The organism is Catenuloplanes japonicus (genome assembly GCF_000717135.1).
GTDB lineage: Bacteria > Actinomycetota > Actinomycetes > Mycobacteriales > Micromonosporaceae > Catenuloplanes > Catenuloplanes japonicus.
This window is the reverse complement of the sequence record NZ_JNXY01000027.1, coordinates 57,672-170,888: the sequence shown is the minus strand read 5'-3', so window position 1 is coordinate 170,888 and position 113,217 is coordinate 57,672. Positions and strand designations below refer to the sequence as shown.

Annotated in this window: 111 protein-coding genes, 2 tRNA genes and 1 pseudogene (1 of these 114 cut by a window edge); 76 read left to right on the top strand and 38 right to left on the bottom strand. The window is 71.7% G+C overall.

The genetic code is table 11. The features are described 5' to 3' along the window. From ilvN to serA, 4 genes are all read left to right on the top strand, one after another. Positions 1–389 carry the 3' portion of an acetolactate synthase small subunit gene (gene ilvN / locus OP04_RS33655; RefSeq protein ID WP_033343937.1) on the top strand. The gene continues 127 nt to the left of window position 1, outside the view, so 389 of the gene's 516 nt are visible here — the last part of the coding sequence; its start codon lies off the left edge, out of view; the stop codon is at positions 387–389. A 36-nt stretch (positions 390–425) separates the two neighbouring features. Continuing rightward, the gene (gene ilvC, locus OP04_RS33650) at positions 426–1,439 is read left to right on the top strand and encodes a ketol-acid reductoisomerase (protein ID WP_033343936.1); all 1,014 of its coding nucleotides are present in this window, start codon (positions 426–428) and stop codon (positions 1,437–1,439) included. A 58-nt stretch (positions 1,440–1,497) separates the two neighbouring features. Continuing rightward, entirely contained in the window at positions 1,498–2,760 is a 1,263-nt protein-coding gene (locus OP04_RS33645) for a mannosyl-3-phosphoglycerate synthase (RefSeq protein ID WP_063746730.1), read from the top strand. 76 nt (positions 2,761–2,836) lie between these two features. After that, the gene (serA, locus tag OP04_RS33640) at positions 2,837–4,426 is read left to right on the top strand and encodes a phosphoglycerate dehydrogenase (protein WP_033343935.1); all 1,590 of its coding nucleotides are present in this window, start codon (positions 2,837–2,839) and stop codon (positions 4,424–4,426) included. Between the two features lie 6 nt (positions 4,427–4,432). On the opposite strand, the gene OP04_RS33635 is transcribed toward serA, so the two are convergent. Beyond that, on the bottom strand, positions 4,433–4,798 hold the full coding sequence (locus OP04_RS33635) for a hypothetical protein (RefSeq protein WP_033343934.1): 366 nt from the start codon (positions 4,796–4,798) through the stop codon (positions 4,433–4,435). Positions 4,799–5,263: 465 nt separating this feature from the next. Then, positions 5,264–6,040: an FAD:protein FMN transferase gene (locus OP04_RS33630; RefSeq protein ID WP_051799478.1), complete on the bottom strand. Its 777-nt coding sequence runs from the start codon at positions 6,038–6,040 to the stop codon at positions 5,264–5,266. A gap of 187 nt (positions 6,041–6,227) precedes the next feature. Between OP04_RS33630 and OP04_RS33625 the strand changes: the two genes are divergently transcribed. The 4 genes from OP04_RS33625 to OP04_RS33610 all read left to right on the top strand — a co-directional run bounded on the left by OP04_RS33625 (position 6,228) and on the right by OP04_RS33610 (position 10,723). Further along, positions 6,228–7,256 (top strand): 3-isopropylmalate dehydrogenase, encoded by a 1,029-nt coding sequence (locus OP04_RS33625; protein WP_033343933.1) that lies wholly within the window; start codon positions 6,228–6,230, stop codon positions 7,254–7,256. A gap of 141 nt (positions 7,257–7,397) precedes the next feature. After that, positions 7,398–8,495, top strand: a complete 1,098-nt coding sequence (locus tag OP04_RS33620; RefSeq protein WP_033343932.1) for a branched-chain amino acid aminotransferase — start codon at positions 7,398–7,400, stop codon at positions 8,493–8,495. A 208-nt stretch (positions 8,496–8,703) separates the two neighbouring features. Next, positions 8,704–9,663 carry an endonuclease/exonuclease/phosphatase family protein gene (locus tag OP04_RS33615; RefSeq protein WP_033343986.1) on the top strand — a complete coding sequence of 320 codons (960 nt, stop codon included), beginning with the start codon at positions 8,704–8,706 and terminating at the stop codon, positions 9,661–9,663. An 88-nt stretch (positions 9,664–9,751) separates the two neighbouring features. Then, positions 9,752–10,723 carry an endonuclease/exonuclease/phosphatase family protein gene (locus OP04_RS33610; protein ID WP_033343985.1) on the top strand — a complete coding sequence of 324 codons (972 nt, stop codon included), beginning with the start codon at positions 9,752–9,754 and terminating at the stop codon, positions 10,721–10,723. Between the two features lie 44 nt (positions 10,724–10,767). Here the strand turns inward: OP04_RS33610 and cimA are convergent, their stop codons facing one another. Continuing rightward, a complete protein-coding gene (gene cimA / locus OP04_RS33605) occupies positions 10,768–12,348 on the bottom strand; it encodes a citramalate synthase (RefSeq protein ID WP_033343931.1) in 1,581 nt (526 codons plus the stop codon). Positions 12,349–12,545: 197 nt separating this feature from the next. Between cimA and OP04_RS33600 the strand changes: the two genes are divergently transcribed. From OP04_RS33600 to OP04_RS33590, 3 genes are all read left to right on the top strand, one after another. Further along, positions 12,546–13,079 carry a carboxymuconolactone decarboxylase family protein gene (locus OP04_RS33600; RefSeq protein WP_033343930.1) on the top strand — a complete coding sequence of 178 codons (534 nt, stop codon included), beginning with the start codon at positions 12,546–12,548 and terminating at the stop codon, positions 13,077–13,079. A 67-nt stretch (positions 13,080–13,146) separates the two neighbouring features. Then, positions 13,147–13,671: a PRC-barrel domain-containing protein gene (locus OP04_RS33595; protein ID WP_408606812.1), complete on the top strand. Its 525-nt coding sequence runs from the start codon at positions 13,147–13,149 to the stop codon at positions 13,669–13,671. A gap of 76 nt (positions 13,672–13,747) precedes the next feature. Beyond that, a complete protein-coding gene (locus OP04_RS33590) occupies positions 13,748–14,482 on the top strand; it encodes a tyrosine-protein phosphatase (RefSeq protein WP_033343929.1) in 735 nt (244 codons plus the stop codon). Positions 14,483–14,486: 4 nt separating this feature from the next. Here the strand turns inward: OP04_RS33590 and OP04_RS33585 are convergent, their stop codons facing one another. Further along, positions 14,487–15,095 (bottom strand): TetR/AcrR family transcriptional regulator, encoded by a 609-nt coding sequence (locus OP04_RS33585; protein ID WP_033343928.1) that lies wholly within the window; start codon positions 15,093–15,095, stop codon positions 14,487–14,489. Between the two features lie 97 nt (positions 15,096–15,192). Between OP04_RS33585 and OP04_RS33580 the strand changes: the two genes are divergently transcribed. Beyond that, entirely contained in the window at positions 15,193–15,942 is a 750-nt protein-coding gene (locus OP04_RS33580) for an SDR family NAD(P)-dependent oxidoreductase (RefSeq protein WP_033343927.1), read from the top strand. A 167-nt stretch (positions 15,943–16,109) separates the two neighbouring features. Here the strand turns inward: OP04_RS33580 and OP04_RS33575 are convergent, their stop codons facing one another. The 8 genes from OP04_RS33575 to OP04_RS33545 all read right to left on the bottom strand — a co-directional run bounded on the left by OP04_RS33575 (position 16,110) and on the right by OP04_RS33545 (position 22,919). Beyond that, a complete protein-coding gene (locus OP04_RS33575; RefSeq protein WP_051799477.1) occupies positions 16,110–16,490 on the bottom strand; it encodes a response regulator transcription factor in 381 nt (126 codons plus the stop codon). A gap of 154 nt (positions 16,491–16,644) precedes the next feature. Continuing rightward, a complete protein-coding gene (locus OP04_RS33570) occupies positions 16,645–17,985 on the bottom strand; it encodes a M16 family metallopeptidase (RefSeq protein WP_033343926.1) in 1,341 nt (446 codons plus the stop codon). Next, complete coding sequence (locus OP04_RS33565) at positions 17,982–19,319, bottom strand: M16 family metallopeptidase (protein WP_033343925.1); 1,338 nt, start codon at positions 19,317–19,319, stop codon at positions 17,982–17,984. Before OP04_RS33565 ends, OP04_RS33570 begins: the two co-directional genes overlap by 4 nt. Before the next feature lie 95 nt (positions 19,320–19,414). Beyond that, positions 19,415–20,350 carry a pectate lyase family protein gene (locus OP04_RS33560; RefSeq protein WP_033343924.1) on the bottom strand — a complete coding sequence of 312 codons (936 nt, stop codon included), beginning with the start codon at positions 20,348–20,350 and terminating at the stop codon, positions 19,415–19,417. An 85-nt stretch (positions 20,351–20,435) separates the two neighbouring features. After that, a complete protein-coding gene (locus tag OP04_RS53820) occupies positions 20,436–20,663 on the bottom strand; it encodes a hypothetical protein (RefSeq protein WP_157240713.1) in 228 nt (75 codons plus the stop codon). Positions 20,664–20,874: 211 nt separating this feature from the next. Then, positions 20,875–21,498, bottom strand: a complete 624-nt coding sequence (locus tag OP04_RS33555; RefSeq protein WP_033343923.1) for a DUF4360 domain-containing protein — start codon at positions 21,496–21,498, stop codon at positions 20,875–20,877. 79 nt (positions 21,499–21,577) lie between these two features. Next, on the bottom strand, positions 21,578–22,231 hold the full coding sequence (locus OP04_RS33550; RefSeq protein ID WP_085066966.1) for a DUF4360 domain-containing protein: 654 nt from the start codon (positions 22,229–22,231) through the stop codon (positions 21,578–21,580). A 70-nt stretch (positions 22,232–22,301) separates the two neighbouring features. After that, a complete protein-coding gene (locus tag OP04_RS33545) occupies positions 22,302–22,919 on the bottom strand; it encodes a DUF4360 domain-containing protein (RefSeq protein ID WP_051799475.1) in 618 nt (205 codons plus the stop codon). 248 nt (positions 22,920–23,167) lie between these two features. Between OP04_RS33545 and OP04_RS33540 the strand changes: the two genes are divergently transcribed. Together OP04_RS33540 and OP04_RS33535 are read left to right on the top strand one after the other, a co-directional pair. Continuing rightward, positions 23,168–23,956, top strand: a complete 789-nt coding sequence (locus tag OP04_RS33540) for an SDR family oxidoreductase (protein WP_033343922.1) — start codon at positions 23,168–23,170, stop codon at positions 23,954–23,956. Between the two features lie 53 nt (positions 23,957–24,009). Continuing rightward, a complete protein-coding gene (locus OP04_RS33535; RefSeq protein ID WP_033343921.1) occupies positions 24,010–24,447 on the top strand; it encodes a hypothetical protein in 438 nt (145 codons plus the stop codon). A 142-nt stretch (positions 24,448–24,589) separates the two neighbouring features. Here the strand turns inward: OP04_RS33535 and OP04_RS33530 are convergent, their stop codons facing one another. Then, on the bottom strand, positions 24,590–25,423 hold the full coding sequence (locus tag OP04_RS33530) for a hypothetical protein (protein WP_033343920.1): 834 nt from the start codon (positions 25,421–25,423) through the stop codon (positions 24,590–24,592). Positions 25,424–25,449: 26 nt separating this feature from the next. On the opposite strand from OP04_RS33530, the gene OP04_RS33525 reads away from it, so the two are divergent. The 4 genes from OP04_RS33525 to OP04_RS33510 all read left to right on the top strand — a co-directional run bounded on the left by OP04_RS33525 (position 25,450) and on the right by OP04_RS33510 (position 27,146). Further along, positions 25,450–25,902 carry a GNAT family N-acetyltransferase gene (locus OP04_RS33525; RefSeq protein WP_033343919.1) on the top strand — a complete coding sequence of 151 codons (453 nt, stop codon included), beginning with the start codon at positions 25,450–25,452 and terminating at the stop codon, positions 25,900–25,902. 10 nt (positions 25,903–25,912) lie between these two features. Then, entirely contained in the window at positions 25,913–26,716 is an 804-nt protein-coding gene (locus OP04_RS33520; protein ID WP_033343918.1) for a fumarylacetoacetate hydrolase family protein, read from the top strand. Between the two features lie 121 nt (positions 26,717–26,837). Beyond that, positions 26,838–26,909: transfer RNA gene (locus OP04_RS33515), tRNA-Gln, on the top strand. 164 nt (positions 26,910–27,073) lie between these two features. After that, positions 27,074–27,146 (top strand) — tRNA-Glu (locus tag OP04_RS33510). 1,019 nt (positions 27,147–28,165) lie between these two features. Here the strand turns inward: OP04_RS33510 and OP04_RS33505 are convergent. Beyond that, positions 28,166–28,852, bottom strand: coding sequence for an IclR family transcriptional regulator (locus OP04_RS33505; RefSeq protein ID WP_033343917.1), 687 nt, complete (start codon positions 28,850–28,852; stop codon positions 28,166–28,168). 49 nt (positions 28,853–28,901) lie between these two features. On the opposite strand from OP04_RS33505, the gene leuC reads away from it, so the two are divergent. The 3 genes from leuC (at position 28,902) to OP04_RS33490 (ending at position 31,886) form a co-directional block, all read left to right on the top strand. Then, entirely contained in the window at positions 28,902–30,356 is a 1,455-nt protein-coding gene (leuC, locus tag OP04_RS33500) for a 3-isopropylmalate dehydratase large subunit (RefSeq protein WP_033343916.1), read from the top strand. A gap of 19 nt (positions 30,357–30,375) precedes the next feature. Then, positions 30,376–30,963 carry a 3-isopropylmalate dehydratase small subunit gene (gene leuD, locus OP04_RS33495; protein ID WP_033343915.1) on the top strand — a complete coding sequence of 196 codons (588 nt, stop codon included), beginning with the start codon at positions 30,376–30,378 and terminating at the stop codon, positions 30,961–30,963. A 242-nt stretch (positions 30,964–31,205) separates the two neighbouring features. Beyond that, positions 31,206–31,886: an HU family DNA-binding protein gene (locus OP04_RS33490; protein ID WP_033343914.1), complete on the top strand. Its 681-nt coding sequence runs from the start codon at positions 31,206–31,208 to the stop codon at positions 31,884–31,886. Positions 31,887–31,973: 87 nt separating this feature from the next. On the opposite strand, the gene OP04_RS33485 is transcribed toward OP04_RS33490, so the two are convergent. The 8 genes from OP04_RS33485 to cofC form a co-directional block, all read right to left on the bottom strand. Further along, positions 31,974–33,953 (bottom strand): MMPL family transporter, encoded by a 1,980-nt coding sequence (locus OP04_RS33485; RefSeq protein WP_033343913.1) that lies wholly within the window; start codon positions 33,951–33,953, stop codon positions 31,974–31,976. Positions 33,954–34,038: 85 nt separating this feature from the next. Continuing rightward, positions 34,039–34,725, bottom strand: coding sequence for a response regulator (locus OP04_RS33480; RefSeq protein ID WP_051799474.1), 687 nt, complete (start codon positions 34,723–34,725; stop codon positions 34,039–34,041). Positions 34,726–35,160: 435 nt separating this feature from the next. Further along, positions 35,161–36,519 carry a sensor histidine kinase gene (locus OP04_RS33475; protein WP_051799473.1) on the bottom strand — a complete coding sequence of 453 codons (1,359 nt, stop codon included), beginning with the start codon at positions 36,517–36,519 and terminating at the stop codon, positions 35,161–35,163. 483 nt (positions 36,520–37,002) lie between these two features. Further along, positions 37,003–37,935 carry an NUDIX hydrolase gene (locus OP04_RS33470; RefSeq protein ID WP_085066965.1) on the bottom strand — a complete coding sequence of 311 codons (933 nt, stop codon included), beginning with the start codon at positions 37,933–37,935 and terminating at the stop codon, positions 37,003–37,005. Continuing rightward, positions 37,923–39,455, bottom strand: coding sequence for a CYTH and CHAD domain-containing protein (locus tag OP04_RS33465; RefSeq protein ID WP_033343977.1), 1,533 nt, complete (start codon positions 39,453–39,455; stop codon positions 37,923–37,925). Before OP04_RS33465 ends, OP04_RS33470 begins: the two co-directional genes overlap by 13 nt. A gap of 47 nt (positions 39,456–39,502) precedes the next feature. After that, positions 39,503–41,704, bottom strand: a complete 2,202-nt coding sequence (locus OP04_RS33460; RefSeq protein WP_085066975.1) for an RNA degradosome polyphosphate kinase — start codon at positions 41,702–41,704, stop codon at positions 39,503–39,505. Positions 41,705–41,945: 241 nt separating this feature from the next. Then, on the bottom strand, positions 41,946–42,143 hold the full coding sequence (locus OP04_RS33455) for a hypothetical protein (protein ID WP_033343912.1): 198 nt from the start codon (positions 42,141–42,143) through the stop codon (positions 41,946–41,948). 56 nt (positions 42,144–42,199) lie between these two features. Further along, positions 42,200–42,841, bottom strand: coding sequence for a 2-phospho-L-lactate guanylyltransferase (gene cofC, locus OP04_RS33450; protein ID WP_033343911.1), 642 nt, complete (start codon positions 42,839–42,841; stop codon positions 42,200–42,202). A gap of 236 nt (positions 42,842–43,077) precedes the next feature. Here cofC and OP04_RS33445 point away from each other — a divergent pair, with 236 nt between their 5' ends. From OP04_RS33445 to OP04_RS33385, 13 genes are all read left to right on the top strand, one after another. Next, entirely contained in the window at positions 43,078–43,848 is a 771-nt protein-coding gene (locus OP04_RS33445; RefSeq protein WP_051799471.1) for a lysophospholipid acyltransferase family protein, read from the top strand. Further along, the gene (locus OP04_RS33440; RefSeq protein ID WP_033343910.1) at positions 43,848–44,846 is read left to right on the top strand and encodes an NAD(P)H-dependent glycerol-3-phosphate dehydrogenase; all 999 of its coding nucleotides are present in this window, start codon (positions 43,848–43,850) and stop codon (positions 44,844–44,846) included. The genes OP04_RS33445 and OP04_RS33440 overlap by 1 nt, the downstream gene beginning before the upstream one ends. Continuing rightward, entirely contained in the window at positions 44,843–45,949 is a 1,107-nt protein-coding gene (locus OP04_RS33435; protein ID WP_033343909.1) for a cystathionine gamma-lyase, read from the top strand. The genes OP04_RS33440 and OP04_RS33435 overlap by 4 nt, the downstream gene beginning before the upstream one ends. Before the next feature lie 43 nt (positions 45,950–45,992). After that, on the top strand, positions 45,993–48,218 hold the full coding sequence (locus OP04_RS33430; protein WP_051799470.1) for an ATP-binding protein: 2,226 nt from the start codon (positions 45,993–45,995) through the stop codon (positions 48,216–48,218). 114 nt (positions 48,219–48,332) lie between these two features. Continuing rightward, complete coding sequence (locus OP04_RS33425; protein WP_033343908.1) at positions 48,333–48,782, top strand: ATP-binding protein; 450 nt, start codon at positions 48,333–48,335, stop codon at positions 48,780–48,782. A gap of 83 nt (positions 48,783–48,865) precedes the next feature. Continuing rightward, positions 48,866–49,180 (top strand): STAS domain-containing protein, encoded by a 315-nt coding sequence (locus OP04_RS33420; protein WP_408606811.1) that lies wholly within the window; start codon positions 48,866–48,868, stop codon positions 49,178–49,180. Further along, positions 49,177–50,076: an NADP-dependent oxidoreductase gene (locus OP04_RS33415; RefSeq protein WP_033343907.1), complete on the top strand. Its 900-nt coding sequence runs from the start codon at positions 49,177–49,179 to the stop codon at positions 50,074–50,076. The genes OP04_RS33420 and OP04_RS33415 overlap by 4 nt, the downstream gene beginning before the upstream one ends. Positions 50,077–50,232: 156 nt before the next feature. Further along, positions 50,233–50,610, top strand: coding sequence for a GntR family transcriptional regulator (locus OP04_RS33410; RefSeq protein ID WP_033343906.1), 378 nt, complete (start codon positions 50,233–50,235; stop codon positions 50,608–50,610). Beyond that, complete coding sequence (locus OP04_RS33405) at positions 50,607–51,491, top strand: ATP-binding cassette domain-containing protein (protein WP_033343905.1); 885 nt, start codon at positions 50,607–50,609, stop codon at positions 51,489–51,491. Before OP04_RS33410 ends, OP04_RS33405 begins: the two co-directional genes overlap by 4 nt. After that, complete coding sequence (locus OP04_RS33400; protein WP_033343904.1) at positions 51,488–52,195, top strand: hypothetical protein; 708 nt, start codon at positions 51,488–51,490, stop codon at positions 52,193–52,195. The genes OP04_RS33405 and OP04_RS33400 overlap by 4 nt, the downstream gene beginning before the upstream one ends. 11 nt (positions 52,196–52,206) lie before the next feature. After that, the gene (locus OP04_RS33395) at positions 52,207–52,926 is read left to right on the top strand and encodes a hypothetical protein (RefSeq protein WP_033343903.1); all 720 of its coding nucleotides are present in this window, start codon (positions 52,207–52,209) and stop codon (positions 52,924–52,926) included. Between the two features lie 19 nt (positions 52,927–52,945). Continuing rightward, positions 52,946–53,854: an ABC transporter ATP-binding protein gene (locus tag OP04_RS33390; RefSeq protein ID WP_033343902.1), complete on the top strand. Its 909-nt coding sequence runs from the start codon at positions 52,946–52,948 to the stop codon at positions 53,852–53,854. 9 nt (positions 53,855–53,863) lie between these two features. After that, positions 53,864–54,607 (top strand): ABC transporter permease, encoded by a 744-nt coding sequence (locus OP04_RS33385; protein WP_033343901.1) that lies wholly within the window; start codon positions 53,864–53,866, stop codon positions 54,605–54,607. Positions 54,608–55,257: 650 nt separating this feature from the next. Here the strand turns inward: OP04_RS33385 and OP04_RS33380 are convergent. Continuing rightward, positions 55,258–55,827: a DUF3515 family protein gene (locus OP04_RS33380; protein WP_033343900.1), complete on the bottom strand. Its 570-nt coding sequence runs from the start codon at positions 55,825–55,827 to the stop codon at positions 55,258–55,260. Position 55,828: 1 nt separating this feature from the next. Further along, entirely contained in the window at positions 55,829–56,062 is a 234-nt protein-coding gene (locus OP04_RS33375; protein WP_033343899.1) for an Lrp/AsnC ligand binding domain-containing protein, read from the bottom strand. 87 nt (positions 56,063–56,149) lie between these two features. Here OP04_RS33375 and OP04_RS33370 point away from each other — a divergent pair, with 87 nt between their 5' ends. The 4 genes from OP04_RS33370 (at position 56,150) to OP04_RS33355 (ending at position 59,171) form a co-directional block, all read left to right on the top strand. Next, positions 56,150–57,103 carry a thiamine-phosphate kinase gene (locus tag OP04_RS33370; RefSeq protein ID WP_033343972.1) on the top strand — a complete coding sequence of 318 codons (954 nt, stop codon included), beginning with the start codon at positions 56,150–56,152 and terminating at the stop codon, positions 57,101–57,103. Further along, entirely contained in the window at positions 57,064–57,804 is a 741-nt protein-coding gene (locus OP04_RS33365; RefSeq protein WP_157240711.1) for a hypothetical protein, read from the top strand. Before OP04_RS33370 ends, OP04_RS33365 begins: the two co-directional genes overlap by 40 nt. A 127-nt stretch (positions 57,805–57,931) precedes the next feature. Next, positions 57,932–58,339 (top strand): GNAT family N-acetyltransferase, encoded by a 408-nt coding sequence (locus OP04_RS33360; protein ID WP_157240719.1) that lies wholly within the window; start codon positions 57,932–57,934, stop codon positions 58,337–58,339. Positions 58,340–58,376: 37 nt separating this feature from the next. Continuing rightward, positions 58,377–59,171 carry a chitosanase gene (locus tag OP04_RS33355; protein WP_269746723.1) on the top strand — a complete coding sequence of 265 codons (795 nt, stop codon included), beginning with the start codon at positions 58,377–58,379 and terminating at the stop codon, positions 59,169–59,171. A gap of 4 nt (positions 59,172–59,175) precedes the next feature. On the opposite strand, the gene OP04_RS33350 is transcribed toward OP04_RS33355, so the two are convergent. Both OP04_RS33350 and rpmB read right to left on the bottom strand, forming a co-directional pair. After that, complete coding sequence (locus tag OP04_RS33350; RefSeq protein ID WP_085066963.1) at positions 59,176–61,374, bottom strand: PAS domain S-box protein; 2,199 nt, start codon at positions 61,372–61,374, stop codon at positions 59,176–59,178. A gap of 114 nt (positions 61,375–61,488) precedes the next feature. Then, on the bottom strand, positions 61,489–61,680 hold the full coding sequence (gene rpmB, locus OP04_RS33345; protein ID WP_033343896.1) for a 50S ribosomal protein L28: 192 nt from the start codon (positions 61,678–61,680) through the stop codon (positions 61,489–61,491). A gap of 209 nt (positions 61,681–61,889) precedes the next feature. Here rpmB and OP04_RS33340 point away from each other — a divergent pair, with 209 nt between their 5' ends. The 13 genes from OP04_RS33340 (at position 61,890) to OP04_RS33280 (ending at position 75,307) form a co-directional block, all read left to right on the top strand. Beyond that, entirely contained in the window at positions 61,890–63,494 is a 1,605-nt protein-coding gene (locus tag OP04_RS33340; RefSeq protein ID WP_033343895.1) for a DAK2 domain-containing protein, read from the top strand. Between the two features lie 4 nt (positions 63,495–63,498). Beyond that, a complete protein-coding gene (gene recG, locus OP04_RS33335; RefSeq protein ID WP_033343894.1) occupies positions 63,499–65,682 on the top strand; it encodes an ATP-dependent DNA helicase RecG in 2,184 nt (727 codons plus the stop codon). Between the two features lie 6 nt (positions 65,683–65,688). After that, complete coding sequence (locus tag OP04_RS33330; RefSeq protein ID WP_033343893.1) at positions 65,689–66,027, top strand: DUF952 domain-containing protein; 339 nt, start codon at positions 65,689–65,691, stop codon at positions 66,025–66,027. Next, on the top strand, positions 66,024–66,587 hold the full coding sequence (gene rsmD, locus OP04_RS33325; protein WP_033343892.1) for a 16S rRNA (guanine(966)-N(2))-methyltransferase RsmD: 564 nt from the start codon (positions 66,024–66,026) through the stop codon (positions 66,585–66,587). The genes OP04_RS33330 and rsmD overlap by 4 nt, the downstream gene beginning before the upstream one ends. After that, the gene (gene coaD / locus OP04_RS33320) at positions 66,584–67,072 is read left to right on the top strand and encodes a pantetheine-phosphate adenylyltransferase (RefSeq protein WP_033343891.1); all 489 of its coding nucleotides are present in this window, start codon (positions 66,584–66,586) and stop codon (positions 67,070–67,072) included. The genes rsmD and coaD overlap by 4 nt, the downstream gene beginning before the upstream one ends. 164 nt (positions 67,073–67,236) lie before the next feature. Further along, on the top strand, positions 67,237–67,737 hold the full coding sequence (locus tag OP04_RS33315) for a hypothetical protein (protein WP_033343969.1): 501 nt from the start codon (positions 67,237–67,239) through the stop codon (positions 67,735–67,737). A gap of 84 nt (positions 67,738–67,821) precedes the next feature. Beyond that, the gene (locus OP04_RS33310) at positions 67,822–68,385 is read left to right on the top strand and encodes a YceD family protein (protein ID WP_033343890.1); all 564 of its coding nucleotides are present in this window, start codon (positions 67,822–67,824) and stop codon (positions 68,383–68,385) included. 5 nt (positions 68,386–68,390) lie between these two features. Then, positions 68,391–68,564, top strand: a complete 174-nt coding sequence (gene rpmF / locus OP04_RS33305; RefSeq protein ID WP_033343889.1) for a 50S ribosomal protein L32 — start codon at positions 68,391–68,393, stop codon at positions 68,562–68,564. 57 nt (positions 68,565–68,621) lie between these two features. Then, a complete protein-coding gene (locus OP04_RS33300) occupies positions 68,622–69,578 on the top strand; it encodes a fatty acid synthesis plsX protein (protein ID WP_051799488.1) in 957 nt (318 codons plus the stop codon). Continuing rightward, the gene (gene rnc, locus OP04_RS33295) at positions 69,575–70,345 is read left to right on the top strand and encodes a ribonuclease III (protein ID WP_033343887.1); all 771 of its coding nucleotides are present in this window, start codon (positions 69,575–69,577) and stop codon (positions 70,343–70,345) included. The genes OP04_RS33300 and rnc overlap by 4 nt, the downstream gene beginning before the upstream one ends. After that, positions 70,342–71,502, top strand: a complete 1,161-nt coding sequence (locus OP04_RS33290) for a mannosyltransferase family protein (RefSeq protein ID WP_157240709.1) — start codon at positions 70,342–70,344, stop codon at positions 71,500–71,502. Before rnc ends, OP04_RS33290 begins: the two co-directional genes overlap by 4 nt. Before the next feature lie 9 nt (positions 71,503–71,511). Continuing rightward, positions 71,512–72,354 (top strand): bifunctional DNA-formamidopyrimidine glycosylase/DNA-(apurinic or apyrimidinic site) lyase, encoded by an 843-nt coding sequence (mutM, locus tag OP04_RS33285; protein ID WP_033343886.1) that lies wholly within the window; start codon positions 71,512–71,514, stop codon positions 72,352–72,354. Positions 72,355–73,105: 751 nt separating this feature from the next. Then, positions 73,106–75,307 (top strand): MMPL family transporter, encoded by a 2,202-nt coding sequence (locus OP04_RS33280; protein ID WP_033343885.1) that lies wholly within the window; start codon positions 73,106–73,108, stop codon positions 75,305–75,307. Here the strand turns inward: OP04_RS33280 and OP04_RS50355 are convergent. The 4 genes from OP04_RS50355 to OP04_RS33260 all read right to left on the bottom strand — a co-directional run bounded on the left by OP04_RS50355 (position 75,252) and on the right by OP04_RS33260 (position 79,680). Beyond that, positions 75,252–76,016, bottom strand: coding sequence for a hypothetical protein (locus OP04_RS50355; RefSeq protein WP_051799469.1), 765 nt, complete (start codon positions 76,014–76,016; stop codon positions 75,252–75,254). The genes OP04_RS33280 and OP04_RS50355 overlap by 56 nt on opposite strands. Further along, positions 76,013–77,275, bottom strand: a complete 1,263-nt coding sequence (locus OP04_RS33270) for a hypothetical protein (protein ID WP_033343884.1) — start codon at positions 77,273–77,275, stop codon at positions 76,013–76,015. The genes OP04_RS50355 and OP04_RS33270 overlap by 4 nt, the downstream gene beginning before the upstream one ends. Next, on the bottom strand, positions 77,272–78,789 hold the full coding sequence (locus OP04_RS33265) for a glycosyltransferase (RefSeq protein ID WP_085066962.1): 1,518 nt from the start codon (positions 78,787–78,789) through the stop codon (positions 77,272–77,274). The genes OP04_RS33270 and OP04_RS33265 overlap by 4 nt, the downstream gene beginning before the upstream one ends. 126 nt (positions 78,790–78,915) lie before the next feature. Further along, on the bottom strand, positions 78,916–79,680 hold the full coding sequence (locus OP04_RS33260) for a CAP domain-containing protein (RefSeq protein WP_051799467.1): 765 nt from the start codon (positions 79,678–79,680) through the stop codon (positions 78,916–78,918). A 488-nt stretch (positions 79,681–80,168) separates the two neighbouring features. On the opposite strand from OP04_RS33260, the gene OP04_RS33255 reads away from it, so the two are divergent. From OP04_RS33255 to OP04_RS33245, 3 genes are all read left to right on the top strand, one after another. Continuing rightward, on the top strand, positions 80,169–80,363 hold the full coding sequence (locus OP04_RS33255; protein ID WP_033343883.1) for a hypothetical protein: 195 nt from the start codon (positions 80,169–80,171) through the stop codon (positions 80,361–80,363). A 333-nt stretch (positions 80,364–80,696) separates the two neighbouring features. After that, positions 80,697–84,281 (top strand): chromosome segregation protein SMC, encoded by a 3,585-nt coding sequence (gene smc, locus OP04_RS33250; RefSeq protein WP_033343882.1) that lies wholly within the window; start codon positions 80,697–80,699, stop codon positions 84,279–84,281. Beyond that, on the top strand, positions 84,274–84,894 hold the full coding sequence (locus OP04_RS33245) for an HAD family hydrolase (protein WP_033343881.1): 621 nt from the start codon (positions 84,274–84,276) through the stop codon (positions 84,892–84,894). Before smc ends, OP04_RS33245 begins: the two co-directional genes overlap by 8 nt. 6 nt (positions 84,895–84,900) lie before the next feature. On the opposite strand, the gene OP04_RS33240 is transcribed toward OP04_RS33245, so the two are convergent. The 4 genes from OP04_RS33240 to OP04_RS33225 form a co-directional block, all read right to left on the bottom strand. Continuing rightward, complete coding sequence (locus OP04_RS33240) at positions 84,901–85,431, bottom strand: DinB family protein (RefSeq protein ID WP_033343880.1); 531 nt, start codon at positions 85,429–85,431, stop codon at positions 84,901–84,903. 942 nt (positions 85,432–86,373) lie between these two features. Next, on the bottom strand, positions 86,374–87,210 hold the full coding sequence (locus OP04_RS33235; RefSeq protein WP_033343879.1) for an undecaprenyl-diphosphate phosphatase: 837 nt from the start codon (positions 87,208–87,210) through the stop codon (positions 86,374–86,376). Positions 87,211–87,281: 71 nt separating this feature from the next. Further along, a complete protein-coding gene (locus tag OP04_RS33230) occupies positions 87,282–88,568 on the bottom strand; it encodes a sensor histidine kinase (RefSeq protein ID WP_033343878.1) in 1,287 nt (428 codons plus the stop codon). Next, positions 88,565–89,254, bottom strand: coding sequence for a response regulator transcription factor (locus OP04_RS33225; protein ID WP_033343877.1), 690 nt, complete (start codon positions 89,252–89,254; stop codon positions 88,565–88,567). The genes OP04_RS33230 and OP04_RS33225 overlap by 4 nt, the downstream gene beginning before the upstream one ends. 141 nt (positions 89,255–89,395) lie before the next feature. Here OP04_RS33225 and OP04_RS33220 point away from each other — a divergent pair, with 141 nt between their 5' ends. Continuing rightward, positions 89,396–89,896 carry a DNA mismatch repair protein MutL gene (locus OP04_RS33220; protein WP_157240707.1) on the top strand — a complete coding sequence of 167 codons (501 nt, stop codon included), beginning with the start codon at positions 89,396–89,398 and terminating at the stop codon, positions 89,894–89,896. Here OP04_RS33220 and OP04_RS33215 read toward each other — a convergent pair. Next, positions 89,883–91,562, bottom strand: coding sequence for an alkaline phosphatase D family protein (locus OP04_RS33215; RefSeq protein ID WP_033343876.1), 1,680 nt, complete (start codon positions 91,560–91,562; stop codon positions 89,883–89,885). The two genes, OP04_RS33220 and OP04_RS33215, sit on opposite strands and share 14 nt — an antisense overlap. 227 nt (positions 91,563–91,789) lie before the next feature. Here OP04_RS33215 and ftsY point away from each other — a divergent pair, with 227 nt between their 5' ends. The 9 genes and pseudogenes from ftsY (at position 91,790) to OP04_RS33170 (ending at position 102,249) form a co-directional block, all read left to right on the top strand. After that, positions 91,790–92,959 (top strand): signal recognition particle-docking protein FtsY, encoded by a 1,170-nt coding sequence (gene ftsY / locus OP04_RS33210; protein ID WP_033343875.1) that lies wholly within the window; start codon positions 91,790–91,792, stop codon positions 92,957–92,959. 217 nt (positions 92,960–93,176) lie between these two features. Beyond that, entirely contained in the window at positions 93,177–93,986 is an 810-nt protein-coding gene (locus OP04_RS33205) for a phosphotransferase (RefSeq protein WP_232323834.1), read from the top strand. Positions 93,987–94,211: 225 nt separating this feature from the next. Further along, on the top strand, positions 94,212–95,555 hold the full coding sequence (locus tag OP04_RS33200) for an ammonium transporter (RefSeq protein WP_033343874.1): 1,344 nt from the start codon (positions 94,212–94,214) through the stop codon (positions 95,553–95,555). A 24-nt stretch (positions 95,556–95,579) separates the two neighbouring features. Continuing rightward, positions 95,580–95,918, top strand: a complete 339-nt coding sequence (locus tag OP04_RS33195) for a P-II family nitrogen regulator (RefSeq protein ID WP_033343873.1) — start codon at positions 95,580–95,582, stop codon at positions 95,916–95,918. A gap of 17 nt (positions 95,919–95,935) precedes the next feature. Beyond that, positions 95,936–98,131, top strand: a pseudogene (locus tag OP04_RS33190) ([protein-PII] uridylyltransferase); the annotation flags it as partial. A 67-nt stretch (positions 98,132–98,198) separates the two neighbouring features. Beyond that, a complete protein-coding gene (gene ffh, locus OP04_RS33185) occupies positions 98,199–99,773 on the top strand; it encodes a signal recognition particle protein (RefSeq protein ID WP_033343872.1) in 1,575 nt (524 codons plus the stop codon). A 107-nt stretch (positions 99,774–99,880) separates the two neighbouring features. After that, the gene (locus OP04_RS33180) at positions 99,881–100,459 is read left to right on the top strand and encodes a Uma2 family endonuclease (RefSeq protein WP_033343871.1); all 579 of its coding nucleotides are present in this window, start codon (positions 99,881–99,883) and stop codon (positions 100,457–100,459) included. Between the two features lie 109 nt (positions 100,460–100,568). Next, complete coding sequence (locus OP04_RS33175) at positions 100,569–101,165, top strand: Uma2 family endonuclease (RefSeq protein WP_033343870.1); 597 nt, start codon at positions 100,569–100,571, stop codon at positions 101,163–101,165. Between the two features lie 4 nt (positions 101,166–101,169). Next, positions 101,170–102,249: an amidohydrolase family protein gene (locus tag OP04_RS33170; RefSeq protein WP_033343869.1), complete on the top strand. Its 1,080-nt coding sequence runs from the start codon at positions 101,170–101,172 to the stop codon at positions 102,247–102,249. Positions 102,250–102,258: 9 nt separating this feature from the next. On the opposite strand, the gene OP04_RS33165 is transcribed toward OP04_RS33170, so the two are convergent. Then, the gene (locus OP04_RS33165; protein WP_033343868.1) at positions 102,259–102,849 is read right to left on the bottom strand and encodes an SRPBCC family protein; all 591 of its coding nucleotides are present in this window, start codon (positions 102,847–102,849) and stop codon (positions 102,259–102,261) included. Positions 102,850–102,969: 120 nt separating this feature from the next. After that, on the bottom strand, positions 102,970–103,116 hold the full coding sequence (locus tag OP04_RS53815) for a hypothetical protein (RefSeq protein WP_157240705.1): 147 nt from the start codon (positions 103,114–103,116) through the stop codon (positions 102,970–102,972). Positions 103,117–103,578: 462 nt separating this feature from the next. On the opposite strand from OP04_RS53815, the gene proS reads away from it, so the two are divergent. From proS to OP04_RS33105, 12 genes are all read left to right on the top strand, one after another. After that, positions 103,579–104,985: a proline--tRNA ligase gene (proS, locus tag OP04_RS33160; RefSeq protein WP_033343867.1), complete on the top strand. Its 1,407-nt coding sequence runs from the start codon at positions 103,579–103,581 to the stop codon at positions 104,983–104,985. 94 nt (positions 104,986–105,079) lie between these two features. Next, on the top strand, positions 105,080–105,700 hold the full coding sequence (locus OP04_RS33155) for a DUF402 domain-containing protein (RefSeq protein WP_408606809.1): 621 nt from the start codon (positions 105,080–105,082) through the stop codon (positions 105,698–105,700). Positions 105,701–105,919: 219 nt separating this feature from the next. Then, on the top strand, positions 105,920–106,381 hold the full coding sequence (gene rpsP / locus OP04_RS33150) for a 30S ribosomal protein S16 (protein ID WP_033343865.1): 462 nt from the start codon (positions 105,920–105,922) through the stop codon (positions 106,379–106,381). Next, entirely contained in the window at positions 106,356–106,616 is a 261-nt protein-coding gene (locus OP04_RS33145; protein ID WP_033343864.1) for an RNA-binding protein, read from the top strand. Before rpsP ends, OP04_RS33145 begins: the two co-directional genes overlap by 26 nt. 4 nt (positions 106,617–106,620) lie before the next feature. Next, positions 106,621–107,190: a ribosome maturation factor RimM gene (gene rimM, locus OP04_RS33140; protein ID WP_033343863.1), complete on the top strand. Its 570-nt coding sequence runs from the start codon at positions 106,621–106,623 to the stop codon at positions 107,188–107,190. Beyond that, positions 107,191–107,982, top strand: coding sequence for a tRNA (guanosine(37)-N1)-methyltransferase TrmD (gene trmD, locus OP04_RS33135; RefSeq protein WP_033343862.1), 792 nt, complete (start codon positions 107,191–107,193; stop codon positions 107,980–107,982). It abuts the gene before it with no gap. Positions 107,983–108,093: 111 nt separating this feature from the next. Further along, complete coding sequence (rplS, locus tag OP04_RS33130; RefSeq protein ID WP_033343861.1) at positions 108,094–108,450, top strand: 50S ribosomal protein L19; 357 nt, start codon at positions 108,094–108,096, stop codon at positions 108,448–108,450. Between the two features lie 332 nt (positions 108,451–108,782). Further along, complete coding sequence (lepB, locus tag OP04_RS33125) at positions 108,783–109,601, top strand: signal peptidase I (RefSeq protein WP_085066959.1); 819 nt, start codon at positions 108,783–108,785, stop codon at positions 109,599–109,601. Further along, the gene (gene lepB / locus OP04_RS33120) at positions 109,598–110,239 is read left to right on the top strand and encodes a signal peptidase I (protein WP_033343860.1); all 642 of its coding nucleotides are present in this window, start codon (positions 109,598–109,600) and stop codon (positions 110,237–110,239) included. The genes lepB (OP04_RS33125) and lepB (OP04_RS33120) overlap by 4 nt, the downstream gene beginning before the upstream one ends. Before the next feature lie 20 nt (positions 110,240–110,259). Further along, positions 110,260–110,718 (top strand): NUDIX hydrolase, encoded by a 459-nt coding sequence (locus tag OP04_RS33115; protein ID WP_033343859.1) that lies wholly within the window; start codon positions 110,260–110,262, stop codon positions 110,716–110,718. Next, entirely contained in the window at positions 110,711–111,559 is an 849-nt protein-coding gene (locus OP04_RS33110; protein WP_033343858.1) for a ribonuclease HII, read from the top strand. The genes OP04_RS33115 and OP04_RS33110 overlap by 8 nt, the downstream gene beginning before the upstream one ends. Continuing rightward, complete coding sequence (locus OP04_RS33105) at positions 111,556–111,879, top strand: DUF2469 domain-containing protein (RefSeq protein ID WP_033343857.1); 324 nt, start codon at positions 111,556–111,558, stop codon at positions 111,877–111,879. The genes OP04_RS33110 and OP04_RS33105 overlap by 4 nt, the downstream gene beginning before the upstream one ends. A 68-nt stretch (positions 111,880–111,947) precedes the next feature. Here OP04_RS33105 and OP04_RS33100 read toward each other — a convergent pair whose 3' ends face one another. Next, positions 111,948–112,601 (bottom strand): murein hydrolase activator EnvC family protein, encoded by a 654-nt coding sequence (locus tag OP04_RS33100; RefSeq protein ID WP_051799464.1) that lies wholly within the window; start codon positions 112,599–112,601, stop codon positions 111,948–111,950. Positions 112,602–113,217 lie beyond the last annotated feature (616 nt).

Genomic DNA, 113,217 nt, shown 5'->3' with positions numbered 1-113,217 from the left:
AGGTCTCCCGGATCACCATCGTGGTCGACGCGGACTCCTCGCCGCTGGAGCAGGTCACCAAGCAGCTCAACAAGCTGGTGAACGTCCTGAAGATCGTCGAGCTGGACGCCGCGTCCGCGGTGCAGCGCGAGCTGCTGCTGGTCAAGGTGCGGGCCGACCGCACCGTCCGGTCGCAGATCCTGGAGACGGCGAACCTGTTCCGGGCCCGCGTGGTGGACGTCGCACCGGACACCCTCACGATCGAGGCGACCGGCACGGCCGACAAGCTGGACGCGTTGCTGCGCGACCTCGAGCCGTTCGGCATCAAGGAGATGGTCCAGTCCGGGATGGTGGCGATCGGCCGCGGGTCGCGCTCCATCACGACCGGTCCGGCACTCCGCGCCGCATAATTCACCAACCGGCTTCGGCCGTACGAAAGGGAAGTCATGCCTGTCACGGTCTACTACGACGACGACGCCGACCTGTCGATCATCCAGGGCAAGAAGGTCGCCGTCCTCGGTTACGGCAGCCAGGGCCACGCCCACTCGCTGTCGCTCCGGGACTCCGGTGTCGAGGTCGTCATCGGCCTGCCGGAGGGCTCGAAGAGCCGCCCCAAGGTCGAGGAGCAGGGCCTGAAGGTGCTGACCCCGGCCGAGGCGTCCGCCTGGGCCGACGTGATCATGGTGCTCGCCCCCGACACCGTGCAGCGCACGCTCTACACCGAGTCGATCGCGCCGCACCTGACCGCGGGCAAGGCGCTGTTCTTCGGCCACGGTCTGAACATCCGCTTCGAGCTGATCAAGCCGCCGGCCGACGTGGACGTGGCGATGGTCGCGCCGAAGGGTCCGGGCCACCTGGTCCGTCGTCAGTACGTGGACGGCAAGGGCGTCCCGGCGCTGGTCGCGGTCGAGCAGGACGCGTCCGGCGGCGCGCTCGCGCTGGCGCTCTCCTACGCGAAGGCGATCGGCGGCACCCGCGCCGGCGTCATCGAGACCACGTTCAAGGAGGAGACCGAGACCGACCTGTTCGGCGAGCAGGCGGTCCTCTGCGGCGGCGCGGCCGCGCTGGTGCAGACCGGTTTCGAGGTGCTCACCGAGGCGGGCTACGCGCCGGAGATCGCCTACTTCGAGTGCCTGCACGAGCTGAAGCTGATCGTCGACCTCATGTACGAGGGCGGCATCGCGCGGATGCGCTACAGCGTCTCGGACACCGCGGAGTTCGGCGACTACACCCGCGGCCCGCGCGTGATCAACGCGTCGGTCAAGGCGGAGATGCAGAAGATCCTCTCCGAGATCCAGTCCGGCCAGTTCACCCGCGAGCTGATCGAGGACGACGAGGCCGGCCGCCCCGCGTTCACCAAGTACCGCGAGCAGGGCGCCGCCCACCCGATCGAGGTGACCGGCAAGAAGCTGCGCGACATGATGAGCTGGGTCGACCGTCCGATCACCGAGACCGCCTGAGTCTCCGCTTCACCAGGGCGCGCCGGAACCACGGGTTCCGGCGCGCTTTCGTCTGGGTATGGACCCCGCCATGCGCCTGGAGCAGCACCTTCGAGTCGAGCGCTTCGGCGCGGTCCGCATCCACGAGCTGCAACGGGTGGTGGAGCTGGACTCGGGCCGGTCCGCGTCCGGCGCCGGTACCGTGCCCGCGGACGAGATCGGCGACGTGCTGCGCCAGATGGTGATCGTGGTGCCGTGCATGGACGAGCCGCGCCGGGTGATCGAGGGCGTGCTGGCCGGCATCCCGCACGACTGCCTGATCGTGCTGGTGTCGAACAGCGAGCGCGCGCCGCTGGACCGCTTCGAGATCGAGACGCAGTGCGTCGAGGAGTTCTGCCGGCTCGCGGAGCGCACCGCGGTCGTCGTCCACCAGGGCGATCCGGGCCTGGGCGCCGCGTTCGAGGCAGCGGGGATGCCGTCGCTGATCGACGACGCCGGGCTGGTGCGCGGCGGGCGCGGCGAGGCGATGCTGGTCGGCACCGCGATCGCGGCGATGAGCGGGCGCGCCTACGTGGGCTGCGTGGACGCGGACAACCACGTGCCCGGCGCGGTCCACGAGTACGTCACCGCGTACGCGGCCGGGCTGCGGCTGGCCGGCGGCCCGTACGCCATGGTCCGGATCCCGCGGCACCCGAGGCCGGTCGTGCGCGAGGGCCGGCTGTTCCTCGACGGCGCGGGCGGCGACGCGGAGATCGCCAACTACTTCCTGAACCGGGTGCTCGCCGACCGCTCCGGGCTCACCACCGAGATGATCGCGACCGGCGACGCGGGCGAGCGCGCGCTCAGCCTGCCGCTGGCACTGCGGCTGCGGACGGCCGGCGGGCGCGCGAGCGGGGCGTACGAGCTGGTGGACCTGTTCACGCAGTTCGGCGACCCGGACGTGGAGCCGGTGGCGGTGCTGCAGATCGAGATGCGCGACTCGCAGTCGCACGACGAGGTGGGCGGGGGCGGCGGCCCGGCACGGTGGATGGACGCGCTCGCCCCGCTCTACCACGCGCCGATCACGCCTCCGGCCGTACGCGAGGAGCTGGCCCGGTTCGTGATCGACCGTGGCGTGGCGCAGCCGCCGCCCCGGGAGTGGATCTATCCGCCACTCGCCGATCTCGCGTTCGACCTGCTGGCGGACGTGCTGCGCCGCGAGGCCGGCACGTTCCGGGAGATCGACGGGCGGGCGGTGCCGACCGGGCCGATCCTGCCGAACCCGCTCGGCACGGCCGTCGGGCGCGCCCCGGTGCCGGAGATCGACGACACGCCTGTCCCGATTGACGAGGTTCTCGACTAACGATTTATCGCCCGCGGGTACGGCGAGACCCGGCGTAATTTCATGAGATCGGTGTTGATCGATCTTGTGAGGTCTCATGACTCCCGTCGTGCTCGTCGCTGAGGAGCTCGCCCCGGCCGCGCTGGCCCTGCTCGACCAGGACTTCGACGTCCGGCACGTGGACGGCGCCGACCGTGCCGCGCTGCTGGGCGCGTTGCCCGGCGCGGACGCGGTGCTGATCCGCAGCGCCACCCGGATCGACGCGGAGGCGATCGGCGCCGCGCCCCGGCTGCGCGTGGTCGCGCGCGCCGGCGTCGGCCTGGACAACGTGGACATCCCGGCCGCGACCGCGCACGGCGTGCTGGTGGTGAACGCGCCCACCTCCAACATCGTCTCCGCTGCCGAGCAGGCCGTGGCCCTGCTGCTGGCCGTGGCCCGGCACACCGCGAGCGCGAGCGCGGCGCTGAAGGCGGGGGAGTGGCGGCGGGCCCGCTACACCGGCGTGGAGGTGGCGGGCAAGACCGTCGGCGTGGTCGGGCTCGGGCGGATCGGCGTGCTGTTCGCGCAGCGGATGGCCGCGTTCGACACCCGCCTGATCGCCTACGACCCGTACGTGCAGCCCGCCCGCGCGGCCCAGCTCGGCGTGCGCCTGGTGACGCTGGACGAGCTGCTGGCCGCCAGCGACTTCATCTCCGTCCACCTGCCGCGCACGCCGGAGACCGTGGGCCTGATCGGCGTCCGCGAGCTGTCGCTGGTCAAACCGGGTGTGCGGATCATCAACGCGGCGCGCGGCGGCCTGATCGACGAGCAGGCGCTGGCGGACGCGCTGGCCGAGGGCAGGGTGGCCGGCGCCGGCGTGGACGTCTACGCGAAGGAACCGTGCACCGCGTCGCCGCTGTTCGGCCACGACACCGTGGTCGCCACGCCGCACCTGGGCGCGTCCACGGTGGAGGCCCAGGACAAGGCCGGCCTGGCCGTGGCGCGCAGCGTGAAACTGGCGCTGCACGGCGAGTTCGTGCCGGACGCGGTGAACGTGCAGGCAGGCGGCGCGGTCGACCACGAGGTACGGCCGCTGCTGCCGCTGGCGGAACGGCTGGGGCGGGTCTTCACCGCGGTCGCCGGCGCGGTCGCCGCCAGCGTGACCGTGGAGGTGCGCGGCGCGATCGCGGCGCGGGACGTCTCGGTGCTGCGGCTGGCCGCGATGAAGGGGATGTTCACGTCCGTCGTGGCGGAGCGGGTCACCTACGTCAACGCGCCGGCCCTGGCGGCCGCGCGGGGCATGGAGATGTCGCTGGCGACCGGCGACGCGGACCGGCCGGACGAGGTGTGCCTGCACGGCGTGCTGCCGGACGGGCGGGCGCTGAGCGTCTCGGGAACCGGCGGTGGCCCGGGATCCGGAGGACGACTCACCGAGGTGGACGGTTTCGCGCTGGAGTTGGTCGCTGACGGCGTGCTGCTGTTCTTCACGTACGTGGACCGTCCCGGCGTGGTGGGCACGGTGGGTTCGATCCTGGGGCGCGCCGGGGTGAACATCGCCGGGATGCAGGTCGGGCGGCGGGCTGCCGGTGGCGAGGCGCTGATGACGCTCACGGTGGACTCAGCCGTGAGCGTGGAGCTGCTCACCGCGGCCGCGGAGGCCATCGGCGCTGCCGCCGCTAGCGCGGCGGACCTGCGCGACGACGCGTAAGGAAGATCAGTGTGGTGGGTAGGTGGTGGCCTGCGGCGGATAGACCGATCCGCCCTGTACGTCCAGAAGCATGAGATTGTGCGCCCCCGCCAATTGTTCGACGAAAAGCAGCACCTCGTCGGGACACGTCTCCACCAGCTTGATCTCCACGTGGTCGCGCGCCACGTGCAGCGGCTTCGTCGCGTACGGCGAAGCGTTGCCGGTGGCGAAACGATCGGGATATCGGGCTGTCAGGTCGGCGTAGAAGGCATTGATGCGCCGGTCGGGCACACCGGCGGTATGGATACCCGCCATGCACCTCTTATGTCCGGCCGTCACGTCGGCAGGCTCACCGGTCCGGTCAAGCGCCCAGACCACCAGGTCGAAACTCACCGGGGAAGAATGCCATCCGTTGGCGCATCGGTCATCTCGGCCCCGACCGACACGCGGGCCACGATGCTTCCGCGGGCCGCCGGGCCTTGTCATGACGGCCGATATCCCGATAGCGTGTTTGATTGGTCACACAGGGCGACCGCCTGGCCGGGACGATCGCCCATGGGGACCCGTCATCGGGTGACGGTGTCCCCGGTGTGGCCGACCGGGTGCGTTCTCCGCGACCTCCTGCACGGACCACACCCACGCCGGTCGGCCCTCGCTGTTCGTTGCCGAGTCCCGCGGGGGCCGCTCTGCTTCCGGTCGTCGCTCCGCTCCTCCGGGCTCGCCGCCACGGCCGAGGAAAGGCGGTCGCAGGCAGACACAAAGAGCGTGTCCGCCTTGCCTCGACCGCCTGCGTCTCACGACGTGGCCGGGTCACGCCGAAACGTCCGAGGGCGTCGGTGGCTGAGCCGAGCTGTGGATCTACAGGCGGCCGGTGCGGTCCAGCGCGCGGTAACCGTCGGCGGTGGGGAACCAGGTGAGCGCGGTCGGGCCGGCGGCGTAGAGCGCGATGGCGTAACCGTTGGCGGCCGAGAGCTCCGGGCCGACGACCGTGGTGATCGCGAAGCCCTCGGCCTGGCGGCCGGTGTGCGGGTCGACGATGTGGTCCCGGCGGCCGGCCGCGCCCGTGGTGGCGACCGCGCCGGAGGTCAGCTCCAGCGTCTCGATCACGCGCCGGGCATCGTACGGATCCCGGACCGCGATCTTCCACGGCCGGCCGGCGGGGGAGTGGCCGCGCACGGTCACGTCCGCACCCGCGTGGATCGCGTAGTTCTCCACGCCGGCCGCGCGCAGCCGGGCCGCGGCCCGCTCGACCGACCAGCCCTTGACCAGGCCGCTCGGGTCGAAACCGCCGGGCACGGACCACGCGTCGAACCAGCCGTCCGTCGCCGCGCGCATCAGGATGCAGCGGTCGACCAGGTCGGCGAGCGGCGCATACAGCTCCGCGGAGATCTCGCCGCGGCGGAACCGGGAGACCAGGCTCCGCTCGCGCAGCGGGCCGAACGTGGTGTCCAGCGCGCGCAGCTCCGCCACCGCGTCCGCCAGGGCCTCGCCGGCGCCGCGGCGGTCCATCGCCGGCGGGGCGGTGAAGCAGAAGGTGAACTGGTTTGCCCCGACCTGCACCTGGTGGCGGACGACGATGCCCTCGGGCCTGGTGCGGCCGAGAAGGCTGTTCCTCGTGGCGACTGTGGTGGTCATCGTGCTTCCCCCGTCGGTGACGACTCTGTCCAAGGATCACCGTAGGCTCCGAGCCTGAACCGCAGGTGGCCGCGACCTATAAGTTTCCTGTGCGTTACCGGACCGATATGTGGGACGGTCGTACCGATTGACGGGACGTGGGCGTACCGTCGGCAGGGTCTTGAATGTCGTTTTGAGGAGTGCGGGCGTGACACGGATCGCGGTGGTGGGCGGCGACGGCATCGGCCCGGAGGTGACCGCTCAGGCGATCAAGGTCATCCAGGCGGTCCTGCCCGGCGTCGACACGGTCGACTACGACCTCGGCGCCACGCGATACCACCGCACCGGCGAGGTCCTGCCGGACTCGGTCCGTGACGAGCTGGCCGGGTTCGACGCGATCCTGCTCGGCGCCGTCGGCGACCCGACCGTGCCGCCGGGCGTGCTAGAGCGCGGCCTGCTGCTCAAGATGCGCTTCGACTTCGATCAGTACGTGAACCTGCGCCCGTCGAAGCTCTGGCCCGGCACCACCGGCCCGCTCGGCGCGGTCAAGCCCGGCGAGATCGACTTCGTGGTCGTCCGCGAGGGCACCGAGGGCCTCTACGCGGGCGCCGGCGGCGTGCTGCACCGCAACACGGCGGCCGAGGTCGCCACGGAGGAGAGCCTCAACACGCGGCACGGCGTCGAGCGCGTCATCCGCGACGCGTTCGCCCGCGCGCAGCGCCGCGAGCGCCGTAAGGTCACGCTGGTGCACAAGACCAACGTGCTCACCCACGCCGGTGGTCTCTGGGCCCGCACGTTCGACGCGGTCAAGGCCGAGTTCCCGGACGTGACCACGGAATACCAGCACGTCGACGCCGCTGCCATGTTCATGGTCACCAACCCGTCGCGCTACGACGTGGTCGTGACCGACAACCTCTTCGGTGACATCCTCACCGACATCGCGGCGGCCGTCACCGGCGGCATCGGGCTCGCGGCCAGCGGCTGCATCAACCCGGAGCGCCGGTTCCCGTCCATGTTCGAGCCGGTGCACGGCTCCGCGCCGGACATCGCGGGCAAGGGCGTGGCCGACCCGGCCGCGGCCGTGCTCTCCGCGTCACTGCTCCTGGACCACCTGGGGCACCCCGACGCGGCCGCCCGAGTAACCGAGGCGGTCGCCGGCGAGCTGGCCGCCCGTACCCCGGGGGCACCGCTGCGCACCGCCGACGTCGGTGACCGGCTGGCTGCTGCTGCCTCCTGACAGCTTCGTACCATCCGGTCGTAACGCCCTTCTTCCGCAGGGTCGTCCGGCCGGCTGCCGATCACGGCCCTGCGTGCCCTTGAACGACCGTTCGGGGTAAGTTTCAGCAAACCGTGACGTGCATATGGAGGTACCAGCGCTATGAGCGGTGGTGACAAGCTCGACTTCGAGATCCGTCCGAATCCCGCCCCGGTAGCCGCCGCTGACCGCGCCGCGCAGTTGGTGAACCCGGGATTCGGGCGCATCTTCACCGACCACATGGTCACCGTGCGCTACGCCGAGGGCAAGGGCTGGTACGACGCCCGCGTCGAGCCCCGCGCGCCGATCCCGATGGACCCGGCGTCCGCGGTGCTGCACTACGCGCAGGAGATCTTCGAGGGGCTGAAGGCGTACACCACGGCCGACGGCGGCGTCTCGATCTTCCGCCCGGAGGCGAACGCACAGCGTTTCAACCTGTCCGCCGACCGGATGTCCATGCCCGCGCTGCCCGAGCAGGCGTTCCTCGACTCGCTGCGCGAGCTGGTCACGATCGACCGGGACTGGATCCCGACCGACGCGGACGGCAGCCTCTACCTGCGGCCGTTCATGTACGCCAGCGAGGTCTTCCTCGGTGTCCGCCCCGCCCGCGAGTACCTGTACCTGGTCATCGCGTCCCCGGTCGGCGCGTACTTCTCCGGCGGCGTCAAGCCGGTCACCGTCTGGGTCTCGCCCGACTACACGCGCGCGGCCCCCGGCGGCACCGGCGCGGCCAAGTGCGGCGGCAACTACGCCGCGTCCCTGGCCGCCCAGGCCGAGGCGATCGAGGCCGGCTGCGACCAGGTCGTCTTCCTGGACGCGGTCGAGCAGAAGTACGTCGACGAGCTCGGCGGCATGAACATCTTCTTCGTCTTCGACGACGGCACCCTGGTCACGCCGCCGCTCACCGGCACCATCCTCCCCGGCATCACGCGCGAGTCGGTCATCACGCTCGCCCGCGAGGCCGGCCACGAGGTCGTCGAACGCCCGATCAGCTTCGACGAGTGGCGTGCCGGTGCGGAGTCCGGCCGCATCCGCGAGGCCTTCGCCTGTGGCACCGCCGCCGTCATCACCCCGATCGGCACGGCCCGCTTCCCGTCCGGCGAGTTCACCATCGGCGGCGCCGTCTCCGGCGAGGTCACCATGTCCCTGCGCCAGCAGCTGGTCGACATCCAGCGCGGCTCCGCCCCCGACACCCACGGCTGGATCCACAAGATCCTCTGAGTGCCGCGGCCGGTCACGATGGGCGCTTCCGCTTACGGAAGCGCCCATTTTTTTGTTTACGCCTCCCTTGTCCGTACCGGATGCAGTAACACTCGGTGCAGTATCGGTGGATGCCGCGTTGATCAACACGGCTAGAGTCCGCGGCATGGAATCGCAGATCGAGCCGGTGACGGCGCCGCAGGTGCGTGGACGGGCGCGGTGGGCCGGGGTGGTCTGCTGGGCGGCGGTGGTCCTGCTGGTGGCGTGGGCGGGAGTGCGGGTGGGCGGGCTCGACTACGGCCCGCTCGTGCAACTGCTCGCGTTCACGCCGTACGTCGCGGCGGGGGCGTTCGGCGTGGCCGTGGTCGCGTTGCTGCTGCGGAGGCGGGCCGCGGGGATCGTCGCGCTGCTGGCCGGTGCGGTGCTGGTCTCGCTGGTGGCGCCGCGGGCGATTCCGGACTCCGACCGCGGGGAAGGCGGCGGGCCGCGGATCCGGGTGCTCACCGTGAACGTGCTCGGTGGCGCGGCCGACCCGGCCGAGATCATCGCGCTGGTCGACGCGCAGGACGTGGACGTGCTCGCGCTGCAGGAGCACACGCCGCTGCTGGACGCCGCGCTGACCGCGGGCGGGATCGGCGGGCGGCTGCCGTACCAGCAGACGAATCCGGAGGAGGGCACCAGCGGCTCCGGCATCTACTCGCGGCACCCGCTGCGCGACGGCGGCACGCACCGGTACCCGTCGCCGTCGTCGGTGGCGCCGTACCTGGGGCACTCCGCGTCGTACGCCACCGTCGCGGTGCCCGGGGCGCAGCCGCTGCTGGCCGAGTCCGTACACCCGATGGCGCCGTGGAGTCCGCTGGTCAGTGACGACTGGCGCACGGATCTGACCGCGCTCACCCCGGCCACGCCGGACGGGCCGGTACGCATGCTGCTCGGCGACTTCAACGCCACGCTGGACCACTCGCCGCTGCTCGGGCTGCTGGCGACCGGCTACCGGGACGCGGCCGCGGTGGACGGCAGCGGGCTGACCGGCACCTGGGGGCCGTACGCCGGCGCGATCGTCCCGCCGGTCACGCTCGACCACGTGCTGGTGGATCACCGGGTACGGGTGGAGAGCGTCGAGGTCTTCGGCGTCGGCGGTTCGGACCACCGGGCGGTGCTGGCCGTGCTCACCCTGCCGGCCCTCTGACGGTTCCGGCCGTCCGTAACGTTGCGTCGGATGACGCACAGCGGCGTTTCGTGGCGGGCGGCGCCGATTCGCCGCTAGCGTGCCGGACATGAGTGTGGATCTTTCTGTGGTGTCGAGGAGGACCGCGCTCTGCTGGATCGCCGCGGTGCCGGGTGCGGTGTGGGCGGTGGTGCGCGGGCTCGGGCTGGACCACGGTCCGGTCATTCAGCTGATCGCGTTCACGCCCTACGTCACCGCGGGCGCGCTGGTCGTCGCCGTGGTGACGCTGGTGCTGCGCCGGTGGCGGCCCGCGGTGCTCGCGGTGCTGGCCGCGACCGCGCTGACCGCGATGGTGCTGCCCCGCGCGCTGCCGGACGCGGACCGAGGGGCGGGCGGCGGGCCGGAGCTGCGGGTGATGACGTCGAACGTGCTGGGCGGCGGCGCGGATCCGGACGCGCTGGTCGCGCTGATCCGCGCGTACGAGGTGGACGTGCTGGCGATCCAGGAGTTCACCCAGGACGTGGCGGACGAGCTGGAGGCGCGCGGGGCCGGCGCGCTGCTGCCGTACCGGCAGCTGCACCCGATCAACTCGGCCGCCGGGTCCGCGCTCTACTCGCGGTACCCGCTCACGGACGTGGGTGTCCGGGTGCACACGTCCGGGTTCGCGCAGGCCTACGGGACGGTGAGCGTGCCGGGGGCGGTGCCGGTGCTGGCCGAGTCCGTGCATCCGATGGCGCCGTGGGGTGCGCCGGTGCTCGACGACTGGCGGGAGGATCTGGGCAACGAGCCGCGGGCCATGCCGGACGGGCCGGTGCGGTTGCTGCTCGGCGACTTCAACTCCACGCTGGACCACTCGCCGCTGCGCGCGCTGGTCGCGTCCGGCTACCGGGACGCGGCGGATGCCACGGGCATGGGGCTGGCCGGGACGTGGGGGCCGTACGACGGTGACCCGATCCCGCCGGTCCAGCTCGACCACGTGCTGGCGGACGCGCGCATCCGGATCGAGTCGCTGCGGGTCCTGCGCCTGCCCGGCTCCGACCACCGCCCGGTCCTGGTCACCATGACGCTGCCGCCGGGCTGACGTACCGTGGCGGGGGTGTCTTTGAAAGACCCCCCCGCCGCACGTCATGCCGGGTGGTTCACGCCGTAGGTCAGCGCGTCGACCAGCGCATGCCACGATGCCTCGACCACGTTCTCGTGCACGCCGACCGTGGTCCAGCCGCCGTCCTGGGCCGCCTTCGTGCCGACCAGCACGCGGGTGACCGCGGCCGTGCCGTGCGAGCCCTCCAGGATGCGGACCTTGTAGTCGGCCAGTTCGAACGTGGCCAGTGCCGGGTAGTGCGCGGAGAGCGCCTGCCGCAGCGCCTCGTCCAGCGCGTTGACCGGGCCGTTGCCCTCGGCGGTGGCGATCACGCGCTCGTCGCGGACGCGGACCTTCACGGTCGCCTCGGAGACCACCGCACCGTCCTCCCGGTGCTCCACGATCACCCGGTACGACTCCAGCGCGAACGGCCGGACCGGCTCCGCGCCCGGCAGTTCGGAGCGGACCAGCAGCTCGAACGAGGCGTCCGCGGCCTCGAAGCTCCAGCCCTCCGCCTCCAGCTCCTTGACCCGCTTGGTGACCCGGGACAGCGCCTCCGGCTGCCCGGCCAGGTCGACACCGAGCTCGCGTGACTTGAGCTCGATGCTGGCCCGGCCGGCCATCTCGGTGACCAGGATGCGCATGTCGTTGCCGACCACGGACGGGTCGACATGGTTGTAGAGCACCGGGTCCACTTTGATCGCGCTCGCGTGCAGCCCCGCCTTGTGAGCGAATGCCGCGGCCCCGACGTAGGCCTGGTGGGTGTCGGGGGCGATGTTGGCGATCTCGGCGATGCCGTGCGAGACGCGCATCGCCTTCTCCAGGCAGCCGTCCGGTAGGACGGGCAGCCCGAGCTTGAGTTGCAGGTTGCCGACCACGGCGAACAGGTCTGCGTTGCCGGGACGCTCGCCGTACCCGTTGGCGGTGCACTGGAAGTGCTTCACGCCGGCCTCGACCGCGGCGATCGTGTTCGCGACCGCGCAGGAGGTGTCGTTCTGGCAGTGGATGCCGAGCCGGTCCGGCTCGATGCCGAGCTTCCCGGTCAGTTCGGAGATCGCGGCCGTGATCCGGGACGGGACCATGCCGCCGTTCGTGTCGCACATGACCACGCGCTCGGCGCCGGCCTCCAGCGCGGCCGCGACCACGGACGCGGTGTAGCCGGGGTCGAAGCGGAAGCCGTCGAAGAAGTGCTCGCAGTCGAGGAAGACGCGGCGGCCGTGGGCGACGAAGTGGGCGACGCTGTCCCGGACCATCGCCAGGTTCTCGTCCCCGGTGGTGCGCAGCGCACGCTCCACGTGCCGGATGTCGGACTTGGCGACCAGGCAGACGACCGGCGCCTCGGAGTCGAGCAGCGCCTGGACCTGCGGGTCCTCGGCCACGTCCACGCCGGCCTTGCGGGTGGCGCCGAACGCGACCAGTTTCGCGTGCTTCAGGTTCAGCTCGGTGCGGGCCCTGCGGAAGAACTCGGTGTCCTTCGGCATCGCGCCGGGCCAGCCGCCCTCGATGAAGCCGACGCCGAACTCGTCGAGCAGCCGCGCGACGGCGAGCTTGTCGACGACCGAGAAACTGATCCCCTCGCGCTGCGCGCCGTCGCGGAGCGTCGTGTCGAACACCTGGTAGGTCATGGCTAGTACCTTCTTTGTCTGGCGTGAGCGGACCAACAAAAAGACCCCCCGCGGTCGCGGGAGGTCTGCGCACTCGGCGAGGGGATGCCGGTGCGCTAGGTGCCAATAATCAGGACGTAGGAAGTCACGTTGGAAAGCTTGCCACCGTTGTCCATGATTCGGTGGCAGAAACCCACGATCCGGGACGGACCTTCAGGGTGAACCTCTCTGAACTGCAAGAATCGCTCCCCGCGTACGCCGGCGATCTCCGGGAGAACCTCACGCGCGTGCTGCGGGAGACGCCGCTGACCGACGTGCAGGCGTGGGGTGCGGCGCTGGCGTGCGCGATCGCGTCCCGGAGCGCGACCGTGGTGCGCGTGCTCGCGGCCGAGGCGTCCGCGCGCCTCGCACCGCCGGTGGTGGCGCAGGCGAAGGCGGCCGCGTCGATCATGGCGATGAACAACGTCTACTACCGCGCGCAGCACATGATCGGCGCCACCCACCCGGTCGGCCTGCGCATGCGCGTGATCACCTCGCCCGTGCTCGCCGCCGCCGGCGTCACCCGGGCCGACTTCGAGCTGTGGTGCCTGGCCGTGTCCGCGATCGCCGGCTGCGAGGTCTGTCTGAAAAACCATGACCAGGGGGTACGCCGGGCGGGGCTTCCCGGGACGGCCGTGCCCGAGGCGTTGCGGATCGCGGCCGTGGTGCACGCGACCGCGGTCACCGTCGACGCGTCGGAGGCGCTGGGTTAGATCCGCCGGACGCCGGGTATGTCGAATGGCGACAGAGCAAGCAGTCGAGAAGAGGAGGAAAGCCATCATGACCGGCCCTACACCTCAGACGACGAACGCGTACGACACCCCGTTCCAGTCGCCCGCGCCCGAGACTCTCGGCCACGACTCCGTGACCACCGAGGCGACGGGCACCACGTTCACCGGCGCGACGCCGGCGGGCGCGGTGGGCAACAGCGGCACCTGGGACGCCTGGGCCTACCGGGAGGACGCCGGCGTGACCGGCGCCGCCCTGGCCGGCTACAAGGTGGAGGCGACCGACGGGCACATCGGCAAGGTCGATTCGGCCAGCACCGAGGTCGGCGCCGGATACCTGGTGGTCGACACCGGGCCGTGGATCTTCGGTAAGAAGGTCATGCTTCCGGCCGGCGTCGTCAACAACGTGGACCACGACGACCACAAGGTCTACGTGGACCGCACGAAGGAGCAGATCAAGTCCGCTCCGGAGTACGACGACGACCGTCACGGTGACCCGGTCTACCGGGACAAGGTAGGCGGGTACTACGGCGACTCGTACGCGACGCCGAGTCAGATCGCGCCGCCGCGGATGTAGTCGCGGCGACGGGTACGACGGCCGGTGGGGCTGCAGCCCCACCGGCCGTACCCCGTCCTGCACTAAGGTTTCCGGGGTGGAGACGACGCGTAGCTACCCCTTCTCGGCCACGTTCAACTTCCGCGACGTCGGCGGCTACCCCGGCCTGGACGGCCGCACGGTCCGCTGGCGGCGGCTCTTCCGATCCGACTCGCTGCACCGGCTCGACGCCGCCGACGAGGCCGCGTTCCGTGAGCTGGGCGTGCGCACCGTGATCGATCTCCGGCGGCCGCACGAGATCACCCGCGACGGCCGGGTCCCGGAGCACTTCGGCCTCGACTACCACCACATCCACCCGGAGCACGCGGAGTGGGAGGACACGCCGTTCGAGGGCAGCGGCCTGACGAACGCGCGCTGGATGGCCGACCGCTACCGCGACATGGCCGAGACCGGCGCCGCGGGCTGGGCCGAGGCCCTGACGCTGATCGCCCGCGACGCGTCCGCGCCCGTGGTGGTGCACTGCGTGGCCGGCAAGGACCGCACCGGCATCACGGTCGCGCTGACGCTGGGCCTGCTCGGCGTGGCGGACGAGGACATCATCGCGGACTACGCGCTGAGCACGGAGGCGTCGGCCCGCTTCAGTGCGCACGTGCGGTCGACCTGGGCCGGCACGGGGGCGTACCCGACGCCGTTCTTCGGCTCGGAGCCCGAGACCATCGCCGCGTTCCTCACCGAGCTGCGGGAGAAGTACGGCTCCGTCGAGGCGTACGCGCTGCACGCCGGCCTGGCCCCGGCGGCGATCGACGCCATGCGGAGCCACCTGCTCACCTGAGGAATCAGGCCGGCGGCCAGTTGCGGACGGCGGCGTCGGCCAGTTGCTGCAGCTCCGCGCGGGTCGCACCGGCCGACGCCTGCACGGCCAGGCCGTCCGCGGTCATCATCAGATAGCGGGCGAGCAGGTCCGGATCGGACGCCGCGGGCAGGTCGCCGTCGTCGATCGCCCGCTGGAACCGGTCGCGCAGCGTGGACCGGCTCTCCAGCTGCCAGGCGCGGAGGACGTCGCGCAGCGGCTGGTTGAGGTGGCCGGCGGCCATGAACGCCTGGGTGGACAGACAGCCGGGCGGCCCGCCGGGCCAGGTGCTCGCCCGCACCGAGCCGGTCAGATAGGCCGTGGCCACCTCGCGTGACGTCGGCTCCGTGAGCGCGCTGACCGCGTAGGAGGCCGGGCCCTCGTTGTAGCGGAGCAGCGCCTTCCGGAACAGGTCGTCCTTGTTGCCGAAGGCGGCGTAGAGGCTCGTCTTGGTGATGCCCATCGCGCGGGCCAGGTCGCTCAGGCTGACCCCGTCGTAGCCCCGGCCCCAGAACACCAGCATGGCCTTGTCCAGCGCCTCGTCCGCGTCGAAGCCTCGCGGCCGTCCCACCGGTGCGCGCTGCAGGTCTGTCACGTCGCGATCATACGTCCTTCTGTTCCGCCCGGAACACAACTGCTACAGTTCTGTTCCGTTCCGACCGGAACAGAATTATCTCCGAGGGGATGACGTCATGAACCGACTCGCAGGAAAGACCGCCGTCATCACCGGTGGCGGCACGCGCGGCATCGGCCGGGCCACGGCCGCGCGGTTCGTGGCCGAGGGCGCGCACGTGTTCATCATCGGCCGCCGGAAGGCCGAACTGGACGAGGCGGTCGAGGCCATCGGCGACGGCGTCACGGCCGTGGCCGGCGACATCACCGACCCGGCCGACCTGGACCGGCTCTACGACGCGGTCCGCGCGCACGGTACGGGGCTGGACGTGGTGTTCGCCAACGCGGCCGCCGCGTCCTGGGACACGATCGAGACGATCACCGCGGAGGAGCTCGGCCGCGTCTTCGGCGTCAACGTCACCGGCACGATGCTGACCGTGCAGAAGGCGCTGCCGCTGCTCAACGAGGGTGCCTCGGTGATCCTCAACGCGTCCACCGCGGCGGACAACGCGGTCGCGGGGTTCGGCGCGTACTCCGCGTCCAAGGCCGCGATCCGGTCCTACGCGCGGACCTGGGCGAACGAGCTCAAGGGCCGCGGCATCCGGGTCAACGCCATCTCGCCGGGGCCGACCGACACCTCCGGCATGACCGAGCTCGCCGGCGAGGAGAACGCACCGGCCTTCAAGGCGCACGAGGCCGCCCGCATCGCCATCGGCCGCCTGGCGCATCCGGACGAGATCGCGGCCGCGGTCGCGTTCCTGGCCTCGTCCGACAGCAGCTTCATGCTGGGCGCCAACCTCTACGTGGACGGCGGCGAGAACCAGATCTGATCACACGGGGGTACGGATGGGCGCTCCCACGCCCGGAATCGCCCCGGACGGGTTTTGACCGTGCGCCCACGGCAATGGCAGGGAGGAGCGCCAGCGACGACCGGTGTCGCCGGGAGGCCTCGGCAGGTGATGTGAGACCAACTGGGTAAATAAAAGGGTTTTGCTGTTCAGCCCGCCAGTGCGCGCACGTGGGCGACCAGATCGGCCAGCGCGAACGGCTTGGTCATGTAGTCGGCGGACACCTCGGCCGCGCGGCGGCGGTTGTCCGTGCTGTCGCGGGCGGTGAGGAACAGCACCGCCGGCGGGGCGTCGGAGGCGCGCATCTCGTCGGCCACGTCGAAGCCGTTCTTGCCGGGCATCATCACGTCCAGCACCACGACGTCGGGGTGGACGGTCGCGGCCGTGGCCACGGCCCGGACACCGTCCGGTGCGGTGACGACCTCGAAACCGGCCGCACGCAGCGTCATCGAGAGAAGCTGCCTGATGTTCGCGTCGTCGTCGGCTACCAGGACCCGGCCGGACGTCCCTGTCCGTGCGCCACTGACCATGGCAGGGACCCTGCCAAACAAGCCTGCGCCTGGGGTGAAGCAATGCTGTGAGACAGCTGTGAGCCGCTCGCTAAAAGGGGAGAAACGGACATCCCCACCCGTTGGAGTGGGCACCCCGGCCCGCCCGGTTCACCGGGCGGGCCGGGGAGACGGGTCAGCCGTCCACGACCTCGCCGAGGCCGGTGGCCACCAGGTCGTCGCGGATCACGGCGGCGTCACCCTCGACCACCATGGTCAGGCCGCGCGGGTGCAGGTGGGCGGCCGCGGCGGCGGAGACCTCGTCCACGGTGGCGGACAGCAGCGACTCGCGCAGGCGCGGGTAGTAGTCGTCCGGCAGGCCGTGCACGACCAGCGTGGCCAGCGCGCCGGCGATCGCGCCCGGCGTCTGCATCTCGACCGAGAGCTGACCGGCCCGCCAGGAGCGCGCCACCGCCAGCTCGTCCTCGGTCACGCCGCCGGACTGGGTGCGGCTCGTCTCGCCGATCGTGTCGACCAGCGCGGGCGCGGTGAACTTCGTCTGCACCCCGGCGCTGATCAGCAGCCGGCCGAAGCGCCGGGCCAGGCCGAAGTCGCCGCGGATGCCGTACGTGTACCCGCGAACCTCTCGGATCAGGTGGTTCAGCCGGGACGTGAACGCGCCGCCGAGCACGGTGCCGGTGAGCGTCATCGGCACGTAGTCCGGGTGCGCCCGGTGCGGCGCCCGGTGGCCGAGTCGCAGCGTGGACTGCACGGAGCCGGGCCGGTCCACCAGGATGATCTTCCGGGTGTCCGCGATCGGCACGTCCAGCGGGCCGGTCGTCTCGATCTCGGACGGCACGGTCCCGGCGAACGCGGTCGCGGCCAGCGCGTCCAGGTCCAGCACGTCCAGGTCGCCGACGACGACCAGCACGCCGGGCCGGGTCAGCCAGCTGCGGTGGAACGCGGTCACGTCGTCCACGGTCACGGCCGCGACCGAGGCCGGATCGCCGTGCAGCGGGCGGCCGTAGCGCTCGCCGGCGCCGAACAGGTCGGCCCGCAGCGCCGCGTCCGCGCGCGGGCCGGGCGAGGCCCAGTCCATCTTCAGGCCGGTGACCTCGTCGTCGCGGACCCGCTCCACGTCGGCCGGGCGCAGCGCGGGCGTGCGGGCCGCCTCCGCGACCAGCTCCAGCGCGCGCGGCAGCAGGTGCGCGGGCGCGGACGTGCCGACCATGAACGTGTCCCAGTCGGCCGAGGTGGACAGCTCCGCGCCCAGGCCCTCCAGCGCCAGCGCGTACGCGGTGGCGTCGCGCGACGCGGTGCCCTCCTCCAGCGCCTTCGCCACCACGGACGCGAGCCCCTCGCGGCCGGCCGGCTCGTGCCCGGCACCGCCGTCGAGCAGCAGCGTCGCGACGGAGAGCGCCTGGCCGGGCAGGTGCGCCGCGATCACGCGCCCACCGGCGATGTCCCGGCGGACGATCCGGGGGAACGTGTACGGCCGCGGCGCGCCGGTGCCGGGCCGCTCGGAAACCAGCGTCACTTGTCGTTCTCCTCAGACTCGGCGGCCTCGGTTGCGGGCAGGTAGACCAGCGTGACGCGGCTCTGCGCGGACAGCAGCGCCGCGGCGGAGGCCCGCAGCTCGTCCGCGGTCACGGACAGCCAGGACGGCAGCTGCCCGCCGATCCGTGCCGGGTCGCCGAGCTGCGTCGCGTACCGCCCGAGCAGGTCGGACCGGCCGCCCGCGGTGGACACCTGCCGCCACCACTGGGTGGTGAGCAGCGCCTTCGCCCGGTCGATCTCGTCGTCCGTGATGTCGCCGGCGGCCAGCTCCGCCAGCACCGCGGTCAGGCCGGCCTCCAGCGCGTCAGCGTCCACGCCGTCCTTCGCGGTGGCGGAGATGATCACCGGCGCGGGCGCGTAGGCCAGGTCCACACCGTAGGCGCCGATGTTGTCCGGCTGGGCCAGCCGGGCCTCGTCGACCAGCCGCCGGTAGAGACGGCTGCCACGGCCGCTGCCGAGGATGCCGGCCAGCACGGTGACCACGTCGTAGTCGCGGGTGCCGAACGGCGCGGTGCGGTGCGACAGGTAGAGGCGCGGCGCGGGCACCTCGGACCGGACGACCTCGCGGGCCGGCTCGGTCAGGCCGCCGGGCAGCGCGGACTCCGGCGCCGGCGGGATCTCGCCGCGCTCGATCGTGCCGAAGTACTTCTCCGCGAGCGCGAAGACCTCGGCCGCGGTGGTGTCGCCGACCACGGTCAGGACCGCGTTGTTCGGCCGGTAGTAGGTGGTGTGGAACGCCTGGAACGTGGCCAGGTCCGCCGCGTTCAGATCCTCCATCGAGCCGATGGTGGAGTGGTGGTACGGGTGGCCGGCCGGGTAGAGCAGCGGGAGCAGGCGCAGCCAGGCGTCGCCGTAGGGCACGTTCTCGTACCGCTGGCGGCGCTCGTTCTTCACCACCTCGCGCTGGTTGTCCAGCGTCTCCTGGGTGAGCGCCGGCACCAGGCCGCCCATCCGGTCCGCCTCCAGCCAGAGCGCGAGCTCCAGGTGCTCGGCCGGGACGGTCTCGAAGTAGTTGGTCCGGTCCGGGTTGGTGGTCGCGTTGAGCGAGCCGCCGGAGCCCTGGATCAGTTTCATGTGCTCGGTCTTCGCCACGTGCACGGACCCCTCGAACATCAGGTGCTCGAAGAGGTGGGCGAAACCGGTCTGGCCGTCCGGCTCGTGGCGGGAACCGACGTCGTACCAGAGGTTCACGGCGACGACGGGCGCGGCGTGGTCCTCACTGACCACCACCCGCAGCCCGTTGGCGAGCCGGGTGGTCTCGATGGGCCACGGGTACCCGGTCGTCGGTGCACCGGGCGGGTTTGCAGACGGCACGCAGCCTCCCTCTCACAGTCAGGTTTCCCAGTATTCACCGCCGCCCGCCGGGAGAGGGGGTGGTACGCGCAGGGCGTACCACCCGAAGGGGTGTGTCAGATGCGCCCGTGGCCGGCACCGGCCCGGACCAGCGCGGGCACGGACGAGGGCGCGTCGAGCGTGTACGCGTAGTACGTGGACGGCTCGACCACCGTGCCGGACACCTCCAGCGCGCCGGAGTTCACCAGCGTGTTGTTGCGCGCCACGGCCCGGCCCGGCCCGGAATCGGCGTAGCCGCTCGCGGAGAAGAGCGGATGCGGCACGTTCTCGAAGTAGTTGCCCTCGACGACCAGGCCCGCGTTCTCGGTGGAGGCGGCGCCGTACGACGTGTTGTTCAGGAAGTAGTTGTTGTAGACGTGCACCGGCTCGCCGAACCGCACCCGCGGATGCCGCTGGACGCTGTTGTCGAACCAGTTGTGGTGGATGCTGACCCGCAGGTGGCCAACGTCGGTGCCGGCCGCGCCGTCCGAGTGGCTGATCAGCATGGACTTGTCCGAGTGGTCGAAGTGGTTCCAGCTGACCGTGACGAAGTCGGACCCGCGGACGATGTCCACCGAGCCGTCGACCGCGCCGCGGAACGTGTTGTGATCGATCCAGATGTGGTGCGACTCCTGCCCGACGTTGACCGCGTCGTCCTCCGCGTTCGTGAAGAGCAGATTCCGGACGATCACGTTGTACGACCGGTAGAAGTCCAGCCCGCCGCCGTCGATGCGCCCGTTCGTACCGATGCCGATGATCGTCTTGTGCGGCCGGACGCCCTGCTTGCTGGTGATCTGGATCAGCCCGTTCACCTGGATGACCAGCGGTCCGACGGTGTCGATGTAGCCGAGGAACTGGTCCGCGGTCGTCGCGGTGACCGTGGGGCCGCCCGCGCCGCCGGTGGTGCCGGTGCCCAGCGAGGCGAAGCCGGTGGGGGCCGGGTCGGCCGCCGCCCGGGGAACGCCGGGGAGCGCGAGCACGAGCGGGGTGGCCAGGAGGGTGCGGCGTCGCATGGTCTGCCTCTCGATCGGGGTGGCGGCACGGCGATGCGCCGGGCCGATCCTCGGGTGGCAGACCCCTCGGTGTCCGCGGCGGACGTTACGCGCGGTCGACCATCGATGTCAATCGATGAAAAGGGATCGCGGCGTTTATGCCGGATTTGCGGCTCGTGTTGCCCGGTGCTTCCGGGAGGTCGCGTTTGTCAAGATCGTCACCGGCGTCTCCCCGCAGGGCTTCGCGGATGCGGAAGCGGCCATAGCGGCTGCTCAGAGCGTGCGGAGCCGGGCCGTCGACGGCGGGGTCACCGTGCAGCTGGATGAATTCCACCAGGACCCGCACCGCCGACTACGTCCACGGCCGCTTCGGCTGACCAAAGATCAAGATCAAATTCATCTTCCCGCTTCCGCGGTGGTCACTTTCCGCATGCTCCCGCGGGCACCGGTCGTCGCTGGCGCTCCTCCCTGCCGGGTCCGTGGGTGGCAGGACCCGAGCGCCCGCGACGGCCGGTACGAGCGCGCGGACGAGGGATTTCGAACGGTCAGCGCGCGAGGCACGGCCGAGCACTGCCGAGGCTGCCGTCCAGCGAGTCCAGCCCCGCGGCGCTCCGGCCCTGCGGGCCCGAGGTGCCCGCCTCAAGGGACAGGTCGATCCTCGCGGTGAACGTCCACGGTCCGCTGCCGCACGGAGACGCCGGAAGCGATGCGGCCGTGGTCTGATCGGTGCCGGCCCAGGGCTTGTCGGACGGGCCCTTCACCGTGCTCCGCAGCGGGCGGAGGTTCTTGCCGTCCGACCACGAGTAGGTGGTCTTCCGATGCAGCCACGCGCCGGCCGCGAGCGAGGCGAAACCCCGCTGCGCGATGCTGCCGATCGTGACGGACGTGTCGGCCGGCAACGCCACGGTGGCGCTGATCAGACACGTGCGCTCGCGGTCCGCCTTGGTGGCGGCAGCACCCGTCTCGGCCGCGAACTCGGCGAACGTGACGGTGAACTCGGTCCCGTCCGGCGTGATGGCCACCGTGGCCGATCCGGCGGGGCAGCCCGTGCCGGCCGTCGAGACGTGCCGGAACTGCGGCGCGGCGGTCGTGGCCGGCTCCGCGGTCCGGGCGCCTGCCGTGGTGGTCAGCGCCAGCAGGGCCGCGCCGATGGTCAAGGTGTGTCGCATGTGCCTGATCCGATGCGGTCTCGTGCGGACGTGGAAGGGGCGCCGCGGGCCGGGGCCCGGCCCGCGGCGACGGCGAACCTCAGCACTTCTCCCACGTCAACTGGAACTTCGTGGCGAAGCTGACGTCCGTCGAGTCGAGCGTGATGACGCTGCCGTTGACCGCCGGGTTCGACGTGCCAGGGCGGACGCTGATGTCGAGCTTCGCGTTGAAGGTCTTCGACTCGCCGCAGGGCATCACGGAGATGACGTCCTCCTCGACCTTGTCGTGGAAGTCCCAGACGTTGTCGAACGGGCCGGTGAGCGTGTTGGTGATGACCTTGCTGCTCTGCTCACCGCTCCAGTAGTAGACGCCCCGCACGTTCGCGTTCGCGCCCTTGGCCAGGTTCGCGGCGCCGCGGTGGTCGATCTGCACGATCGTGAACGTGTAACCGGGCGGCACGTCCAGGTCGATGCCGAGCTGGCAGGCCTTCCGGGCGGCGGACTTCGGCGTGCCCTTCCCGATCTCGGCCTCGAACGCGTCGTAGGTGATGGTGAACCAGTCCTTCGCCGGCGAGACGTTCACCGCGGCCGTTCCGGCCGGGCAGCCGGTGCCGGCCAGCGAGACGAGCTGGACCTTGAACTGGTCCGGTCCCTCCACCACCGTCGGCGCGGCCTGCGCCGCCGTGGCGGTGGTCAGGCAGGACGCGCCGAGCATGGCGAGTGAAAGGCCGGTGGTGACCATTGTCTTGCGCATTCGAATGTCATCCTCTCGTCGGCCCGATGCGTTTCAGCAATCGGGAGAACTGTGCTGCCGAGATCTCGTTTCAGCATTTCTTCCAGGACAGGTGATACGTCGCGGTCGCTTTTCCGCCGGCACCCGTCTCCATCTGACTCTTCTGCTTGCGGTCCGGCCCCGGAGTGACCCGCACCTCGGTGTTGATATTGAGAGTCCGGGCCGAGTCGCAGGGCGCCCAGCCCAGCTCCTTGAAGTCGGTGGCGCCTCCCTGCCAGGCCGAACGGAGGGGACCCTTGAGCGTCCGGGTGTACCGGGCCGTCGACCGTGACGCGCTGAAGTAGTACGTGGCCTGCATCGTGCCGACCGCACCCTTCGCCAGCTGGGCATTCCCGCGGTACTCGGCCTTCCTCAGCGTGAAGGTCCAGCCCGCGGGCCGGTCGATGTTCACGCCGACCATGCAGTTCCGCCGCCTCTCGGTGAGCGGCGCCGACCCTCCGGCCCGCGCCGTGAAGCCCGGGAACCGGAGCGTGAAACCGTCCGCGCCGGTCGCGGTCACCGTGGCGACGGCACCCGGGCAGCCGGATCCGCCGGTGCTCGCCACCGCCGCCGACACCTTCGGTGCGGCCCTTTCGAGTGGTGCGTCCACGGCGGATCCGCCGAGCAGCAGTAAGGCCACGGCCGAGGCCGCGGCACCGTTTGAGAGCATGGGATTCGTCCTTTTATCGCGCAGTGAAGAATCGCTGTCGATATCGCTGAGGGAAATTTAGATCCCGGTGCTCAGTCGTCGGTCCGATTTCCCGGCGAAACATCTTTTCGTCCTGTTTCCGGTACTTCCCGGACGGAGGCGGCGCCCGGTGTGTTATCGCCGGGACGCCGCCGCCGGGGATCCCCTGTGGAGTGACCGTGCCGGCGGAACGGCCGCTTTCTGTCGTGGGGCGGTGATTGACTGCGGGCATGATTCTCGTGCTGGGACCCGGCGGGACGGTCGGGCGACGGGTGGCGGCGCGGCTGCGCGCCACCGGCTCCGAGGTGCGGCCCGCGTCGCGGTCCGCGGCGGTGCGCTTCGACTGGGCGGAGCCGGGCACCTGGACGGCCGCGCTCACCGGCGTGACCGCGATGTTCCTGATGGCGCCGGACGGCGTACCCGTGGATGCGGCGTTCGTGGATCTGGCCGCCCGGTCGGGTGTGCGGCGCGCGGTGCTGCTGTCCAGCCGGTCCATCGAGACCATGGGCGATGCGCGGCTGCTCTCCGCGGAACAGGCCGTGCGCGACGGCGGCGCCGAGTGGACGGTCGTGCGCGCGGACTGGTTCGCCCAGAACTTCGACGAGGGCTTCCTGCGCCCGGCCGTGGACGCGGGCACGGTCGCGATCCCGGTCGGCGGCGTGCGGCAGACGTTCGTGGACGCGGGCGACATCGCCGCCGTGGCCGTCGCCGCGCTGACCGGTGACGGCCATGCGGGCGCCACCTACGAGGTGACCGGCCCGGAGGCGCTGTCGTTCGGTGAGGCGTGCGCGATCGTCGGCACGGCGGCCGGCCGTGAGGTGCGGTTCGACGGCACCGCCGGGGCCTACGCGTCCGCGATGACCGCGTTCGGCGTGCCGTCCGCGCAGATCGACCGGGACGTGGCCGCGTTCGCCGCGCTCGCGGCGGCCGGCGACTCCGCGCCGCAGGACACGGTGGAGCGTGTCACCGGCCACCCGCCGAAACGGTTCGCCGACTACGCGGCCGGGGCTTCATGGTGAGTTGAGTACCGGCACTCAGGAGCCGGGGCCGCCGCGACGGCAGGATTCCCCTCATGAGCGACAAGCGTGTTGAGCTTCGGACGGTTCTGCTCGGTGCGGTCGGCGGCGCCGGGGTCTGGGTGGGGTCCTGGGTGGCCGCGCTCGGCGTGACCGCGGTCATGGCCGCGACGCTGTGGCCGGACGACCCGGACGCGAGCATCGGCAACGGCCTGATCATCCTGGCCGTTCCGCTGCTGGCGGTCCCGCTGCTCGAGTGGCTGCTGCTGCGCGGGCTGCGGGTACGCGGCGCCGGCGTGTTCGGCCTGCTCGCACTGGGCGCCTACTTCGTCTCCGTCCAGATCGGAACGGAGCAGTCCATGTGGCCGCCGATCTACGTGACCGGCGTGGTCGGCGCGGCCGTCTTCGCCGTCTACACCGCGGTCGTCGCCCTGGTCAGCGGCCACCGGCGCCCCCGCGCGACGCCCGGCCTGACCGCCGAGCCCGCGGCCTGACCGGTCGGCCGGCCGGCTGGCGCCGACGTCGGCTGACGGCGGCCGGGGCGATCAGCCGGTGCCGGGAGCCGTGATCGCCGCGCGCGATGCCGGAACGTCCGCCACGCGTCCGTTCTCCGCAGCCGGCGAAGAGCCCTCCTGCTCAGCGGATCTGGCGTTCCCCCACGGGAAGTGCGTCGACCGCCGCGATGAGCCGCTCGCGCAACGGCCGGGCGCGCTCCGCGAAGGAACGCTGCGCCGCCGCGTACTCGGCCCGGCCCTCCGGCGTCTCCACCCGCACCGGCGGGTAGCCGAGCGCGGCCAGGTCGTACGGGCTGGCGCGCATGTCCAGGCTCCGGATGTCGTGGGCCAGCGCGAACGCGTCCGCCACCAGTTCGGATGAGACCAGCGGGCCGAGCTTGTACGCCCACTTGTAGACGTCCATGTTCGCGTGCAGGCAGCCCGGCTGCTCCAGCTCGGTCTGGCGCTCGCGCGTGGGCTGCAGCAGGTTCAGCGGGCGGGCCGGGCCGGTGAAGAACCGGAACGCGTCGAAGTGGCTGCACCGCACGCCGCGCTCCTCGACCAGCGCGGCCGTGGCCTCGGGGGAGAGGCGCAGCGGCCAGGCGTTGTGCCGCACCTCGTCCGGCGTCTGCCGGTAGACCATCGCCCACTCGTGCATCCCGAAACAGCCGTAGTGCGCCGGCCGGTTCGCCGTCGACTCCAGCAGCGTGCGGATCCATGTCACCGACTCGCCGCGCTTGGCCAGGAACGCCTCGTCGTCGAACGACGGCCCGTTCTCCAGGGTGACGCCGAACCCGGGCTGCCAGTGCCGCAGCCGCGCCGGGCGATGCGAGTAGTACGAGAACAGGAAGTCCAGCACCGGATGTTTGAGGCCGCGGCGGCGGCGCTCCAGGTGCGGCTGGATCCACGCGTCGACGCGTGCCTCGTGCGCGGCCTGGCGGGCGCGCCAGGTCTGCTCGTCCAGCACGGTGGTCATCCGGCAAGCGTAGGGCAGGCGGCAGGATGGGCCACATGCTGATGCGACGGGCCGTGGCGGACGACATTCCGGCGATCGTGGAGTTGCTGGCGGACGACGGGCTCGGCCGGGGACGCGAGTCGGTGGCGGACCTCACGCCGTACCGCCGCGCCTTCGAGGTTGTTGATCTGGATCCCGCACAACTGCTGGCGGTGGCGGAGATCGACGGTGTGATCGTGGGCACGCTGCAGCTCACCGTCATCCCGGGGTTGTCGCAGCGCGGGCGTACGCGCGGGCTGGTGGAAGCGGTCCGGATCGCGTCCGCGCGCCGGGGCCAGGGGCTGGGCGGGGAGCTGATGCGCTGGGTGATCGCCGAGGCCAGGGAACGCGGCTGTTCCCTGGTGCAACTGACCTCGAACGCGACCCGCGGTGACGCACACCGCTTCTACGAACGTCTCGGCTTCACGCCCAGCCACGTCGGTTTCAAGCTGGAGATTTAGGCTTCACGGCATGCGCTTTGCTCGTTTCGTTCACGCCGGTGGTGTGTCGTTCGGAGTGGTCGAGGGCGAGGCCGGGGCCGGCCTTGCCGGACTGACCGTCGCCGAGATCGACCGCACCCCCTTCGAACCGGTGACGTTCACCAACCGACGGTGGGCTCTTCCCGACGTCCACCTGCTCGCTCCGATCTTCTCCAGCAAGGTGATCGGCATCGGCCGCAACTACGCCGATCACGCCGCCGAGCTGGGCAACGCGGTTCCCAAGGAGCCGCTGATGTTCCTCAAGCCGTCGTCCTCGGTCATCGGGCCGAACGACACGATCCGGCTGCCCGTGCAGTCGCAGCAGGTCGAGCACGAGGCCGAGCTGGCCGTGGTGATCGGCGGCACCGGCCCGGTCAGCCGCATCGACCGCAAGGACGCCGAGAAGGTCATCTTCGGCTACACCTGCGCGAACGACGTCACCGCCCGCGACCTGCAGAAGAACGACGTGCAGTTCACCCGCGCCAAGGGCTTCGACTCGTTCTGCCCGGTCGGCCCGTGGATCGAGACCCGCCTGGACGTCTCGGACCTGGAGGTCCGCTGCGAGGTCGGACGCGGCAACGAGGTCCGCGAGGTCCGCCAGCTCGGCCGCACCAAGGACATGATCTTCGACGTCCCGTCCCTGGTGTCCTACGTCTCGCACGTCATGTCGCTGCTCCCCGGCGACCTGATCCTCACCGGCACCCCCGCCGGCGTCTCCACCATCACGGACGGCGACGTCGTCTCCGTCCGCGTCGAGGGCATCGGCGAGCTGGTCAACCCCGTCGCGGCACGCTGACCTGCATCGGAACTCCGTCCGGCGGGCGCGCGCCCAAATGCGCAAACGCCGGACGGTGGCCCGATTTGGCGGGCAACATGGGGTCAGGTAAAGTTCTTTCCGGCGCAGCAAGCAGCGCCGATGGGGTATGGGGTAATTGGCAGCCCAACTGATTCTGGTTCAGTTAGTCTAGGTTCGAGTCCTGGTACCCCAGCAGTGTTGCCCGACAGGGCGGCGGTGCTGGATCTGGTAGGGTTCCACACCGTTGCTTCCAGAAGGCAGCGAGCAAGACCGCAGGGCAGGCAGGGCCAAGTAAACCAACTTGGAGGGCCTGGTAAGCTAGAAAGCGCAAGATCAAGTAACAAAAAGCAAGTCCGAGGTCCCGTCGTCTAGCGGCCTAGGACGCCGCCCTCTCAAGGCGGTAGCGTGGGTTCGAATCCCATCGGGACTACAGTCGAAGCCCGTCTCGCGAAAGCGAGGCGGGCTTCCTCCTTTCTCGCATCTTTCCGCACCCTGCACCGGCTTTTCAGCCATTCCCCAAATTTCCGTGCTTCCCGCGCACGCTGTGTCCCCGGTCCCCGGTCCCCGGTCCCCGGTCCCCGGCCCCCGGCCTGCGGCCCCCGGCCTGCGGCCCCCGGCCTGCGGCCCCCGGCCTGCGGCCTGGCTCGCTCCTCTCGCGTGGTGCCGGCGGGTCCGCGTGTTCTGGGGTCGATCACGCGTTCTGTCGTGTGGGGCGACCGCGCCGGCCCCGGTTCTGGTAGCCACTCACTGGTGTGGCGGCCTGGGGCGTGCTCGTATGTGCGTTTTCCATGCTTTCGCCGCATCTGCGCTACATGAGGACTGCCTGGTTTCGCCGTCAAGCCCCTGATCAACGGGCATGGCGACGACCGACTGACTCCAAGCGCCTGGGTGCGGAAAACGTACATACGGCCATGGTCCCCTTGCGGGACCTCAGGTCACTGACCGCCATAAGGTGATATTTCGGGCGGCAATCGGCTTCCAGCAGGCAGTGGCGTCAACCCAGCCTCCAGCCGGCAACCCAGCCCGATGCCGAAAGCCCGGTAAATAACGAATCCCGGCTCCAGAACGCCCGGTCGGGTCTTCCGTCACCACGGCGAAACCGGCAGGGAGGAGCGCCAGCGACGACCGGTGCCCGCGGGAGCATGCGGCCCGGACCACCGCGAAAGCGGGAAAATGCCCTGGCTCTTGCCTTTGCCGGCCTTCCGGCGTCAGAGCCTCAGCCTCCACCCGCCTACCGCTATTTCCACAATGTCGGGCACGGAGTGCCCGTCGATCACGCCGAGTCCGCCCCCGGCGCCAAGTCTCACGACACGTGATTCTCAGAACCCCGCGGCCCTGCCCCTGTCCCTTGGATTTCCTGCGCAGCCCGCGTGCAACAACCGCCACTCACACGAAAGCGCCGCCCGCACCATCGCAACGACGATGCAGGCGGCGCCCGACAAAATCAGCTCAGAGCCCCGACAACCGTTGCCCCGCACGCACCACGGCCATCGCATGCCGGTCCCCCGGCCGCCGCCCCAGCCGCTCGATCGGCCCCGAGATGCTCACCGCCGCGATGACCCGCCCGGTCCGGTCCCGGATCGGCGCCGACACGCTCGCCACCCCGGCCTCCCGCTCCGCCACGCTCTGCGCCCACCCGCGACGCCGGACCTCCGCCAGCGTCCGCCCGGTGAACTTGCAGCGCGGCAGCAACGGCATCACGGCCTCCGGCGGCTCCCACGCCAGCAGGATCTGCGCGGCCGAGCCGGCGGTCATCGGCAGCACCGACCCGACCGGCACGGTGTCCCGCAACCCGCTGGCCCGCTCCGCCGCCGCCACGCAGAGGCGCTCGTCGGCGCGGCGCAGGTAGAGCTGTGCCGACTCGCCGGTCGCGTCGCGCAGGGCGGCCATCAACGGCTCGGCCGCGGTCAGCAACACGTCCGGCGCCGCGTTGGCGAGCTCGCCCAGCCTCGGCCCCGGGCGCCAGCGGCCCTGGGTGTCACGGACCAGCATCCGGTGGATTTCCAATGCCTGCGCCAACCGGTGCGCCGTAGCCCTTGGCAGCTTCGTGCGCTCGACGAGTTCGGCCAGGCTGGCGCCGTCGACACAGGCGGCCAGGATGACCACCGCCTTGTCGAGAACGCCGACACCGCTCATACTGTGTCCCACAAGACGAAACATACCTCCCAGAATTTAGGATGTCCAGATGGTGGGAGCCAATCCACAGCCCGCTGTTCCGCGGACCCTGGCCGAGAAGGTCTGGGACGCCCACGTGGTGCGATCCGCCGAGGGTGAGCCAGATCTGCTATTCATTGATCTCCATCTGCTGCATGAGGTGACGAGCCCGCAGGCGTTCGACGGTCTGCGTCTCGCGGGGCGGCCGGTGCGGCGTCCCGACCTCACGCTGGCGACCGAGGACCACAACACGCCGACCGGGTACGACGACGTCTCCTTCAACGCCCGTCGCGGCGACCTGATGACGATCCTGGACCCGACCTCGCGCACGCAGATCGAGACGCTCCGCAAGAACTGTGCGGAGTTCGGGGTGCGCCTGCACCCGCTCGGCCACGAGCAGCAGGGCATCGTGCACGTGATCGGCCCGCAGCTCGGCCTGACCCAGCCCGGCCTCACCATGGTCTGCGGCGATTCGCACACGGCCACGCACGGCGCGTTCGGCGCGCTGGCGTTCGGCATCGGCACCAGCGAGGTCGAGCACGTGCTGGCCACGCAGACGCTGCCGCAGGCGCGGCCGAAGACCATGGCCGTGACCGTGGTGGGCGACCTCAAGCCCGGCGTCACGGCGAAGGATCTGGTGCTGGCGCTCATCACCCAGGTCGGCACCGGTGGCGGGCGCGGCCACATCGTGGAGTACCGCGGCGAGGCCATCCGCAAGCTCTCCATGGAGGGCCGGATGACCATCTGCAACATGTCCATCGAGTGGGGCGCCAAGGCCGGCATGATCGCGCCGGACGAGACCACGTTCGAGTACCTGCGGACCCGGCAGTACGCGCCGACCGGCACCACCTGGATCGAGGCCGTCGACTACTGGCGCAGCCTGGCCACGGACGACGACGCGGTCTTCGACACCGAGGTGATCCTGGACGCGGACGCGATCACCCCGTTCGTGACCTGGGGTACCAACCCGGGCCAGGGCGTGGCGCTGAGCGGCGTGGTGCCGAGCCCGTCCGACTTCGACGGGGAGAACGAGCGGGCCGCCGCCGAGCGCGCGCTGGAGTACATGGACCTCACCCCCGGCACCCCGTTACGCGAGATCCCGGTGGACGTTGTGTTCGTTGGCTCGTGCACGAACGGGCGTCTGGAGGATCTGCGCGCCGCGGCCGAGGTGCTGCAGGGGCACCAGGTCCACGAGGGCGTACGCATGATGATCGTCCCCGGCTCCGCGAAGGTGCGGGAGGCGGCCGAGGCGGAGGGGCTGGACAAGGTCTTCACGGAGGCCGGTGCGGAGTGGCGGTTCGCGGGTTGTTCCATGTGTCTGGGCATGAACCCGGACACGCTCAAGCCCGGTGAGCGCTCGGCGTCGACGTCCAACCGCAACTTCGAGGGCCGGCAGGGCAAGGGCGGGCGCACCCACCTGGTGTCACCGCCGGTCGCCGCCGCCACCGCCGTCCTGGGCCGTCTCGCGGCCCCCGCGGACCTGTAGCCGAAGGGACTTTCGGAAAGTGGAGAAGTTCACCGTTCACACCGGTTCCGCGGTTCCGCTGCGGCGCTCCAATGTGGATACGGATCAGATCATTCCCGCGGTGTACCTGAAGAGGGTGACGCGGACGGGCTTCGAAGACGGTCTCTTCAGCGCCTGGCGCGAGGACCCGGCATTCGTGATGAACAATCCCGCCTATTCGTCCGCGTCGATTCTCGTTGCGGGGCCGGACTTCGGCACCGGATCATCGCGTGAGCACGCGGTGTGGGCCCTGCACAACTGGGGATTCCGCGCGGTCATCTCGCCCCGCTTCGGCGACATCTTCCGTGGCAACGCGCTCAAGGAAGGGCTCCTCCCGGTCGAGCTGGACCAGGCCGCGGTGGAACGGTTGTGGGACCTGGCGGAGAAGGACCCGGACGCGCGGATCGAGGTCGACCTGGCCGCACGGCAGGTGCGGGCGGACGGCAGCGTCTGGTCGTTCCCGATGGACGACTTCAGCCGCTGGCGCCTGATGGAGGGCCTGGACGACATCGGCCTGACGTTGCGGCACCAGGACGCGATCGCCGCCTACGAGGCCGAGCGACCGTCCTTCAAGCCGTCTCTGGCCTGAGGTACGACGCGGAACCGACTGTCTCCAAACCCCGATAACAGCGGGATTCTCACCCCCGCGAGACCCTCGAATCGTTGCCGTCAGGGCGCTTCAGCCCGGCAAAGAGGGGCTCGCGGGGGTGATTCCGTTGCGACACAAGGACTTTTTTCCCACGGATGTTTGTATCTGCTGCTCCCAGGGCATACCGTGCGCGCAGAATCATTGTGTAACAGTCCATTCGCTTCATCTGGGAGGTAAATCTCGTGAACAAGGCCGAGCTCATCGAGGCGCTCGCCGCTCGCCTGGGCGACAAGAAGACGGCGACGGCGGCGCTGGACGCGGTTCTCGCGGAGGTCCAGAACGCGGTCACCAAGGGCGACCGCGTGGCCATCACCGGCTTCGGAGTCTTCGAAAAGCGCGTGCGCGGCGCCCGAACAGCCCGCAATCCCCGTACCGGTGAAGCGGTGAAGGTGAAGAAGACGTCCGTCCCGGCCTTCAGGCCCGGCGCCGGATTCAAGGAGCTGGTCGCCAGCGGCAAGGTGCCGAAGGTGGCCGCCGCCAAGAAGACCACCACCACGGCCGCCAAGGCCACCGCCACGAAGGCGACCGCTACCAAGGCGACCGCCACCAAGGCCACGGCCACCAAGGCGACGGCGGCGAAGACCGCGCCGGCAGCCAAGGCCACCACGGCGACCGCGGCCAAGAAGACCGCGGCGACGAAGGCGACCGCCACCAAGGCCACCGCCACCAAGGCGGCCCCGGCCAAGACCGCCACCGCGGCCAAGACGGCGCCGGCGAAGAAGACCACCGCCACCGCGGCGAAGAAGACCGCGGCGGCCACCCCGGCCAAGAAGTCCGCGGCGACCAAGAGCACCACGACGGCTACGAAGTCGACGGCCAAGAAGGCCCCGGCGGCGAAGAAGTCGGTCGCCCGGAAGCGCTGACAACACCAGATTTGCACGCCGAGGGCGCCTCACCCCGCACGGGTGAGGCGCCCTCGGCGTCTGTCAGGCCACGACCGGACGCGTCTGTCAGGCCACGACCGGCTCCGTGAAAGCGCCGCCGATCCGGCCGTGCAGGCGGCGCAGCGGGCGCGGCGCCCACCAGTTCCACCGGCCCAGCAGCGTCATCGTGGCCGGGACCAGCAGCAGCCGCACCACGGTGGCGTCCAGCGCGACGGCCAGCACCAGACCCAGCCCGATCTGCTTGATCGGGGCGAAGCCGCCGGTCAGGAAGCCCGCGAACACCACCACCAGCAGCAGCCCGGCGGACGTGATGATGCGCCCGGTCTGCTGCAGGCCCGACGCCACCGCCACGTCCGGGGCGTCGCCGGCCAGGTGCCGCTCCCGCACGCGGGAGAGCAGGAACATCTCGTAGTCCACGGACAGCCCGAACGCGATCGCGGCCACCAGCACCGGCACGGTCAGGTTCGTGTCGTCCAGCCGCTCGCTGCCCAGCAGCCAGGCCAGATGTCCCTCCTGGAACACCCAGACCACGACGCCGAGCGAGGCCGCGATGCTCAGCATGTTCGTCAGCACGGCCTTGACCGGCAGCAGGATCGAGCCGGTGAACGCGAACAGCAGCGCCAGCGTGCCCACCGCGACCAGCACGGCCGCGATCGGGCCGCGCTCACCCAGCATCGTGCGGTAATCGGCCAGCCGCGCGGCCTCGCCTGCTACCTGGAATCCCTGGTCGCGCAGCGTACGCACGGCTTCCTGGGTCTGTGCCGAGGAGGCGCGCTCCGCCGGATAGGCGCTGACGACACCGTCCCGGTAGGCGACCCGCGCGATGCCCGGCACGGCCGCGATCCGGTCCGGGGTGCCGGAGACCACCAGCAGCGGCCCCGGCCCGGCCAGCAGCGGGAAGTCGCGCTTCAACGCCTCGTCCAGTTCCCGGGTCGCGGACGCGGCCGGCAGCGAACGGGCGTCGCCGGTGGCGATCGTCAGGCCCGCCACCGGCAGCGCCAGCACCACCAGCACGGCCGCGGTGCCCAGCAGCGTGAGCATCGGCCGTCGCTGCACACGCGCGGCGATCCGGCCGAAGACCGAGCCACCGGTCGCGGCCGCCGGCGTGATCCGGTGCCCCCACAGGCGCAGCATCGCGGGCAGCAGCGTCACCGCGGCCAGCATGTTCACCAGCACCACACCGCTCGCGGCCAGGCCCATCGAGCGCAGGAACGGGTCCGGGAACACGGTCAGCCCGGCCAGCGCCACCGCCACGGTCAGGCCGGTGAACAGCACGGTCCGGCCCGCGGTCACGGACGCGCGCAGCACCGCGCCGGGCACGTCCGGATCCACCGCGCGCTCCTCCCGGAACCGGCTCACCAGCAGCAGCGCGTAATCCACGGCCAGGCCCATGCTGAGCATCGTGGTCACCTGCACCGCGTAGACAGAGACGTCCGTGACCAGGCTGAACACGTAGAGCAGGCCGAAGTTCGCGCCGATGCCGACCACCGCGACCAGCAGCGGGAGCCCGGCCGCGAGCAGGCTGCCGAACACCACCAGCAGCAGCACCAGCACCACCGGCAGGCTGATCATCTCCGCGCGCTGCACGTCCTGCTGCGCCTGATCGTTGTAGTCCGCCATGGTCAGCGGCCCGCCGGAGACCACCACGCCGGTGGCCGGCACGTTCCGCAGGATCTCCGCGGCCGGTTCCGCCGCCTCCTCGCTCACCACCACAGAGATCAACACCACCTCGGGGGTACGGGACGAGAGCACCGGATCCGAGGCCGAGGCGACGCCGTCGAGCGCCCGGACGCGGGTCATCGCGTCGCCGAGCGCCTGTGCGGAAGCGCCGTCGATGACCGCGGTGATCGAGTCCGGCTCCGGGTTCGCGGCGTCCAGCCGCTCCTGTACGACCGCGGACTCGCTGCCCGGGACGCCGCCCACCTCCGAGGTCAGGCGGCTGAACAGGTTGGCGCCGGCCGCGAACCCGGCGACGAGCACGGCGGTCCACAGGACGATGGTGAGCACGGGTCGGCGCGCCGCGGCGCCGGACAGGAAACGAAGCATGAGCGCAGATTTCCGCGTCCGGGCCTCGTCCCGGATCGCCGCCGGGAGTGGTTCCTCGCCTCCCTCCCGGGAGTGAGGCCCCGGTCTACTCCCGGGCGTGCTGCCCCGGCACGACCAGCCCGGACTCGTAGGCGAGCACCACCGCCTGCACCCGGTCGCGCAGGCCGAGCTTGGTCAGCAGGTTGCTCATGTGCGTCTTCACGGTGTGCTCGGTGACGTGCAGCCGCGCCGCGATCTCCGCGTTCGACAGTCCCTGCGCGACCAGGCGCAGCGAGTCGGTCTCGCGCGCGGTCAGCGACGCCAGCGCGGTCGCCCAGCGCCCGGCCGGACCCGCGGGCGTGCCACCGCGGCCGACCATGTCCGCGATCAGGCGACGGGTGACGCTCGGCGCGAGCAGCGAGTCGCCGTGCGCGATCGTGCGTACGGCACTGACCAGCTCGGCCCGGCGCATGTCCTTGAGCAGGAAGCCGCTGGCACCGGCGTGCAGCGCGTCGTAGACGTACTCGTCCAGGTCGAACGTGGTCAGCATCAGGACCCGGGCGTCCGTGGCGGCGCAGATCTCCGCGGTCGCCTCGATGCCGTTCTTCCGTGGCATGCGCACGTCCATCAGCACCACGTCCGGCCGCAGCGTGCGGGCGGCGTGCACCGCCTCCACCCCGTCGCCGGCCTCCCCGACGACGGTGATGTCCGGCTGGGCGTCCAGGATCACGCAGAACCCGTCCCGTACCAGCGCCTGATCGTCCGCGACCAGCACGCGGAGCCCGCCGCTCACCGGCGGTGGCCTTCGCAGGTGGCGGCTGCGGGTATGGGGCCGTCTGCGGGCGCGTAGCTGCCCGTGCGTCCGTGGCCATCCGTGCGTCCGTAGCTGCCCGCGCGTCCGTGGCTGCCCGTGCGTCCGTGGCCATCTGCGCGTCCGTGGCTACCCGCGCGTCCGTGGCTACCCGCGCGTCTGTAGCCATCTGCGTGTCCGTGGCCACCCGTGCGTCCGTGGCTACCCGCGATCTTCGGGCGCTCCGCGCCCGAAATTTCATGAAATAGCAGTCTGTGGAGCGGAGGTGCCGCCTCGGCCCGGCCAGCGGGGCACGGCATGGTCGGAGCATGGTCCGGGCTGACGGGCTTCGCCCGAGCCCGGTTCGGGCGCGCTGATTCGCGCGGAGGCCGACGCGGAGCCCTCCGGCTGAACTCGGACAGGGGCGGGCGGTGTTCGTCAGCCACGGACGGCCTCAGCGGGGTTCAGAGCCTGGCCGGGAGCGGATCCGGCGGACGGGCCGGGAGCGGATCCGGCGGACGGGCCGGGAGCCTGTCCGGCGGCCCGGCCGGCATCCGGGGCACGGTCCGGCCCGCGCAGCCGGTCAGCGGGTGGCGCGGGCCTTCCATCGGCGAGCGGAGCGGGTGGCGCGGGTGCTTCGTCGGCGGGCGGGGCGAGTGACAGGGCGGGCAGCGGGAACATCGCGGTCACCGTGAAGCCGCCGGTCCGGCCCGTGGCCGCGCTGAAGTCGCCGGCGCAGGCCGTGACGCGCTCGCGCATGCCGATCAGCCCGTGGCCTGAGGGCCGTCCGGCGTCGGTGGCGCCACGGCCGTCGTCCGTGATCTCGACCCGCAGCGACGCCGCCGACCAGGTCAGATCCACCCGGGCCGCCTCCGCGGCGGCGTGCCGGAGCACGTTCGTGAGGGACTCCTGCACCACGCGGTACGCCGCGACCGCGACCTCGGGCGGCGCGCTCCCGGGCCTGCCGTGCGTGGTGAGCGTGACCGCCAGCCCGGCCTCCCGGGCCCGGTCCGTGAGCGCGGGCAGCGACTCCAGGCCGGGCTGCGGCGCGCGGTCGTCCGGGCCGCCGCGCAGCACGCCGAGCGTGCGGCGCAGCTGGGTGAGCGCGTCGTGCGCGGTGCCGGAGATCGCGTCGAACGCGCGGGCGGCCCGGTCCGGGTCACGGTGCACCAGCAGCGGGCCGGCCTCGGCCTGCACCGCGATCATGCTGATCGAGTGGGCCAGGATGTCGTGCATGTCGCGGGCGATCCGTTCCCGCTCGCGGGCGGCCGCGGCCTCGCGCTCCTCCGCGTGCCGCAGGCGTTCCTCCGCGTGGCGCAGCGCGCGCTCCTCCAGCAGCGAGATCCGGTCCCGGCGGGCGCGGGCGCCGGTGCCGAGCGCGAATGCGGCCACGAAGACGCTGGCTGAGGTGACCACCGCGCCGATCGGCTTGTCCAGCGTCTGCTGCGTGAAGATCAGGCCGGCCAGCGTGCCGGCGGTCAGCACGGCACGGGCCACGAACGGGCTGGCCGCCGCGACCGTGTAGGTGGCGACGAGCTGCCCGTAGGGCCAGTCGATGAATCCGTGCATGGCGATCAGCCCGATCGTGCCGGCCCCGCAGACCGCCGCGATCGTGAACGGCGCCCGCTGGCGCAGGACCAGCGGCAACGTGGACACGGCGCCGAAGAACAGCACGATCGGCCGGGTGTCGTCCACCGCGCCGTGCCCGGCGACGGTCAGCATGAAGCAGACGATCGCGATCACCGCGTCCACGGCCGTCGGATTCCGTTTCGCCAGTGCCTTGGCCCGTTCCCACACGCCTCGCAGTATCCGTCGCCCGCCCCCGCGAGCGCCTCCCTCTCAGGGACTGGATGGCGCAACTGCCTGCGGCGGCACCGCGACGCTCCCCATGGCCGGCGCGACGAGGTCGACGGCGCCGTCCTGCACCCGAAATTTCGAGAAATAGCGGTCGGTTCGGTCTCGCGCAGACTGCTATGTCACGAAATTTCGGGCACGAAGTGCCCGGACCGCACCGATCGACGCGGTGAGATACAGGCGGTCTCACAGCTGGGAGCGGGGGAGCCTGGGTCACGCCGGGAGCGGAAGGGAACAGGCGCTCCCATCGCTGGAAGCGGGTGGAGGTCTGGATCACGCCGGGAGCGGCGGGGGAGCAGGCACTCTTATCGCTGGGAGCGGGTCGCGGCCTGGGTCATGCCGTAGGGAGAAGGGTGTTCCCGCCGCGCTGGGAGCGGGTCGCGGTCTGGATCACGTGGGAGCCGCGGGGAGCAGGCACTTCCACCGTTAGGAGCGGTTTGAGGCCTGGACCACGCGGGAGTCGGAGGGGAGCAGGCGGTCGTGGCCGATCAGGCGGTCGCCCGCGAAGGCGAGCAGCCAGCCGGTCCCCTTGGGGCTGTGGAAGTCGCGCGGCGTGCCGTGGCCGGCGACGCGGCAGAGCGCGTCCGGAATGATCTTGCCCTGGCTGCAGACCACGGCCGGTTCGCCGGCCTCGGCCAGCGTCCGGATCCGGTCGGCCGCGACCGCGTGGCGCGCCGCCGGCGTCTCGCCGGACCGTGGCTCGTCGAACGACGCGTCCACCTCGACCGGCAGGTCCACGTGCGCGGCCAGCGGCGCCAGCGTCTGCTGGCACCGCCGGGGCGAGGCGGAGATCAGCCGCTGCGGGCCGATGTGCGCGGCCAGTTCCGCCAGTTCCCGGGCCTCCGCGGCGCCGGCTTCGTCGAGCGGGCGGGCCGAGTCCGCGCCGGGCCAGTCCTCGCGGCGGCCGGCGTGGCCGTGGCGGACCACGGCCAGCACGGTGGTGACCTGCGGCAGCGCGGCGAACGCGTCCACCACGGTGCCGTCGTGCGGGTAGCTGAGCAGTCGGCGCGCCTCCGGCACCGGCAGCCAGCGCAGGTCGTCGACCTCCGCGTTCGGCGTGAACCTGCCGGGCGGCAGGTCCGGGCGGGGGCGCATGGACCAGTACTCCACGAGCTTGGCGGCGTCGCGGGTCTCGTACCGGATGGCGGGCAGCCTGACCTGGGGGACCGCGGGCACGGCCGTCTCCTCGCCCACCTCGCGCACGGCGGCGGTCAGCGGGTGCTCGCCCGGGTCGAGCTTGCCCTTGGGCAGCGACCAGTCGTCGTACTTCGGGCGGTGGATCAGGCATATCTCCGGCCCGTTCGCGGCCGGGCGCCACAGGACGCCCCCGGCCGCGCGCACGGTCTTCAGCGCAGCCAAGCGGTCTTCTTCGGGTGTGCCGCGACGGCCCACGCCGCGGGGAAGTCCCCGCGCACCGCGTGGATGATCGCGCGCTCTCGCTCGGCCAGGCGGCCGGCCGTCACTGCCATGCCATGATCATCCGGCTTCTCGCCCGCGAGGTCCAGCCACGTGTCCGCCGCCATCGCCGCGTCCTGGTGCTCACCGAGCAGATTCTGCACCTTGGAGAGCGCCTTGCCGAGCGCGACGGCCTGGCCGCCGAGCACGGGTGCGACGGCCTCGACCGCGTACCGTGCGCGCTTGCCGTTGATCCGGACGCCGTGCCAGCGCTCGTCCGGGTCGCCGGGTTGCAGGTCGGCCGCGCCGGCCGTGCCCTTGGCGCCGTTGACCAGCGCCTCCCACGGCGCGGCGACCAGGCGCGGGAGCACCTCGGTCGCGGGCGCGTCCGCGGCGGGGGACAGCTTCGGCTCGCGTGCGGCCTCGACCAGCAGGTCCACCAGCTTGCGGTAGCGGTCGGTGCGCAGCGCCTCGCCCAGCGCGTCGAGCGCGCGGCGCTGGCGCTTGGCCAGCCGGGCGTCCAGCCGGTCCACGGACTTGGCGGAGAGCGGCGCCAGCGGGTCGAGCGCGGCGGTCTTGCGCAGCCGTTCGCGCAGCACCTCGGCGTCGCGGGCCGCGCCCAGCACGCCGGCGATCCAGCCCAGCTCGTCGCGGAGCGCGCGGGACCAGGACGGCTTCACCAGCGCGCCGAACGTGCGCAGGTCGCTGCGGAGCCGGCGGCAGCCGACGCGCATCTGGTGCACGGCCGTGTCGCCGTCCGGCAGCGGCTGTTCGAGCCGGACCAGCGGGTCGTGCGCCAGGATGCGGCCGATGCCGTCCCGGATCGCGGCGGTGACCACGTCGCCCGCGGTCGGCGCGTCGGAGAGCGTGCCGGGCGGCACCAGGTCCGGCGCCGCGGTCGCGGCCGCGCCCATCGCCCGCGCGTGCTTCGGCGTGAACGTGCCGGCCGTGGCGCCGGCCTTGACCAGCAGCGCCTCGATCTCGTCGAGCAGGGCCGGGTCGCAGTCCGCGCGCTCCACCTCGACCTCGCGGAACGTGGAGCGGACCTTCTCGCCGTCCAGCACCTCGACGGTGTCGTCGTCCAGCTCGGCCAGTATGGTGCCGTCCTGCGCCTTGAGCAGGTACGCCCGGCGCGCGCTGCGGACCACCACGGCCGGGTTCAGGCCCTCACCGCGCGAGTACGGCGTGACGAGCGCGGCCATCTCCTCCGGCGGCGTCTTCGCCTTGCGGCCGGGCCGGGAGATCTCGTGCCGGGTGCCGGGCACGTCCGCCGGCAGCTTGACCGTCCACGGCTCGTCGTCGCCCTTGCGGAACCGCAGCGAGACGCCGGCCCGTGCCAGCCGCAGGTCCTCGGTGTCGAAGTAGGTGGCGGTGAGCACCTTCGGCTCCTTGGCCACCACCTGCCCGCCGGACGGAAGCGCGCCGGTCAGGTCGGGCAGGTCGAATTCCGTGGCCACTTCATATTTGCGTTCTTCCTCCAGCATGGTCGTCACCATAACCGCCGGAAGTTAACTCTCTCGTAAGAATCAGTTCAGCTGTTGGAGCGGATCGTGCGCCGCAGCAGCACGGACTGCAGGTGCTTGAGCGGCTTGTCGATTGTGGAGGTACGGCGGACCCAGGTGCCGTCCGGCAGGAGGTCGAAGCCCTCGCACTCGTCGCTCATCGAGATCCGCAGCACGGTCTCCAGCTCGCGGGTGGCGGCCGGGTCCGTCACCTGCACCAGCGCCTCGACGCGGCGGTCCAGGTTGCGGTGCATCATGTCCGCCGACCCGATCCAGAACTCGGCGGGCTCCTCGTACCGCCCGGACTCGACGTCCGACGACGACGGGCCGGGCCCGAACCGGAAGATCCGTGAGTGTTCCAGGAACCGGCCGACGATCGAGCGGACCCGGATGTTCTCGGACAGGCCGGGCACGCCGGGACGCAGCGCGCACATGCCGCGGATGACCAGCTCGACCCGGACACCGGCCTGCGACGCGCGGTAGAGCTGGTCGATGAACTCCTCGTCGACCAGCGAGTTCACCTTGATCTGGACCAGCGCGGGCAGGCCCTGCTGCGCACGGGCGATCTGGCGCTCGACGCGCTCGATCAGTCCCCGGCGCACGCCGTGCGGGGCCACCAGCAGCCGGCGGTACGACGTCTGCCGGCTGTACCCGGTGAGCACGTTGAACAGGTCCGTGACGTCCGCGCCGACCTCGGGGTCCGCGGTGAGCAGCCCGAAGTCCTCGTAGAGCCGGGCGGTCTTCGGGTGGTAGTTGCCGGTCCCGATGTGGCAGTAGCGCTTGATCTGGGTGCCCTCCTGGCGTACCACCAGGGAGGTCTTGCAGTGGGTCTTGAGACCGACCAGGCCGTAGACCACGTGGCAGCCGGCCCGCTCCAGCTTCCGGGCCCAGCCGATGTTCGCCTGTTCGTCGAAGCGCGCCTTCAGCTCGACCAGCACGACCACCTGCTTGCCCGCGCCGGCGGCCTCCACCAGCGCGTCCACGATGGGGGAGTCGCCGCTGGTCCGGTACAGCGTCTGTTTGATGGCCAGCACGTTCGGATCCGCGGCGGCCTGCTCGATGAAGCGCTGCACGCTGGTGGAGAACGCGTGGTACGGGTGGTGGACCAGCACGTCGCCGTCCCGCAGCGAGGCGAAGATGCTGCGTGGCACCTCGCCGTCGATCAGCCGCGGGTGGGTGGCCGGCACGAACGGCCGGTCCTTCAGGTCGGGCCGGTCGACCGCGCCGTAGATCTGCCAGAGCGCGGACATGTCCAGCAGGCCGGGCACGCGCAGCACGTCGTGCTGATCGACGTCCAGCTCACGGACCAGCACCTCGAGCATGTGGTCGGAGATGGAGGCGGCCACCTCCAGCCGCACCGGCGGGCCGAAGCGGCGCTGCGCCAGCTCCCGCTCCAGCGCCTTGAGCAGGTCCTCGTCGCGGTCCTCGTCGACCTCCAGCTCCGCGTTGCGGGTCACCCGGAACAGGTGGCACTCGACCACCTGCATGCCGGAGAACAGCTGGTCCAGGTGGACGGAGATCAGATCCTCGACCGGCAGGAAGCGCGCGGTGTTGCCGGTCGTCCTGATCATGACGAACCGGGGCACGTTGTTCGGCACCTTGATCCGGGCGAACAGCTCCTGCTGGCTCTCCGGCGACTTCACCGAGACCGCGAGGTTCAGCGACCGGGACGAGATGTACGGGAACGGGTGCGCGTGGTCCACGGCCAGCGGCGTGAGCACCGGGAAGATGTGCTCCCGGAAGTAGGTGCGCAGCTCCTCGCGCTCGGAGTCGTCCAGGTCGGCCCAGTGCACCAGGTGGATGCCCTCGGCCGACATCTTCGGCGCGACCTCGTCGCTGAAGCAGGCGGCGTGCCGCGCGACCAGGTCCGCGGTCTTGTCCAGGATCGTCTTCAGCTGGGTGCGCAGCGGGACCTGGTCACCGCCGCGGACCGGGATGCCGGCCTGGATGCGGCGCATCAGCCCGGCGATGCGGACCATGTAGAACTCGTCCAGGTTGCTGGCGAAGATGGCCAGGAACTTCGCGCGCTCCAGGAGCCGCGTGTCCGGGTCCTCGGCCAGCGTGAGCACGCGGGCGTTGAAGTCCAGCCAGGAGAGCTCCCGGTTGAGGAAGCGGTCCTCGGGGAGCGAGTCGTCGGGCTCCGGCTCCGCGCCGAGCAGCTCCTCTATCGGCATCTCGTCGATCGGGGCGGCGTCGGTCACGGCGGGGTCGAACGTCAGGTCCTGAGTCATCTCGGCCACCTCTGCAGCGTCGGTCGTCGTCTGGGGCGATCCGGCTTCGTCGGCGGGGTCGGGTCTCCGGGACAGCGGAACATGGTCACCACTGGGCGGAACCTCGACCCTAGCAGCAGGAACATCGGCGCGAACGAATCTTCCGTCCGGGCCGCGGCGTCGGACGGAGGCTTGCGCGGTGCTCACCAAATCATCATCACCCGACAAAGGTTACTGAAACGTGAATTCAGCTTCGGAAAGGTCAGATCAGGCCGGGAAAGGTGATCGAGATTACCTCGCCTCGATCATTCCGGTCGATGGTCAGCCGCTGGCCGAGCCGCAGCAACCGCAGCCCCGACGCGGCGAACGCGTCCGCCCCGAACGCGACCTCGCTCCCGTCGTCCAGCAGCAGCGTCCCGTGGTGGGTCTCGTCGTCGAAGCGCGCAACCGTTCCCTGCATGGCTTCAAACCCTAAACCCCGCGTGGGTACGGCGTGCGCGGAAAGTGACCAGGCGATCAGCAGGGTGTCGCGGGTCCGCAGGGTGCGGGCGCCAGCGCCGTGGTGTGCGCGCCCACGCCCAGGTGGGCGGCCGCGTCCAGGTCGGCCTCGGTGTCCACGTCCCGCCGCAGGGTCGGCCAGTCGCCGGTCAGCGCCAGCGCGCCGGACGCCGCGTGCGCGGCCGCGGACGGCCCGCCGAAGCGCGGGTCCAGCGGCACGCCGGGCGGCGCGGTGAGCAGCACGGTCCCGGTCCCGGGCGCGTCGGCGGCGAACCGGCGGCGCAACGGCGTCCCCGCGGCCGCGCGCAGCGCCGCGGCCAGCTCGGCGGGGCGCAGCGCGGGCAGGTCCGCGGTGAGCGCGGCGCGCCACGACCGGGCGGGGAAGCCGCTCTCGCCGTACCGGATGGCGGGGTTGAGGCCGTTGCCGGGCGCGTCCGGCGCAACGCGGGCGCCGAGCGCGGTCACCACCTCGGCCACCACCGGGTCGTCCGTGACCACGAGCGCCTCGCCGACCTCGGGACAGGCCAGGACCGCGGCGACCGTGTCCCGTGCGAGCGCGAGCGCCAGCGCCTCGTGGGACGCCTCCGGGACCGCGCCGCGCAGCCGGCTCTTGCCCACCGACACCGGCTTGACCGGAATGACCACCGACCACCTCTGCACCGGTTCATGGTGCCAGCTCGCGGGCCGGTCATCGAGCCACCGTCGCGGCGGGGTCGTGCGTCACCGTGCCGCCGCCGGGCGCGGCGGATCGGCCCCGCCCTGGTCTGACCGGGTCCGGGCAGGCATGATTTCGCTTCAGGCCTCAGGCGGCGGGTAGGGATCCCCGGCGCGGTCGCGGGCCTGGTGGGCGCGGCGCCGGGACCGGTCGTGCCCGGGAAGGACAGGGGGACTCCGTCGTGGCGCCACACAGACTCGGGTTCTTGCACAGGCTCGCCGCGTGCATCGTGGTGAACGGCATGCGCGTCCTGACGCGACCCACCTGGCGTGGCGCGGAACACATGCCGAAGGACCAGGGCTTCATCCTGGTCGTGAACCACTCCTCGCACTTCGACCCGTTCCCGGTCGCCGACTACGTCTACCGCAACGGCGTCTGGCCCCGGTTCCTCGGCAAGGCGAGCCTGTTCCGCCTCCCGGTGGTCGGGCCGTGGCTCACCCGGGTCCAGCAGGTGCCGGTCGAGCGCGGCAGCGCGGAGGCGGCGCTCTCGGTGGAGACGCTGGCCGCGGCCGTCCGCGAGGGCGGCGCCGTGGTCATCTACCCGGAGGGCACCACCACGCGGCACCCGGAGCTGTGGCCGATGCACGGCAAGACCGGCGCGGCCCGGGTCGCGCTGCTCACCGGCGCGCCGGTCATCCCGGTGGCACAGTGGGGCGCACACGAGGTGTTCGATCCGCGGGACAACCGGCTGCGGCTCCGTCCGCGCACGCCGGTGACGGTGGTGGCCGGTCCGCCGGTCGACCTGAGCTGGTGGGCCGGCGCGGAACCGACCCGCGAGGTGCTGGACCAGGTCACCGAGGCGATGATGCTGAGGATCCGGGACCTGCTGGCGGAGATTCGCGGTGGCGCCGCGCCGCCGTTGTGGCAGTACTCGGCCGCGCCCCGGCGCGGGCGGGCCGAAACGGCGAGCGAGCCCGCGCAGCGCGCGGGCGAACGGGAGGGAAAGACCTGATGCGGGCAGCCGTGCTGGGCGCTGGTTCGTGGGGAACCGCGTTCGCGAAGGTGTTGGCGGACGCGGGCACTGAGGTGACCATGTGGGCACGCCGGGAGGAGGTCGCGGTCTCGATCCGCGACAAGCAGCGCAATCCGGACTACTTCCCGGACACGCGACTGCCGGACCGGATCACCGCCAGCCCGCACGCGGCCGAGGCGATCGCGGGCGCGGACCTGGTGGTGCTGGCGGTGCCGTCCCAGACGTTGCGCGGCAACCTCGCGGAGTGGGCCGGCCACCTGTCGCCGGACGCGTCGCTGGTGTCGCTGATGAAGGGCATCGAGCTCAGCAGCACCAAGCGGATGAGCGAGGTCATCGTGGAGACCTCCGGCGTCGCGCCGGACCGCGTGGTCGTCGTCTCCGGGCCGAACCTGGCGCCGGAGATCATGCTGGAGCAGCCCGCCGCGACCGTGGTGGCCTGCACCGACCTGGACCGGGCGCGGCTGGTGCAGAAGGCGGTCACCGCCCCCTACCTGCGGCCCTACACGAACACGGACGTGATCGGCGCGGAGCTCGGCGGCGCGGTGAAGAACGTGATCGCGCTGGCGTACGGCGTGGCCACCGCGATGGGCCTGGGCGACAACACGAAGGCCACGCTGATCACCCGTGGCCTGGCCGAGACGCTGCGGCTCGGCGTGGCGCTCGGCGCGGACCCGCTCACGTTCGCGGGCCTGGCCGGGCTCGGCGACCTGGTCGCCACCTGTTCCTCGCCGCTGTCGAGGAACCGGACGTTCGGTGAGCGCCTGGGCCGCGGCGAGACGCTGGAGCAGGCGCAGGCGTCCACCCGGCAGACCGCCGAGGGCGTGAAGAGCTGCCTCTCCATCCGTGACCTGGCCCGCAAGCACAACGTGGACATGCCGATCACCGAGCAGGTGGAGCGGATCTGCCACGAGGGCCTGTCGCCGACCGGGGCGATGCACGCGCTGATGAACCGTTCGCTGCAGCACGAGGTCCGATGAGCACGCCCGGGGACGGCACCCGGGTGGTGCACGCGGGGCTGCCCGCGCCGGTGCCGGGCGAGCCGTTCCTGCCCGGCCCGGTGTTCGCGGCGCCGTACCACCTGGACCCGGTGGCCGGGCCGGGCGCGGCCGTGGACGGCTACGGCCGGCCGGACAACCGCACGCGGCGCGCGCTGGAGACCGCGATCGGCGAGCTGGAGCGCGGGGACACCCGGGTCTTCGCGTCCGGGCAGGCCGCGATCACGGCGGCGCTGCTGACCGTGCTGCGTCCGGGCGACGCGGTGCTGCTGCCGTCGGACGGCTACTTCGCGGTACGCGCGTTCGCCGCCGGCACGCTGGCGGAGCTGGGCGTGGACGTGCGGACCGCGCCGACGGCCGGGCCGTACCCGTCGTTCGAGGGCATCCGCCTGGTGCTGCTGGAGACGCCGGCCAACCCGGGCCTGGACGTGTGCGACATCCCGGCGATCGCGGCCGCGGCGCACGCGGCCGGCGCGCTGGTCGCGGTGGACAACACGGCCGCCACGCCGCTCGGCCAGCGCCCGCTCGACCTGGGCGCGGACCTGGTGGTCGCGTCCGGCACCAAGGCGCTGACCGGCCACTCCGACCTGCTGCTCGGCTACGTGGCCGCGCGCGACGAGGCGCTGCTGGCCCGGCTGACCACCTGGCGCGCGCAGACCGGCGGCGTGCCGGGCGCGTTCGACTGCTGGCTGGCGCACCGCTCGCTGGGCACGCTGGACCTGCGCCTGGCCCGGCAGACCGCGAACGCGGCCGCGCTCGCACCGCTGCTCGCCGCGCACCCGGCCGTGACCGGCGTGCGCTGGCCCGGCCTGCCCGGCGACCCGGCGCACGCGATCGCGAGCGCGCAGATGCGGCGCATCCCGGGCCTGATCGGCTTCGATCTCGGCAGCGAGGAGCGGGTGGGCGCGTTCCTGTCCGCGTCCCGGCTGATCTTCGCGGCCACGTCGTTCGGCGGGCTGCACACGTCGGCGGACCGGCGCGCGCAGTGGGGCGACGACACCACCCCCGGATTCGTCCGGCTGTCGTGCGGCGTCGAGGACACAAAAGACCTGGTGGAGGACGTGAAAGCGGCTCTCGGCGGTTAGTCGTTTCGCCACCCGGAAGCCGGGCGAATGGGACACTGGCGTCGTGGGTGGGTGGCGCGGGCGGTGGGACCGGCGGTCGCACGGGCACCGCGGCGCGCTGCTGGTCGCCGGGATCGTGCTGGCGGCCGGGCTGGCCGTGATGGCCGCCACCGCGCTCGCGCTGCACCGGCAGGACGCGGCCGCCGCCGGCCGGATCATGGATCAGCGCACGTCGCTGGCGCAGTCCGCGGTCACGGTGGAGACCCGCCGGTACGTCGACCTGCTGCGCACGGTCGCGGCCGGGCTCGGCGAGGCGTCCGCGCTGGACGCGGACACGTTCCAGAAGAGCTCGGCGCCGCTGTCCGGGACCGGGCTGCCCGGCGCCGCCTCCGTCGCCTACGTCGTGCCGGTGCAGGCCGGCGACGTCGAGGCCGCGCAGGAGCGCTGGCGGCGGCTCGGCGCGGACGCGCTCACGCTGCGCGCGAAGGCCGGCGTGCGCGAGCACATGTTCACGATCTTCTCCCGCACGATGGACAACGGTGCGGCCCCGGCGGCCGGCCTGGACGTGGCCCAGGCCGCGGAGCCGTCCGCCGCGCTGAACGAGGCCCGGCGCACCACGCGCACGACGGTCTCCGACACCTACGTGCTGCTGCGCGACCAGGGCCTGCCCGAGGCGGAACAGCAGCGGTCGTTCGTGTTCGCGGCCCCGGTCTACCGCGGCGGCACGTTCGCCGGCTGGCTGGTGATGGGCATGCGCGGCCAGGACTTCCTCCGCGTGGTGCTGGCCTCGGCCGGGCAGGACCTGCTCGGTGGCAGCCTCTCCGCGACCGACGGCTCCGGCCTGCCGACCACGGTCGCGGAGCTGCCCGCACCCGGCCGCACGGACCTGCGCCGGGAGCGCACGGTCGAGGTCGCGGACCGCCGCTGGACGCTGACCACCACGGCCGACTCCGTGCGGCTGCCCGGTGGTTACAGCGCGCTGCCGCTGACCACCGGCGTGGCCGGGAGCGCGATCGTGGCGCTGCTGGCCGGCCTGATCTACGTGCTCTCCACCGGGCGGGCGCGCGCGGAGCACCGGGTGGTCACGGCCACCGCGGAGCTGCGCCAGGCCGAGCGCGAGGCCCGCCGCCAGTCCGGGCTGCTGGCCGCCGTGATGAACAGCATCGGCGACGGCGTGGGCGTGGTGAACGAACGCGGCGAGTTCCTGCTGCACAACCGCGCGGCACGGGCGCTGCTCGGCGTCCAGGACGACATCGCCGGGCTGGACGGCTGGCAGGAGCACTACGGGATCTTCCGCACGGACGGCACGCCGTTCCCGGCCGAGCAGCTGCCGCTGGCCCGCGCGCTGGCCGGCGAGTCCTCGGACGGCGTGGAGATGGTGATCCGCAACCCGGGCCGGCCGGACGGCGTGCTGATCTGCGTGGACGGCCGTCCGCTGGAGCCCAGCGCCGGCCAGCGCGGCGCGGTCGCGGTCTTCCGGGACATCACCGAGCTGCGACGGTACGAGTCGGACCTGGCCGCGTTCGCCGGCGTCGTCGCGCACGACCTGAAGTCGCCGCTGGCCATCGTGTCCGGCCACTGCGAGGCCGCGGACGAGATCCTCGCGGAGATCCTGGCCGAGCCGCCCGCCGGCGCGGACCGGGGTGCGTGGCGGCCCGCGGCCGAGGAGGCGCGGGAGACTCTCGGCCAGGCGGTCGGCGGCGTGCAGCGGATGGGCGTGCTCATCGACGACCTGCTGGCGTACACGACGGCCCGGGACGCGCCGCTGCGGCTGCGCGCGGTGGACCTGGGCGCGCTCGTGGCCGAGGTGGTCGCGGACCGGACCAGCCGCGGCGCGGTCGGCGACGGCGAGGCACCGCGCATCTTCGTCGGCGAGCTGCCCGAGGTGATCGCGGACGCCGGCATGCTGCGCCGCGTGCTGGAGAACCTGATCGGCAACTCGATCAAGTACGTGCGCGAGGGCACGACCGCACATGTGGACGTGACCGCGAACGCGGACCCGGTCGGCTGGGCGCACATCCAGATCGCGGACCGCGGCATCGGCATCCCGGACGCGGACAAGCCGCACGTCTTCGACTCGTTCCACCGCGCGCACGAGGGCACCGGATACGCCGGCACCGGCCTCGGCCTGGCGATCTGCCGCCGGATCGTGGAGCGGCACGGCGGCACGGTCGCGGTCGGCGACAATCCCGGCGGTGGTACGCGTTTCCACTTCACGCTGCCGCTCGCGACCGCGCTGAGCGGCCCGGTGGCGTCCCCGCACCGGTCCGGCGACCGGATCGCCTCGTGACTGCGTACGCGCGACTGATGATCGGCGGGCCGAGGTCATCTAGGCTCGTGACCAGACGACCGCGAGTGAATCGCGAGACACCGCGCGGTGACCGCGCGGACGGGAGGAGCGTGGATGGCTGGCGACAGCGCCGGAGCGGACCTCCTCCTCGATCTGGCCTTCACCGCGACGGACGTCACAGCGCTGCGCCACCGCATCGCGGACCTCGCGCGCGGTGCCGGGCTCGGCGGTGACCGGCTCGACGACTTCGCGCTGGCCGCCTACGAGCTGCTGACCAACGCGGTCCGGCACGGCGGCGGCACCGGGCGGCTGTGGCTGCTGCGGGCACCGGACCGGCTGGTCTGCCAGGTCGCGGACGACGGCCGGGGATTCGTGGCCGACGACCGGAAACCGGGCGAGCGGCCGCCGGAGCCGACGTCGCCGGGCGGGCTGGGACTGTTCCTGGCGGAGCAGCTGACGGACGGGATCGAGATCGTGAGCGGCGGCCGGGGGACAACCGTTCGCATTTACATCACTACAGAAAGCGAACAATCGGAGTCGTCCTACCCGATGTCCATCGGTTGACGGATTACCCTTGTTCGGCGGCAATCATCTGGACCAGGATCGAGATGCGGGAAGCAGAACGCGGCCGGATCGGAGGAAGTCTCGTGGCGTTCACCGTCATGCCGGAGACCGGCGACACCCGGACAGCCACCGTGCGCCTCGCGGGTGAGCTGGACATGAGCACCGTGCCGGAGCTGGACACCGCCATCACCCAGTTGGTCGGCACCGGCCGCAACCGCCTGGTCGTGGACCTCGCCGAGCTGGCGTTCTGCGACTCCACCGGGCTGGCCTGCCTGGTGCGCGGCGACAACCGCTGTGCGGAGGTCGGCGGCTGGCTGCGGGTGACCAACCACCGGGGCCACGTGGCCCGCGTGCTGGCGGTCAGCGGCCTCGACGAGTTCCTGCAGTACCAGCCGTGAGGGCGGTCCGTTTCACGGAGACCGGCCCGTCCTCCGTGCTCCACGTGGACGACGACGTTCCCGAGCCGCACGCCGGTCCGGGCCGGATCCGGATCGCGGTCGTGGCCGCCGGCGTCAACGCCTGGGACTGGAAGGTCCGCTCCGGGCTGGCCGGTATCCCGGTGACCGCGCCGAGGATCCCGGGCGGCGACGCGGCCGGCGTGGTGGACGAGGTCGGCGACGGCGTGACCGGCGTCGCCGTGGGTGACGAGGTCTTCGGCGTGGCCGCGTCCGGCGCCACCGCGCAGCACGCGGTGCTGGCGCACTGGGCGGTCAAGCCGTCGGCGTTGTCGTTCGCGACGGCGGCCGGACTGCCCACGCCGGCCGAGACCGCGGTGCGCGCGCTGGATCTGCTGGGCGTGGCCGCGGGCCGGACGCTGGTGATCGGCGGTGCGTCCGGCGGCGTCGGGCTCACCGCGGCGCAGATCGCCCGCGAGCGCGGCGTGCACGTGATCGGCACGGCCTCGCCGTCGCGCCACGACCTGCTGCGCCGGCTCGGGATCACGCCGGTGGCCTACGGCGACGGCCTGGCCGCGCGGGTACGGCCGCTCGCGCCGGACGGGGTGGACCGCGCGCTGGACGCGGCCGGGCACGGCGTGGTGCCGGACCTGATCGCGCTGACCGGCGACGCCGCGCACGTGGTCTCGATCGCGGACTTCTCCGCGCACGGCGCCCGGACCACGGACGGCGGCGAGGGCCGGTCCTGGGACGCGCTGGCCGAGGTGGCGGCGCTGATCGAGGCGGGGCGGCTGGAGGTGCCGGTCGCGTCCGAGTTCCCGATGGCCGAGGCCGGGGCGGCGCACGATCTGAGCGAGAGCGGCCACGCGGGCGGACGAGTGGTGATCGTCGTCGGCTGACCGGTTTGCCCCGGGGACCCGTACCATATGGTGATTTTTTGGCCCTTGCCCCTTTGTGGGTGGGGGTCTTTTTTGTGTCTTCACGGCCGTGGTTCTTCGGTGCTAGGGTTCATTACACAAGTAATGAACCACTGAACCGGCGAAGGGGGCGAGGCGGTGTTCGACGACCGAAGCCCGATCTATCAGCAGATCGCCGAGAAGATCAAAGACGAGATCCTGACCGGGGCGCTCAAGGAGGACGAGCAGGTCATGTCCACCAATCAATACGCATCCTTCTATCGGATCAACCCCGCCACCGCGGCCAAGGGCTTCCAGCAGCTGGTGGACGAGGGCGTGCTCTACAAGAAGCGGGGGATCGGCATGTTCGTCAGCGCACAGGCACGCGAGCAGCTGCGCGGTCAGCGTCGCGAGCGGTTCTTCACCGAGGTGGTGGACGCGATGATCGCCGAGGCACAGATGATCGGCATCCCGCTCGACGAGGTCGTGGCCCGCATCGCCGCCGTCCGCATCCCGTCCGGCGAGGTGGAGCGATGAGCCTCCCGGTCTCCGTGCGCGACCTGCAGCTCCGCTACGGCGACACGGTCGCGCTGGACAGGCTCTCGTTCGACCTGGCCGCCGGCAAGATCTACGGGCTGCTCGGCCGCAACGGCTCCGGCAAGACCAGCCTGCTCTCCGTGCTGGCCGCGTTCCGCCGGGCGAGCGGCGGCACCGTGCTGGTCGACGGCGAGGACCCGTTCGAGAACGCGCGGGTCACCCGCCGGGTCTGCCTGATCCGCGACAACGTGGACGCGGAGGAGACCGACCGGGTCGGCGGCGTGCTCGACCTCGCGGCCCGGCTCCGGCCGGACTGGGACGCGGACTACGCCGGACGTCTGATCAAGCAGTTCGACCTGCCGCTGCGCAAGCGCGTCTCCGGGCTCTCCCGCGGCGGCCGCTCCGCGCTCGCGGTCACGCTCGGGCTCGCCACCCGCGCGCCGCTGACCATCTTCGACGAGTCCTACCTGGGCCTGGACGCGCCGTCGCGATACGCGTTCTACCAGGAGCTGGTCGCGGACTACGCGGAGCACCCGCGCACGATCATCCTCTCCACGCACCTGATCGAGGAGGTGGCGAACCTCTTCGAGGAGGTCCTGATCATCGATCGTGGCCGGCTGCTGGTCCACGAGGAGACGGACACGCTGCGGCAGCGCGGCGCCACGATCACCGGCGAGGCCGGCGCGGTCGACGCGTTCGTCACCGGGCACGGGCTGGAGGCGCTGGGCGAGAAGCGGCTCGGCGGCACCAAGGCCGTCACCACGTACGGGCTGCTCACGGACGGGCAGCGCCGCGAGGCCGCCGGGGCCGGGCTGGACATCGCGCCGGTCGGGCTGCAGGACCTGTTCATCCACCTGACCGCCGCCGGGGGCCGGCGATGACCACGGTGGCCGTCTCGCTGTTCCGCAGGCTCTGGCCGGTCTACGCGGTGTTCGCCGCGCTGCTGGTCACCGTGGTCGCGGTGGTCGGCACGCTGATCGGGACGTACGGGTCGCTGACCGACAGCGCCTGGAACATCGGCGCGGCCTCGACCACGAAGTGGCTGGTCGGATCGATCGGGTTCATCCTGCTCCCCAGCTACCTGCGGCAGTACGTGGCGAACGGCGTCACCCGGCGGGAGTTCCTCGGCGGCGGGCTGCTGTTCGGCATCGGCTCCGCGGCCGGGTTCGCACTGCTGGTGCTGGCCGGGTTCGGCGTCGAGCGGCTGATCTACGGTGCCACCGGGCTGATGGACGGGCTCACCGAGCCGTACCCGGTGCACTCCGCCGGCTCCGCGGTCGCGGTCCTGGTCCGGGCGTTCCTGATCTACCTGGCCCACATCTGCACCGCCTGGCTGGTCGCCGTCGGCTTCTACCGGTACGGCGCGCTCACCGGCCTGCTGCTGATCCCGCCGTCGCTGGTGCCGGCGTTCGGCTCCGAGCTGTTCTTCGGCACGGAGTGGAGCCCGGTCGGCGGCGTGGACCTCCTGGGGCTGGACCTGCCGTTCGCCGCGTCCGCACTGCTCACCGCCGTGCTCGTGGTCGCCGGGTGCGCGATCGTCCACCAGCTCGGCCGCGCCGTCGCCATCCGCGGCAAGATCACCTGAGGAAGGCTCCGATGAACCGTCACCCCGGCGTCACCGCCGTCCTCGTCCGGCGCATGGCCCGCCACATGGTCCCGATGGTCTCGATGTACTGGGCGATCATGCTGCTCGTCTACGTGAGCGTGATCAGCCTGATCGCGATCCTCGACACGCTCGAGCACAGCATGTGGCAGTCCATCGGCGGGCCGCCGCCGCGCTACTGGCTGCTCTCGATGGGCATCGTCACCGTGCTGCAGGGCCGCGTCTACGTGTCCCTGGGCGTCACCCGGCGGCAGCTCGGCGAGGCCTACCTGACGCTCTACGTGCTGATGGCACTGCTGTTCGCCACGGTCTACACGATCGGGTTCGCCCCGGAGTACGCGATCTACGCGGCCGGCGGTGTGCTGGACCACCTGGCCGAGCCGTACCCGTCCGCCGGCTTCCGCACGTTCATCAGCGCGGTCGTGGTCAACCTGGCCCACCTGGTCGCCGGCGCGCTGATCGGCATCGGCTTCTACCGCTACCGCGTGTGGGGCGGGCTGCTGATCATCCCGGTCGCGGTCGTGCCGGCGGTCGCGGTCGAGGTCGCGTTCGGCACGCGCTGGGCCGGCGAGGGCATCAACACGCTGCTCGGCCTGCCGGTGGCGTCGCTGCCGGTCGGCCTCGCCGTCGCCGCCGCGATCCTCGCGGTCCTGGTGGCGGGCACCTACCGGACGTACCGCACCATGCCCATCCGCGCCGCCGCGACCCGCTGACCACCCCCTGGAGGCTGTCATGTCCGTCATCGAACTGCGCAACCTGACCAAGCGGTACGGGGACACCGTCGCCGTACGGGACGTCTCGCTCACCGTCGAGGCCGGCGAGATCTTCGGCATCATCGGGCCCAACGGCGCCGGCAAGACCACCACGGTCGAGATGGCCGCGGGACTGCGCCGCCCGGACGGCGGCACGGTCCGCGTACTCGGCCTCGACCCGCGCACCGACGGGCGGGACCTGCGCCGCGAGGTCGGCATGCAGCTGCAGGAGGCCGCGCTGCCGGACAAGATCCGGGTCGGCGAGGCGATGCGGCTCTACGCCTCGTTCTACCCGCGCCCCGCGGACTGGCGCGAGCTGCTCGACGTGCTCGGCCTCGGTGAGAAGCAGAACACCGCGTTCGCCAAGCTCTCCGGCGGGCAGAAGCAGCGGCTCTCCATCGCGCTCGCGCTGATCGGCAACCCGCGGGTGGCGTTCCTCGACGAGCTGACCACCGGACTGGACCCGGCGGCCCGGCGCGAGACCTGGGACCTGATCGAGTCGGTCCGCAACCGCGGCGTCACCGTGGTGCTGGTCAGCCACTTCATGGAGGAGGTGGACCGGCTCTGCGACCGGATCGCGATCATCGAGGGCGGCCGCGTGCTCGCGGTCGACTCGCCGGCCGGGCTGATCGGCGCCGCGACGGCGGAACAGCGGATCCGGTTCGTACCGGAGACGCCGCTGCCCGCGGGCTTCCTGTCGGACGAGCCCGGCGTCACGGTCGACGCGTCCGGCCGGGCCGTCGTGGTCACCGGCGCCGGCGACCTGCTCTTCACGGTGGTGTCCGCGCTGGCCTCGGCCGGGATCCGTCCCCGCGAGCTGCGCATGGACCAGACCACGCTCGACGACGCCTTCCTCACCCTGACCGGCCGCGCTCTGGACGAGAACTGAGGTATTGCCATGCGACCGATAACCGCGCTCACCGTCTCCGAGGGCAGGCTCTTCCTGCGCGACGGCCTGTCCGTCTCCATGGGTCTGCTGTTCCCGTCGCTCCTGCTCGTCGTGCTCGGCAGCGCACTGCCCGGCTTCCGCGAGGCCGACCCGGACATGGGCGGCCTCCGCCCGATCGACGTCTACGTGCCGATCGTGGTCGCGATGGCGCTGGCCAACATCGCGATCACCACGCTCCCCACCCACCTCGCCACCCACCGCGAGCGCGGCGTGCTCCGGCGGATGGCCACCACCCCCGCCGGCCCCGGCCCGCTGCTCGGCGCGCAGCTCATCGTCAACGTGATCGCCATGCTGGTCTCGGTCGGCATCGCGATCACGCTGGGCGTGACCGTGCTCGGCGTACCGCTGCCGGAGTCCGTGTTCGCGTTCGCCGGCGTGCTGCTCCTGGCCACGCTCGCGATGTTCGCCATCGGACTGCTGCTCTCCGCCGTCACCCCCACCGCCAAGGCCGCGAGCGGCGCCGGGATGCTCGTCTACTTCCCGATGCTGTTCTTCGCCGGCGTCTGGACGCCCGGCCCCACCATGCCCGAGACGGTGCGCCGCATCGCGGAGTTCACGCCGCTCGGCGCCGCCTCCCAGGCCCTCTCCGACGCGTGGTCCGGCGCGAGCGTGGCACCGCTGTCCCTCGCGGTCATGGCCGGCTACGCGATCGCGATCTCCCTGCTCGCCGCGCGCCTGTTCCGCTGGTCCTGAGCTTGTGGCCACCCGGGTCACGGCCGATTCGGCGGTATCGTCACGGCCGTGACCAGCCCACGGAAGCCCCGGGTCGCCGTCGCGTCCGGCATCCCGGTCGGCCCCTACGCGGTGCTGCGCCCCGGCGCGACGCTCACCGACGCCGCACGAAACCCAGCCACGGATCCCGGTCCAGCGCAGCTGAAAAGGTGTTGGATCCTGCCCCGGAGCCGGAGCGCTCCCGCCGGAGGCCCGCCGGAGGCACAGAACAGCAACCAGCCCACCCAGCGCAACCAATAACATGAAATTCCGGGCGCGGCAGCGCCCGATTACTACGCAACCGCGACCGCGGCAGGGACGTGAGCACAGCGGTGGCCGCGGCTCGCCGGAACCACGGCGAAACCGGCTCCGATGCGGCGTGCGGAGCGCAGGCGGAGCCCGCCGCGAGGTTTGCCCGCGGGAGCAACGCTGCCGGACCACGCTGGAAGCGGGAATGTCGGGGTCTGGGGTCGTCCCCAGGTTGGTTCGAGCGCCTGCGGGAGCAACGCTGCTGGGACCATGCTGGAAGCGGGAATGTCGGGGTCTGGGGTCGTCCCCAGGCTGGCCCGAGCGCCCGCCGGAGCGACCCCCGCCAGCCACCTGAAAAGCGGGAACATCCGCTTTCGAGAGGCCTACCCCGTGCAGCCCGTAGGCACCGTGTCCTTGGCGAAAAGGGTGGAAAGGACGGTCGCGGAGAACTCGGTCGTCCACTGCCCCGGGGAGTCGTAGGACTTCGGGACCGTGACGCTGACCGGGACCTGTCGGTCCACCGTGGTCCAGGTGGTCCCGTCGGGTGTCTCCGTCGCGTGCCAGCAGACCTGGTTCAGCGGATAGACGATGTCCGTGGCGAGGAACGACGGCTGTTCGCCCCCGCAGGACACCGTGATCGCCGGATCGCCGTAGGCCGCGTTCTGCTCGGGGCCGGCCGACACCGGCCGCTGCCGCAGATCACGGACGGTCAGCGGCAACTGTGACGTGAGCGCGCGGCACGCGGTCAGCACGTCCCCGGCCAGCGCGGGCGCGGCCATCTCGACCGGCACGGTCGACGCGGGCTGCGGGCCGGACGACGACGGCGCGGCCGCGGGGACGGCGCCGGGGAGCGAGGACAGCGCGACGAAGGCGACGGCGAGCGCCGCGGGCACCGCTATGACGGTGGCCCACAGCGCTGCCGTGCGGGTAGTACGGTCTTTCTCGGCGGGCATGTTAGAGCCGCACCACCGAGCACGTGACGGTCCGGGTGATTCCCGGCACCAGCTGGACCTTGCTCACCACGATTTTCCCGAGTTCGTCCACCGTGCCGGCCTCTGTGAGCACCACCACGTCGTAGGGGCCCACGACCGCGTCGACCCTGATTACGCCGGATATGTTGCTGATCTGCGCGGCCACGTCACGCGCGCGTCCGACCTCCGTCTGGATGAGGATGTACGCCTGGACCACGACACGACTCCTATCCGCCGCCGCCGGCGGCTCGATTGGTGAAACTACCGTACGGAAGTGCAGGTCGGTGTGCAGGAGGAGCGCAGGGTGACGGAGTCAAGGACAGTGGCGACGACCGGCGAGTTCGGTCTGATCGCCCGGGTCACCGCGCGACTCACGGCCGGTCCGACCTGCCTGCTGGGACCGGGGGACGACGCGGCACTGGTCGCGGCCCCGGACGGCAGGGTGGTCGCGTCGACGGACGTGCTGGTCGACGGCCGTCACTTCCGCCGGGACTGGGGCAGCGGCAACGACATCGGGCACCGCGCCGCGGCCGCGAACCTGGCGGACATCGCGGCGATGGGGGCCTATCCGACCGCGCTGCTGGTCGCGTTGTGCGCGCCGCCGGATCTGGAGGCGTCCTGGGCCGAGGAGCTCGCGGACGGGCTGTCCGAGGAGGCCGGGCAGGTCGGTGCCAGCGTGGTCGGCGGCGACATGTCGGCCAGCCCGACGCTCACGATCGCGGTCACCGCGCTCGGCGACATGCACGGTCTGCAGCCGGTGCTGCGCAGTGGCGCGCGGCCGGGTGACCAGGTCGCGATAGCGGGCCGGGTCGGGTACGCCGGGGCCGGCTACAACGTGCTGTCGCGTGGGTTCCGGACGCCGAAGGTGCTGGTGGACGCGTACCGGCGGCCGCAGGTGCCGTACGCGCAGGGTCCGATCGCGAACCGGCTCGGTGCCACCTCGATGATCGACATCTCGGACGGGTTGCTGTCCGACCTCGGGCACATCGCGAAGGCCAGCAAGGTCGCGATCGACCTGTGGCGGGACGCGTTCGACGTGCCGGACCAGATGCGGGACGCGGCCACCGCGCTCGGCGTCGACCCGTACACGTGGGTGTTCGGCGGCGGTGACGACCATCCGCTCTGTGCGACGTTCCCGCCGGGCGTGGCGCTGCCGGAGCCGTGGCAGCGGATCGGGACGGTGGGTGAGGGCACGGGCGTGACCGTCGACTCCCAGGCGTGGACCGGCCGGACCGGCTGGGACCACTTCAAGGGCTGACCGTGGACCTGGAGGAGTTGCTGCTGACCGCGCTGGATCCGGACGCGGACGAGCGGCTGAGCGCCGTGGTGGAGCTGCCGATCGGCAGCGGCGACCTCGACGAGGAGCAGCTCGAGCGCGTGGTGGCGACGCTGATCGCGCTGACCGAGGACCCGGATCCGGACGTGCGGGACTGGGCCACGTTCGGCCTCGGCTGTCAGCTCGACTACGACTCGCCGGCGCTGCGGGCCGCGCTGTGGGCGCGGGTCGGGGACCGGGGCGGGCACACCGGTGACGAGGCGGTCTTCGGTCTCGCCCGGCGGCGGGACCCGCTGGCGGCCGCGATGGTCGCTGAGGTGCTGGAGGAGCCGCAGGTCGCGCCGCTGTTCTTCCAGGCCGCCGCGTACCTGCGGGATCTGGGCCTGGTGGACCTGCTGCTGAGGTTCCACGACGAGGACTCGGACGAGGACGACCATGTGCGCGTCGCGCTGCGCGAGTGCGATCCGGAGCAGCGTGCGGCGCGGGACGACTTCGTGCTCCGGCTGATGGACCTGATCTTCGCGCGGGCGGCCGGGTACGACCCGGTCTTCTACTGCGAGAAGCTGAGCCTGGACATCACGCTGGCGACCGTCAAGCCGCTGGTGTGGGACGTCGAGGCGCTGCGCCGGATCAGCGGCGGCGATCCGGAGAAGGCCGCGGCCCGTGTGCTCGCACGGCTCTGACCAGGGTATCCGGGATCTCATTTCCCGCCCGGCCTCTGGGCGTGAGCGTGCGGTGGTCGTACCCTCTCGCACTGTGAAGGATTTTGAGGTGCGGTCGGTGGGGTACGACGATGCCGTGGCGCAGACCATGGTGCGGGCGGCGCTCGCCGAGATGGCCGCCCGGTACGGCGGCACCGGCGACGACACCCCGATGGACCCGGCCGAGTTCGTCCCGCCGCACGGTGACTTCCTGGTCGCGTTCCTGGACGGCGAGCCGGTCGCGGGCGCGGGCTGGCGTGCGCACGGCGACGAGGACGCGGAGCTGAAGCGGATGTTCACGTCCGCGGCCGTGCGCGGGCGCGGGATCGGCCGGACGGTGCTCGGCGCGGTCGAGGAGTCGGCGCGGGCGCAGGGCCGCAAACGCGTCATCCTCGAACTGGGCGATCTCCAGCCGGAGGCGATCGCGATGTATCACGCTTGTGGGTATGAGCGGATCGCGAACTACGGGTACTACCGGGACGAGCCGGGCTGCCTCTCCTTCGCTCGCGTCCTCTAGGCGCGCGGCGCTGGCGCTGCTGATCGTCGCGGTGCTGGTGGCCACGGTCGCTTTCGCCCTGGTCAACCGGGGTGAGCGCGGGCCGGGCCTGATGATGAAGGCGGCCGTGAAGCCGGCTCCGCGAAATCTGGACGACCCCGCGAAGAAGGACATCGCGATGCGGCTGGTGTCCAGCGCGGAGAACTCGTCGCTGGACTGGCGGGCGCAGTACGGCTACATCGAGGACATCGGGGACGGGCGGGGCTACACCGCCGGGATCGTCGGCTTCACGTCCGGGACCGGCGACCTGCTGCAGGTGGTGCGGCGCTACACGTCGGCGTTCCCGGGCAACGGGCTGGCGCGGTACCTGCCGGCGCTGCAACGCGTGGACGGGACCGCCTCGCACGCGGGCCTCGACCCGGGCTTCCCGGCCGCCTGGCGTGCGGCGGCCACGGATCAGGTGCTGCGCAGCACGCAGGACGGCGAGCGGGACCGCGTCTACTTCAACCCGGCCGTGGGCCAGGCGAAGAAGGACGGGCTGCGGGCGCTGGGCCAGTTCGTCTACTACGACGCGATGGTGATGCACGGGCCGGGCGCGGACGCGGTGAGCTTCGGCGGGATCCGGGCCACGGCGATGCGCCGGGCGAAGACGCCGGCCCAGGGCGGTGGCGAGGTGGCGTACCTGCACGCGTTCCTGGACGCGCGCACGGCCGCGATGCGCACCGAGGCCGCGCACGAGGACACCAGCAGGGTCGACACCGCGCAGCGCGTCTTCCTGAGGGCCGGCAACCTGGACCTGAACCCGCCGCTGCGGTGGAGCGTCTACGGTGACCGCTTCGCCATCGCGAAGTAGCGGCTCAGACCGAGACGGACAGCATGTTCTCCACCGCGGTGATCAGCTCGGCCTTGCGGAACGGCTTCTGCAGCAGGACCGTGTCCGGGTCGAGCGTGCCCTTCTCCGCCAGCACCGGCGCGGCGTAGCCGGACATGAACAGCACCGGCACGTTGTCGCGGAACTCGCGCAGCTGCTCGGCCAGCTGGGTGCCGGACATCTCCGGCATCATGATGTCGGTGATCAGCAGGTCGATCCGGCCGGTGTGGGTGCGCGCCCGGTCGAGCGCCTCCGGCCCGTCCGCGGCCACGATCACGTCGTAGCCGGACTTGCCGAGCATGCGGCGGACGACCTCGCGCAGGTCCGCCTCGTCGTCGACGACCAGGATCGTGCGGCGGCCGTCGTCGGACTCCACGCTGCCGGGCGCGGGGTCGTCGGTGCCGCGGCGCGGTTCCGGCACGTCCTCGGCCGGCAGCATGATCACGACGGTGGTGCCGCGGCCCGGCTCGGACGAGATGTTGATCTCGCCACCGGCCGCGGTGACCATGCCGTGCGCCACGGCCAGGCCCATGCCGCTGACGACGGCCGGGTCCTTCGTGGTGAAGAACGGCTCGAACGCGCGCTCCAGCACCTCCGGCGGCATGCCGGTACCGGTGTCGGTGACCCTGATCTTGACGTAGCGGGCGGCCCGCGTGCCGGGGGCGCTGCGGGTGCACGGCTCGGCCGTGATGCTGAGGCGGCCGCCGTGCGGCATCGCGTCGCGCGCGTTCAGCGCCAGGTTGACCAGCGTCTGCTCCAGCTGGCCCGGGTCGACGACCACGGACGGGAGGTCCTGGTGGGCGTTGGTCGTGATGGTGATGTCGTCACCGAGCGAGTGGCTTAACAGGGCATAGACATCCGCGACGGTACGGGAGATGTCGTGCCGCACCGGCCGGGCCACCTCGCGCCGGCCGAAGGCGAGCAGCTGCCGGGCGTACTCGCTGGCCCGGTCCACGGTCTTGCGGATCTGCGCGATGTCGGTCAGCGCCTCGCGGACGCTGGAGCCGGTGATCGGGTTGCTCAGCTCCTCCGCCACGAATCCGGCGTGCGAGTCGATGATGGCCAGCAGATTGTTGAAGTGGTGCGCGACGCCGCCGGCGAGCTGGCCCACGCTCTCCAGCCGCAGCGCCGCGTTCAGCTCCTGCTGCAGGCGGATGCGCTCGCCCTCGGCCGCGTTCCGCTCCGTGGTGTCCACGACGGTGGCGGAGATCAGCGTCTCCGAGCCCACGTCGATCGAGGAGAGCGAGACCTCGGCCGGGAAGCGGGAGCCGTCCTTGCGTACCCCCTGGAGGCTCTGGTCCTGCTCCGGCGCGCGCGGGATGAGCCGCTCGACCGGCAGGCCCAGCACCTCCTCCGCGCCGTAGCCGAAGAGTCGTTCGGTCTCCGGGTTCACGAAGCGGATCAGGCCGTCCTCGCCGATGCCGATGATCCCTATCGGCAACGCGTTCAGCAGGCCGCGGAACATGCTCTGCGCGCGGTTCGTCTCGCCGATGTCCCGGGAGAAGCCGGCCGCGCCGATGATGTGGCCCTGTGCGTCCGCGATCGGGGAGATGGTGGCCGCGACCGTGAGCAGGTGCCCGTCCTTGTGCCGGCGGGTGGCGGAGAACATCTCCACGTGGCTGCCGGCGATGGTACGGCGGAACCGCTCCTCCTCCAGCTCCAGCCCGTCCGGCGGGAACAGCACGCTGCGCGGGCGGCCCAGCATCTCCGCCGCGGTGTAGCCGTAGAGGCGCTCGGCCGCGGGGTTCCAGATCGTGATCATGCCGTCCCGGTCGGCCGCCATGATCGCGTCGTGCGACGAGCGGACCAGCGCGCCGACCAGGTTGATCGCGCCGGCCAGCTTGTCCTCCGTGCTGAGCCGGCGGATCGCGGCCGTGATGGTGAGCCCGTGCTCCTCCATGCTGTGCCAGACCGTGACCAGCGCGGGGAAGACCGAGCCGTCCGCGCAGCGGCAGCTCAGCTCGAAGCGGGAGGAGCCGTCGCCGATCGCGGCGCCGAGGTCGTGCCCGGGGCCGGTGAGCAGCCCGCCGGGTTCCGGGATCACCTCCTCGACCGGCCGGCCGAAGAGATCCTCCGGGCGGTACCCGAGGAGCGTCTGTGCGCCGTCGCCGGCGTCGGTGATCCGGCCGTCGAACGAGAGCGACAGCACGGCCTCATCGCCGCCTGGATCGGTGGTCCTTCCCATCTGCACCCCCTTCTCAGAGTAGGGAGCGGGGCGGGCCACCGGGGGCGAATGCCCTACATGCGCACGTACGCCCTGCCGCGGAAGCGGCAGGGCGTACGCACGAAGCGCTTGAAATCAGGCCCGGGTGACCTTGCCGGCCTTGATGCACGAGGTGCAGGCCTGGACCTTGCGGGTGTTGCCGCCACCGGCGGGGGTGCGCACCGTCTGGATGTTCGGGTTCCAGCGGCGGTTGGTCCGCCGGTGCGAGTGGGACACGTTGTGGCCGAAGCCCGGCCCCTTGCCACAGACGTCGCAGACGCTAGCCACGGAAGTCTCCTGCTGTCGATCGAAACGATGCTCAGTACATGAACGAGTCATATACAAGTCCCGCGGCGCGGGCCGCAGACATGAGGTCACCCGCGCACTAGGCCTAGGCAACCCGACCAGGCTACCCGACGCGGGTCCCGACCAGCGAATCGGGTCGGAGGGACCTTCCTGAGCGCGAAAGTGTCGGGGGACGACTATAGGCTTTTTCCGTGCTGGACACCCTGGATGCGACGGTCGTGCGCCGCTGGAGCGGCGCCGGGCTGAGCGCGTTGCGGGCACACCAGCGCGAGATCGACGAGCTGAACGTCTATCCCGTCCCCGACGGCGACACCGGCACCAACCTGGTGCTCACGCTCACCTCCGCGCAGCGCGCGCTCGCGCTCGACCTGGACAACTCGGCCGAGGCCGGCCGCACCGCGCACGGTCACGCGCTGCACCTGCTGGCCCGCGGCGCGCTGCTCGGCGCGCGCGGCAACTCCGGCGTGATCATCTCGCAGGTGCTGCGCGGCCTGGCCGACTCGCTGGCCGAGGTGCCCGAGGTGCGCGGCCGGCACCTGGCGGCGGCGCTGCGGGCGGCCACCGCGGCGGCCTACTCGGCCGTGGCCGAGCCGGTCGAGGGCACGGTGCTGTCCGTGCTGTCCGCGGCCGCGGAGGGCGCGTCCCGTGCGGATACCGACGATGTGGGCGTGGTGGCGCACGCCGCCTCGGCGGCCGCGACCGTGGCGCTGGCCCGCACGCCGGAGCAGCTGCCGGTGCTGGCCCGCGCCGGGGTGGTCGACGCCGGCGGCCGCGGCCTGTGCCTGCTGCTGGAGGCGCTGGTCGAGTCGTTCAGCGGCGAGCCCGGCCCGCCCGACGAGCAGCCGCTGCCGCCCGAGCCGGTCCCGCGCAGGGCCGCGATGCCCCGGGAGACCGGCTCGCCCGACTTCGCCTACGAGGTGCAGTACCTGCTGGACGCGCCGGACGACGCGGTCGACGAGCTCACGCGCGCGCTGCGCGACCTCGGTGACTCGCTGGTCGTGGTCGGCTCCGGCGGCCATCCACCGGTCTGGCACGTGCACGTCCACGTCAACGACGTGGGTGCCGCCATCGAGGCCGGCGTGGTCGCGGGCCGCCCGCACCAGATCTCCGTCACCCGGTTCGCCGACCACCTGCCGCACCCGCCCGCGGCCCCGGCCCGCGCGGCCGTCGTGATGGCGGACGGGCCGGGTCTGGCCGCGCTCTACACCGGCGAGGGCGCGATCGTGGTCGGCGCGAGCCCGTCGCCGCGCGAGCTGCTGGAGGCGATCGCGGCCAGCGGCGCCGCCGAGATCGTGCTCCTGCCGAACGACGGCGACAACCGCGCCGTCGCGGTCGCGGCGGCCCGCGAGGCGAACGGGCCGCGGGTCAGCGTGGTGCCGGCCCGCTCGCCGGTGCAGACGCTGGCCGCGCTCGCGGTGCGCGACGACGCCCGCAGCTTCGAGGACGACGTGATCGCGATGGCCGAGGCGGCCGGTGCCTGCCGCTGGGCCGAGGTCACCCGCGCCAGCCGCGAGGCGCTGACCATGGCCGGCCGCTGCCGGGCCGGCGACGCGCTCGGCCTGATCGAGGGCGAGGTCGCGCTGATCGGCGCGGAGCTCACCGACGTCGGCACGGAGCTGCTCGACCGGCTGCTCGGCGGCGGCGGCGAGCTGGTCACGCTGCTCTTCGGCGCCGATGCGCCGGCCGGGCTGGAGCCGGAGCTGCGCGCCCACCTGGCGGCCCGGTGGCCGTTCGTGGAGGCGCGCGGCTACGACGGCGGCCAGCCCGTCTATCCCCTGCTGATCGGCGTGGAGTGAACGCATGACGGAGACGGCCGTCACGGTCGACACCCCCCTGGAGAAGATCCTCGGCAAGACGACGGCCAAGCCGCTCGCCGAGCGGCTGGGCCTGCACACCGCGGGGGACCTGCTCTACCACTTCCCGCGGCGGCACGACCAGCGCGGCGAGCACACGGACATCCGTGGCCTGGAGGTCGGCGAGGACGTCACGATCATGGCCCAGGTCAAGCGCGTCGAGGCGCGGCAGATGCGGCAGCGCCGCGGCCAGCTGCTGGAGGTGCTGGTCGGCGACGACACCGGCAACACGATCTCGCTGACCTTCTTCAGCCAGGCCTGGCGCCAGCGTGAGCTGCGGCCGGGCCGGTGGGGCATGTTCGCCGGCAAGGTCACCGACTTCCGCGGCAAGCGCCAGCTCAACAGCCCGGACTACATGCTCTTCGACGAGGAGACCGAGGTCGCCATCGACGACTTCGCCGGCGCGTTCATCTCGGTCTACCCGGCCGCGGCCGCGGTGCCGACCTGGACCATCGCGAAGGCGGTGGACACCATCATGGGCGTGATCACCATGCCGGAGGATCCGCTGCCCGCGGCGCTGCGCGCCGAGCACGGGCTGATGGGTCTGGACCGGGCGCTGCGCGAGATCCACAAGCCGGCGGACTGGGGTGCGCTGAAGTCCGCGCAGAAGCGGCTCAAGTGGGACGAGGCGTTCGCCGTGCAGCTGACGCTGGTCCAGCGGAAGGTGCGGGCCACCTCGCTCCCGGCCCGTCCGCGCCCGCGCCGCGACGGCGGGCTGCGTGAGCGGTTCGACGCGATCATGCCGTTCGCGCTGACCGAGGGCCAGGCCAAGGTCGGCGAGGAGATCGCGGCCGACCTCGGCACGCCGCACCCGATGCACCGGCTGCTCCAGGGCGAGGTCGGCTCCGGCAAGACGCTGGTCGCGGTGCGCGCGATGCTCCAGGTGGTGGACGCGGGCGGCCAGGCCGTGCTGCTGGCCCCGACCGAGGTGCTGGCCGCGCAGCACCACCGCGGCATCGCGGAGCTGCTCGGCCCGCTCGGCCGCGCCGGAGAGCTGGACTCCGATCCGGACGCGACCCGGCTGACGCTGGTCACCGGCTCGCTCGGGGCGAAGGCGAAACGCGCCGCGCTGGCCGAGGTCGCGTCCGGCGCCGCCGGGATCGTGGTCGGCACGCACGCGCTGCTCTACGAGGGCGTCGACTTCAAGGACCTGGGCCTGGTCGTGGTGGACGAGCAGCACCGCTTCGGCGTGGAGCAGCGCGACGCGCTCCGGGCCAAGGCCGCGCAGCCGCCGCACGTGCTGGTGATGACCGCCACCCCGATCCCGCGCACGGTCGCGATGACCGTCTTCGGCGACCTGGAGGTCTCGGTGCTCGCGCAGCTGCCGCAGGGCCGCTCGCCGATCGCCTCCCACGTCGTGCCGAATGCGGAGAAGCCCGCGTTCTTCGAGCGCGCCTGGCGGCGCATGCGCGAAGAGGTGCAGAAGGGCCATCAGGGGTACGTGGTGTGCCCCCGGATCGGCGCGGAGGACGGCGACGACGACGTGGAGCCGCCGGCGGACGGCTCCGACGCCAAACGCCCCCCGCTCGCGGTGCTGGAGGTGGCGCCGATCCTGGCGGAGGAGTTCCTCAAGGGCGTGCGGATCGGCATCCTGCACGGCAAGCTCCCGGCCGACGAGAAGGACGCGGTGATGCGCGCCTACGCGGCCGGCGACCTGGACGTGCTGATCGCCACCACCGTCATCGAGGTCGGCGTGAACGTGCCGAACGCGACCGTCATGATCGTGCTCGACGCGGACCGGTTCGGCGTCTCCCAGCTGCACCAGCTGCGCGGCCGGGTCGGCCGGGGGAGCGCGCCCGGCCTCTGCCTGCTGGTGACGGATGCGCTGGAGGGCACGCCCGCCCGGGTCCGGCTGGACGCGGTCGCCTCCACCACGGACGGTTTCGTGCTGGCCGAGCTCGACCTGGAGCAGCGGCGCGAGGGCGACGTGCTCGGTGCCGCCCAGTCCGGCCGCCGCTCCCACCTGCGGCTGCTCTCGCTGCGGAAGGACCAGGAGCTGATCGCGGAGGCGCGGGAGCGGGCGCTGGCGCTGGTCCGGGACGATCCGGACCTGGACCGCCATCCCGCGCTCGCCGCGTCCGTGGCGGCACTCGTGGACGACGAACGCGCCGAATACCTGGAGAAGGGCTGATTTTTGATGATTCTGCACTTCTGCACCGCCGACGTCTGGGCGGCAGCGCAGCGGGCCGGGGAGTACACCGCGGACACGCTGGCGACCGAGGGCTTCATCCACTGCTCCACGGCCGCGCAGGTGCACCTCCCGGCCACCGCGCTGGCCAGGGGCCGCGCCGACCTGGTGCTGCTGGAGATCGACGAGTCGCGGCTCCCGGAGGCGCCCCGGTGGGAGCCCGGTGAGGGCACGGACATGGAGTTCCCGCACGTCTACGGCCCGATCCCGGTCCACGCCGTGATCGCCGTGCATCCGTACCCACCGGAGCCCGACGGCTCCTTCGCACCGCCTGAGGGGCTCGTGTGACCAGGATCGTCGCCGGGACGCTCGGCGGGCGGCGGCTGACCGTGCCGGTCGGGTCGCACACCCGCCCCACCTCCGACCGGGTACGGGAAGCGCTGTTCAACACGCTGGAGACGCTGATCGACCTGGACGGCACGCGCGTCGCGGACCTCTACGCCGGCTCCGGCGCGGTCGGGCTGGAGGCGCTGTCCAGGGGCGCGGAGCACGTGCTGCTGGTGGAGCACGACCAGAAGGCCGGGCGGATCATCCGGAGCAACATCGCGGCGCTGGACGCGCGCGGCCGGGCCGTGCTGCAGACGGCGAAGGTGAACACCGCGCTGGCGGCCGGGCCGGGCGGGGAGCCCTACGACCTGGTGTTCGCGGATCCGCCGTACCCGATGACGGATCTTGAAGTGCTGGAGATGCTGGCCGCGCTGGTGGAGTTCGGCTGGCTCGGGGAGGACGCGATCGTGGTCGTGGAGCGTGCCAGCCGTGGAGCGGATCTTGCCTGGGTGGAGGGCATCACTGCCGTCCGCAGCCGGAAATACGGGGAGACCACGCTTTGGTACGGTCGCCGATCATGACGCGTCGTGCGGTGTGCCCCGGATCCTTCGATCCCGTGACGAACGGCCATCTCGACATCATCGGTCGGGCCAGCCGGCTCTTCGACGAGGTGATCGTCGGAGTCCTGATCAATCAGTCGAAACTCGGACTTTTCACCATCGAAGAGCGGATCGAGCTGCTCACGGAGGTGACCTCGTCCTACGGCAACGTGCGGGTGGCGTCCTTCCAGGGGCTGCTGGTCGACTTCTGCCGTACTCGGCAGGCGAACGTGGTGGTCAAGGGCCTGCGTGCGGTGAGTGACTTCGATTACGAGCTGCAGATGGCCCAGATGAACATCGGGCTGGCCGGCGTGGAGACGCTGTTCATGCCGACCAACCCGCTGTACTCGTTCCTGTCGTCCTCCCTGGTCAAGGAGGTGGCGAAGTGGGGCGGCGACGTCTCCGCGCACCTGCCGGACGAGGTGGACCGGCGACTGCAGGCCCGGTTGCGCCAGAACCGCGCGTAACGCTGAGTACCTGGCCGTCAGTAACGACATGACGACGGATCCGACTCGCCGACGAACAGGGTTTCGCCGGAACGGGTCCGATGGGCCCATGATGAGTGCAGCAGAACGGCGGAGCAGCCGCAGTCAGTGACAGGAGTGAGGCGCCGGTGGACCCGTCCGACCGTATGGACCCGCTCGACCGCATCGACGAGGTCATCAACATCGTGGAGCAGGCCCGCTCCGTGCCGATGTCCAGGACGAACTGCATGGTCGAGCGCGGCGAGATGATCGGCATGCTCGAGGATCTCCGCGCCGAGCTCCCCACGGACCTGCGCAAGGCCGCGGCCCTCCTGGAGGAGCGCGACCGCATAATCGACAAGGGCCGCAGCGAGGCCGAGCGCATCATCGCGGAGGGTGAGGCGGAACACGCGCGCCTCGTCTCGGTGAACGAGATCACCGTCTCCGCCGAGCACGAGGGCGCCCGCATCGTCGCGGAGGCGCGGGCCGAGGCCCAGCGCCTGCGTGAGGAGGTCGACGACTACGTCGACACCGCGCTGGCCAACTTCGAGCAGTTCCTGACCCGTGCGCTGGCATCGATCGAGCGAGGCCGTGACAAGATGCACGCTTTGCGGGAGATCGGATCGTTCGCCGGCACTGACGAAGGCGAGCGTCCTCTCCCGTTCTAGCACGTGCGGCCTGGGGCGATTCGACGCTGGCAACGGTGGTCGGGTAACCTTTTTCGTCGGCCGCCTTCACGGCCGGAGACTGCTATGCCTAAGAAACCTGAGAGTCACCTCAACCCCCGGTCGCCGCTCGTTCTCGACACCCGAGAACTGCCGCGCCGTCCTGGTGCGATGCGTGAGATCCGCCGGGTGTCCGAGGCTCCTGCAGACCTCGGTGTGGAGATGATCGGCGTGGCGCAGGGCGCCGACCTCAGCCTCGACCTGCGGCTGGAGTCGGTGTCCGAGGGCGTGCTCGTGTCGGGGTCCGTCTCCGGGCCGATCACCGGCGAGTGCGGCCGCTGTCTCCGCACGATCGACGACTCGCTGACCGTCACGGTCCAGGAGTTGTTCGCGTACGAGAACAGCGTCACGGACGAGACGACCGACGAAGATGAATTCGGCCGGGTGCAGGACGATCTGATCGACCTGGAGCCGGCTGTGCGGGACGCGGTGGTGCTGGCCTTGCCGACCAACCCGTTGTGCCGCGAGGACTGCCCAGGGTTGTGCTCCGAGTGTGGGGTGCACTGGGACGACCTGCCCGAGGATCACACCCACGAGCTGGCCGACCCCCGCTGGGCCGCATTGCACAACCTGACCAACACCGAGGAGTAATTACCGTGGCCGTCCCGAAGCGCAAGATGTCGCGTAGCAACACCCGGGCTCGCCGGTCTCAGTGGAAGACCAGCGCTGTGGCGACCGTGGCGTGCCCGCAGTGCCGCTCGCCGAAGCTGCCGCACACCGCGTGCAACACCTGCGGCACCTACAACGGCCGTCAGGTCCTCGAGGTCTGACGACACCGCGAGGTGACGCATCCGGCCGCCGGTCGGAGCGCGCCCGCACAACGGCGACTGCCCGGTGCATCGGCTCCTCCAGCGGAGCCGGGCACCGCGCGGATCGCCGTCGACCTCCTCGGCGGGGATTCTGCACCCGCCGTCGTGGTTGACGGCGCTCTGCGGTCGTGCCGGGCCGACTCCGACCTGCATCTTCTGCTCGTCGGCCCTTCCGAGGTGGCCGACGAGATCATCCATGCCCTCCCGCCGAACGATCGCGACCGTGTCTCCGTGCGCGGCGCGCGGCGGGCGGTGGGCATGTCGGACTCTCCCGTCTCCGGGGGCCGCGCCGACACCACCGTGCGGGCCGCCGCGGCCGCGGTCGCGGAGGGCCACGCGGACGCGATGACGTCCGCGGGCCCGAGCGGCGCGATCGTCACGGCCGCGGTGCTCGGCTTCGGCCGGCTGCCCGGCATCCGCCGGCCCGCGCTCGCCGCGATCCTGCCGGCCGCACACGGGCCGGTACTGCTGCTCGACGTGGGCGCCTCCATCGAGTCGAGCCCCGCCACACTGGTCCAGCACGGTCTGCTCGGCGCCGCGTACGCCTCGGCCGTCATGGGACTTTCCGCCCCGCGCCTGGGGCTGCTCTCCATCGGCACCGAGCCCGGTAAGGGCGATCATCCGCGCCGCGCCGCCGACGTCGAACTGACCGGCCGGGCCCTGCCCGGCGCCGCCCGGTACGCCGGGCTGGTCGAGGGCTACGAGATCTCGACCGGTGAACTCGCCGACGTCGTGGTGACCGACGGCTTCACGGGAAACGTGCTGCTCAAGGGCGTCGAAGGCGCCCTCGGCGCGGCCGCGCTCGAAGAACCCCCACCCCGCGCCGGTGTCCTGCTGGGCATCGGCGGGACCGTGGTCGTCTGTCACGGCGCCGCTACCGGCGCCGACCTGGCCTCGGGCATCGCCCTGGCCGCCGACCTGCATCGACGTGCCGCCACGGCGGCCATGTGCGACCTCATTCGGAGCGAATCATGAGTGACCGGGACAAGAAGCGCAGGCCGTCCGTCGGGCATCTGGAGTCGGCCTTCGGCGTGTCCATCGACCTGGAGCTGCTGGAACGCGCGCTGACCCACCGCTCGTACGCGTACGAGAACGGCGGCCTCCCCACGAACGAGCGGCTGGAGTTCCTCGGCGACTCCGTGCTCGGCGTCGTGATCACCACGGCGCTGTTCACGGACCACCCGGACCTGCCCGAGGGCAAGCTGGCGAAGCTGCGGGCCAGCGTGGTCAACATGACCGCGCTCGCGGACGTGGCGCGCACGCTCGGCCCGGAGGGGCTCGGCGCGTACCTCTTCCTCGGCAAGGGCGAGGAGACCACCGGCGGCCGGGACAAGGCCAGCATTCTGGCGGACACGCTGGAGGCGCTGCTCGGCGCGATCTACCTGCAGCACGGCCTGGACGTCGCGGGCAAGGTGATCCACAAGCTGTTCGACCCGCTGATGGCCGCGTCCTCGAAGCAGGGGCCCAGCCTGGACTGGAAGACCAGCCTCCAGGAGCTGACCGCGTCGCTCGGCCTGGGCGTGCCGGAGTACAAGATCGAGGAGGCCGGGCCGGACCACGCGAAGACGTTCACCGCCTGGGTCCACGTGGCCGGCCGGGAGTACGGCGGCCAGCAGGGCCGGAGCAAGAAGCAGGCGGAGCAGCGCGCGGCGGAGGCGGCCTGGCAGACGCTCAACACCCAGGGCCCGGGGTCCCTGAGCGCGGAGGGCGCGCCCGACCTGCCGCTCGACGAGGATCAATGATCGAGACCGCCGAGGCCGAGGCCCCGGTACGGCCCGCGCCGGAGCGGTTCTCGCCGCTCTGGCACATCGCCGCCGTCCTCGCGCTCTACGTGATCCTCCGCGGCCTGCAGACCGCCGCGATCGCCTGGCTGGCGCAGCCCGGCGCGACCGTGGCGGACAGCCTGCTCTCCTGGGACGCGGGCTGGTTCGTCCGCGTCGCCGGGGAGGGGTACCCGACCGGGTACACCTACGACGCGGACGGCGTGCTGGTCGGCAACGGCATCGCGTTCTTCCCGCTCTACCCGGCGCTGATCCGGCTCACCTCGTTCACCGGCCTCAGCCTGCCGGACGCCGCGCTGGCCGTCACCTGGGTGTGCGGCGCCGCGGCCTCGGTCGCGCTGTTCCAGCTCGGCACGCGCCTCTACGACCGGCGCACCGGCTACGCGCTCACCGTGCTGGTGATCGCACAGCCGATGTCCGTGGTGCTGAACATGGGCTACTCCGAAGGACTGTTCCTGGCGCTCGCGGCCGGCGCGCTGCTCGCCGCGCACAAACGGGCCTGGATCTGGATGGGCGTGCTCGGCCTGGCCGGCGCGCTCGCCCGGCCGACCGGCTTCGCGCTGACCGTGGCGCTGGCCGTGGCCGTGCTGCCGGCCTGGCGCACCGAGTCGCGTCGAGGCCGGATCACGTCGCTGACCGCGGCCGGCGTGGCGATGGCCGGCACGCCCGCCTACCTGCTCTGGGCCGGGCACCGGATCGGGGACTGGGACGCCTGGTTCCGCATCCAGACCGCCGGGTGGGGGTCCACGTTCGACTTCGGCCGGACCACGCTGAAATTCCTGGACAGCACCGCGCGGACCGGCAACGGCTGGGTACAGGTCAGCGTGGCCTGGATCCTGATCGGCGCGGTCGTGCTTGCGCTGGTCGCGGTCGGGCAGCGCCCGTGGTGGCCGCTGGTCGCCTACGGACTGGTCACGCTCGTGCTGGTCGTCGGGCAGGGCGGCTACTACCATTCCAAGCCGCGCCTGCTCGTACCCGTGCTGCTGGTCCTCCTGCCGCTCGCGACCGCGCTCGGCCGTGCCCGTCTGCGCACGATCGTGCCCGCGCTCGCCGGCTACGCCGCGTTCGGTCTCTGGTACGGCGCCTACCTGGTCACCGTCTGGCCCTACACCATCTGAGGTTGCCCCGTGCCCGAGCTTCCCGAGGTCGAGACCGTCCGCGCAGGCCTGACCACCTGGGTCGTCGGCCGTCGCCTGCACACGGTCGAGGTCCGCCACCCGCGCGCGATCCGCCGCCATGCGCCCGGCGCCGACCACTTCGCGTCCGTCCTGACCGGACGCACCGTCCAGGACGTCTGCCGCCGCGGCAAATATCTCTGGCTGCCGCTGGACTCCGGCGACGCGATCATCGGCCATCTCGGCATGTCCGGCCAGCTGCTGGTCCAGGCGCCCGGCACGCCGGACGAGACGCACCTGCGGGTCCGGTTCGGCTTCGACGACGACGGGCCGGAGCTGCGCTTCATCGACCAGCGCACGTTCGGCGGCCTGTCCGTCTCCACCGGCGGCGCGGAGCTGCCGTCCGAGATCGCGCACATCGCCCGCGACCCGATGGACCCGCTCTTCGACGACCTCGCGTTCACGGACCGCCTGCGCCGCAAGCACACCGAGATCAAGCGCGCGCTGCTCGACCAGTCGCTGATCTCCGGCGTCGGCAACATCTACGCGGACGAGGCGCTCTGGCGGGCGAAGCTGCACGGCGCGCGCCCCACCGACGCGCTGAGCCGCCCCGCCGTCGCCGGCCTGCTCGGCCACGTCCGCGACGTGCTGTCCGCCGCGATCAAGGAGGGCGGCACCAGCTTCGACGCGCTCTACGTCAACGTGAACGGCGAGAGCGGCTACTTCGACCGCGCGCTCAACGTCTACGGCCAGGAGGGCCTCCCCTGCGCCCGGTGCGGCGCGGCCATCCGCCGCGAGTCGTTCATGAACCGCTCCAGCTTCAGCTGCCCCCGCTGCCAGCCAAAACCCCGATAAAAGCAGATATTCCCGCTTCCGGCGTGGTGGCGGTCCGCATGCTCCCGCGGGCACCGGTCGTCGCTGGCGCTCCTCCCTGCCGGTGCCGTGGGCACACGGTCAAGACCCGTCCGGGCGCCGGGGTGCAGGGAAGGAGCGGGCCGGCGGCCGGGCCAGGACGCGCCACGACCGCCGCCGGTGCCGTGGCCCGCGTGGTGCTGAGCTTTCGGCGTCAGGGTGAGGATGTCGCGGGGCTGTGCCGCTATTTCCTGAAATTTCGGGCACGGAGTGCCCGCTGACCGCCGGGCACTGCCCGCTGACCGCCGGGCACTGCCCGCTGACCGCCGGGCACTGCCCGCTGACCGCCGGGGGAGTGCCCGTCGACCGCCGGGGGAGTGCCCGTCGACCGTCGGGGGAGTGCCCGTCGACCGCCGGTTGGACCTCGACGCAAGAGAGCTCGGTGAAGCCTCGGCGGCGCGGGCGCGTGGTGGCCGGCCGCCGGTGTGCGGCCGTGCGACGGAAACCAGGGGAAGCCCTGACCCCGGATCGGGGGTTCGGCGGGCGGGGCCAGGGACGGGGGTGGGGTCTGCCCTACCGCCGGTGACTCATGCGTGGGGAAACGCACCTTTCGTCGTACCCCCGCGTGATCTTGATCTGGGTCCGGGGGTGGCGCGGGTTCTGCCCCGATGTCCGGATGCGCCGCGGACCTTAGCGTCGATGCGACTGGTTCACAGCAACCTCGCAGCTACGCGAAGGACGGGGAGTCGTAGGCGTGAAGAGACCGGTGACGGTGCGGGTGGCGCGCTGGAGCGCGGAGCATCCGTGGCGCGCGATCGCGCTCTGGGTGGTGTTCGTGGCGGTGTGCTTCATCGGCGGCAACGCCACCGGCATGGTGGACGCCGAGGGTGACGAGGCGGTCGGCGAGTCCGGCCGCGCGGAGAGGATCATCGAGGCCGCCGGGTTCCCGGAGGAGCCGCCGTCGGAGAGCGTGTTGATCACCGCGACCGCGGGCGGCACGCTGGACGTCACCGCGGCCCGGCAGGCCGCGACGGACGTGACCGCACGGATGCGGGCGCTCCCCGAGGTGGCCGCGGTCGGCGACCCGCTGCCGTCGCAGAACGGCGACGCGCTGCTGCTCATGGTCGAGATCGCGGGCGACCCGGACGCGAACCTCCAGCCGCTGCTCAATGCGACCGCGGACGCCCAGCGCGCGAACCCCGGCGTCCGGGTGGAACAGGTCGGCGGCGCCTCGATCGACGCCGCGCTCAGCGAGACGCTGGACGGCGACTTCCGGCGCGCGGAGATGCTCAGCCTGCCCGTCACGCTCCTCATCCTGATCGTCGCGTTCGGCGCGCTGATCGCGGCCGGCATCCCGGTGCTGCTGGCGCTCTCCTCGGTCGCGGCCGCGCTCGGCCTCTCCACGGCGGTCTCCCACCTGGTCCCCAACGGGGACGTGACGAGCAGCGTCATCCTGCTGATCGGCATGGCGGTCGGCGTCGACTACTCGCTGTTCTACCTGCGACGGGAGCGCGAGGAACGGGCCAAGGGCCGCGCGCACCTGGACGCGGTCGAGATCGCGGCCGAGACGTCCGGGCACGCGGTGGTGGTCTCCGGCTTCGCGGTCATGATCTCCATGGCCGGGCTGTTCCTGGCCGATGACACCACGTTCTCCTCGCTGGCGGTCGGCGCGATCCTCGTCGTCGCGATGGCCGTGCTCGGCTCGCTCAGCGTGCTCCCCGCCGTGCTGGCCAAGCTCGGCCGCTGGGTGGACCGGCCGCGCGTGCCGTTCCTGTGGCGGCTCACCGCGTCCGGCGGGAACCGGCTGTGGCCGCGCCTGCTCGCACCCGCGCTGCGCCGGCCGCTCGTCACGTTCGTGGTCAGCGTGCTCGCGCTGCTGGTGCTGGCCGTGCCCGCGCTCGGCATGAAGACCAAGTTCACCGGCGTCGAGGACCTGCCCCGGGACAGCGCGGCCATGCAGGCCTACGACCGGATGACCGCGGCGTACCCGAGCAGCGGCACCAACCACGTGATCGCGGTCCGGTCCGCCGCCTCCGACGCGGAGTCGGTGACGGCCGCGCTCACCGGCCTGGCACAGCGGGCCGGCGCGGACCCGCTCTTCGCGCCGGTCGAGGCGGACGGGCCGTCGATCGACCGGTCCGCGGACGGCACCATCCAGGTGCTGCACGTGCCCACGATCCACGCGAGCGGTACGGCCGACGGCGACCGGTCCCTGGACCGGCTGCGCGGCACGCTGGTCCCGGCCGCGCTGGGCGGGCTGACCGGCGCGGAGTACGCGGTGACCGGCGACATCGCGGGGAGCAGGGACGCGTCCGAGCACATGTTCGGCAGGCTGCCGCTGGTGGTCGGCTTCGTGCTCGTACTCACGCTGCTCGTGATGATCTGGACGTTCCGCTCCGTCGTCGTGGCGCTCACCGCGATCGGGCTGAACCTGCTCTCCGCAGGCGCGGCGTACGGCCTGATGGTCCTGGTCTTCCAGGGCACCTGGGCCGAGGGCCTGCTCGGTTTCCGGTCGATGGACGCGATCGTGACCTGGCTGCCGCTCTTCCTGTTCGTGGTGCTGTTCGGCCTGTCCATGGACTACCACGTGTTCGTGGTCAGCCGCATCCGCGAGGCCGTCCGCGCCGGACTGCCGAACCGGGAGGCGGTCGCGCACGGCATCACCAGCTCGGCCGGCGTGGTCAGCAGCGCCGCGATCGTCATGGTCGCGGTCTTCGCGATCTTCGGCACGCTCAGCATGATCGAGTTCAAGCAGCTCGGCGTGGGCCTGGCAGCGGCCATCCTGATCGACGCCACGATCATCCGCGCGGTGGTCCTGCCGTCCCTGATGAACCTGCTCGGCGACGCGAACTGGTGGGCACCCCGCTGGGTCCCCGGTCGCACCGTTCCGGCCCCACGGATCACGGAGACGCCGGAGCAGCCTGAGGTACTCGCTGGGGCCTGGCCACGGGGGTAGCGAGCGCCCAGCCCGCGCCGCGCAGGCCGATCAGCCGGCGCGCGAGCGGGAGCAGGGCGACGGGCACCTCGAACACGAGATGCCCGTCGCCCGGCCGCGTCTCCGCCCGCTGGTAGTCGTGCCAGCTCCCGGCGAAGCCGACGACGCCCGCACCCAGGCAGCGGTAGCGGGGGTGCGGGTCGGTTCCCACGTTGAGCAGCACCTCGGTGATGCCGAGGCGGTGCGCGTGGCGGACGGCGAGGGCGGTGATGCCGAGGTCGTCGGGCTCGGCAGGGCAGCGGTCCAGGAACAGGCCGGAGACCGGGTGCCGGGACCAGGCGTCGAGCGCTTCCACCAGTGCGGTGACCGGGCGGTCGCCGAATTCGAGGTCGACGCGGGCGAACATGGCGATCCGGGCTCGGGTGAGGGCTCGGACGGCCGCGGTGATCTCCGGCTCGGGGAGGTCGAGGATCGCGGTCACCGGGCTGTCCGGGGGCGCGACCGCGGCCCAGATCTCGGCGGGGGAACGACGGTGCGCGGCCAGCGGCAGCAGCATCGGCGTGCCTGTCGTCGGATCGCCGGTCGGGTCCGGATCAGGGCGGGCCGGCCGGCTCTCGGCCCAGGTCACCAGCGAGGGCGGCGCGGGCCGGGGGATCGTCTCGTCGGGCGCCGCGGGCCGGTGCGCCGGCCTTCGTACCGGGACGGCGGGGCGGATGCGCGGGAGGATCATCGTCGTGCTCCGCGTCCGGTGGCGGTCACGAGTCCGGCGGCGTAACTGATCGCCAGCGCCCCGATCAACACGGTTGCGGGTACGGCGACGGTTCTCGTGGTCAGCGAGACGCCGGGAGGGACGGCAGATGCGGCCGTGGGTGCGGGCCCGGGTGCGGTTTCAGCGGGCAGCACGGTCCCGGGAGCGGGTGCGGACGTGACGCCGGGTGCGGACGTGACGCCGGGGATCGGCGCCGCCACGGGAGAAAGTGCGGCGATCGTGAGCAGGAGCGGCGCCAGCGAGATCAGCGCCGCCGCCGTGGTGCGGCCCTGGCTCGCGAGCAGCAGGAGCACGCCGTGGAGCCCGGCCAGCAGCAGGCCCGCGGACAGACCGAGCACGAGCGTCCTCGCCGGTGCGTGTCCGGACCACGGATGCGGCGCCAGGCAGGCCGCCAGCGCCGTCACGCCACCGACCAGCAGCGGCGGCACAAGACCCATGATCGACACCAGTGTCACGTCGCCCAGGTGCCGCCGATAGGCGCGGACATCGTCGCAGGCGTCGAGCGCACCGGCCACCTGTGCCGCCCGCCAGCCCGCGAACACCTCCAGCAACGGCAGGCCGAGCAGCACCGGAATCACGGCCGGCGGCACCGTGCCGTCATCGGGCGCCACGCGCCAGACCAGCACGAATGCGGCCGCCTGTCCGAAACCGACCATGAGGTGCCCGAGCCCGGCACGCCGGACCGCCGCCGTCGGCCGGCTGCCGTCCGGAGCGATGCGGCCGGCCCGCTCGCCTGATATCCGCGGCAGCACCCGCGACGACGCTCCGTGCACCTCCCACGTCGCCCGGCGCGCTGACCCCGAGGCGGCCCCGGGCGTTGCCGACGGCGTCGCACGTGGCATGGCAGCCGGTCTCCGTCGTGCCGGCAACGGTGTTGCCGACGCACGCCACAGCCACCCCAGCAGCAGTACGCCCGCGGGCACGGCCCATCCCGCGCGCCCGAGCGGCACGGCCGAGGCCAGCAGCACCGCGTGGAGCAGGCCCCGGCGCAGCGCCGCCCGCAGGAACGGGACCCGGCCGGAGCCCACTCCGGACCGGATCCAGCGCATCCGCCGGACGTGCCCGAGCAGGGCTTCGCCGAGCGCGAAGACGGTCGGCACGCCGTACCCCCGGAGCACCGCCTGATCCGTCAGCCCGCGTGACTCGATCGCGGCGGCCACGTCGTCGGCGTCCGCGGCGTGGGCGAACCGGGTGAGTTCGGCGATCGTGGGGACGTTCATCGGCACCTCAGGTCCCGGTAGAGGTGGTCGTAGGCGGTCAGGGCCGCGTGCGGCGCGTGCCGGGCGAGCGTGCGCCGGCGGGCCGCGAGACCGAGACGTCCGCGCAGGTCAGAGTCGGTGAGGAGCAGGGTGCAGGCGTCCGCGAGCGCGTCGGGTTCGCCGGCCGGCACCACGATCCCGCCGTCACCGACCGTCTCGGCCGCCGTTCCGGCATCGGTCGCCACGGCCGGACGGCCGGCCATCAAAGAGCGGATCAGGGGGTACGGCGTGCCGTCCGTCACCGCGGTGGCGACCACGATCTGGCCGTCCGCGCCCGGGTCGTCCGTGAACCGCAGCGTGCCGCCGAGGCCGAGCCGGTCGCCGAGGTCACGGCAGGCGCGTGCGTAACCGGCGTCCGCGACCGGCCCGTCCACCACCAGCCGCACGCCGGGCACCCGCGCCCGGACCAGGCTGAACGCGCTGAGCAGGCAGGGCAGCTCCGCGTCCGGCCCGATCGTGCCGCGCCACAGCAGCAAAGGCGCGTCCGGCTCCGGGCCGGCGGGGCCGGGGTCGTCGAGGCCGGGCGGCACGACGAGCACGCGTTCCGGGTCCGCGCCGTGGCGCAGCTGCCAGCGCCGGTGGAAGCGTCCGGACGTGGTCACACGCCCGGCCGACTCGTAGCCGAGCCTGCTCAGCGCGCGGTGGAAGCGCAGCAGCACGGTCCGGACCGGGTCGTCGTCGCCGGGCACGAGGTACTGCCGTCGCAGGTGGCTGTCGTGCTCGGTGAGCAGGTAGGGCGTGCCGGCGCGCCAGAGCGCCGCGAGCGCGCACAGCAGCGGCGGTCCGGACGACGCCGCATGCGTGAGGTCCGCGTCCGGCGCGGCGACCGAGAGCGGGCGGAGCGCGCGTTCCAGCAGGCCGGCGGCGTGCCGGGCCTGACGGAGCGTGAGCCGGGGGAGAGAGACGTCGAGGCCGCGGGCGGCCCGGACCGCGTCGAGCAGGGCGCCTGCGGTCGGCACACCCTGTAGCGGGCGGCGGCCGGGGCGGGCCGAGGCCGGCACGGAAGGCGCGGGATGCGTCGGGACCGAGGCTGCGCCGGGAAGGACCAGGGCCGTGACGGGGGCGGTGCCGGGTGGCGTGGCGAGAGCGGCGAGCCGGTGCAGTCCGTCCGCGAACAGCCGTGCGGAGGCGTCGCCGTCCCCGAGCAGGCCTCGGAACAGCAGCCTGGCCGCGGTGACGGCGGCGGCCCGTTCCGCACGGGCCGGCGCCGGACCACGTGTGCCGAGCCGCACCTCACGCACCGAGGCGACGTGCGGCGGCAGCGGCACCGCACCGCATGCCTCCGGCCCGTGAGCAGTCGGACGACGCGGATTCAGGCTGCGGACATCGTGCCCGCACGTGTCCGGACAGCGCTCACCCAGGTGGCCCGCATCCAGCCGGACCAGGTGGAACGTGTGCCCCGGCAGTGCGCCGACAAGCCGCCGGGCCCAGGCGTCGGCCGGTGTTCCGGCCTCGGTAACGAGCGCGACCCGCACCGGTGGCCTATCGCCGGTACGGGTCGCGCTCGGAAGAACAGGGTGTGGTCACGCCGTGCGCAACGAGCTTTCCTCAGGTCGAAGCGCCGGTTGTCGGCTTGGGGACAGCGGTCCCACCCGGCCGTGTCAGCTGCCGGAACCGAACATCTGCGTCCAGATCGGCGTGTTCCCGTCGTACGCGAGGCCGACGCCGGTCTCCTTGGCGTTGCAGTTGAGGATGTTCGCGCGGTGGCCGTCGCTGTTCATCCACGACTCCATGACCGACTCGGCGGTCTGCTGGCCCTTGGCGATGTTCTCGCCGATCGCGTTCTGGTACCCGGCGGCGCCGGCCCGGTCCCACGGCGTGCGGCCGTCGAGGCTGGTGTGGTCGAAGTAGTCCTGGTTCGCCATGTCCTGGCTGTGCCCGCGGGTGGCGGTGCGCAGCTTCTCGTTCGTGGTGACCTTCACGGAGCAGCCGGCGTCGGCGCGCCGCTGGTTGACGAGCGCGGTGACCGCGTCCTCCATCGTCGTGATCTTGTCGGAGGAGCCGGAGCCGGCGCCGCTGTTCGACGAGTTGCCGCTGCCGGTGCCACCGGTCTGCTTCGGCGACGCCTTGGGCGCGGCCGGCGCGGTGCTGGCCGGCGCGGACGGGGTGGCGCTCGGGGACGGCGACGGGCTGGCCGGGTTGTCGCCCATGATCGCTTCGCCGCTGACCTGGTCCGGGCTCACCGGCGCCGAGCCCTCGGGCCGCGCACCGCGGTCCGCGGCCGGGTCGGCGGCGAGGTCGTTCCGGTCGGCCTCGCTGGCGGTGGTGTCGTACGACGAGTCGTTCCCGCCTCCGCCGCCGAGGTTGGCCGGTAGCACGTACGCCGCGACGCCGAAGATGGCGAGCACGGCCGCGACCAGTGCCACCAGACCGGCGGTGCCGCCCGGAACGCGACGCTTACCGGCTTTTTTGACTCTTTTCGCGCTGTGTCGCCCGCCAGAGACAGTTGTGCTCTCCTCCACGCGGGGCAGCGCTTGCTGGCTCGTCGCTCGCTCGGCTTGCCGTGACACGGGGTGAACGCCTCCACAGACGGTTGAACCGCGCGCTAACGCAGCGCGATCGATGGGCGCAAGATGCCACTCGAACCTAAACGGGTGACGGGCGACTTCCAACAGACCTAAGGAAGACCTAGGAAAGACCTAAGAACCGTCGGACCGTGCGCAAAATGGTAATTACCGACCGTGACCAACGTGGCGCGAGACACGCCGCGCTTGACTCTTTTGGCGACGCGGCGGACTATGGAGGGGTCGCCAGTCGCGCCCGATCACGCCCGTGTGTGCCCACGAGTGTGGAGTCGCGATTTGCTGGGCGCGCGTTGGCCGGCCTTTCCGGCAGCGCATTATGAGGAGACGAAATGGCGAAGGCCCTCTACGGCCACGTCGGCATGGCGCAAGACCGGCGCCTCGTCGACGAGGTCAACCGACTGCGTTCCACGGTGCAGGCACTGGAGTTCGAGATCACGCGGCTGCGTGCTGACAACGATCGGCTCGCCGCTGCCGCCGCCGAGGCGGATGATCTGCTGAGTCTGCGCGAACCGGCGCTGACCTGATTTCCAGGGGCGTCGGTCCACCCGGCGCCCACTGCAAGAAGCAAGCCCCCGCGGTAACGCCGAACGCGACAACAGAATCCCAGAGCGCGCCGACACACTTTCCTGTGGCGGCGCGCAGCCTTTTGTCCGGGCAGCGCGTTGGCGCTTTCCTCACCTGCGGTTAGCGTGGAGCGGCGATACGTTCCCGGGACCGTGGCCTGCTCGTTGACCACGCTGGGCCGCCGGCCTCGACGAGGCCGACGCGTCATGCTCGTCGCCCGCGGGTTACCCTGCGGATTCGTTGCTTGCCCGCCAGCGTCCCACGGCGGGGCGCCGGGGTGAGGATACGGAAACGTGCATCTCAAGAGCCTGACGGTGAAGGGCTTCAAATCCTTCGCCAGCGCCACGACCATGCGCCTGGAGCCCGGCATCACCTGTGTGGTGGGGCCGAACGGCTCCGGCAAGTCCAACGTCGTGGACGCGATCGCCTGGGTGCTCGGCGAGCAGGGCGCGAAGGCGCTGCGCGGCGGCAAGATGGAGGACGTCATCTTCGCCGGCACCGCCGGCCGCGCGCCGCTGGGCCGTGCCGAGGTCACGCTGACCATCGACAACACGGACGGCGCGCTCCCGATCGACTACACCGAGGTCTCGATCACCCGGCGGATGTTCCGCTCCGGAGAGTCCGAGTACGAGATCAACGGCAACGGCTGCCGCCTGCTCGACATCCAGGAACTGCTCTCCGACTCCGGCATCGGCCGCGAGATGCACATCATCGTCGGCCAGGGCCGGCTCGACAGCATGCTGCACGCGAAGCCGGAGGACCGCCGCGCGTTCATCGAGGAGGCGGCCGGCGTTCTCAAACACCGCAAGCGGAAAGAGAAGGCGATCCGCAAGCTGGACGCCATGCAGGTCAACCTGAACCGGTTGAACGACCTCACCGCGGAGCTGCGCCGCCAGCTCAAGCCGCTCGGACGCCAGGCCGAGGTGGCCCGCCGCGCCGCCGGCATCCAGTCCGACCTGCGCGACGCGCGTCTCCGGCTGCTCGCGGACGACCTGACCACGCTCCGCACCACGCTCGACAAGGAGATCGCGGACGAGGCCGCGCTCCGGACCCGGCGCGGCGAGCTGGAGAAGGAGAACGAGATCTCCCAGCGGCGGCTGGCCACGCTGGAGGCCGCGCACGCGGAGGACGCGCCGTTGCTCGCGGCCGCGCAGGACGCCTGGTACAAGCTGTCCGCGCTGCAGGAGCGGTTCCGGTCCACCGAGCAGCTGGCCGGTGAGCGGCTGCGGCACCTGTCCGCGCCGGGCGAGGAGGAGCGGCCCGGCCGCGACCCCGACATGCTCGAAGCCCAGGCCGAGGAGGTACGGGCCCAGGAGGAGGAGCTGCGGGAGGCGCTGGAGGAGGACAAGGCGCGGCTGGCCGAGGCCGTCGAGGCACGGCAGGACATGGAGCGCCAGCTCGCGGACGCGGAGCGCGCACTGCGTACCGCCGCGAAGGCCATCGCCGACCGCAGGGAGGGCCTCGCCAAGCTGACCGGCCAGGTCAGCGCCGCGCAGGCCCGGTCGACCACGGCCGCGGAGGAGATCTCCCGCCTGGTCACCGCGCACACGGACGCGGCCGAGCGCGCGGAGCGGGCCCAGTCGGCCGTGGACGAGGTCTCCGCCGAGTCGACCGAGGCCGACCGCGACAACGCGGACCTCGACGCCCGGCACGCGGAGACGGTCGCGGCGCACGACGCCGCGTCCGCCGTGGTCCGCGACCTCTCCGAGGCGGAGCGGAAGGCGGAGAAGGACGCGGCCAGCTGGAAGGCACGTGAGGAGGCGCTCGCGATGGGCCTCAAACGCAAGGACGGCGCCGGCGCGCTGCTGGCCAGGGCCGGGCAGGTCCCGGGCCTGCTGGGCAGCCTCGCGGGCCTGCTGAGCGTGCGCCCGGGTCACGAGGCCGCGCTGGCCGCCGCGCTCGGCGTGCTGGCCGACGCGGTCGCGGTCGCCGGCGTCGACGAGGCCGTCGAGGCGATGCGCACGCTCAAGATCACCGACGCCGGGCGGGCCGCGATGCTGATCGCGGGCGAGGCCGGCCCCGGCGACCTGGGCTCGCTGGACGCGCTGCGGCCCGCGCTGCCGGACGGCGCGTCCTGGGCCCCCGACCTGATCACCTGTGCGGAGCAGGTGCGGCCCGCGGTCTACCGCGCGCTGCGCGACGTGGTGTTCGTGCCGTCGCTGGAGGCGGCGGCACAGGTCGCGGCCCACAACCCGGAGCTGCGGGCGGTCACGCCCGAGGGCGACGTGCTGGGCGCGTTCGCGGCCGCGGGCGGCTCCGGCAAGGCGGTCAGCTACATCGAGGTGCAGGCCGCGGTCGACGAGGCCAAGGCGAACAGGGAGACGGCCGAGGCCACCATCGCCGGACTCAAGGAGCAGCTCGCCGAGGCCCGCGAGGAGGTGGCCGCACGCAAGGAAGAGGTGCAGGTCGCGTTCGCGGCCAAGCGCGAGGCGGAGAGCCAGCGCAACGCGGCCGCCCGCCGGCTCGCCGAGCTGGGCGCCGCCGCGCGCTCCGCCAAGGCCGAGACGGACCGCCTCGCCACCTCGCGCGCCAAGGCCGAACAGGCCCGCGAGCAGGACCTGATGCGGCTGGAGGAGCTGGAGGAACGGCTGCGCGTCGCGGAGGAGACGCCGCTGGACGAGGAGCCGTCCACGGACGACCGCGACCTGCTCGCCGCCAGCGTCCCCCAGGCCCGGCAGAACGAGATGGAGGTACGGCTCGCGGTCCGTACCGCCGAGGAACGGGTGTCGTCCATCGCGGGCCGCGCCGACTCGCTGATGCGGCAGGCCAACGCGGAACGACAGGCCCGCGAACGTGCCGCCGCCCGCAAGGCCGCGCGCGCCCGCGGCGCCGCCATCGCGCGTGCGGTCGTGGCCGGCGCGAACCAGGCGCTGACCAGGATCGTGGCGTCGCTGGCCGAGGCCGCGCAGACCCGCGACGAGATCGCGACCACCCGGTCCGCGCGCGAGGCCGAGCTGCAGGAGGTCCGGTCGGTCGCCCGGCAGCTCACGGCGGAGCTGGACCGGCTCACCAGCGAGGTGCACCGCGACGAGGTCGCCCGCGCGGAGCAGCGACTGCGGCTGGAACAGCTGGAGGCGAAGGCGGCCGAGGACTTCTCGCTCGACGTCGAGACGCTGACCAGCGAGTACGGCCCGCAGAACCCGGTCCCGCCCACGCAGGCCGACGTCGCGGCCGCGGAGAAGGACGGCAAGCCGGTCCCGGAGCCCATCCCGTTCCACCGGCCCACGCAGGAGAAGCGCGCGTCCAAGGCCGAGCGCGACCTCACGCTGCTCGGCAAGGTCAACCCGCTGGCGCTGGAGGAGTTCGCGGCGCTGGAGGAGCGGTTCAAGTTCCTCTCCGACCAGCTGGAAGACCTCAAGGCCACCCGCAAGGACCTGCTCACCGTGGTCAAGGACGTGGACGACCGGATCCTGGAGGTCTTCGCGTCCGCGTTCGAGGACACGGCCCGCGAGTTCGAGCACGTCTTCCAGGTGCTCTTCCCCGGCGGTGAGGGCCGGCTGATCCTCACCGACCCGGAGGACATGCTCACCACCGGCGTCGAGGTCGAGGCCCGGCCGCCCGGCAAGAAGATCAAGCGGCTCTCGCTGCTCTCCGGCGGTGAGCGTTCGCTGACCGCGGTCGCTATGCTCTGCGCGATCTTCCGGGCCCGCCCCAGCCCGTTCTACATCATGGACGAGGTCGAGGCGGCGCTGGACGATGTCAACCTGGGCCGGTTGATCACGCTGTTCGAGCAGCTCCGTGAGCGTTCCCAGCTGATCATCATCACCCACCAGAAGCGCACGATGGAGGTGGCCGACGCGCTCTACGGCATCACCATGCGCGCCGGCGTCACCGAGGTCATCAGCCAGAAGCTCGTCAAGGAGAGTTCCGATGCGTAGGCAGCGGGCCCGTGCCCTGCTCGTCGACCTGGACGGAGTGCTACGGCACTTCTCCACGATCAAAACCCAGGAGATCGAGCAACGGTACGGGATGGAGCCCGGCCGCCTCTGGCAGACCGCGTCCGTCTGGGGCCGCATGCAGCCGGCGCTGGCCGGCGAGGTCACCCAGGCACAGTGGATGTCCACCGTGGCCGACGAACTGGTCTTCGCGGCCGGCGGTCCGGAGCGCGCGCAGGCCGCGGTCGCGGAGTGGCAGGCCGAGCGCGGCGCTGTCGACGCGGACATGCTGGCGTTCGTCCGGTCCGTGCGCGCGGCGGGCCTGCCGGTCGGGATAGCCACGAACGGGACGGACACGCTCGCCGCGGATCTGGACACGCTCGGGCTGACCGGCGAGGCCGACGTGGTGGTCAACTCGTCCGAGGTGGGGATGCACAAGCCGGCCAAGGAGTTCTTCGTGGCGGCGTGCCTGGCGATCGGCGTACCCCCGCCGCTGGTGCTTTTCATCGATGACGACGATCGCGCGGTACGCGGGGCGCGCGCGGCGGGCCTGTCCGCGCTGCGGTGGAGTGGCCCGGACGATCTTCGGTACGTCCGGGCCGCGCTGGATCTCTAGTTCTTCTTAGTCTCCGGTCACGCCGTCGATGCGCTCGCGCAGGAAGTCGGCGTGACCGTTGTGGCGTGCGTACTCCTCGATCATGTGCACGTAGATCCAGCGGAGGTTCTTCTCGGTGCCGTTCGTCGGGTGCCGGAAGATGTGGTCGAGCTCCACGGTCCTCACCGCGGCCCGCGCCTCCTCGGTCTCCGCGATGAACGTGGCGAAATCCTGCTCCGCGTCCGCGTCGGCGATGTTCTCGAAGTCGCCGTCGGGCTGGTCGGGGGTGCAATAGATGTCGGCCAGGCCGGGCGCGATGCCGGTGAAGACGCGGAACCACCAGCGCTCGACCTCCGCCATGTGCCGGACCAGGCCGAGCAGGGTGAGGTTCGACGGCTCGACGCTTGCGGTCCTGAGCTGGTCCGGTCGCAGGCCCGCGCACTTGGTCAGCAGCGTGTGCCGGTGCCAGTCGAGCCAGCCCTCCAGCATTTCGCGTTCCGGGGCGACGTAGGGCTCGGTGGTACGCGCGAGAACCGGCGCCGTCCATTCAGTCGTCATGCGCGCGATTCTTCCTGAGGCGGGCATTCGGGTCGGGGTAATTTACGGGGGGCTTCTGGGATTGGGAGGCCGGGCGTGATTGTCGCCTGGGTCCTTGCCTGCGCCCGCTCGCGTGCTCGGTGTTGCTCGCGTGCTCGGTGTTGCTCGCGTGCTCGGCGTTGCTCGCGTGCTCGGTGTTGCTCGCGTGCTCGGCGTTGCTCGCGTGCTCGGCGTTGCTCGCGCCCTCGCCTCGCCTCACCTTCCTCGCCTTCGTGGTCTTGCCTCGCCTTCGTGGTCTTGCCTCGCACTCGGGCGCTGTCGCGCCCGAAATTTCAGCTTATTGATGGCGTTGGGGCCTGCGGGTGCGTTGGTGGCGGCCCTGCCGATGATCTGCACCCCTGCGGGCGGGTCGATGGCAAACGGGGCAGCCAGGCGGTCACCTCTGTGGGTGCTTGCGCATAAAGGGCGAAAATCCCGCCTGCGGGCGAGCGCTAGAGCGTCTCAAGATCCTTGCGTCTCTGGTGGCCCTTTCCCGGCCCGAATAAGGGCCACCAGAGACGCAAGGATCTTGGGTCCCGGCTACTGGAATGTTCTTTTCAGGATTTGGGAAAGGGGGTCGGGTCTGCGGCGCCTGGAATGGGAGGCTGCGCGACTCTCTGTGCTCTGGGCGTTCCGCGCCCGAAATTTCGGTAAATAGTAGTCTGCTGGATCGACCGCCGATCCGCCTGGCGTTCGGCCGAGCAATGGCTTCACGATCGCGGCGACAGATACGTGAGCCACCTTATGGCCGATTCATAAGGTGGCTCACGTATCTGTCGCCGCGATCGTTGGCCGTTGCGCTCTGCCGGCGGGGTGTCATAAGACGAAATTTCGGGCTTGGGATGCAGGGGCGCCGGGTGGCTCGGTGTGCGGGGGCGTGCGGGGGCGGGCGAGGCCCGGAGATCGAGGTGGGGGAACGCGGGGTCAGGTCGCGGAGATGGTGTTCGTGGCGACCAGGAGGAGCACGACGGTGCCGAGGACGAGGCGGTAGACGATGAAGACGGTGTAGCTGTGCTTGGCGACGAACTTGAGCAGCCAGTTGACGGCGAAGTAGGCCACGATGAAGCTGACCGCGGTGGCGACCAGCGTGTTGACCCAGCCGACGCCGTTGGAGATGTTGTCGAACTCGGTGATCACCTGGAGCGCGGTGGCGGCGGTCAGCGCGGGGATCGACAGGAAGAACGACAGGCGGGTGACGGTGACGCGGTCCAGGTCGCGGAGGAGGCCGGCGGACATGGTGGCGCCGGAGCGGGAGACGCCGGGGATCAGCGCGAGGCACTGGGTGATGCCGATGATCAGCGTGTCTTTCCAGGTCACGTCCGCTTCGTGGCGGACCTGGGTGGCGGCGCGGTCCGCGAACCACATGACGAAGCTCCACACGATGAGCGCGCCGCCGACGAACCAGAGGCTGCGCAGCGTGGTCTCGATCTGGTCCTTGAAGAGCAGGCCGATGATCGCGATCGGGACCGAGCCGAGGATGACCGCCCAGCTGAACCGATAGTCGAGGGTGCCGCGGTTCTCCGCCTTGAACAGGCCGCCGAACCACGCCTTGATGATCCGGATGATGTCCATGCGCAGGTAGAGCAGCGTGGCCATCACGGCGCCGACCTGGATGATCGCGGTGAAGGCCGTGATGTCGGGCGCGTCGATCTGGTATCCGAGCAGCTTCTCCAGGATCGTGAGGTGACCCGTGCTGGAGACCGGCAGGAACTCGGTGAAGCCTTCGACGGCGCCGAGCAGCACCGCTTCGAGGATGTTCACGGAATGGATCTTCCCTCCGCCGGCGCGCGTGCCGGCCGTTCAGCGAAACAACTGCGGGGGGTGACGACCGATCAAGATAGCGCGTGCGCCTGGACCGGTCGGAGGTGCAGGGTGACCCGCGCGCCGCCGAGCTCGCCGCGGTCGATCTGGACGCCGCCGCCGAGTTCCATGGCGACGCGGTGGACGATCGACAGGCCGAGTCCGGTGGATCCGCCGCCGCTGTGACCGCGCTGGAGCGCCGCGCGCGCGTCCGCGATGCCGGGGCCGGCGTCGGAGACCGTCAGCGCCGCGTCCGAGACCGTGACCAGGAACGGAGTGCCCTGCGGGGTGTGTTCGAAGACGTTGCCGATGAGCGCGTCGACGACCCCGATCAGGTCCTCCTCCGGGACCGAGACCCACACCGGCCGGTCCGCGCCGACCACCTGCCACGGGCGTCCGTGATCGTCCGCGAGCACGGCCCAGAACGAGAGCCGGTCGGCCAGCACCTCGACCAGGTCGGTCTGTGCGTCGGTACGCTCGGTGACCGGTCGTCGCGCGCCGCTGATGATCTCGTCGATTTCGTGTTGGAGATCCGACACCGCCTGGCGCACGCGGTCCGCGACCGGGCCGGGCGGGATGCGGTCGGCGTCCAGGCGCAGCGCGGTCAGCGGCGTGTGCAGCCGGTGCGACAGGTCGGACGCGAGCTCGCGTTCCTTGTCGATGAACTGGATCATGCGGTCGGCCATGGTGTTGAACGCGGCGCCGGCCTCCCGCAGCTCGACCGGGCCCTGCGGCGTGACGCGCACGGAGAGGTCCCGGGCGCCGAACGCGCGGGCCGCGCCGGCCAGCGACCGGGCGGACATCACCAGGCGCACGCCTATCCGGTCCGCGACGAACACGGAGCCGGCGACCAGCACGATCGCCAGGCCGGCCATCGCGATCCAGGCCGTGTAGACGCCCCGGCGCAGGTCGTCGTCGGGCACGAAGACCTCGATCACGGCGGTACGGTTCCCGTCGATCGCGGTGGCCTGCAGGTAGACCAGGCCGCCCGGCACGGCCGCGGTGGTCGCCTGCCGGCGGGACTCCACCAGCTGCACGTCCTGGGGGTCGGCCACGGTGATGCCCATGACCGGCGACTGCGGCAGGTGCACGGCGAGCCGTCCGTCGGCCCCGGCGGCGGTGGCGGCCAGGGCGCGGGTGAGCACGTCAGGGTCGTCCGAGACGGCCAGCGCCGCGACCATGCCGGCGGCCTGCTGCTGCGCGTCGACGACCGCGCGGTCCTCCGCGATCTCCATGACGACCAGCGCGAGCGGGATGACGAACGACAGGGCCACCATCGACGTCACGGCCAGCGCCAGCCGGGCGAGCGCGCCCCTCAACTGTGATCGGCCAGCATGATGCCGACGCCGCGGACGGCGTGCAGCAGGCGGGGCTGGGCGGCGGTCTCGCCCAGCTTGCGGCGCAGCCACGAGATGTGGACGTCGAGCGTCTTCTCGAAGCCGGCGTACGGCGCGCGCCACACCTCGGTCACCAGCTCCTTGCGGGTGACGACCTGCCCGGCACGGCCGGCGAGATAGGCGAGCAGCTCGTACTCCTTTCGGGTGAGTTTGAGGGTTTCGCCGTCGAGCGTGATGGAGCGGCGGGACGGATCGACGCACAGCCCGCCGACGCGCATCGGCTCGGTGCTCTGCTGCGGGGCCGCCGGACGGCCTCTGCGCAGCACCGCGGTGACGCGCGCGGCCAGGTGGGCGGTGGAGAACGGCTTCACCACGTAATCGTCCGCACCGGCGTTGAGCAGGCGAATGATGTCCAGCTCGCCGCGCCGCCCGGTGGCGACGATCACCGGGACGTCGCAGATCGTGCGCAGCATGCGCAACGCGTCCGCGCCGTCGAGGTCGGGCAGGCCGAGGTCGAGGATCACCAGGTCAGGAGGGTTGTTGGTGATCTCCTGCAGTGCCTCCATGGCGCTGCCGACCGCGCGGACGGCGTGACCGAGATCGGTCAGCGTGTGCGCGATCGCGCCGCGCACCGTGGGGTCGTCGTCGACGAGCAGGACGAGGGGCATGGCAGCACGCTATCCCGAGTTGGCACTATGAGTCCCGTGCGGATCTGGCAGCAAGGCGGCGGGATGCTCGCGTGGCTTCTCGCCACCGTGCTCGGAGCAGTGACGGTGTGGGTGGGGTTACGCCCCGTATTGGAGACGGCGGTGCCCGATCGTGGCATTCCGCTGTCCGCGTCGGATCTGCGCAGGTTGTCGCCTTCGCCGATCGCGCCGGGCGTTCCGGCCGCGCCGGAGGTGACACAGACGGTGACGGAGTCGCCGACGCCGGCGCCGACCTCCTCCGCGCCGCGCACCTCCGCGCCGCCGACGCCGAGCCCGTCCGAGAGCCGTGGCAGCGCTCCCACGCCGACGCAGGCGCAGTCCGCGCCGAAACAGACGACCGTCAACGGCTGGACCGCGACCGATACCGGCGGCAAAATCACATATGTCCGAAGTTTCAAGGTTGACGGCGGGCAGGCGGTGATCCAGATCCAGGATCAGGTGGTGAGCCTGGTGTCCGCCACGCCCGCCACCGGCTTCACCACGGACGTCGCGCAGCCGTCGCCGGTGCGTCTCGTGGTGCGGTTCACCGGCAGCGGGCAGGCGTTCACGATCGACGCGCTGTGGTTCAACGACGGGCCGTACGCGGAGGTCACCGCGTCGTGAGCGCCACGTCGGTGACCGTGTCCAGCTCGCCGCCGGGCGTGGTGCCCTCGATCGTCACGCGCGCCTCAAGACCGCGGTGGGTCAGCGTGGCGATCGCGTTGCCGAAGTAGGGCCCGTCGCCGCTCTTGTGCCAGCGCAGCGACGGCGTGCGCACGCCGGTCATCGCGGCCATCCCACGCGCGATCACGGCGGCCCACCCGGACCAGCCGATCCGCATCAGCGGCCGCATGAAGCTCGGCACCTGGTTGTGGATCGGCGAGCAGGTCAGCTGGTGCACCGGCGTGGGGATGTCCCGGCCGAGCTCCGCGCGCGCGACGTACGAGTGATGTACGTCACCGGAGAGCACGGAGATGGACGCAGGGCCGTCGCTGCTGCGGCCGATCACCCGGAACAGGTCGGCCATCGCCTCGAACGACGTCTGGAACGCGGCCCAGTGCTCCAGGTCGACCAGCCGGCGCAGCTTCTCGCCGAACGCGGCCACCCGAGGCCGCTTCGACGCGCTGATCCGCTCGTTCCACGCCTCCAGGTGGTGGATCGCGGGCGGCATCAGCCAGGGCAGTGACGAGCCGACCACCAGGTGGTCGAACGTGGTGCCGTGCGCCTGGGACAGGAACCAGGACCACTCCGCGGACGGCAGCATCGCGCGATGGTCCGGGTCCAGCACCCGGCTGCAGCGGTTGTCCAGCACCACCAGGCGGGTACGCCCGAGGTCGATCGCGAAACTCCACTGGTACTGCCGGGACTTCCAGCTCTCCGGCAGGTGCCCGAAGTCCGCCTCCTTGTCCACCCGCTCGGCGAACTCGCGCAGCACCTCGGTGGCGTCGCCGGCCGAGGCCACCTTCGGATAGAGCGCGTCGGCGTCCAGCTCGTCCGGCGCGAGGTTGCCCATGTGCTGGTAGACCCAGTAGGAGGCGAGCCCGTTCGAGATGCGCTCGGCCCACCAGGGCTCCCGCTGCATGTCCGCCCGCCAGGCCGCCGACGAGTTCCAGTCGTCGATGATCTCGTGGTCGTCGAACATCATCACGGACGGCACGGTGGAGAACAGCCAGCGGATCTCCGGGTCGCGCCACGACTCCAGGTAGAGCTTCGTGTACTCGTCGAACGTCTGCACGTCGTCCTGGAGGCCGTGGTGCGGCAGCCGGCGCGCCTTGAGCTGCTGCCGGACGGTCGGCGACGTCTTGTCCGCGTAGACCTGGTCGCCGAGCAGCACGAGCATGTCCGGCCAGGCCTCGGGGTCGCCCTCGTTGCGCATCAGACGGCGCGCGTACGCGTCCAGCGCGTCCGGGGGCAGCCGCCGCGTGGTCGCGTGCTGCGTCGTCTCCCGGCAGGTGCCGAACACGAGCTTCGCCTGCGTCTCGGCGTCCGCCGTGCCCCGGGTCCGGATGATGCTGCGGGGGTACGGAGAGTCCGCCAGGGGCCAGACGTGCTCACCGCCGACGTACACGTCGTAGGGAGTGGCACTGCCCGGCTCCAGCCCCTCCACCACGACCAGCGCGTAGTGGTGACCGAACGCCGAGAACGTGGTCGCGTGCCCGCCCGCGTCGCCGGCGCGCACCTCGACCTCGGCCGCGTGCGCGGTCTCGACCCAGATGGTGGCCTTCGTGCCGGCGATGCGCCTCAGCAGCGGCCCGACGAGCAGCGTGCCGGACGTCTGATCGGTCGTCATGTAACGGACCTCCCGGGGGATGGTGGGACTAATCCTCCCCACCCGGGGCCACCGTGCGCCAGCGGGGTGCGTGTCGCTCGTCACCTGACCGGGACGGTGGGCGGCGGTTAACCGGCCGTTCCCGGGGGATGAGCCCGGACGTTGCCTAACCGGGGTCGCACAGCGGTCCCGGTAAGGGGTGGTGCGGTCGGCGGGACGCACGCAGGCCTATCTGACAGGATTCGGTAATGGACTACGTGGTCGTCGCTCTTGTGTTGCTGGGCGTGCTGGTGCTCGGCGGGATCGGTCTGGTGGTGCCACGGCTGCGCCGCAGGCCCACCGCGCCGCCCGTTACGCCGTCGCCCGAGCCGACTGCCGTCGAGCGCCCCGCAGCCCCGGATCAGCCGGCCGTCGTCGTACCCCCGGCTGATCTTGATCTTGAACCTGCGCCCGAGGCGGTCGCGCCGGCGCCGGTCGTCGAGAAGCCGGAGCCGTCCGCCGGGCGGCTGGTCCGGCTGCGTGCCCGGCTGTCCCGCTCGCAGAACGTGTTCGGCAAGGGCCTGCTCGGCCTGCTCGCCCGCGACCACATCGACGACGACACGTGGGAAGAGGTCGAGGACAGCCTGATCGGCGCGGACGTCGGCGTCGAGGCGACCACGGTCATCGTCGAGCGGCTGCGGGAGCGCACCCGCGTCCTCGGCACCCGCACCGCCTCGGACGTGCGCGCGCTGCTGGCCGAGGAACTGGTCGCGGCGCTGGACCCGGCGATGGACCGGACCGTGAAGTCCGCGCCGTCCGGCGACACCCCGGCCGTGGTGATGGTGGTCGGCGTGAACGGCGCCGGCAAGACCACCACGTGCGGCAAGATCGCGCGGGTGCTGATCGCGGACGGGCGTACCGTGTTGATGGGCGCCGCCGACACATTCCGGGCGGCCGCCGCCGAGCAGCTCGCCACCTGGGGTTCCCGGGTCGGCGCCGAAGTGGTCCGCGGGCCGGAGGGAGCGGACCCGGCGAGTGTCGCGTTCGACGCCGTGAAGCGGGGTATCGAGATCCGGGTGGATACCGTGTTGATCGACACCGCGGGCCGGCTCCAGAACAAGGTCGGCCTGATGGACGAGCTGGGTAAGGTCAAGCGGGTCGTGGAGAAGCACGGGCCGGTGGACGAGACGCTGCTGGTGCTCGACGCCACCACCGGTCAGAACGGCCTTGAGCAGGCAAGAGTCTTCACAGAGGTGGTCGACGTGACGGGTGTCGTGCTGACCAAGCTGGACGGCACGGCGAAGGGAGGGATCGTGATCGCGGTGCAGCGCAAGCTGGGCATCCCGGTCAAGCTGGTCGGGCTGGGCGAGGGCCCGGACGATCTGGCGCCCTTCGAGCCCGTGCAGTTCGTCGACGCGCTCCTCGGGTCCGACGCGTAATCCGTCGATGACGTATCCGAACCGCGGGTCGAACATGTCGTGGCCGCCGCCGGGCGGGGGCGGGCAGCCCTACGCGCCGCAGCACTCCCAGCCCCCGCAGCAGCCGCCGCCCGCGTACCACCAGGCGCCGCCGCCCCAGCACCAGCCGCCGCACCAGCCCCCGCCGGTGCACCAGTACCCGCCGCAGCAGCCTCAGCAGCCGGTCCGGCCACAGCCGGTGCCGCAGCTGCACCCCGAGCCGGGGTACGAGGAGGTGCCGCTGCGCGGCGGCAACGTCAGCACCGTGCACCGCGTGGGCGACACCGTGCGCCGCAACGCGGGCCCGTGGACGCCGTCCGTGCACGCGCTGCTGCGCCACCTGGAATATGTCGGGTTCAGCGGCTCGCCGCGCGCGCTGGGCATAGACGAGAAGAAGCGCGAGGTGCTGTCGTACCTTGAGGGCGAGTGCGGGGAGTACCCGCTGGCCGAGCACTGGGTCACGGACGAGGCGCTGGTCACGGTCGCGACCATGCTGCGGATGTTCCACGACGCGCAGTACGGCTTCCAGCCGCCGCCGGGCGCGGTGTGGCGCTCGTTCGGGCCGCCGCCGCCGGACACCGAGGTGATCTGTCACCACGACGCGGCGCCGCACAACGTGATCTGGCGGCCGGACGGCACGCTCGCGCTGATCGACTTCGACCTGGCCTCGCCCGGCGCGCGGATCTACGACGTGGCGTACGCGGCGTGGACCTGGGTGCCGCTCTTCTCCGACCGTGACTCGCAGACGCTGGGCTGGAAGCGGCCGAACCGGCCGCGGCGGCTGCGGCTGTTCGCGGACGCGTACGGGCTGATCCCGCGCGACCGGCACCGCCTGGTCCGCACCATCCGCAAGCGGATCGTCGACCACGTCGAGGGCATCCGGCGGATGGCCGCGGCCGGTGACCCCGCGTTCGTGACCATCGTGCAGAAGGGGCACCTGCGCCGCCCGATGCGCGATTTGCGCTTGCTCGACTACGAGCGGAACGCACTTGAGTACACTCTGCGATAGTCGTTGACCGTACGGTGACGATCACCTGCCTGTTCGGGTGATATGCCACCATCCGTTCCTGGGGTGGTGAGAAGTTCTTCACACGTTGGAAACAACGCGTGACTCTCAGGAAACGGTCCGGAGACCCAGCGCGAAACAGCGGCCCGTGAAGCTCTCGTCCAACCGGCGACGGGGCGATGCTGCCTTGCCACCGGGAGGGAGGAATTCAAACCGAGAGGAGGCAGCGTGCCGGTCGAACTCGATTCCGGGCACACCGCCTGGTTGCTTGTTTCATCCGCTCTTGTCCTGCTCATGACGCCGGGGCTTGCCCTCTTCTACGGTGGCATGACCAAGTCCAAGGGCATCCTGAACATGATGATGATGAGCTTCAGCTCCATCGGCATCGTGTCCCTGCTCTGGGTCTTCTACGGCTTCTCACTCGCGTTCGGTAAGACGAACGGCTTCTTCGGCGACATCACGCAGTACGCGTTCATGACGCAGGACCTCACCGGCGCGTGGTCGGAGCTCGTTCCGGTCCCCACGTTCGTCTTCGCGGTCTTCCAGATGATGTTCGCGATCATCACGGTCGCGCTGATCAGCGGCGTGCTCGCCGACCGCGGCAAGTTCGCCGGCTGGATCATCTACGCGGTCCTGTGGGCCACGATCGTCTACTTCCCGGTCGCCAACTGGGTCTGGGGCGGCGGCTGGATCTTCGAGCTGGGCGCCTTCGACTTCGCCGGTGGCACCGCGGTCCACATCAACGCGGGTGCGGCGGCCCTCGGCCTCGCGATCATCCTGCGCAAGCGCAACGGCTGGCCGTCCGGCGCGTACAAGCCGCACAACGTGCCGACCGTGGCGCTCGGCGCCGGCCTGCTCTGGTTCGGCTGGTTCGGCTTCAACGCCGGCTCCGAGGGCGCGGCCGACGCGATCGCCGGTGTCGCGTTCCTGAACACCCAGGTCGCCACCGCCGCCGCGATCATCGGCTGGCTGGTCGTGGAGTGGCTCCGCGACGGCAAGCCCACGCTGCTCGGCGCGTCCTCCGGCGCGATCGCCGGCCTGGTCGCCATCACCCCCGCCTGTGCCTTCGTCGAGCCGATCGGCGCGATCGGCCTGGGCATCGTCACCGGTGCGATCTGCGCGCTGGCGGTCGGCCTGAAGTACAAGCTCGGCTTCGACGACTCGCTCGACGTGGTCGGCGTGCACATGGTCGGCGGCCTGATCGGCGCGCTGTCCATCGGCCTCATCGCCACCCAGAAGTTCTACGGCGAGGCGGGCCCGCAGGGCCTGTTCTACGGCGGCGGCGCGGGACAGCTCGGCAAGCAGGCCATCGCGGCGTTCGCGGTGCTCGCCTACTCGCTGGTCGTCTCGATCATCCTGGGCTTCGCGATCGACAAGACGATCGGCATGACCGTCACGGCCGAGGCCGAGTCGCAGGGTGTCGACCAGACCGAGCACGCGGAGAGCGCGTACGACTTCTCCGCCCCGACCGGCGGCGGCGCGTTCGCCATGGCGGGCATCGCCCCGTCCGGCAGCACGCCGGCCCAGTCCGACGGCGAGTCCACCCCGGTCAGCGAAAAGGTCGCCGGTTAAGTTGCCACGATGGAGGGACTGAGCATGAAGCTGGTGACCGCGGTCATCAAGCCGTACCAGCTCGACGCGGTGAAGGAGGCCCTGCACGCCCTCGGCGTCGCCGGGCTCACCGTGAGCGAGGTGCAGGGCTATGGCCGGCAGAAGGGGCACACCGAGGTCTACCGCGGTGCGGAGTACACGGTGGAGTTCCTGCCCAAGATCCGGGTCGAGGTGCTGACCGACGAGATCGACGTCGAGAAGGTCGTCGACGCGGTCGTCACCGCCGCCCGTACCGGGAAGATCGGCGACGGCAAGGTCTGGGTGACCACCGTCGACGACGTCATCCGGGTCCGGACCGGCGAGCGCGGCCTCGACGCGCTGTAATCACGAATATGGAACAGATCGGCGCCGCCGCACGCTCGTCGCGTGCGGCGGCGTTCGACACCTGGCTGGCCACGCTCTTCCCGGCTGCGGTGCCGGGCGTCTCCCTCATCGCGGTGGGCGGGCTCGGCCGCCGCGAGGTCGCGCCGTTCAGCGACCTGGACCTGGTGCTCGTGCACACCGGCGTGGTCGGCGTGGACGAGCTGGCCTCCCAGATCTGGTACCCGATCTGGGACGCGAAGCTCAAACTTGACCACTCCGTCCGTACCGTCGACGAAGCTCTGTCCGTGGCGGCCGAGGACGTGAAGGCCGCGCTCGGACTGCTGGACGCGCGACACGTGGCCGGCGACCGCGCGCTCTCCGCGCGCCTGATCGGCGAGTCGGCCGACCAGTGGCGGCGCACCGCGGTCCGCAGCCTGGACGCGCTGCGCGACGTCACCCGGACCCGCTGGAAGGCGCACGGCGAGCTGGCGTTCCTGCTGGAGGGCGACGTCAAGGAGGCGGCCGGCGGCCTGCGCGACGTCACCATCCTGCGCGGCATGGGCCGGGCCGGGATCGCCGACACCATGCGCCCCGCGGTCCGCGCCGCCAACCTGCGCCTGCTCGACGTCCGCGACGCGCTGCACCTCGCGGTCGGCCGCCGCGTCGACCGGCTCGTCGCCCAGGAACGCCGGTCCGTCGCCTACGCGGTCGGGCTGGACGACGGCGACGCGCTGCTGCGCCGCGTGTCCGGCGACGCGCGCACCATCGCGCACGCGGTCGACGACGCCTGGCGCGCCGCGGAACGCCTGCGCGGCGGACGCCGGCGGCCGCTCGGCGCCGGCGCACCGGTCCGCCGCCCGGTCGCCCGCGACGTGGTCGAGCACGACGGCGAACTCGTGCTGGCACGGACCGCGATCGGCCCGCGCCCCGACCCCAGCCTCTCGCTCCGCGTCGCCGCGGCCGCCGCGGTCGCGCAGCTGCCCATCGCGCGCGCCACCTGCGAGTGGCTGGCCACGTACTGCCCGCCGCTGCCCGCGCCCTGGCCCGAGGCGGCCCGGTCCGCGCTGATCACGCTGCTCGGCGCCGGCCCCGGACTGCCCGCCACCTGGGAGACCTGCGACCGGTACGGCCTGGTCGACGGCTGGCTGCCGGAGTGGGCCCGCATGCGCAGCCTGCCCCAGCACAACGCGGTGCACCGTTACACGCTCGACCGGCACCTGGTGCAGGCCGCGTCCGAGGCCACCGCGTTCGCCCGCGAGGTCGACCGGCCGGACCTGCTGCTGCTCGCCGCGTTCCTGCACGACGTCGGCAAGGGCCTGCCCGGCGACCACAGCACGGTCGGCGCGCCGATCGCGGCCGCCATCGCGGAGCGCATCGGATATCCGCCGGACGAGGTGGAGACGATCGCCCGGCTGGTCCGGCTGCACCTGCTGCTGCCCGAGGTGGCCACCCGCCGCGACCTCAGCGACCCGGTCACCATCCGGCGCGTCGCGGACGCGGTCGGCGACCCGCTCACGCTCGACCTGCTGCACGCGCTCGCCCGCGCGGACGCCACCGCCACCGGGCCGGCCGCCTGGTCGGACTGGAAGGGCCGCCTCATACGAGAGCTGGTCGGACGCGTGCACACGGCGCTGGACACCGGCGCGCTGCCCCGGCTCGCCTCACCGGACCCGGCGCTGCTGGACGCGCCGCTGCCCGCGGTGCACCTGGACGGCGACCGGGTCGCGGTCGCGGCGGCGGACCGGCGCGGACTGCTCGCGGCCGTGGCCGGCTGCCTCTCCATGCACCGGCTGGACGTCATCTCCGCGGACGTGACCACCGTGGGCGAGCGGGCGATGCTGGAGGTGCGCGTGCAGCCCCGCTACGGCACGCCGGCCGACCCGATCGCGCTCACCGCGGACCTGCGGCGCGTGCTCAACGGCGACGTGTCCGTGACCCAGCGCCTGCGGGGGCGCGCGGTCCAGACGCGTACCGGCGCGGCTCCCAAGGTCGTCTGGCACCGCGAGGTGGCCACGGACGCGGTGGTGCTGGAGGTGCGTGCGGCGGACTCCTCCGGGCTGCTCTACCGGCTGGCGTCCGCGCTCGAGGACGCCGGCGCCTCGGTGCGCGCCGCGCGGATCTCCACGCTCGGAGGCGACGTCGTGGACGCGTTCTACCTGGTCGGCGACGGTTTCGACGAGGCCGGCCGGGAGAAGGTCGAGGCTGCGGTGCTGGCGGCCGCTGCCCACGCCTGACATAGCGGCTACGCTTAGACGGGCCTTTCTGTGCCGTGCGTCTTGAGCAGAAATGGGATGTTGAGCAGTGTTTGACACCTTGAGTGACCGCCTCTCCGGGATCTTCGGCAAGCTCCGCGGCAAGGGCAAGCTCGCCGACGCCGACATCGACGCCACCGCCCGCGAGATCCGTCTCGCGCTGCTGGAGGCGGATGTCGCGCTGCCGGTGGTCAAGGCGTTCATCCACACGCTCAAGGAGCGCGCGCGCGGCGCGATCGTCTCCGACGCGCTCAACCCGGCGCAGCAGGTCATCAAGATCGTGCACGAGGAGCTGATCGGCGTCCTCGGCGGCGAGGGCCGGCGCCTCCAGTTCGCGAAGAACCCGCCGACCGTGATCATGCTGGCCGGCCTCCAGGGTGCCGGTAAGACCACGCTCGCCGGCAAGCTCGCCCGCTGGCTCAAGAACCAGGGCCACCAGCCGCTGCTCGTCGCCGCCGACCTCCAGCGGCCCAACGCGGTCAACCAGCTCCAGGTGCTCGGCGAGCGCGCGGGCGTCGAGGTCTACGCGCCCTCCCCCGGCAACGGCGAGGGCGACCCGATCCAGGTCGCGCGCGCCTCCATCGAGCACGCCAAGCGCCAGGCCCGCGACATCGTCATCGTCGACACCGCCGGTCGTCTCGGCATCGACGAGGAGATGATGGCGCAGGCCGCCGGCATCCGCGACGCCGTCGACCCGGACGAGGTCATCTTCGTCATCGACGCCATGGTCGGCCAGGACGCGGTGCGTACCGCCGAGGCGTTCCGCGACGGCGTCGGCATCACCGGCGTGGTCCTCTCCAAGCTCGACGGCGACGCCCGCGGTGGTGCCGCGCTCTCCGTCCGGCACGTGACCGGCCAGCCGATCCTCTTCGCGTCCACCGGCGAGAAGATGGAGGACTTCGACGTCTTCCACCCGGACCGGATGGCCAGCCGCATCCTCGGCATGGGCGACGTGCTGACCCTCATCGAGCAGGCCGAGGCCGCGTTCGACGAGGATCAGAAGGAGAAGATGACGGCGAAGCTGCTCGGTGGCGAGCAGTTCACGCTGGAGGACTTCCTGGACCAGCTGGTCGCCGTCCGCCGGATGGGCCCGATCGCGAACGTGTTGTCCATGATGCCCGGCATGGGGCAGATGAAGGACCAGCTGTCCGAGCTCGACGACAAGCACTTCGACCGGGTCACCGCGATCATCCGCTCGATGACGCCGGCCGAGCGCACCAACCCGAAGATCCTGAACGGCTCCCGGCGCGCGCGCATCGCGAACGGCGCGGGTGTCCAGGTCATGGACGTGAATCAGCTGCTCAACCGCTTCGCCGACGCGCAGAAGATGATGAAGCAGATGGGCGGCATGATGGGCCTGCCCGGTGGCGGCAACCGCCGCAAGGCCACCAAATCCCCGAAGAACAAGCGCAAGGGTACGAAGGGCGGCAACAACCGTCCGCGCACCGGCGGGATGCCGGGCGGCCTGCCCGGCGGTTTCCCCGGGATGGGCGGCATGCCGCAGCTCCCGCCGGGCATGGACCCGAATGCGCTGGGCGGGGGCGGGATGCCCGGTTTCAAGCTCCCCAACATCGACTTCAACAAGCTCAACAAGCCCAACAAGAAGCGCGACGACGAGGACTGATTCCTCGACTCACCCGTTCGGGCACGCGGGGCAGCGAAGACGCGCCATAGTCGATTAAGTTGGTGGCATCCCCTCAGGTGTACCGACTTCTTCGAAGGAGGAGAGCGATGACCTTGGCGCCCATCCTGCCCGAACGGGACGAATGGACGGTCGACGATCTGGCGCAACTTCCGCCGGATCTTCGGTACGAGCTGATCAACGGAAGGTTGATCATCTTGTCGTCCCCGACATTCGTCCACCAGAAGATCTGTGTCGAGACCTACAGGGCTCTCGAACAGAATTGCCCGCCCGACCGCCACCCGGCCCTCGATCTCTCGCTGAAAGTGGACAGCCGGAACGAGCCGCGACCGGACATTCTGGTGGTGGATCCCGCCCGTGGCTGGCGCAGTCCGCTGCCGATCGAGGATGCCCTCGTGGTGGTGGAGGTGGTCTCGCCCAGCTCGGCCACTCGCGATCAGCGGGACAAGGTCAAGCTCTACGCCCGCGCGGGCGTCCGGGCCTACTGGGTGATCCGCCGTGATCGTGACCGGCTCATTCTCACCGAGCGGACGCTGGTCGGTGACATCCACCGCATAACGACGGAGACCGACGGCGTCTTCGTCACCGATGTGCCGTGGAAGGTGACGCTCGATCTCCCGGCGTTGATGGATCGCTGCATCGAGCTGTCCGGGCTGCCGGAGGATTGATGACGGAACGGTGGTCACTCGTTAGGGGTGTTGTGGGGCAGCGGATGTCGACTACGTCGATTATGTTGATGGCGTCCTTGATGGACATGCCGATGGAAGGGGAGGGCCGATGACAGCGATGCCGGGCCTTCCCGACGAGGGCGAGTGGACGGTCAGCGACCTGACCAGGCTCCCGCCGGACTTTCGGTACGAGCTGATCAACAGGAGGCTGATTGAGTTGCCCTCGCCGGTTGGCTTTCATAGCTGGATCCATCGCCAGATAGCGAATGCGCTGGACGTGGGGTGTCCGCCCGATCTGATGGTCGTGACGGAGACCTCCCTCGCGGTCGATGACGGGAACGAGCCCCGGCCCGACGTCGGGGTCATCCTGGGGAAGAACGCCGGTGTGAGCCCGGCGCCGATCGAGAAGGTTCCCCTCGTGGCGGAGGTCATCTCGCCGGAGTCCCGGACCCGGGACCGGCGTGACAAGGCCGTGCTCTTCGCCCGCGCCGGGGTGCCGTACTACTGGGTGATCGACCCGCGCGGTGACCATATCTCGCTGACAGAGCATGTGCTGGCCGGTGACTCCTACCGGATCGAGACCGAGACCGAGGAACTCTTCGTCGCGGAGCGTCCGTGGCTGATCACCGTCGACCTCCCGGCGTTCACCGCTAAGCGCAACAAGGCGATCGGCTCGCCCGAGGAGCGCCGCCGTCGGGAAGACTGAGCACATGGTCTTGCATGTGCGTGCTGTGCTGCTGCCCGACGATGAGGTGCGGGATCTGTGGCTGGTGGGGGATCGGGTCACCTTTGAGCCGCAGGTGGGTGCGGAGACGATCGTGGACGGCGGGTTCGTGCTGCCGGGGCTGGTCGACGCGCACTGTCACCCGGGGATCGCGCCCGGCGGCGGGCCGGTCGAGACGCTGGAGCTGGCCCGGGAGCTGGCGATCAAGGACCGGGACACCGGCGTACTGGCGATCCGGGACGCGGGCTCGCCGCTGCCGTACGCGGAGCTCGACGACGACCCGGAGATGCCGCGCCTGATCAGGGCCGGTCAGCACATCGCGGCGCCGCGTCGCTACCTGCGCGGCATCGCTGCCGAGACCGACGCCGCGGACCTGCCGGCCACCGTCAGCGCGCAGGCCAAGGCCGGTAACGGCTGGGTCAAGCTGGTCGGCGACTGGATCGACCGGGACGCCGGCGACCTCACGCCCTCCTGGGACGCGGCCGCGCTGACCGCCGCGGTCGAGGCGGCGCACGCGGCCGGTGCGCGGGCGGCCGTGCACGCGTTCTCCGAGGAGGGCGTGGAGATCATGGTGCGGGCCGGGGTGGACTCGGTCGAGCACGGTACCGGGCTCAGCCTGGATCTGATCGACGAGATGGCCCGGCGCGGCACCGCGTTCGTACCCACGATGATCAATATTTTGACGTTCGGCGACATCGCGGCGCAGGCGGAGCCGAAATTCCCGGGGTACGCCGCGCACATGCGCGCGCTGCGCGATCGCAACGCCGAGGTGGTCCGCGCCGCCTACGAGGCCGGCGTGCCGATCTACGTCGGCACGGACGCGGGCGGCGGGATCGCGCACGGCGAGGCCGCCGAGGAGATGATGTTGCTGCACACGCGTGCCGGGATGCCGGCCGAGGCGGTGCTGTCCGCCGCGTCCTGGGGGGCGAGGGCCTGGCTCGGCCTGCCCGGCCTGGTCGAGGGCGGCCTCGCGGACCTGGTGGTCTACGAGACCGATCCGCGCCGCGACCTCAGCGTGGTGCGCACGCCCCGCCGGATCGTCCTCAAGGGCCGCGTCCTGCGCTGAACCAGCGGGTCAGCGCGCCTCTGCCGCGGCCTCCAGGTCGGTCAGCCACTGCTCCAGCCCGTCACCGAGCGCCTCCGTGGCGAGCGGCACCGCGGCCTCGACCTGGTCGCCGGTCCAGGTCTCCACCGTGTGCACGCGCACCCCGCCACGGACCTCGGTGAACGTCCACAGGTGCACGCCCTCGTCGATGGTCAGCCCTTCGCCGACCGCGGGCCCGCGCCACAGGATGCACACGTTCCGTTGCGCCTGCTGGACCGTGGACGTGATGCTCAGCGTGGTCTCCGGCGTCGACGGCGTGGCCGGCGCGGGCGTGGTCCACCGCCAGCTCGACCCCTTGCGGACCGGCCCGTGGTCGAGGCGCTCGCTGGTCAGCACCGGCGCCTGCCACTCCGGCCAGCGCTCCACGTCGGTCTGCAGCCGCCAGATCGTGCTCAGCGACGCGTCGATCACGGCCTCGGTCTCGTACCGGATCAGCGCCGTCCGATCGACGCCCTGCCCGCGGCAGCTGTTCCGCGGCCCGGTGGCGCTGACCGGCGAGATCACGGCCGCGGCGAGCGCGACACCCGCGGTGACGGCGGCGGCGACACGAATTCCGTTCATGGCGAAACCCTTCGGTTCGAGCGGTTGTTGCTGTGGTTATGAGTTCTAACAATTCCCAGTGTGGACTGTCAATAACTTCAGAAACAACCTCTAACCACCTCGTGGGTACGCCTCCGCGCGTCACCGCCACCAGCCGCGCCGCGTGACGACCTCCTCCAGCGCGCGCAGGCGCGGCGCCGGCATCCAGCCGTGCAGTTCGCCGGGCGCGCACACCGCCTGCACGGCCGGCGTGCGCGCGGTGGCGGCGTCGACGCCGGGCGGACCCATCCCGGGAGTCGTGCCCGGAACGCGGGCACAGCGGGCATGACGAATGTCGCGACCGTCCACCCGATGCACCCCCTGCCCGGCAGGGGCGCGGTGAGACCGTCGGGCAGATGCGCCGCCGGCAGGATCTCCCGATCCAGCCGCGTGTGCCCCGTCGCCTCGATGACCTTCGCGACGACCTCCCGCCCGGCGGGCACCCGATCATCGACGGAGCGCTGAGAGCCGGGGCGCGACGGAGAGGTGACCGGCGGCGGGAGTCGCGGGGTTCCGGGACCAGCGGCGGAACCGGCTCCGAGTCGGCGTGCGTAACGGAGCGAAGCGGAGGTGGAGCCCGCCGGAGGTTTGCCCGCGGGAGCATGCGGGCTGGACCACGCCGGAAGCGGGAAGATGAAGTTGATCTTTGGTTTCTGAAGGGGTGCCTGTCGGGCGGGAGCGGGCAGGGCGCGCGGCCTAGGATGTGCGGCTATGGCTCGTGTGCTCACACCCCGTGCGGAGGATTTTCCCCGCTGGTACCAGGATCTGATCGCCAAGGCGCAGCTGGCCGACAACGGGCCGGTGCGCGGGACGATGGTGATCCGGCCGACGGCGTATGCGGTCTGGGAGCGGATCCAGTCCGAGATGGATGCGCGGATCAAGGACGCGGGCGCGGAGAACGCGTATTTCCCGCTGTTCATCCCGGAGAGCTACCTGACGCGGGAGGCGGAGCACGTCGAGGGGTTCTCGCCGGAGCTGGCGGTCGTCACGCACGGTGGTGGCAAGCAGCTCGCGGAGCCGGTCGTGGTGCGGCCGACCAGCGAGACCGTGATCGGCGAGTTCATGGCGAAGTGGATCGACTCCTACCGGGACCTGCCGCTGCTGCTCAACCAGTGGGCGAACGTGGTCCGGTGGGAAATGCGGCCACGGGTGTTCCTGCGCACGAGTGAGTTCCTCTGGCAGGAGGGGCACACCGCGCACGCGACCGAGGACGACGCGCGGGCCTACGCCAAGAAGATCCTGCACGAGGCCTACGAGGACCTGATGGTCCGCGTGCTCGCCATGCCGGTGCTGGTGGGGCGCAAGACGGACCGGGAACGGTTCGCGGGCGCGACCAGCACGTTCTGCCTCGAGGGCATGATGGGCGACGGCAAGGCGCTGCAGATGGGCACGTCGCACGAGCTGGGGCAGAACTTCGCGAAGGCGTTCGACATCGCGTTCTCGTCGCAGAGCGGCGCGCGCGAGCACGCCTGGACCACGTCGTGGGGCACCTCGACGCGCATGGTCGGCGGCCTGATCATGTGCCACGGCGACGACAGCGGGCTGCGGGTGCCGCCCGCGCTGGCCCCGATCCAGGCGCACGTGATGATCGTCAAGGGTGGCGACGGCGTGGCCGAGGCCGCCACCGGGCTGCGTGACGAGCTCAAGGCCGCGGGGGTACGGGTCGGCTTCGACGACCGGGTGGACACGCCGTTCGGGCGCCGCGCGGTGGACGCGGAGCTGAAGGGCTACCCGATCCGCGTCGAGGTGGGCCCGCGGGATCTCGCCGCCGGGAATGTCACGGTGGCCCGCCGGTTCGACGGCAGCAAGACGAGCGTGCCGCTGGCCGGCGTGGTCGAGGCCGTGACCGCGGCGCTCACGGCCGATCAGCAGGCGCTCCACGACCAGGCGCTGGCCCACCGCGAGGCGAACACGCACGAGGTCAGGACGCTGGGCGAGGCGCTGGAGGCCGCGGCCACCGGCTGGGCGCGTCTGCCCTGGTCCGCGGTGGGCGTCGAGGGCGAGGCGGAGGCGAACAGGTCGGCGGTGACGGTGCGCTGCCTGATCCGCGCGGACGGCACGCCACCGGACTCGCAGAACGAGCCCGACCTGGTCGCGGTGCTGGGCAGATCCTATTGAGATTCACTCCCGGGTGGTGGCCGCGTTGTCATGGCGCGGTCACCGGCGGCGGTTAACCTGGCTGACCGTGGGATTCGCGCGCGGCCAACTGATAATGCACCGGAACGTTCGTCATCACCGGATCGGCTGGGTACGCCCGGTGCGGGTGGTGAGCGACGACGACCGTGGGCTGCTGGTCTGGCTGGACCGCGGCACCGAGGTGGTCAACGAGATCGCGGCGGACGGCCGCGGCATGCGCGCGATGCCGTTCAGCGAGTGGGTCGGCCTGGACTACCGGCTGGCGCGCGAGCTCTGGCAGGGGCCGGGCGTGCTCAAGTTCATGCCGGTCGGCGCCGCGCACTCGGTCTGGTGGTTCCGTGACGACGACGGGAATTTCACCAACTGGTACGTCAACCTGGAGGACCCGGCGATCCGCTGGGACGACGGTGCCGTGGCCGGTGTGGACATGGTCGACCAGGATCTGGACATCGTGGTACGCCGCGACCGCACCTGGCACTGGAAGGACGAGGACGAGTTCGCCGAGCGCCTCGCGTTCCCGGACCACTACTGGGTGCCGGACGCGGAGGCGGTGTGGGCCGAGGGCAAGCGCGTGATCGCGCAGGTAGAGGCCGGTGAGTTCCCGTTCGACGGCACCTGGGCCGACTTCGTGCCGGACCCGTCGTGGGTGCCCGGCGCGCCACTGCCCGGGTGGGATCGTCCGGTTCTGGAGAGATAAGAGCATAAATGGGGAGTCTTCCGGGGTCGTTTCATCCGGCGGCCCCTGATCTGGCACAATGGTGAGCTGGCATCCGGCACGCGTTTGTTGCCCTCTAACTGCGAACGCGGCGCCAACCCCGAAGCATCGGATCCCATGCCCCACGTGGGAGCCCGCCTGCTCACCCGCGCGCCGGTCGTCGATTCGACCGGTGTAGATCGCAACAGGAGCGAACAGACAGTGGCCGTAAAGATCCGGCTCCTGCGGATGGGCAAGATCCGCAACCCCCAGTACCGCATCGTCGTGGCCGACTCGCGGACCAAGCGCGACGGCCGGGCCATCGAGTACGTGGGCATCTACCAGCCGAAGGAGCACCCTTCGGTCATCGAGGTCAAGTCTGACCGGGTGCAGCACTGGCTGTCGGTCGGCGCGCAGCCGTCCGAGGCCGTGCAGCGCATCCTGGAGAAGACCGGCGACTGGCAGAAGTTCAAGGGCCTGCCGGCCCCGCCGCCGCTCCTCGTCGCGGAGCCGAAGGCGGACCGCAAGGCCGTCTACGACGCCGAGGCGCAGGCTGCCGCCGGTGTGACCCCGTCGAAGTCCGCCAAGAAGGCCGAGCCGAAGGCAGAGGCCAAGACCGAGGCCAAGGCTGAGGCCGCCAAGACCGAGGAGCCCGCTGGTGCGGGCGCCGGCGACGCGAGCTGACGGGGCGCTCCGGCCAGCGCTGGAGCACCTCGTCAAAGGCATCGTCGACCACCCGGACGACGTGCGCGTCCGGCTCGTCGACTCGCGCCGCGGCAAGCGGCTGGAAGTGCGCGTCCACCCCGAGGACCTGGGAACGGTCATCGGGCGTGGCGGTCGCACGGCCAAGGCGCTGCGCACCGTGATCGGGTCGATCGGCGGGCGTGGCGTGCGAGTCGACATAGTCGACGCGTACTGAGTCGATGCTCCTCATCATCGGGCACATCGCCCGCGCGCACGGCGTGCACGGCGAGGTCGCCGTGCACGTGCGTACGGACGAGCCCGAGGCGCGTTTCGTTCCCGGGGCGGTGCTGACCACCGAGATCTCCTCGAAGGTCCGCACCGCTCCGGCGGACGCCGTCGCCCCGGCCGGCACCGTGCGTTTCGTCATTCCGAAGACTCTGGTCATCGAGACCATCCGCCCGCATCAGGACAAGCTGCTCATCACGTTCGAGGGCATTCTCGGGCGGGACGTGGCCGAGGCGCTGCAGGGCGTGCTGCTCTGTGTCGACAGCGACACGGTGGCGCCGCTCGACGACCCGGACGAGTTCCACGACCACGAGCTGCGCGGGCTCACCGTTGTCGACACCACCGGCACCAAGGTCGGCGAGGTGCTGCGGATCGATCACGCCGCCGCGTCCGACCTGCTCGTGCTGAAGCGGGCGCAGGGCGGGACCGCGCTGGTGCCGTTCGTCCGGCAGATCGTCACCGAGGTCGACGTGAAGGGCGGTCGAGTCGTCATCGATCCGCCGGAAGGCCTGCTGGATCTGTAGATGCGCGTCGACGTCCTGACCATCTTCCCCGACTACTTCGCCCCGCTGGAGCTCTCCCTGATCGGGAAGGCGCGTGCCACCGGGGTCCTCGACCTGGCCGTGCACGACCTGCGGACCTGGACGCACGACGTGCACCGGACCGTGGACGACACGCCCTACGGCGGCGGGCCGGGCATGGTCATGCGGCCGGAGCCGTGGGGTGAGGCGTTCGACACGCTCCTCCCCGTACCCCCGGCTGATGGTGATCTGGATCTGGCTCCGGTGTTGATCGTGCCGACGCCGGCCGGGCCGCGCTTCGACCAGGCGCTGGCGCACTCGCTCGCGGGGGAGCAGCGGTTGCTGTTCGCCTGCGGGCGGTACGAGGGGATCGACCAGCGCGTGCTGGAGGAGGCCTCGGCCCGGATGCGGGTACGCGAGGTCTCGCTCGGCGACTACGTGCTGTTCGGCGGCGAGGTCGCGGTGCTGGTCATGCTGGAGGCGGTCGTGCGGCTGCTGCCCGGCGTGCTCGGCAACGCCGAGTCGCTGGCCGAGGAGTCGCACGCGAACGGCCTGCTGGAAGCGCCGCTCTACACGAAGCCGGCGGTCTGGCGCGGCCGGGAGGTGCCCGACGTGCTCCGCTCCGGTGACCACGGCAAGATCGCGAAGTGGCGGCGGTCGCAGTCCCTTCTGCGCACGGCCGCCCAGCGACCGGATATGCTGGCAGCAACCAGCCTTGACTCGCTGGACAAGCACGATCTCGCCACGTTGACCGGGGCCGGATTTCCGGTGCCGCAGGACGGTGTGGCAGAGTAGAGGGGTTGCCGAGATCGGGCACAGCCCTATCTGCGCAACGGATAGTTTTCTTTCGCGCCGCCACTGGCCTTGGCGCGGGGATTCGCCACGAGCCTTGAGGATGCAGCAGCGATGAACACGCTCGACGTACTGGACGCCCAGTCGCAGCGGACCGACATCCCGGACTTCCGCGCCGGTGACACCCTGAAGGTGTACGCGCGAGTCGTCGAGGGCAACCGCTCCCGTGTCCAGGTCTTCCAGGGGGTCGTCATCCGGCGCCACGGCGCCGGCCTGCGCGAGACCTTCACGATCCGGAAGGTGAGCTTCGGCGTCGGCGTCGAGCGCACCTACCCGTTCAACAGCCCGTCGATCGACCGGCTTGAGGTCGTCACCCGTGGTGCCGTCCGGCGGGCGAAGCTCTACTACCTCCGTGACCTCCGTGGCAAGGCCGCGAAGATCAAGGAGAAGCGCGAGAAGGTTTCCCACTGACGTCCCCCGGACGGGTAAACCTTCTCTCGCTCCGAGAGCAGCCGTAGCGCCAAACGCGACCTAAGCTTGCATCTGTGACGTACGGGCGCTACGACGGCGACAGTCGAAAAACTACGCCCTACCGCTCGACGCCTTCCCCCGATGAGATAAGCGGGGACGAGGCTCGGGCGGTAGTGCTGTATCCGGGCTCAGGTGCCTCCTCCGGTTCTCCCCGGGGGCGGGGTGCCGGTTCCGGCGCGGCTGCCGCCGAGGAGCCGCCACGTCGTTCCCGGGGAGGTGACTCCCGGGACGATGACGCCGGCGAGAGCAGGCTGCGGAAGCCGGTCAAGCAGATGGCGCTCTGGCTGGAGCTGCCGATCCTGCTCGTGGTGGCGTTCTGCCTCGCGGTGCTGATCCGCACGTTCGTCGTGCAGGCGTTCTCGATCCCCTCCGGGTCGATGGAGAACACGCTGCTCATCGGCGACCGGGTGCTGGTCAACAAGGTCGTCTACGACGTGCGCGTGCCCAAGCGCGGCGAGGTCGTGGTGTTCCACGGCACCGACCGCTGGGCGCCGGAGCACACCGACGACACGTCCGGCCTGACGTTCATGACCAAGATGAGCCGCACCATCGGCGACCTGATCGGGTACGGCCGTCCCGGTGAGAAGGACTTCATCAAGCGCGTCATCGGCGTCGAGGGCGACCGGGTCGCCTGCTGCGACGAGCAGGGCCGGATCACGGTCAACGGGCAGCCGATCGACGAGCCGTACATCTTCGAGGACTCGCCGCTCGACGACACGGTCAGCAACGGCACCGACTGCCGGTCCCGCCGTTTCCAGGAGATCGTCATCCCGGCGGGTCAGATCTTCGTGATGGGCGACCACCGGTCCGTCTCGCTGGACGCGCGCTGCCAGGGCCCGGTCCCGGTGGAGAACGTGGTCGGCCAGGCCTTCGTGATCGTGTGGCCGCGGGACAGCTGGAGCGGGATTCCCGTGCCCGAGGCGTGGAAGGACGTACCCCCCGCGGCCGCGGCGCCGGCCTCCGAACCACAGGAGACGACGCCTGACACTCAAGGGGGATTCGTGCTCACTGTCCCCTTGTTGGCATCTCTGGCGTTTAACGCGCGTTCCCGGTCTCGATTCTCAGCCCGCCATCGTAGGCTGCCTTCGTGATCGACGAGCAGACCGACAAGCCACGCAGTTCGTTCTGGAAAGAACTACCGATTCTTCTGGGTGTGGCGCTGCTTGTCGCCATCCTGGTGCGGACGTTCGTGCTCCAGACGTTCTACATCCCGTCCCCCTCCATGGAGCACACGCTCAACATCTACGACCGGGTCCTGGTCAACAAGCTCGTTTACAACTTCCGTGACCCCCAGCGCGGCGAGATCATCGTGTTCGAGGCGCCGGACGGGTGGCGGAGCACGCCCAAGGGCGAGGACTTCATCAAGCGCATCATCGGCATCGGCGGCGACCACGTGCAGTGCTGCGACGCCCAGGGCCGCATCCAGGTGAACGGCGCGCCGCTCGACGAGCCGTACATCTACTCGGAGAACGGCGTGCAGGACCCGCCCGCCTCGCAGGACTTCGACATCGTGGTGCCCGCGGACCGGATCTGGGTGATGGGCGACCACCGCTCGCAGTCCGGCGACTCGCTGGAGCACTGGACGACCACCGGGGAGATCGAGAAGTCGACGATCTCCGAGGACGCGGTGGTCGGGCGCGCGTTCGTGCTGTTCTGGCCGTTCGGCCGGGCGGACTGGCTCTCCGCGCCGGACACGTTCGAGTCGGTCCCGTCCGGCAGCGGCGGCTGAGGGTCTCCTAGGCTGAGGTGATGGTGGACTTCGTGCCGCGTCGTGCGGCTCGCGTGCTGCTGGTCGACGAGGCCGGGCGGGTGCTGCTGTTCCGGGGCGTCGACCCGGGCCGGCCCGGTGAGCCGTACTGGTTCACGATCGGCGGCGGGCTCGACGCGGACGAGACACCGGCCGAGGCCGCCCGGCGCGAGCTGCGCGAGGAGGCCGGGCTGGACGTGCCGGTCGAGGCGCTCGGGTCGCCGGTGCACGCCGAGGTGACCGAATACCCGTTCGACCACGTCTGGTACCGGCAGGAGCAGGAGTTCTTCCTGTTGCGGACGGCCGGGTTCGACGTCGACACGAGCGGGTTCGACGATGTCGAGCGCGCCACCACGCTGGAGCACCGCTGGTGGCCGGTCGACGAGCTGGACTCCGCGGCCGACCCGGTCCACCCGGACGGGCTGGCGGAACTGCTGCGCCGGGTGACCGCCGATGCTTAGCCCGCCGAAGACCGTCGTCCGGCGCGAGGGCGGCATCTACGCGCTGGAGCGGGCGTTGCAGCGCCGGGGATTTCAGCTGGTCGCCGGCGCGGACGAGGCCGGGCGTGGCGCGTGCGCGGGACCGCTGGTCGCGGCCGCGGTGGTGTTGCCGGCCGGCAAGCGCGGCGAGATCGACGGGCTCACCGATTCGAAGCTGCTGACCGCCGCCGCGCGCGAACGAATCTACGCAGAAGTGGTCAAGCGGGCGTTCGTCTACTCGGTGGTGGTCATACCGCCCACCGAGGTGGATGCACGCGGCCTCCATGTGTGTAACCTCGCGGCCATGCGCCGTGCGCTGGCAACGCTTTCCGTCCGCCCCGAGTACGTCCTCACGGACGGCTTCGCGGTGGACGGGCTCGGCGTGCCCGGACTCGCCGTGTGGAAGGGCGACCAGGTCGCCGCGTGCGTGGCGGCGGCGAGCGTGCTCGCCAAGGTCACCCGGGACCGGATCATGGTGGAGCTGGACGCCGAGTTCCCGGCGTACGGCTTCGCCGACCACAAGGGTTACGTGACCGCGGAGCACAACACCGCACTGGCGGAGCACGGGCCTTGCGTGGAACATCGGTACTCGTACGCGAACGTGGCGGCGGTGTCCGGCCGCGCCGGCAGCCCGCCTCGGGCGCGGCGTCCGGTCAGCGCGGAATCCGATCGTCCGTCGGTGGTGTCCTCCGGTGGCACATCGGCTGAGGCGATGGCGAAAGTCGGCACGGGCTGGAGTACCGTCGGCGTGGCATCGGAGCAGCAGCCACGACCGCCGACGTGGGTGGGGGAAGATGGCCAGATGAAGGGCGGACAACCATGAGCGCAGAAGATCTCGAGAAGTACGAGACCGAGATGGAGCTGCAGCTCTACCGGGAGTACCGCGACATCGTCCGCCAATTCTCCTATGTGGTCGAGACGGAGCGGCGCTTCTACCTCGCGAACCATGTCGACCTGCACGTGCGCAACTCGGACGGCGAGGTCTACTTCGAGGTCGAGATGCAGGACGCGTGGGTCTGGGACATGTACCGGCCGGCCCGCTTCGTCAAGAACGTGCGCGTGATGACGTTCAAGGACGTCAACGTTGAGGAGCTGGAGAAGCCGGAGATCTCCCTGCCGACGGACACCGGCTTCCCCAGCTGACAATCCCCTCCTCCTTCCCGGCCCGGGGCTGCGGTGGTGCCGCACTCCGGGCTCTTCCGTCCCGACGGTCACTCCTGCGCCTGAGCGGGCTGCGCCGGACTGGTCTGCGGGCTCGCGGTCAGCGGGAGCAGGCGGGCGCGGCCGAGTGCCAGGAGCATCAGCGGGTCCAGATAGTCCGGACCGCGGCGGAGCCCCCAGTGCAGGCAGGCCGCGGCCGGACAGCCGGGATGACCGGCGGCGAGCGTGCCCAGCGGCGTGCCGGCCGTGACCTTCCGACCGGCGACGATCCCGATGTGGACCGGCTGGTAGGTGGTGCGCACACCGCCGGAGTGCGCGACGCTGACCACGCCCTGACCGGCGACTGTCCCGGCGAAGACCACGGTGCCGTCGCCCGCGGCCCGGACCGTCGCGCCCGGCCCCGCCCCGAGATCCACACCGCGATGCCCGGCCAGCCAGGGCTGCGGCGGAGGATCGAAGCGGCGGAGGATCGGCGGCGGCCACCCGTCCACCGGCCAGACGAACCTGCCGTCCACCAGCAGCGCTTCCCGCACTGTGCCGCCACCGGTGTCTCCGGCGCCCGTGTCCGGTGGCGGTGGGAGGGCCGTGTGGACCGCAGCGGTCCGCGCCGACGGGCTGGACCGGCCGCCGGGAGCGCTCGGGACGATGCCGCCGGGCAGGAAGCCGGTGACGACCAGGACGACAATGAGCAGCGTGGATGGCATGGTCAGAGCCTCGTCCTGCCGCCGGAATCACGCGACCACCGAGTTCGAGATCTGTGGACAACTTTCTGGCCTGTGGACAGCGGCCCGCAGGTCAGCGTGGGTTTGCGCCCCAGACTTGGATCCGGGCAACACCACATCTGACAGAGTCCCCCTCATATGTCGGAAGGCAACGGCGTGGTGCGGCAGCGTTGCTCCCGCGGGCAAACCTCGCCGTCCGCCAAGCCTCCGCTGGCGCTCCGCTTGCCTCCCGGCGTCGGAGCCGGTTCCGCGCGGCGCGGGAAAGAGCAACGCGACTTCCGCGGTACTCACGTCGGCAGGGGCGCGCCCAGCGCGTGCATCGGTGCTGGGTCGCTGGCCGTGTGACTTTGCAGCGGCGTGGGGTGAGCCTGTGCCGGTCCGCGGCGGGGACTCGGCCGGTGCCACACATCCCGGTGCGTCGCCGGCCGCGCGTCACTTTCGCGGTCCGGTGAAAGACCGGGGAACCCTCGTGCCGGCGTGGCAGCCGGGCCGTGGCCGATGTCGATCTGATCCGGCGCGCGCACCGTGTCGGATGCCGCGCGTAGCGGGCGATCGCAGTCCGCGCGGTTCCGCGGTGCGGAGAGGACTGTGTGCCGAC

Excerpts from the sequence above, each read along its gene's own strand:
- OP04_RS33550 (WP_085066966.1), bottom strand. The coding sequence starts at position 22,231 with ATGCGCAAGACAATGGTCACCACCGGCCTTTCACTCGCCATGCTCGGC.
- OP04_RS33530 (WP_033343920.1), bottom strand. The coding sequence starts at position 25,423 with ATGACCACCGTGCTGGACGAGCAGACCTGGCGCGCCCGCCAGGCCGCG.
- OP04_RS33380 (WP_033343900.1), bottom strand. The coding sequence starts at position 55,827 with ATGCCCGCCGAGAAAGACCGTACTACCCGCACGGCAGCGCTGTGGGCC.
- OP04_RS33465 (WP_033343977.1), bottom strand. The coding sequence starts at position 39,455 with ATGCTGGAGGAAGAACGCAAATATGAAGTGGCCACGGAATTCGACCTG.
- OP04_RS33195 (WP_033343873.1), top strand. The coding sequence starts at position 95,580 with ATGAAGCTGGTGACCGCGGTCATCAAGCCGTACCAGCTCGACGCGGTG.
- OP04_RS33620 (WP_033343932.1), top strand. The coding sequence starts at position 7,398 with ATGAGCGGTGGTGACAAGCTCGACTTCGAGATCCGTCCGAATCCCGCC.
- OP04_RS33575 (WP_051799477.1), bottom strand. The coding sequence starts at position 16,490 with ATGGTCAGTGGCGCACGGACAGGGACGTCCGGCCGGGTCCTGGTAGCC.
- OP04_RS33425 (WP_033343908.1), top strand. The coding sequence starts at position 48,333 with ATGGCTGGCGACAGCGCCGGAGCGGACCTCCTCCTCGATCTGGCCTTC.
- OP04_RS33180 (WP_033343871.1), top strand. The coding sequence starts at position 99,881 with ATGACCTTGGCGCCCATCCTGCCCGAACGGGACGAATGGACGGTCGAC.
- OP04_RS33105 (WP_033343857.1), top strand. The coding sequence starts at position 111,556 with ATGAGCGCAGAAGATCTCGAGAAGTACGAGACCGAGATGGAGCTGCAG.
- OP04_RS33400 (WP_033343904.1), top strand. The coding sequence starts at position 51,488 with ATGACCACGGTGGCCGTCTCGCTGTTCCGCAGGCTCTGGCCGGTCTAC.
- OP04_RS33405 (WP_033343905.1), top strand. The coding sequence starts at position 50,607 with ATGAGCCTCCCGGTCTCCGTGCGCGACCTGCAGCTCCGCTACGGCGAC.
- OP04_RS33115 (WP_033343859.1), top strand. The coding sequence starts at position 110,260 with ATGGTGGACTTCGTGCCGCGTCGTGCGGCTCGCGTGCTGCTGGTCGAC.
- OP04_RS33245 (WP_033343881.1), top strand. The coding sequence starts at position 84,274 with ATGCGTAGGCAGCGGGCCCGTGCCCTGCTCGTCGACCTGGACGGAGTG.
- ftsY (WP_033343875.1), top strand. The coding sequence starts at position 91,790 with ATGGACTACGTGGTCGTCGCTCTTGTGTTGCTGGGCGTGCTGGTGCTC.
- proS (WP_033343867.1), top strand. The coding sequence starts at position 103,579 with ATGGCTCGTGTGCTCACACCCCGTGCGGAGGATTTTCCCCGCTGGTAC.
- lepB (WP_085066959.1), top strand. The coding sequence starts at position 108,783 with ATGGCGCTCTGGCTGGAGCTGCCGATCCTGCTCGTGGTGGCGTTCTGC.
- rplS (WP_033343861.1), top strand. The coding sequence starts at position 108,094 with ATGAACACGCTCGACGTACTGGACGCCCAGTCGCAGCGGACCGACATC.
- OP04_RS33330 (WP_033343893.1), top strand. The coding sequence starts at position 65,689 with ATGATTCTGCACTTCTGCACCGCCGACGTCTGGGCGGCAGCGCAGCGG.
- OP04_RS33630 (WP_051799478.1), bottom strand. The coding sequence starts at position 6,040 with ATGACCACCACAGTCGCCACGAGGAACAGCCTTCTCGGCCGCACCAGG.
- OP04_RS33435 (WP_033343909.1), top strand. The coding sequence starts at position 44,843 with ATGAGCACGCCCGGGGACGGCACCCGGGTGGTGCACGCGGGGCTGCCC.
- OP04_RS33110 (WP_033343858.1), top strand. The coding sequence starts at position 110,711 with ATGCTTAGCCCGCCGAAGACCGTCGTCCGGCGCGAGGGCGGCATCTAC.
- ilvC (WP_033343936.1), top strand. The coding sequence starts at position 426 with ATGCCTGTCACGGTCTACTACGACGACGACGCCGACCTGTCGATCATC.
- OP04_RS33270 (WP_033343884.1), bottom strand. The coding sequence starts at position 77,275 with ATGAACGTCCCCACGATCGCCGAACTCACCCGGTTCGCCCACGCCGCG.
- OP04_RS33555 (WP_033343923.1), bottom strand. The coding sequence starts at position 21,498 with ATGCGACACACCTTGACCATCGGCGCGGCCCTGCTGGCGCTGACCACC.
- rimM (WP_033343863.1), top strand. The coding sequence starts at position 106,621 with ATGCTCCTCATCATCGGGCACATCGCCCGCGCGCACGGCGTGCACGGC.
- OP04_RS33170 (WP_033343869.1), top strand. The coding sequence starts at position 101,170 with ATGGTCTTGCATGTGCGTGCTGTGCTGCTGCCCGACGATGAGGTGCGG.
- rnc (WP_033343887.1), top strand. The coding sequence starts at position 69,575 with ATGAGTGACCGGGACAAGAAGCGCAGGCCGTCCGTCGGGCATCTGGAG.
- OP04_RS33390 (WP_033343902.1), top strand. The coding sequence starts at position 52,946 with ATGTCCGTCATCGAACTGCGCAACCTGACCAAGCGGTACGGGGACACC.
- OP04_RS33385 (WP_033343901.1), top strand. The coding sequence starts at position 53,864 with ATGCGACCGATAACCGCGCTCACCGTCTCCGAGGGCAGGCTCTTCCTG.
- OP04_RS33525 (WP_033343919.1), top strand. The coding sequence starts at position 25,450 with ATGGGCCACATGCTGATGCGACGGGCCGTGGCGGACGACATTCCGGCG.
- OP04_RS53815 (WP_157240705.1), bottom strand. The coding sequence starts at position 103,116 with ATGGGTCCGCCCGGCGTCGACGCCGCCACCGCGCGCACGCCGGCCGTG.
- OP04_RS33645 (WP_063746730.1), top strand. The coding sequence starts at position 1,498 with ATGGACCCCGCCATGCGCCTGGAGCAGCACCTTCGAGTCGAGCGCTTC.
- OP04_RS33610 (WP_033343985.1), top strand. The coding sequence starts at position 9,752 with ATGAGTGTGGATCTTTCTGTGGTGTCGAGGAGGACCGCGCTCTGCTGG.
- coaD (WP_033343891.1), top strand. The coding sequence starts at position 66,584 with ATGACGCGTCGTGCGGTGTGCCCCGGATCCTTCGATCCCGTGACGAAC.
- recG (WP_033343894.1), top strand. The coding sequence starts at position 63,499 with ATGACGGAGACGGCCGTCACGGTCGACACCCCCCTGGAGAAGATCCTC.
- OP04_RS33290 (WP_157240709.1), top strand. The coding sequence starts at position 70,342 with ATGATCGAGACCGCCGAGGCCGAGGCCCCGGTACGGCCCGCGCCGGAG.
- OP04_RS33175 (WP_033343870.1), top strand. The coding sequence starts at position 100,569 with ATGACAGCGATGCCGGGCCTTCCCGACGAGGGCGAGTGGACGGTCAGC.
- OP04_RS33310 (WP_033343890.1), top strand. The coding sequence starts at position 67,822 with ATGCCTAAGAAACCTGAGAGTCACCTCAACCCCCGGTCGCCGCTCGTT.
- OP04_RS33545 (WP_051799475.1), bottom strand. The coding sequence starts at position 22,919 with ATGCTCTCAAACGGTGCCGCGGCCTCGGCCGTGGCCTTACTGCTGCTC.
- OP04_RS33535 (WP_033343921.1), top strand. The coding sequence starts at position 24,010 with ATGAGCGACAAGCGTGTTGAGCTTCGGACGGTTCTGCTCGGTGCGGTC.
- OP04_RS33560 (WP_033343924.1), bottom strand. The coding sequence starts at position 20,350 with ATGCGACGCCGCACCCTCCTGGCCACCCCGCTCGTGCTCGCGCTCCCC.
- OP04_RS33350 (WP_085066963.1), bottom strand. The coding sequence starts at position 61,374 with ATGGGAAGGACCACCGATCCAGGCGGCGATGAGGCCGTGCTGTCGCTC.
- OP04_RS33505 (WP_033343917.1), bottom strand. The coding sequence starts at position 28,852 with ATGAGCGGTGTCGGCGTTCTCGACAAGGCGGTGGTCATCCTGGCCGCC.
- OP04_RS33225 (WP_033343877.1), bottom strand. The coding sequence starts at position 89,254 with ATGCCCCTCGTCCTGCTCGTCGACGACGACCCCACGGTGCGCGGCGCG.
- OP04_RS33440 (WP_033343910.1), top strand. The coding sequence starts at position 43,848 with ATGCGGGCAGCCGTGCTGGGCGCTGGTTCGTGGGGAACCGCGTTCGCG.
- OP04_RS33395 (WP_033343903.1), top strand. The coding sequence starts at position 52,207 with ATGAACCGTCACCCCGGCGTCACCGCCGTCCTCGTCCGGCGCATGGCC.
- OP04_RS50355 (WP_051799469.1), bottom strand. The coding sequence starts at position 76,016 with ATGATCCTCCCGCGCATCCGCCCCGCCGTCCCGGTACGAAGGCCGGCG.
- OP04_RS33485 (WP_033343913.1), bottom strand. The coding sequence starts at position 33,953 with ATGCTTCGTTTCCTGTCCGGCGCCGCGGCGCGCCGACCCGTGCTCACC.
- OP04_RS33520 (WP_033343918.1), top strand. The coding sequence starts at position 25,913 with ATGCGCTTTGCTCGTTTCGTTCACGCCGGTGGTGTGTCGTTCGGAGTG.
- trmD (WP_033343862.1), top strand. The coding sequence starts at position 107,191 with ATGCGCGTCGACGTCCTGACCATCTTCCCCGACTACTTCGCCCCGCTG.
- OP04_RS33455 (WP_033343912.1), bottom strand. The coding sequence starts at position 42,143 with ATGCAGGGAACGGTTGCGCGCTTCGACGACGAGACCCACCACGGGACG.
- OP04_RS33215 (WP_033343876.1), bottom strand. The coding sequence starts at position 91,562 with ATGACGACCGATCAGACGTCCGGCACGCTGCTCGTCGGGCCGCTGCTG.
- OP04_RS33240 (WP_033343880.1), bottom strand. The coding sequence starts at position 85,431 with ATGACGACTGAATGGACGGCGCCGGTTCTCGCGCGTACCACCGAGCCC.
- OP04_RS33315 (WP_033343969.1), top strand. The coding sequence starts at position 67,237 with ATGGACCCGCTCGACCGCATCGACGAGGTCATCAACATCGTGGAGCAG.
- cimA (WP_033343931.1), bottom strand. The coding sequence starts at position 12,348 with ATGACCTACCAGGTGTTCGACACGACGCTCCGCGACGGCGCGCAGCGC.
- OP04_RS33460 (WP_085066975.1), bottom strand. The coding sequence starts at position 41,704 with ATGACTCAGGACCTGACGTTCGACCCCGCCGTGACCGACGCCGCCCCG.
- OP04_RS33580 (WP_033343927.1), top strand. The coding sequence starts at position 15,193 with ATGAACCGACTCGCAGGAAAGACCGCCGTCATCACCGGTGGCGGCACG.
- OP04_RS33255 (WP_033343883.1), top strand. The coding sequence starts at position 80,169 with ATGGCGAAGGCCCTCTACGGCCACGTCGGCATGGCGCAAGACCGGCGC.
- leuC (WP_033343916.1), top strand. The coding sequence starts at position 28,902 with ATGGTGGGAGCCAATCCACAGCCCGCTGTTCCGCGGACCCTGGCCGAG.
- OP04_RS33540 (WP_033343922.1), top strand. The coding sequence starts at position 23,168 with ATGATTCTCGTGCTGGGACCCGGCGGGACGGTCGGGCGACGGGTGGCG.
- OP04_RS33360 (WP_157240719.1), top strand. The coding sequence starts at position 57,932 with ATGGTGCGGGCGGCGCTCGCCGAGATGGCCGCCCGGTACGGCGGCACC.
- OP04_RS33595 (WP_408606812.1), top strand. The coding sequence starts at position 13,147 with ATGACCGGCCCTACACCTCAGACGACGAACGCGTACGACACCCCGTTC.
- OP04_RS33155 (WP_408606809.1), top strand. The coding sequence starts at position 105,080 with ATGCACCGGAACGTTCGTCATCACCGGATCGGCTGGGTACGCCCGGTG.
- OP04_RS33165 (WP_033343868.1), bottom strand. The coding sequence starts at position 102,849 with ATGAACGGAATTCGTGTCGCCGCCGCCGTCACCGCGGGTGTCGCGCTC.
- serA (WP_033343935.1), top strand. The coding sequence starts at position 2,837 with ATGACTCCCGTCGTGCTCGTCGCTGAGGAGCTCGCCCCGGCCGCGCTG.
- OP04_RS33100 (WP_051799464.1), bottom strand. The coding sequence starts at position 112,601 with ATGCCATCCACGCTGCTCATTGTCGTCCTGGTCGTCACCGGCTTCCTG.